Below are 114,170 nucleotides of genomic sequence, written 5' to 3'. Positions count from 1 at the left end.
GGACGCCTACGGGAGGCTCGACGCCGCCTTCAACAACGCCACCGACGGACCGCGCCCGGCCCCGCTGGCCGAGATCGACCCGGACGACTTCGACCGCGGCATCCGGACCAACATCCGCGGCACCTTCCTGGGCATGAAGTACCAGATCCCGGCCATGCTCGCGGCCGGCGGCGGCGCGGTGGTCAACATGGCGTCGACCGCCGGCACCCATGGCGTCTCCGGGCTGGCCGCCTACAGCGCGGCCAAGGCCGGGATCATCGGGCTGACCAAGGTCGCCGCGCTCGACTACGCCGACCAGGGCGTACGCGTCAATGCGGTGGCGCCCGGCCCGATCCTGACCCACCACCTGGAGGCGGCCGGCCCCGAGGCCCGGCGCGGAGCCGCGATGGCGGTGCCGATGGGCCGCATCGGCCGCGTCGACGAGGTGGCCGCCACCGTGGTCTGGCTCTGTTCCGAGCAGGCCTCGTTCATCACCGGCACCCTGATCCCGATCGACGGCGGCCAGCTGGCGGGCAACCGGATCCGGCGCCCGATGGGCGGTTGAGCCGGGAACCGATCGGAGCGCGCGCCACCGCCCGTCCGGCTGGGATGCCGGGCGGGCGGTGGGGCGGACGGGATCAGCAGTGGCCAGGGGTGGCCAACGCGGTCAGGAGCCGTCGGTCGGGGGTGTCTCGCCGATCTGCTTCTTGGCCTGGTCCTGGACCATGTCGACCTGGCTCTGGAACTTGTTGCCGGTCTTCTGGTCGATCATGTCGCCGGCCTTGTCGACGGCCTGATTCGCCTGGGCTTCGTGACCCTTGAGCGCACCCTTGATCTTGTCGAGCACGGACATGACGGTCCTCCTCACGGATTACTGACCCCACCAGCATCAGTGCCCGGCGCGCAGTCCGCATCTCCAGCGCCCGGCGCCCCTGGCCGCCGGAAAATCGCGGTGCCGTCCGGCCGGTCCGTCGCTAGCCTCGACAGGACTGCGCCCCGGCGGGGCGGGTCGGCCCTCGGACCCGGAGGTAAGCGATGCCCACAGCACGTTTCAAGGACCTGTGCCTGGACGCCAACGACGCCCCCGCGCTGGCCGACTGGTGGTGCACGGCGATGGGGTACCGGCGCCGTTGGGACGGGCCCGACGACGGCGGCTCCATCCCGATCGAGGACCCGTCCGGCGCGGGTCCGCTGATCTGGGTCAATCCGGTGCCCGAGGCCAAGTCGCTGAAGAACCGGATGCACCTGGACGTCGTCGGCAGCACCGACGAGCTGGTCGCCCTCGGCGCCACCCTGGTCCGCCCGATCGGCGGCGACATCGAGTGGGACGTCCTGGCCGACCCGGAGGGCAACGAGTTCTGCTGCTTCGCCAAGGACACCGCGCCGGAGCCGGAAGGCGCCTAGAGGGGCGTGGGCGTCCGACGGTTCAGAGATCCGCGCCGTAGGAGTCGTAGCGGCGTCCCTCCGCGGCGGCGAGCTTCATCCCGGAGCCGCGCTGGAAGGGGGAGATGCCGCCGGGGCTCCAGGGGCCGACCGAGCCGGCCCGGACCGCCAGCGGATCCTTCTCCGGCAGGCCCAGATCGCGCCGGACCCGTTCGACCGGCAGGTCCGCCAGGTCGAACCAGTCGATGCCGAGCAGATCGGTCCCGGTGACCGCGCCCCGGCGCATCGCGTCGCCGAGGCGCAGGGCCACCCCCTCGCGGGAGAGGTGGCCCGCGTCGGCCTCGAACAGCCCGGCGGCGCGTGCCAGCAGCCCGGTCTCGAACAGGCCGAGCACCATCGCCAGCAGTGAGAAGCCGCGCGGGTCCGGGATACCCCGGCCGATCAGGCCGAAGACCTCCAACTCGGACTCCAGGGTGGTGCCGTAGTCGGCCACCACGTGCACCCAGTCGTGCTGGGCGAGGTACGGGGGTGCGCTGTCCGGCAGGCCCGGGTGGACGAACCCCCTGGCCCGGTAGAAGCGGTGCACCCCCAGCCCCAGCGAGCCCTCGGGGCAGTGGGCCAGCGCGGCCCAGCGGGCGGCGAGCTCCGGGTCGTCCGCCACCTGCTGCCAGGGCTCGGTGAGGGCGCTGCGGGCGTGCAGTTGGGTGGAGCGGTCGGCGTCCCAGCCGGCGGTGTAGCCGTTGCGCTCGAAGTCGGTCAGGGCCAGGCCCAGGGCGCCCTCGGCGTAGTCCTTGGCGACCTCGCGCATCCCGTCGTCCACCCCCAGCGCCTGGGCGTACCCGCCGATCGCCACGCACACGTCCTCCGGCGGCGGGTTCAGCACCAGCTCGCCGAGCAGCATCAGCTGCAGCACCCGGGTGCGGAAGATCTCGTTGCGCGCGGCCAGGGCCTCGGCCAGGCCGCGGGCGTCGAGCGGTTCGACGGTGTCGGGATCGACCTCGAAGCCGGTCATCGACCGGGACACCGCCCGCAGCAGCAGTTTCTGAAGCTCGGTCAGTCCGCCCGCGCCCGACAGGGCGCCCTTGAGGCCGCGGATGATGCGCACCGTCTCGGCACGGTCGGGCGGGCGCAGGTCGACCTGGTCGGCGCGGGGGAGCGGAACGGGCTGGGGCTCGGACATCGGTGGCTCCTTCCTGTGCTTCCATTGCGCCATCTCCGGGGCGGCGCCCGCAGGTGTGTACGCGCACAGCTCAATCCGGGTCCGCACCGGGAGTCCTTTCCCGGACGTTCATGACCGGTTCCTGTCACGTACTGGAAACGCCCTGTGCACTCCCCGCTTTACACGCGTTACCTAGCGTGTCGGCCACGGCAGTACCCGAGCGACACCACGACGCCGACACTCACCAGGAGCCGTGATGACCGACACCGCAGCAACCGCCACCGAGCCTGACGCTCCCCGCAGGTCCTACGCCAAGTCCGCCGCCGACGAGTCGCTGGAGGACTACTCGCTCCGCTACGCGCCGCACTCCTTCCGCCGCTGGTCGCCGCTGGCGGTGGCGACCACCGCCCTCGGCGGCATCGCCTACCTCGCGGACTACGCCATCGGCGCCGGCATCGTCATGTCGTACGGGTTCACCAACGCCCTGGCCGCGATCCTGGCCGCGGCCGCGGTCATCTTCCTCACCGGGATCCCCATCGCCCGCGCCTGCGCGGCCAACGGCGTGGACATGGACCTGCTGACCCGGGGCTCCGGTTTCGGCTACTTCGGCTCCACGCTGACCTCGCTCGTCTACGCCAGCTTCACCTTCATCTTCTTCGCCCTTGAGGGCTCCATCATGGCGCAGGCCTTCCATCAGGTGCTGCACATCCCGATGCCGGTCGGCTACCTGCTGACCACGCTGATCGTCATCCCGATCGTGTTCAAGGGGATGGCCTGGATCGCCAGGATGCAGGCCTGGACCCAGCCGCTGTGGATCGTCGGCCTGATCCTGCCGTTCGTGATCCTGGCCGTCCACAGCCCGCACACCTTCTCGGCGTTCACCCACTTCGGCGGGGTCCACGGGGTCGGTTCCGGCTTCACGGTCATGGGCTTCGGCCTGGGCACCGGTATCGCCCTGTCGCTGATCGCGCAGATCGGCGAGCAGGCCGACTACCTGCGCTTCATGCCGCAGAAGACCGCCGCCAACTCGCGCCGCTGGAACTTCGCCGTGCTCGCGGCCGGCCCGGGCTGGGTGGTCATCGGCGCGGCCAAGCAGCTCGGCGGCGCGCTGCTGGCCTTCAGCGCGCTGGGAGTGGTCGGCAACACCAAGGCGCTGGAGCCCATCGCGCCGTACGTGGAGGCGTTGCGGCCCTGGTTCGGTGCGGCCGCCCTGCCGCTCGCCGGGCTGTTCGTGATCGTCTCCCAGGTGAAGATCAACTCGACCAACGCCTACTCGGGGTCGCTGTCCTGGTCCAACTTCTTCTCCCGGCTGACCCACCGTCACCCGGGCCGGGTCTGGTACATCTTCCTCAACTGCGGCATCTCGCTGCTGCTGATGGAGCTGAACATGTTCAGTGCCCTCAACACCCTGCTCGGCTTCTACTCCAACGTGGCCATCGCCTGGATCGGTGCGGTCACCGCCGACCTGGTGATCAACAAGCCGCTCGGCCTGAGCCCCAAGTACATCGAGTTCAAGCGCGCCTACCTGTACGCGGTGAACCCGGTCGGCTTTGGCGCCATGTGCATCGCCGCGGCCGTCTCCATCGTCGCCTTCTACGGCCAACTCGGCAGCTACGCCAAGGCGTTCTCGCCGTTCATTGCGCTGGTCCTGGCGATGGCCTGCAGTCCGCTGATCGCCTGGGCCACCGGGGGCCGCTACTACCTGGCCCGGGCCAACCCGGACGCGCTGGCGGCGGAGCGGAGCGTGGAGCCGGGGGCGGTCGTCGAGACCCGTACCTGCGTGGTCTGCGAGGGCGCCTACGAGCTGCCGGACACCGCGGACTGCCCGCACCACGAGGGCACCATCTGCTCGCTCTGCTGCAGTCTGGACGCCGACTGCCACGACAGCTGCACCAGGGCGGCCCGGGCCGAGGGGCCGGTGCTGCTGGGGATGCCGACCGTGCAGTCCTGACCGTGCAGTCCTGACGGTGCCGTCCCGACCCTGCTGCCCTGGGCGGCCGTAGAGTTCTGCCCCATGACCACCAGGGAGACGCGGATCGTCGTCGGCGGGGCGCTGCTGCACCGGGGCCGGGTGCTCGCGGCCAGGCGCAGCGCGCCCGCCGAGACCGCCGGGCGCTGGGAGTTCCCCGGCGGCAAGGCCGAGCCGGGGGAGACCCCGGCCCAGGCGCTGGTGCGCGAGCTGCGCGAGGAGCTCGGGATCGAGGCCAGGGCGCTGGAGCGGATCCCCGGCGCCTGGCCGGTCCGGGCCGGCCTGGAGCTGCACATCTGGACCGCCGAGCTGCTGGCCGGCACCCCTGCCCCGCTGCAGGACCACTCCGAGCTCCGCTGGCTCTCCGCCGCCGAGCTGGACCAGGTGGACTGGCTGGACCAGGACCGCTTCGCCCTCCCCGAGGTGTCCCGGAGGCTGACCGAGGCCGCCTGACCGAGGCCGGCTGACCGCGACGGCGCCGGGGCGGCGCCGCGACGGCGCCATGTGACCCGAACGGCGGGGTACGCAGAGGTTTGAAAGGGTATGCCCGTATTCGGTCACCATCGAGGAGTGGCCCGCGACCCTACCCGGACGGGGACCACGTGAGGGAGCCACGGCGCAGGCCCAGCAGCGCAGCAGCCCATGCCCGACTGCGCCGCCGGGCCGTCGCCGCACGGTCGGAGGCCCCGTACGCGTCCCCCCGGTCCACCCGGACGGACCAGCCGGAGACCCCCACCCAGCTGCGCGCCCGCCCGGCGGCCCCCTACCCGACGGCCGCCGACCCCGCGGTCCCGAACGGCCCGCGCGGCGGCAGCGTGCTGGACATGGTCCGGGTGGCCATCGTGATGATGGACACCTCCGGCCGGTTCGTGCTGTGGAGCCCCGCGGCCGAGGAACTCCTCGGCTGGCCCAGCGAGACCCTGGTCGGACGCGGTCTGGAGGCACTGCTGGGGGGCGATCCGGAACTGCTGCGGCGCGGCCGCGAGGTGATCGCGGCGGTGGTCCGCGACGGCGGCTGGCGCGGCCCCGCGATGGTCCGCAACAGCGACAACGAGAAGGTGGCCCTGGACGCGCGGCTCTCGCTGCTGGTGGACGGGGAGGGCGTCCCCTTCGTGCTGGCGCGGCTCGCCGACGCGGGCAAGCTCGGTTCGGTCGAGCGCGACCTCGCGCTCCAGGACGCCCTGTTCGAACAGTCGCCGCTGGGCATCGCGGTGTTCGACCGGCAGTTGCGCTACGTCCGGGTCAACTCCACCCTGGCCCGGATGAACGGCCTGCCGATCGCCGACCACCTGGGCCGGACCACCGGGGAGACCCTGCCGGAGCGGGCCGCGGACGAGGTCAGCGCGATCCAGCGGCAGGTGCTGGCCACCGGCGAACCGGTGATCGACCTGACCGTGGCCGGGCCCGACCCGCGCAAGCCCGGGTTCCGCTCCATCTCCTACTCCCGGCTGCACGACCGCACCGGACGGGTGCTCGGCGTCACCGGGATGATCATGGATGTCACCGACCGCTACCGCGCGGTCGCCAAGGTCGAGCACGCCCGGCGCCGGCTCGCCCTGCTCAACGAGCTGGGCTCCAGGATCGGGGACCTGCTGGACCCGGTCCGGATCGCCCAGGAGCTGGCGTCCGCCCTGGTCCCGGCGCTGGCCGACTTCGCCGGGGTGGTGCTGCTCCGGGCCGTCGCCGACGGCGACGACCTGCCGCACCCCCCGCACACCCGGCTCACCCCGCTGGTGATGAGCGGAACCGCGGCCGCCGAGCCCGGCCCGCTCGCCGACGCGATGATGACCCCCGGGGAGCCCGTCACCATGGGTGAGGGGTCGATGTTCGCCCGGGTGCTGCGCAGCGGCATCGCCGAACAGCTGGAATCCCCGGTGCTGCTGGAGGACACCACGGTCCCGGACGACCCCCGGCTGCGGGCCGCCTACGAGCTCGGGGTGCACTCGATGCTGGTGGTGCCGCTGCGGGCGCGCGGCATCGTGCTCGGGCTGCTGGTGCTCAGCCGGGCCGGCCGGCGCGAGGGCTTCGACCGCGACGAACTGGCTTTCGCCGGCGAGCTGGCCGACCGCGCGGGTTCCTCCATCGACAACGCCAGGCTCTACGCCCGCGAGCGCGCCGCGGCGCTGATGCTGCAGCGCAGCCTGCTGCCGCAGTCCGTGCCGCAGCTGCCCGGGGTGGAGATCGCGCACCGCTACGTCCCCGGCAGCAGCGGCACCGAGGTGGGCGGCGACTGGTTCGACGTGATCCCGCTGCCGGCCGGCCGGGTCGCCCTGGTGGTCGGGGACGTGATGGGCCACGGTCTGCGCGCGGCGGCGACGATGGGGCGGCTGCGCACCGCCGTGCGCACCCTGGCCGGCCTCGACCTGCCGCCGGCGACGCTGCTCCAGCACGTCCACGACCTGGCCGACGACCTGGCCCAGGGGCCGGAGGAGGCGCTCATCGCGACCTGCGTCTACGCGGTGTACGACCCGGCGAGCCGGCGGCTGGTGCTGGCCAAGGCCGGGCACACCCCACCGCTGCTGATCCCGGCGGGCGAGCCGGCGCAGGTCCTGGACCTGCCGTCGGGCACCCCGCTGGGGGTGGGCGGGGTGCCCTTCGCCTCGGTGGAGCTGACCGTGGCCGAGGGGACCCTGCTGGTGCTCTACACCGACGGCCTGGTCGAGTCGCGCACCGAGGACATCGACGTCGGCACCGCGCGGTTGAGCACGGTCCTGGAGGGCCCGCACGCCTCGGTCGAGGAGCTGTGCGACCGGGTCGTCGGCACCCTGCAGCGCGGGCAGGAACCGGACGACGTGGCCCTGCTGCTGGCAAGGCTCGGTAGCAGCGGCTCCGCGGGCGGCGCCCCGGCAGGCGCCCCCGACCCGTCGCCGCTCACGGTGGCCTGGACCCTGGCCGCCGAACCCACCGCCGCCTCGCGGGCCCGCCGGCTGGTCCGGTCCACACTGCTGGACTGGGGCCTGCTGCCGCTGCTCGACACCGCGCAGCTGCTGGTCAGCGAACTGGTCACCAACTCGGTCCGCTACGCGGAGGCGCCGATCGGGCTGCGGCTCAGCCGCGGCCGGACGCTGCTGGTGGAGGTCTCCGACCCGTTGGCCGACCCGCCGCTGGAGCGCGACTCGGCCGGCACCGACGAGGGCGGCCGCGGGCTGCAGCTGGTGCACCGGCTCGCGGACCGCTGGGGCACCAGGGCGGAGGGGACCGGCAAGGTGGTCTGGTTCGAGCAGGCGCTGCCCGCAGACCCTCCCGTTCCGGGTGGCTGAGGCGTAGGGTTCCGTTCCTCTGCCGGGTCAGGGTCGGATCCTGTGACGGAGGTGAGCCGGCTGGGACAGATTTGGCAATTCCTTACCTCGATTTGATGTTGTGTAGTCCTGGGACGTGTGCCGCCGCCCCGGGATGATGAATACTCGGACCAGCGACATCCAGGTGCCGAAGGCTGGAGGAGTCGGGCAGTTGAGCGATTCGCCGACACGTGGTGCACCTCTGGGCAGCGGAACGGGCCCGAGGTCCGCCGAACACGACCGGAGGGGCGGCATTCCGCGCCCGGCTGCCGGCGACCGTCCGTCCGGACCCTCCCGGCACCCGGTCCAGGCGCTGGACCCGTACCCGGACCCCCACCCGTACCCGGACCCCGACGGCATCGGCTCTGGAGCCATGGACCCCGCACCCCGCACGCCCCCCGCCACCACCCCGGCCACCCCCTCCGTCGCCTTCGACCCCGAGGCGATCGAGAACTGGGGCCACGGCGAACCGGGCTCGATCTACGACTACATACGGGTCGCCGCCTTCGCGATCGGTCCTGACGGCCTGATCAGCCAGTGGAGCGACCGCGCCGCCGAGTTCTTCGGCATTCCGGCCGAGGAGGCCGTCGGCCGGGACCCGATCACCAGCTTCGCCCCGCGCGAGCTGTGGCGCCGCGGCCGGGAGCGGATGGCCGAGATCCTGGCCGGCCAGGAGTGGGTCGGCACCGCCCCCTACCGGGACCGTGACGGCAACGAGAGCATCGCCGAGCTGTACCTGATGCCCGCCCAGGGCGAGGACGGCCGCAACGGCGTCGTGTGCATGGCCGTCGACCTGCGCAAACTCCGCCGGATCGAGACCGATCTGGCCGCCTCCGAGGCGGTCTTCGGGCAGGCGCCGATCGGCTTCGTGCTGTTCGACCGGGACTTCACCGTCCAGCGGGTCAACGACAGCTTCGCCGAGGGCCTCGGCGCGACCCCGGTGGACCTGCACGGACTCTCCGTCAAGGACCTGCTGCCGCGCCCCGAGGCGGAGCGGCTGGAGCAGGCGCTGCGCACGGTGATGGAGTCCGGCGAGCCGGTGGTCGACCTGCGCTTCAACGGCGCCGTGCCGACCCGTCCCGGCCGCCGCCGCTGGTCCATCTCGCTCTACCGGCTGCTCAGCGCGGGCAACAAGCCGATGGGCGTGGCCGGGCAGATCGTCGACGTCACCGGCCGTCAGCGGGCCGAGCGCGAGGCGGCCAGCGTCCGCCGCAGCCTTGCCCTGCTCAACGAGGCCGGGGCGCACATCGGCTCCACCCTGGACCTGGAGACCACCGCCCGCGAACTGCTGGACGTCACCGTCCCCGGCTTCTGCGACGTCGCCGCCGTCGACCTCTACCAGGGCGTCCTCGCCGCCGACACCGATCTGGCCCTCGGCCACCTGGGCCGGCCGGACGGCGGCGGCGAACTGCGCCGGGTCGCCTCCGCCAGCACCGTCTCGCACTTCTCGGTGCTGCATCCGGAGCCCGAGCACCGCGGACCGCGGGCCGAGATCAACGGCACCTTCGGCTACCCGGCCGGCTCCGCCTACGCCAAGGCGCTGCGCACCGGACGCAGCGTCACCCTCAACGGCCCCGCCAACCCGGACCCCGACCCGATGATCGCCAGCACCGTGATCGTCCCCATGGTCGCCCGGGACATCGTGCTGGGCCTGGTCCAGCTGTCCCGGGCCAAGGGCAGCGAACCCTTCGACCCCCGCGACGTCGCCATCGCCAACGAGCTGGTGGCCCGCGCCGCGGTCTGCATCGACAACGCCAGGCTCTACCGCCGCGAGCACGAACGCGCCCTGATCCTGCAGCGCAGCCTGCTGCCCCCGGGCAGCCCGGCCGCCTCCGGGCTGGAGATCGCCTGCCGCTACCGCCCCGGCAGCAGCGGCACCGAGGTCGGCGGCGACTGGTTCGACGTCATCCAGCTGCCCGGCAACCGCACCGCACTGGTCATCGGCGACGTCATGGGCCGCGGTCTGCGCGCCGCCGTCGCCATGGGCCAACTCCGCACCGCGGTACGCACCCTGGCCATGCTGGACCTGGACCCGGCCGAGGTGCTCACCGCCCTGGACGAGATCGCCCGCGGCCTCGGCGACGGCAACGAGCCGGAGCCCGACGACTCCGACCGGGTCGAGCTCTACCTGGCCACCTGCGTCTACGCCGTCTACGACGCGGTCACCCGCCGATGTACCTTCGCCAACGCCGGGCACCTGCCGCCGGTGCTGCGGGTCCCCGGCGAGGAGGCGCTGATGCTGGACGTGCCGCCCGGGCTGCCGCTGGGCGTCGGCGGCGAACCGTTCGAGGAGGTCACCGTCGAGCTGCCGGACGGCGCCCTGCTCGGCCTCTACACCGACGGCCTGGTCGAGTCCCGCAAGCACCAGCTGGAGGAGGGCCTGTCCGCGCTGCGGGACACCCTCTCCGGGCCGCCCCGCGAGCTGGAGAACCTCTGCGACCACCTGCTCACCGCGCTGGACCCGCACCACGGCGAGGACGACATCGCCCTGCTGATGGCCGCGGTGCACGCACTGCCGCAGGACGCCGTCGGCGACTGGACCCTCCCCTCCGAGCCCACCTCGGTCGCCCGGGCCCGCGAACTGGCCTGCGCCTGGCTGCTGGCCCGCGGCCTGGACGACCTGATCGACACGGTGGAGCTGCTGGTCAGCGAGCTAGCCACCAATGCGCTGCGGCACGGTCGCGGTGACATCCGGCTCCGGCTGCTCCGCGACCGCACCCTGGTCTGCGAGGTCTGGGACAACGGCTACGCCCAGCCCCGCCAGCGCCGCGCCCGCGACACCGACGAGGGCGGCCGGGGCCTCCAGCTGGTCAGCCTGCTGGCCGACCGCTGGGGCTCCCGCCGCACCCCCATGGGCAAAACCGTCTGGTTCGAACTCAGCCTGCCCCGCTAGCCCGCGCCCCGACAGGGGCGCGGGGAACTGCGCAACCTCAACCAGCTACTTCCTGCGCCTGATGACCGACCCCAGCCACACCAACGGATCGTACTTCCGGTCGACCGCCCGCTCCTTCAACGGAATGAGCGCATTGTCGGTGATCTTGATGTGCTCCGGGCACACCTCGGTGCAGCACTTGGTGATGTTGCACATCCCCAACCCGTGCTCCTCCTGAGCCGACCGCTTGCGGTCCAGCCCGCCCTCCGCCGCGGCGTCCAGCGGATGCATGTCCAGCTCCGCCACCCGCATCAGGAACCGCGGCCCGGAGAAGGCCGGCTTGTTCTCCTCGTGGTCGCGGACCACATGGCAGGTGTTCTGGCAGAGGAAGCACTCGATGCACTTGCGGAACTCCTGCGACCGGTTCACATCCTCCTGCTGCATCCGGTACTGACCCGGCTTCAGGTCCGGCGGCGGGACGAAGGAGGGCACCTCCCGCGCCTTGGTGTAGTTGAAGGAGACGTCCGTCACCAGGTCCCGCAGCACCGGGAAGGTCCGCATCGGGGTGATGGTCACCGGTTCGTCCGCCGGCAGCGTGGACATCCGGGTCATGCACAGCAGCCGGGGCCGCCCGTTGACCTCGGCGCTGCAGGACCCGCACTTGCCGGCCTTGCAGTTCCAGCGGACCGCGAGGTCGGGGGCCTGGGTGGCCTGCAGCCGGTGCACGATGTCCAGCACCACCTCGCCCTCGTTGACCTCCACCTGGTACGGCTCCAGGCTGCCGCCCGAGGAGTCGCCGCGCCACACGCGGAAGTTGGCCTGGTAGCTCACTGCTCGGCTCCGTCCGGTACGTCGGCGTCCTGTCCAGCACTGCGTTGTTCGGGGATGGCGGCCGACGGCAGCTCGCCCTCGGTCAGGTACTTCTTCAGTTCCGAGGTCTCGAACAGCGCCAGCAAGTCCGGCCTGATCGGCGGGTTGTCCTTGTGCACCAGGGCGATCTGCCCGTCCGAGCCGTCCTTCTCCGCCAGCGAGCAGATCAGGTTGACCTTGCGCCAGGCGCTGTCCATCTCCGGGTGGTCCTCGCGGGTGTGGCCGCCCCGGCTCTCGGTGCGCTCCAGCGCGGCCCGGGCGACGCACTCGGAGACCAGCAGCATGTTGCGCAGGTCCAGCGCGAGGTGCCAGCCCGGGTTGAACTGCCGGTGGCCCTCGACCACGGCGCGCTCGGCCCGTTCCCGCAGCCCGACCAGCCGCTGCAGCGCCTCGGCCACCTCCGCCTCCCGGCGGATGATGCCGACCAGGTCGTTCATGGTCTGCTGGAGCTCCTGGTGCACGGTGTACGGGTTCTCCGGCGGGCCGTCGACCTCCGCGCCCTCGAAGGGGTTGAGCGCCTCGGCCGCCGCCGCGGTGATCTGCTCCTGGTCCAGCTCGGGCCGCTCGGCCAGCGCCGCCGCGTAGAGCGAGGCGTGCAGCCCGGCCCGGCGGCCGAAGACCAGCAGGTCGGAGAGCGAGTTGCCGCCGAGCCGGTTGGAGCCGTGCATCCCGCCGGCGACCTCGCCGGCCGCGTAGAGCCCGGGCACCGACGCGGCCGCGGTGTCCGGGTCGACCTCGACCCCGCCCATGACGTAGTGGCAGGTCGGTCCGACCTCCATCGGCTCGGCGGTGATGTCGACGTCCGCCAGCTCCTTGAACTGGTGGTGCATCGACGGCAGCCGGCGCCGGATCTCCTCGGCCGGGAGCCGGGTGGAGACGTCCAGGTAGACCCCGCCGTGCGGGGTGCCGCGGCCGGCCTTGACCTCGGAGTTGATGGCGCGGGCCACCTCGTCCCTGGGCAGCAGCTCCGGTGGGCGGCGGTTGTTGGCCTGGTCGGCGTACCAGCGGTCGCCCTCGGCCTCGGTCTCGGCGTACTTCTCCCGGAAGACGTCCGGGATGTAGTCGAACATGAAGCGCTTGCCCTCGCTGTTGCGCAGCACCCCGCCGTCGCCCCGGACCGACTCGGTGACCAGGATGCCCTTCACCGACGGCGGCCAGACCATCCCGGTGGGGTGGAACTGGACGAACTCCATGTTCACCAGGGTCGCCCCGGCCAGCAGCGCCAGCGCGTGGCCGTCCCCGGTGTACTCCCAGGAGTTGGAGGTCACCTTGAAGGACTTGCCGATGCCGCCGGTGGCCAGCACCACCGCCGGCGCCTCGATGGTGAAGAAGCGGCCGGACTCGCGCTGGTAGCCGAACACCCCGCTGACCCGGTCCTCGCCGCGGATGCTGCTGCCCTTGAGCACCCGGGTGACGGTGTACTCCTGGAAGACCCGGATCCGGGCCTCGTAGTCGCCGTACTCCTTGAAGTCCTCCTGCTGCAGCGAGACCACCTTCTGCTGCAGGGTGCGGATCAGCTCCAGCCCGGTCCGGTCGCCGACGTGCGCCAGCCGGGGGTACTCGTGGCCGCCGAAGTTGCGCTGGGAGATCCGGCCGTCCTTGGTGCGGTCGAACAGCGCGCCCCAGGTCTCCAGCTCCCAGACCCGGTCCGGGGCCTCCTGGGCGTGCAGCTCGGCCATCCGCCAGTGGTTCAGGAACTTCCCGCCGCGCATGGTGTCGCGGAAGTGCGTCTGCCAGTTGTCGTCGGAGTTGACGTTGCCCATGCTGGCGGCGATGCCGCCCTCGGCCATCACGGTGTGGGCCTTGCCGAACAGCGACTTGCAGATGATCGCGGTCCGCATCCCCTGCTCGCGGGCCTCGATCGCGGCACGCAGCCCGGCGCCCCCGGCTCCGACCACGACCACGTCGTACGTGTGGCGCTCCACCTCGGTCATGTCTCTGGGTATCCCTCTAGAAGATGCGCGGGTCGGTGAAGGCACCGCTGGCGAGCAGGTAGACGTACAGGTCGGCGACCCCGACGCTGATCAGCGAGGCCCAGGCGAGCTGCATGTGGCGGGCGTTCAGCTTCCCGACCAGGTTCCACATCCGGTAGCGGACCGGGTGCTTGGAGAAGTGCCGCAGCCGGCCGCCGACGATGTGCCGGCAGGAGTGGCAGGAGAGGGTGTACGCCCAGATCAGCACGATGTTGGCGAGCAGCACCAGGGTGCCGACGCCGGCGTGCCCCCACTGCCCGGCCGGGTTGCGCCAGGCCAGCACCGCGTCGTAGGTCAGGATCCCGGCGACCACGATCGCGAAGTAGAAGAAGTAGCGGTGGATGTTCTGCAGGATCAGCGGGAACCGGGTCTCGCCGCTGTAGGAGGCGTGCGGTTCGGCGACCGCGCAGGCGGGCGGTGAGGACCAGAACGCGCGGTAGTAGGCCTTGCGGTAGTAGTAGCAGGTCAGCCGGAAGCCCAGCGGGAAGATCAGCACGATCAGCGCCGGGGAGAGCTGCCACCAGCTGCCGAACAGCGCCCAGTCGGCGCCGGACTTCATGGCCGGGCAGTTGGCGGCCAGGCAGGGCGAGTAGAAGGGCGAAACGTAGGGGGCCGCATAGGCGGTGTGCAGCCCGAAGAAGGCCCGCCAGGTGGAGTAGCCGATGAAGGCCAGCAGGCCGAACCCGGTGAGGGCCGGGGAGGCCCACCAGCGGTCGGTGCGCAGATGGCGGGCGGCGATGGCGGCTCGTCCGGGGGAGTGGACCCCCCGTCCCGGCGCCGGGCCCGACGGTGCTGCTGCGCTCTGCGGTTCTCCCGGCTGCTGCGGGGGCCGGATCTCGGTGGTCACGCGGGTTTCTTCCTCCAGTATGTCGGGCCGCAGGGGCCCGGTTCAGCGGTGGCGGCAGCCGATGCCCTCGTCGTCGGCGTCGCGCCACATCGCCGGGTCGTACGGCGTGTCGGGAATCTCGACCACACCGGGGCGCGGGATGCGCGCCGACCCGGGCGGGGCCTCGGCGCCCTCGGCGACGGCCGCGGACAGCAGCGCCAGGCTCTCCCGCAGGTGGACCAGGTCGGTGCGGACCCGGCGGACGTCGAGTCCACCGCCGAGCCGCAGCCGGGAGTCGCTGAGCGCCCGGTCGAGTTCCTCCAGGCAGCGGCTGGCCTCGGCCAGCTGCCCGACTGTGGTCGAGGGCGTGGCTGGGGGCATGGCAGAGCCACCTCCGCACTTCACTGTCTGATCAAGCTCCGGCCTGATCAAGGTTTCTGATGTTTCGTCAGCCAGGCGTGCGCAAGCGAGTGTGGCTCCGATCACCGGCCGCTGGGAAGACCTTGAACGGGATTGGCGGCGGATTGGCGGGAATTCCTGGTCGCGGCCCCCGTCTGCACGCCCGGCGCGCACTGCGACCGCTGCCCCGAACGGGTGACCGTTCGGCTCCGCGCAGCCGTGTCGAAGGGGTCAGCGGCGGCGTTTGTTCTTCAGTAGGGGGCGGAAGGTCAGAAAAGCCATCAGATGTGCCTATATGCACACGCGCGGAGGTCCCTGTGCCCCAGTCCCACCCCCGCCCGTACGGGACCCTCGCCGTCGTCGGCGCCGCCGCCCTGGGCGTCGTGCTGGCCGCCTGCTCCGGCGGCGGCCCCGCGCCCAAGGCCTCGGACCTCTCCTCCGCGGACCGGGCCAAGGTCAGCACCGGGGGCACCCTGCGCTGGGCCCTGGACGCCGAGCCGACCACGCTGAACACCTTCCAGGCCGACGCCACCCCGGACACCGCGCTGCTGGCCGAGGCCGTGCTGCCGACCCTGTTCACCCTGGACCAGCACGCCGACGCCACCCCGGACCCGGACTACCTCACCGGCGTCGAGCAGACCTCCCAGCAGCCGCAGACGATCGTCTACCACCTCAACCCCAAGGCGGTCTGGAGCGACGGCAAGCCGCTCTCGGCGGCCGACTTCGCCGCCCAGTGGCAGGCCCTGAACGGCCGGAGCTCGGCGTACTGGACCGCCCGCACCGACGGCTACGACAGCATCTCCTCGGTGAGCCAGGGCGCGGGACCGCACGACGTCAAGGTGGTCTTCGCCAAGCCGTACGCGGCCTGGAAGGGCCTGTTCACCCCGCTCTACCCGGCCGCGGCGACCGGCACCGCCGACGCCTTCAACGACGGCTCGCGGACCCGTCTCGCCGCCGACTCCGGCCCCTTCACGCTCAGCGGCCTCAAGGACCTGAAGGCGCTGGACGGCGCCGCGGTCACCGCGGTCCGCAACCCGCACTGGTGGGGCGCCCCGGCCAAGCTCGACGCCATCGCCTTCACCCCGGCGGCCCCGGACACCCGTCTGGCCGCGCTGCGCGCCGGAAAGCTGGACGTCGCCGACCTCAGCCGCGCGGTCGAGGACGGCACCCCGGTCGCCCAGGCCGCCTCGGTGCCCGGCACCGTCCTGCACCGGGCCTCGGCCCCCGCCTTCCTGCAGCTCACCCTCAACGGCGGCAGCGGCCCGCTGGCCGACCCGGACCTGCGCCGGGCCGTCGCCCAGGCGGTGGACCGCACCGCGATCGCCGAGGCCGTGCTCAAGCCGCTGGGCCTGCCGGTGCTGCCGCTCGGCAACCACCTGGTCATGGCCGACCAGCACGGCTACGAGGACGACAGCTCCGCGCTGGCCCCCGGCGCCGACAACGCCACCCGCCACCTGGACGCGGCCGGCTGGCACCTAGCCGCGGCACCGGCCGGCGACGCGGCGCACCGGGCGCCCGCCGCCGCACCGGTCCGCACCAAGGACGGCCGTCCGCTCGGACTCACCCTGCTCATCCGCACCGGTTCCGCCGAGGACGTCCAGGTGGCGAAGCTGCTCACGGACCAGCTGGGCAGGATCGGGGTGCCGCTGCGCACGGTGACCGTCGCCGGTGACTCCTTCTTCGCCGACCACGTCGCGGCCGGCTCCTTCGACCTGGCCCTGTTCTCCTGGCCGGCCGCCGCCTTCCCGGTCGCCGACGAGCTCCCGCTCTACGCCAAGCCGGCGGTCCAGCCGGACGGATCACTGAACAACGGTCAGAACCTCTCCGCCACCGGGACGGACGAGGTGGACCAGCTGCTGGCGAAGGCCGCCGCCGCCCTGGACCCGTCCGAGGCGGCCCGGCTGACCACCGAGGCGGACACCCGGATCTGGCAGGAGGCCCCCTCGCTGCCGCTGTTCCAGCGCCCGCAGCTGGTCGCCGTACGCACCGGTGTCGCCAACGCCGGCGCCTTCGGCTTCACCGCCCCGCACTTCCAGGACCTCGGCTTCACCGGGCACTGAGGGCGCGGCCGGCTGCGGGGCGATCCGGAGTTGTGACCCGCGTCGCGGGGGCGCGGGCGGTGCGACCGCGCGCGGCCCCGTACCATGGAGGTAAGCCGTGGCATGTGGTGCCCGGCAGGTGGCCCGGCGGCAGGTGGCGCGAACGACTCGGGAGGGTCGGCGCATTTGCGCATCGGTTACCACGCCCCACGACCCGGGAGATTCACCCCCGTATGCCCACGCGTAATGACATCCGAAACGTCGCCATCGTCGCCCACGTCGACCACGGCAAGACCACGCTGGTCGATGCCATGCTGAAGCAGGCGGGTGCGTTCGCCGCTCACCAGCACCTCGACGACCGCATGATGGACTCCAACGACCTGGAGCGCGAGAAGGGCATCACCATTCTCGCCAAGAACACCGCGGTCAAGTACCACCCCAAGGGTGGCGGCGACGTGGTGACCATCAACATCATCGACACCCCCGGCCACGCCGACTTCGGTGGCGAGGTCGAGCGCGGCCTGTCCATGGTCGACGCCGTCGTGCTGCTGGTCGACGCCTCCGAGGGTCCGCTGCCGCAGACCCGCTTCGTGCTGCGCAAGGCGCTGACCGCGAACCTGCCGGTCATCCTGTGCATCAACAAGACGGACCGTCCGGACTCGCGGATCGACGAGGTCATCAACGAGACCTACGACCTGTTCCTGGACCTGGACGCGACCGAGGAGCAGATCGAGTTCCCGATCGTCTACGCCTGCGCCCGTGACGGCGTCGCCTCGCTGACCAAGCCGGAGAACGGCACCGTCCCGGCGGACAGCGAGAACCTGGAGCCGTTCTTCTCCACCATCCTGGCGTCGGTCCCGGCCCCCACCTACACCGAGGGCGCCCCGCTCCAGGCGCACGTCACCAACCTGGACGCGGACAACTTCCTCGGCCGCATCGCGCTCTGCCGGGTCGAGGAGGGCGAGCTCCGCAAGGGCCAGCAGGTCGCCTGGATCCAGCGGGACGGCACCATCAAGCAGGTCAAGGTCACCGAGCTGCTGATGACCGAGGCGCTCACCCGCAAGCCGGCCGACCTGGCCGGCCCCGGCGACATCTGCGCCATCGCCGGCATCCCGGACATCATGATCGGCGAGACCCTGGCCGACCTGGAGAACCCGATCGCGCTGCCGCTGATCACGGTGGACGAGCCGGCCATCTCGATGACCATCGGCACCAACACCTCGCCGCTGGTCGGCAAGGGCGGCAAGGGCCACAAGGTCACCGCCCGGATGGTGAAGGACCGGCTGGACCGCGAGCTGATCGGCAACGTCTCGCTCCGGGTGCTGCCGACCGAGCGCCCGGACGCCTGGGAGGTCCAGGGCCGCGGCGAGCTGGCGCTGGCGATCCTGGTGGAGACCATGCGCCGGGAGCTCTTCGAGCTGACCGTCGGCAAGCCGCAGGTGGTCACCAAGACCATCAACGGCAAGCTGCACGAGCCGGTCGAGCGGATGACCATCGACTCCCCCGAGGAGTACCTGGGCGCGATCACGCAGCTCATGGCGACCCGCAAGGGCCGGATGGAGACCATGACCAACCACGGCTCGGGCTGGGTCCGGATGGAGTTCATCGTCCCCTCCCGCGGCCTGATCGGCTTCCGCACCCAGTTCCTCACCGACACCCGCGGCACCGGTATCGCGCACAGCATCTTCGAGGGCCACGAGCCGTGGTTCGGCGAGATCCGGATGCGCAACAACGGCTCGCTGGTCGCCGACCGGGCCGGCGTGGTGACGCCGTTCGCGATGATGGGCCTGCAGGAGCGCGGCGTAATCTTCGTCGAGCCCACCACGGAGGTGTACGAGGGCATGATCATCGGCGAGAACTCCCGCGCCGACGACATGGACGTCAACATCACCAAGGAGAAGAAGCTCACCAACATGCGCGCCGCCTCCTCCGACACCACGGAGAACCTGGTGCCGCCGCGCAAGCTCTCGCTGGAGCAGTCGCTGGAGTTCTGCCGCGAGGACGAGTGCATCGAGGTCACCCCGGAGACCGTGCGCATCCGCAAGGTGGTCCTGGACGCGCAGACCCGTGGCCGCCAGCGCGGCCGCGCCAAGGCCTGACGCCCCCGCAGCACCCCGCAGCACCGCTTAGGACCCGGTAACGACCCGAGCGGCACCCGGCCGCCGCCCCGCCCCCTCCAGGGCGGGGCGGCGGCTTTTTCACGCCGTCCGTTCATCACACTGAGTAGTTGCCCTCAGGCCGAGTGTCAGTCCCGGATGGTACGGATATCGGTGACAGGATGCGTATGGGCGGATAAAGGTGTCCGTTTGATGGCTCCTTGCACCCACCTGGACACGCCCGGGTTGCGAGATATGAGTCACAGGCGTGTGATCAAACCGAAATCTAATTTGGTCACAGGCATCTCTGACGGTGACAGATAGTAGGAATCACGACGCTCGGGTCACCGGGTCTCGCGTCCCACGGCGCGGGCCCGCGAGCGACAGAGCGCAGGGCTCCCAGGGGTGGGCGCCGGGCGCACGGTACGACTGCACAGCACGTCTGAGGAGGCACGTCCATGCGTGGAGCCACGCGAGTCAAGTTCGCCGCCGGAGCGATCGCCATCGCCCTTGCGGCCACCGCCTGCAGCAGCAGTAGCAGCTCCGGCAGCTCCGGTGGAACGAACGCCAACGGCGTCGTGAACGCATGGTGGGGTGACCCGCAGAACCCGCTGGAGCCCGCGAACACCAACGAGGTCAACGGCGGCGCCGTCCTCGACATGATCATGACGGGCCTGGTCCAGTACGACCCCAAGACCAGCAAGGCGGAGAACGCGGTCGCGGACTCGATCACCTCCACGGACCAGCAGAACTGGACCGTCAAGCTGAAGTCCGGCTGGAAGTTCAGCGACGGCACCCCGGTCACCGCGAAGTCCTTCGTGGACGCCTGGAACTACGGCGCGCTGTCCACCAACAAGCAGGTCAACAGCAGCTTCTTCTCCTACATCGACGGCTACAACGCCGTCGCCCCGGCGAGTGGCAACCCGACCGCCAAGACCATGTCCGGGCTGAAGGTCGTGGACGACAGCACCTTCACGGTCAAGCTGTCGCAGAAGTTCTCCACCTGGCCGCAGACCCTGGGCTACACGGCGTACTACCCGCTGCCGGCCTCGTTCTACACGGACCACGCCGCGTTCCTGAACAAGCCGATCGGTGACGGTCCCTACAAGATCGACTCCTGGACCAAGAGCCAGCAGATGAAGCTGGTCCCCAACGCCGACTACACCGGCACCAACAAGCCGAAGAACGGCGGGGTGACCCTCAAGGTCTACACCGACACCAACGCGGCCTACGCGGACCTGCAGTCCGGCAACCTCGACGTCGACAACGGCGTGCCGAACGCCGCGCTGAAGACCATCAAGACCGACCTGAACGGCCGCTTCCTGAACGAGCCGGCCGGCATCATCCAGACCATCTCGTTCCCGATGTACCAGGCCAACTGGAACACCGCGGGCGCCAAGCTGGTCCGCCAGGGCATCTCGATGGCGATCGACCGCGACACCATCACCAAGACGATCTTCGACAACACCCGCACCCCGGCCACCGACTGGACCTCCCCGGTGCTCGGCGAGGCCGGCGGCTACAAGTCCGGCCTGTGCGGCGACGTCTGCACCTACAACCCCACCAAGGCCAAGGAGCTGGTCGCCCAGGGCGGCGGCATCCCCGGCGGCCAGCTGACCATCAGCTACAACGCCGACGGTCCGCACAAGGAGTGGGTGGACGCGGTCTGCAACAGCATCAACAACGCCCTGGGCAACACCAAGGCCTGCGTCGGCAAGCCGGTCGGCACCTTCGCCGACTTCCGCAACCAGGTCACCAACAAGCAGATGACCAGCGCCTTCCGTACCGGATGGCAGATGGACTACCCGCTGATCCAGGACTTCCTGCAGCCGCTGTACACCACCACCGGCGGCTCCAACGACGCGCACTACAGCAACGCGCAGTTCGACGCGCTGGTCAACCAGGCCAACGCGGAGAGCGACACCACCAAGGCCGTCCAGGACTTCCAGTCCGCCGAGAAGCTGCTCATCACCGACCTGCCGGCGATCCCGCTGTGGTACCAGAACGGCACGGTGGGCTGGTCCTCGAAGGTCGACAATGTGACGCTGGACCCCTTCAGCGTCCCGGTCTACACCGACATCACCGTCAAGTAGTCGTCCGCACACCCTGACAGCTGCTTAGACGACGCCGGGCGGCGGCCGGACCCCACAGGGTTCCGACCTGCCGCCCGGCCGACTCCCTGGAGGTTTCATGGGGCGCTACGTCATCAGACGACTGCTCCAGATGATCCCGGTCTTCATCGGGACCACTTTCATCATCTTCGCGATGGTGCACGCCCTCGGCGACCCCGTGAACGCGCTGTTCGGAGACAAGGCACCGTCTCCGGCGGTGGCGGCGCAGATCCGTGACTCCCTCGGCCTGAACGACCCCCTGTGGGTGCAGTACCTGCACTACATGAAGGGCATCTTCACCGGGGACCTCGGGACCACCTTCAGCGGGCAGCAAGTCACCGCGCTCCTGGCCTCCGCCTACCCCACCACGCTCAAGCTCACCGCCGTGGCCTTCACCATCGAGGTGGTGCTCGGCATCGGGCTCGGGCTGCTCAGCGGCCTGCGCCGGGGCAAGTCCGTGGACACCCTGGTGATGGTGATGACCCTGATCGTCATCTCGATCCCGGTCTTCGTCATCGGTTACGTGCTGCAGTACCTGTTCGGCGTGAAGTGGGGCATCACCAACGCGACGGTGGGCTACGGCGCCCCGATCGGCGACCTGATCCTGCCCGGCTTCGTGCTCGCCTCGGTCTCGCTGGCCTACGTGGCCCGGCTGACCCGGACCACCGTCGCCGAGAACAGCAAGGCCGACTACGTCCGCACCGCGACGGCCAAGGGCCTGCCGCGGTGGCGGGTGGTCACCCACCACCTGCTGCGCAACTCGCTGATCCCGGTGATCACCTTCCTCGGTACCGACCTCGGCGCCCTGATGGGCGGCGCGCTGGTCACCGAGCGCATCTTCAACATCCAGGGTGTCGGCTACTGGCTCTACCAGGGCATCCTCCGCCAGAACACCCCGACCGTGGTGGGCTTCGTGACCATCCTGGTCGTGGTCTACCTCCTGGCCAACCTGCTCGTCGACCTGCTCTACGCGGTCCTGGACCCGAGGATCCGTTATGCCTGACCAGCAGCCGAACAAGCCCGCCGGCGTCCCCGAGGACTCCAGCACCGAGCTCTCCAGCGCCTTCCCGGAGACCCCCACCCTGGGGGCGATGGGAGCCCAGCCGCTGCTGGAGAAGGAGGACCTCTCGCACACCCCGCCGCAGTCGGCCGAGGCCGTCTCGGTGGTGGACCGCGAGGTGGCCCGCAGCCTGTGGCAGGACGCCTGGCGCGAACTGCGCCGCAACCCGGTCTTCCTGATCTCCGGTGTGCTGATCGTCTTCCTGGTGCTGGTGGCGATCTGGCCCGGACTGTTCACCTCCACCAGCCCGCTGACCTGCGACCTCTCCAAGTCGCAGCTGGGGCCCACCTCCGGGCACCCGTTCGGCTTCGACACCCAGGGCTGCGACGTCTACGCCCGCACCATCCACGGTGCCCGGGCCTCCATCACCGTCGGCGTGTTCGCCACCGCGGGCTCGGCGCTGCTGGGCACCCTGATGGGCGGCCTGGCCGGCTTCTTCGGGGGCTGGATCGACGCGATCATCTCCCGGATCGCCGACATCTTCTTCGGCATCCCGATCCTGCTCGGCGGACTGGTCTTCCTGTCCGTCATCCCGAGCCAGTCGATCTGGGTCGTGGTCGGGTTCATCGTGGTGCTCGGCTGGCCGCAGATCGCGCGCATCGCCCGAGGCGCGGTGATCACCGCCAAGCAGCAGGACTACGTCACCGCCGCGCAGGCGCTGGGGGCCAGCAACAGCAGGATGCTGCTCCGGCACATCATGCCGAACGCCCTCGCCCCGATCATCGTGGTGTCGACCATCGCCCTGGGTACCTACATCTCCCTGGAGGCGACGCTGTCCTACCTCGGCGTCGGCCTGAAGCCGCCGACCGTCTCCTGGGGCATCGACATCTCGGCGGCGGCGGACACCTTCCGCAACGCGCCGCACATGCTGCTGTTCCCGGCCGGCGCGCTGTGCATCACCATCCTGGCGTTCATCATGCTCGGCGACGCCGTCCGTGACGCCCTCGACCCCAAGCTTCGCTGAGAGAGGCGGAAACGTGAGCACTGCAGTCTCCGCACGCGCGAAGACCGGCGACACCGAAGAGGCCCCGCTGCTGCAGGTCCGCGACCTGCACGTGGAGTTCCGCACCAGGGACGGCGTGGCCAAGGCCGTCAACGGCGTCAACTACAGCGTCCGGGCCGGCGAGACCCTCGCCATCCTGGGCGAGTCCGGTTCCGGCAAGTCCGTGTCCTCGCAGGCCGTCATGGGCATCCTGGACAGCCCGCCCGGGTTCGTCACCGGCGGCGAGATCATGTTCAAGGGCCGCGACCTGCTGAAGCTCTCCAACGAGGAGCGGCGCAAGGTCCGTGGCGCGCAGATGGCCATGGTCTTCCAGGACGCCCTGTCCTCGCTGAACCCGGTGCACACCGTCGGCACCCAGCTCGGCGAGATGTACCGGGTGCACAAGGGCAGCTCCCGCAAGGACGCCAAGCTCAAGGCCATCGAGTTGATGGAGCGGGTCGGCATCCCCGGGGCGAAGGAGCGGGTCAACCAGTACCCGCACCAGTTCTCCGGCGGTATGCGCCAGCGCGTCATGATCGCCATGGCGCTGGCCCTGGAGCCCGACCTGATCATCGCCGACGAGCCCACCACCGCCCTGGACGTCACCGTCCAGGCCCAGGTGATGGAGCTGCTGGGCGACCTCCAGCGCGAGTACAACATGGGCCTGATCCTGATCACCCACGACCTCGGCGTGGTCGCCGACGTCGCGGACAAGATCGCGGTGATGTACGCGGGCCGGATCGTCGAGACCGCGCCGGTGCACGAGCTCTACGCGCGCCCGGCCCACCCCTACACCCGCGGCCTGCTGGACTCGATCCCGCGGCTGGACCAGAAGGGCCAGGAGCTCTACGCGATCAAGGGCCTGCCGCCGAACCTGCTGCGTATCCCGTCCGGCTGCGCCTTCAACCCGCGCTGCCCGATGGCGCAGGACATCTGCCGCTCCGAGGTGCCGCCGCTGCACGCGGTGACCGAGCAGGACGGGCGGGCCCTGCCCGGCCGCGGCAGCGCCTGCCACTTCTGGAAGGAGACCCTCCATGGCTAGCCCCGTGTCCTCAGTGCCCGCCGAGGAAGCGATCGAGGCCGCCGTCGAGAAGCCGGTCGAGCGCGGCGAGCCGATCCTCCAGGTCCGCGACCTGGAGAAGCACTTCCCGCTGACCCAGGGCATCCTGATCAAGAAGCAGGTCGGCGCGGTCAAGGCCGTCGACGGCGTCTCCTTCGACCTGTACCAGGGCGAGACCCTGGGCATCGTCGGCGAGTCCGGCTGCGGCAAGTCGACCCTCGCCAAGGTGCTGATGAACCTGGAGCGGGCCACCGCGGGCCAGGTGCTCTACAAGGGCGAGGACATCTCCAGGGCGTCCGGCCGGGCGCTCAAGGCGATCCGCCGCAACATCCAGATGGTCTTCCAGGACCCGTACACCTCGCTGAACCCCCGGATGACCGTGGGCGACATCATCGGCGAGCCGTTCGAGATCCACCCCGAGGTGGCCCCCAAGGGCGACCGCCGCAAGGCGGTGCAGGACCTGCTGGACGTGGTCGGGCTCAACCCCGAGTACATCAACCGGTACCCGCACCAGTTCTCCGGCGGCCAGCGCCAGCGCATCGGCATCGCCCGCGGCCTGGCCCTGAAGCCCGAGGTGATCATCGCGGACGAGCCGGTGTCGGCGCTGGACGTCTCGGTGCAGGCCCAGGTGATCAACCTGCTGGAGCAGCTGCAGGACGAGTTCAACCTCTCCTACATGTTCATCGCCCACGACCTCTCGATCGTGCGTCACATCTCCGACCGGGTCGGCGTGATGTACCTCGGCAAGATGGTGGAGATCGGCAGCGACGAGGAGATCTACGAGCACCCGACCCACCCGTACACCCAGGCGCTGCTGTCGGCGGTGCCGGTGCCGGACCCGTCCGGGCGCGAGGGTCGCGAGCGGATCCTGCTCTCCGGCGACATCCCCTCGCCGGCCAACCCGCCGTCGGGCTGCCGCTTCCGCACCCGCTGCTGGAAGGCGCAGGAGAAGTGCTCGATCGACGTGCCGCTGCTGGCCGTCCCCGAGGTCTTCCGCGGCCAGAGCACCCCGGCTGCGCACGCTTCGGCCTGCCACTTCGCCGAGGACGTGGACGTGGTCGGCGCCGGTTGACCCAGTCCTGCTCCAACGGCTGAGGCCCCCACCCCGTACCCGGGGTGGGGGCCTCAGCCGTTGGCTACGCGAAGCGGATCAGCTGGTGAAGCCGATGTTCTCGTAGACGACCTCGTCCTGGTCCTGGGGCGCGCCCAGGTTGGCGAGGGTCTTCTTGGCACCGTAGATGTCGGCGCGCTGGTAGAGCGGGAAGACGCCCGCGTCCTGCCAGATGGCCTTGTCGGCGGCGTTGGCGTCGGCGATGGCCTGGGTGTGGTCCAGGTCGGCGATGCTCTTGTTCATCAGGGAGTCGACGTTGGGGTCGCTGGTCCAGGCGAAATTCTGGAAGTTGTTGCTGCCAACCGGCGACTGGTAGATCGAGTAGTTGGACGAGACCGGCCAGGCGTTGCCCAGCCAGGAGAACGCGGTCAGGTCGAACTTGCCGGGCTGGACGTACTTGTCGAAGAAGTCGTCCGAGGGCACGGCGCTGATGTCCAGCTTGACGCCGACGGCGGCGAACATGGCCTGCAGCAGCACGCTCTCGTTCTTGGAGACCGCGGTGCCGTCCGGGTAGACGAAGGTCAGCTCAAGGGTCTTGCCGTCCTTCTGGCGGTACTGGCCGTTCAGCTTCCAGCCGGCCGCGTCCAGCCCGGCCTTGGCGGCGGTGGGGTCGTACTTGCCGAGAACGCCGGCGTTGTCCTGGTACCCCTCCTGGTTGTTCATGAAGAAGTGGTTGTTGAGCAGCAGCGCCGGCCAGCCGAGACCCTTGAGGTCCGAGTTGGCGATGGCGGTGCGGTCGATCGCCTGGAACAGCGCCTGGCGGACCTTGACGTCCGACAGCAGCGGCGACTTGGCGTTGAAGGTGACGTGACGGAACTGGGGGCCTGCGGCCTCCCGGATCTCGCCGTCGGAGCGGCCCTGGGCCTGCTTCACACCGGCCGCGCTCGGGCCGATGTTGAGGTAGTCGACCTCGCCGTTGGCGAAGGCGCCGTCGGCCGCGTCGGTGGTCATCGCGCGGAAGACGATCTTGTCCAGGATGGCCGGGTCGCCCCACCAGTTGGGGTCACGGGCGACCGTGACGGTGCTGGTGGTCGCGTTCATGGACTCGATCTTGAACGGGCCGGCGGTGACCGGGATCTTGTTCAGGAAGCCCTTGTTGAACTCGTCCGGGGTGCTCTGCGCGCTGGCCGGGTACAGCGGCGCGAACAGCGAGGTCCAGTCGCCGAAGTTCTGGTCGAAGGTGACCACGACCTGCTGCGGCGAGGTGCCCGCGACCACGGAGGTGATGTTGGAGTAGCCGGTCGAGCTGCCGATCTGGTACTTGGTGTTCTTGCCGTTCAGGGCCTGCCACTGGGCGGCGAAGTCCTTGTAGCTGATCGCCGTGCCGTCGGACCACTTGGCCTTGGGGTTGATGTTGTAGGTGACCGTCTGCTTGCCGTTCACCGTGGTCACCGTGGGCATGCCGGTGAGGTAGTTGGTGTTGGGCGTGACCTTCTGGGTGGCCGGGTCGACCCGGAAGATGATCGGCTCGACGGCCTCGATCACCGCGTCGGTGGAGTACTCGGCGCCGTTGATCTGGTTGTAGTTCCACTGGGTGGAGTACTGGTCGATGGCCCAGGTGAGGGTGCCACCCTGCTTCAGGGCTGAACGCGGCTGGGCATTGATCTTGATGGTGTTGGCGGCCAGCGAGGTCGCGGAAGGCTTGGCCGACGAACCGGCCTTGCTGCCACCGCTGCTGCTGCAGGCGGAGAGGCCGAGGCTGGCCACGGCCATGGTCGCCACCAGCGCGACCGGAATCCTGGTGTGCTTCAAGGAGGTCTCCTCACGAGAGCCGACATTGTCAGTAGGTGGTGCCTATGCAGTTGTGCGTATGCGGTGGTGCTTCTGCGGTGGTGCGCCTTGCTTCCACCGGCAGGGTCCGGACGATCCGTCAGACCACTGCCAGGGCCTCCGCGAAGTGGCAGGCTGCGGTGTGGTCCGGGGCCAGCGTGTGCAGCTGGGGGTCCTCGGACTCGCAGCGCTGCTGCTCGCCGGGGTTGAGCTGGAGGTACTTGGGGCAGCGGTTGCGGAAGCGGCAGCCGCTGGGCACATTGGCCGGGCTCGGCAGGTCGCCGGTCAGCAGGATGCGCTCGCGGGCGCGCTCCTTCTGCGGGTCCGGCAGCGGCACCGCCGAGAGCAGGGCCTGGGTGTAGGGGTGCGAGGGCTCGTGGAAGACGCTCCTGGTCTCGCCCAGCTCCACGATCCGGCCCAGGTACATCACCGCGATCCGGTCCGCGATGTGGCGCACCACCGAGAGGTCGTGGGCGACGAAGAGGTAGCTGAGCCCCATCCGCGACTTGAGCTCGTCCAGCAGGTTGAGCACACCCGCCTGGATGGACACGTCCAGGGCGGAGACCGGCTCGTCCAGCACCACCAGCTTGGGTTCCAGGGCGAGCGCCCTGGCGATGCTGATGCGCTGGCGCTGGCCGCCGGAGAACTCCTGCGGGAAGCGGTCCGAGTGGTCGGGGTTGAGGCCGACCAGCTCCAGCAGTTCCGGGATCCGGGCGTCGGTCCTGGCGCGGTCCCAGCCGTGGGTCTTCAGCGGCTCGGCCAGGATGTCGCCGATCGGCATCCGGGCGTCCAGCGAGGCCATCGGGTCCTGGAAGACGATCTGCATGTCCCGGCGCAGGGCCTTGCGGGCCTTGGCGCCCTTGACCTCGCGGACGTCCTTGCCGAAGACCGTCACGCTGCCGGCCTGACCGCCGGTCAGGTCCATGATCTCCAGCAGGGTGGTGGTCTTGCCGCAGCCGGACTCGCCGACCAGGCCCAGGGTCTCACCCTCCTTGATCTCCAGGGTGATCCCGTCCACCGCCTTGACCGTGCCGATCTTGCGCTTGAAGACCGCGCCCTTGAGCAGTGGGAAGTGCTTGACCAGGTTGTCGACCTCGAGCACCGCGGTGCGCTCCTCGCGCGGCAGCCGCTCGATCTCGTGGGCCTCGGGCAGCGGCGGGATCGGGTAGATGGTCGCCGGGTCGAGCAGGCCCTCTCCGCCGCCCTCCGCGAGCTCCCTGGAGCGGTGGCAGGCGGAGGGGTGGTTGGCCCCGGGTGCGGTCAGCAGCTCGGGCTCGCGCTCGCGGCAGACGTCGATCGCGATCGGGCAGCGGGCCTCGAAGGGGCAGCCCTTGGGCAGCGCGACCATGGACGGGGGAGTGCCGTCGATGGGGGTCAGCGCCCGGCGCTCGTCGGCGTCCACACGCGGGATGGAGCCCAGCAGGCCGATGGTGTAGGGCATCCGGGGGCGGTAGTAGACCTCGTCCACCGGCCCGTTCTCCACCGGTCGGCCCGCGTACATCACCATCACCCGGTCGGCGAAGCCGGCGATCACGCCCAGGTCGTGAGTGATCATCACAATGGCGGCGCCGGTGACGTCCTGGGCCTTCTTCAGCACCTCCAGCACCTGCGCCTGGATGGTGACGTCCAGGGCGGTGGTGGGCTCGTCGGCGATGATGATCTTCGGGTCGTTGGCGATGGCCATGGCGATCATCGCGCGCTGGCGCATACCGCCGGAGAACTCGTGCGGGAAGGCGTCCACCCGCTGGTGCGGGTCCGGGATGCCGACCAGGTCGAGCAGTTCGATGGCCCGGGTGCGGGCCTTCACCTTGTCCAGGTCCTGGTGGACCTGGATGGCCTCGATGATCTGGGTGCCGATGGAGTACACCGGGGTCAGCGCCGACAGCGGGTCCTGGAACACCATGGCGATGTCCTTGCCGCGGATCTTCGACATCTTGGCGTCGTTCAGACCCAGCAGCTCGCGCCCGTCCATCCGGATCGAGCCGCGCACATCGGCGCTGTCGGGCAGCAGCCCGAGGACGGCCATCGAGCTGACGGACTTCCCGGAGCCGGACTCGCCGACGATGCCGAGCACCTCGCCCGGGCGGACGGAGTAGGAGACCCCGCGCACAGCCTTGACCGGACCGGCCTCGCTGGGGAAGGAGACATGCAGGTCGGAGACCTCCAGCAGCGGCGGGACGCCGCCGTGGCGGTCGGCCGCCGGCTCCTTGCTCGTCTCGATCACGGGGGTGAGTCCTTCCTCGGTGGTGCTGTCTTGAGGGGTGCCGCCGGCGCGGCTGCTCGCGGTGCTCATGCCTGGCTCAGCACCTCGGTCGATCCGACGCGCTGCCCGGGGACCTCGTCCGACTCGTCGCCCTTGCTCTTGCCCTTCTCCTTGATCGCCTTGGCCTGGGCCTTGGCGTTCGAGGAGTTGGGGTCGTAGGCGTCGCGCAGACCGTCGCCGATGAAGGCGATGGCGAGCCCGAAGAGGACCAGGAAGCCGGCCGGGAACCAGAACAGCCACTGGTAGGTGGTGGCGTAGGAGGTGCCGTCGGCGATGACCGTGCCCAGCGAGACGTCCGGGGGCTGGATGCCGAAGCCGAAGTAGGAGAGCGAGCTCTCGCCGATGACCGCCAGGCTGACCTGGATGGTGCCGTCGATGATCAGCAGCGAGGCCATGCTGGGCAGGATGTGCCGGAAGATGATCCTGATGTCGGACACGCCCATGTACTTGGCGGCCTTGACGAATTCACGGTCCTTCAGCGTCAGCGTCATGCTGCGGACGATCCGCGCTGTGATCATCCAGCTGAACAGGGCCAGCAGGACGACCAGGATCAGCCAGGTGGACTTGGCGAAGCTCGGGGAGAGCACCGCGATGATCAGGAAGCTGGGCAGGACCAGCAGCATGTCGACGAACCACATGGTGACCCGGTCGACCCAGCCGCCGAAGTAGCCGGCGGCGGCGCCCAGGGTGGCGGCGAGGGTCGTCGTGATGAGGCCCACCAGGATGCCGATGATCAGCGACTTCTGCAGGCCCCGGGTGGTCAGCGCGAAGATGTCGGTGCCGGCCTGGTCGGTGCCGAACCAGTGGCTGGCCGACGGTCCGTCGAGGAAGGCCTCGAAGTCGTGGTCGTCGAAGCCCCACTTGTCCACCAGCGGGCCCAGGTAGGCGAAGAGGAACAGCAGCACCAGGATGCCGATGCCCACCAGTGCCAGTTTGTTGCGGGCGAAGCGGCGCAGGGTCAGTCGGCCGCGTCCGACGCGGCGTGGGGGCAGCAGCGCCGGGGTGGCGTCCGCTTCCGGCTCGTGCTGGACGTTCTGCTGGGTGCTCATCTCTCTTCACTCTCCTGATCGGGCGGTCGCACTGCTGCGGTTCGGGTGGGCCCCTGGGGGGTGTTCGGGGCTCAGCTGAAGCGCACCCGCGGATCGAGCGCGGAGTAGATCAGATCGGACAGGAGGCCGGCGACCAGGACGACCGCGGCGGTGAACAGGCTGACCGCGGCGACGGAGTTGACGTCGTTGGTGGTGATGGACAGCACCAGCCACTCACCCATGCCGTGCCAGCCGAAGATGGTCTCGGTGAAGGTGGCGCCGGTGAAGAGCAGCACGATGTTGTAGACCAGCAGCGGCACGATCGGCAGGATCGCGGTGCGCAGGCCGTGCTTCATCAGCGCGGTGCGCCGGCGCAGGCCCTTGGCCCGTGCCGTGCGCAGGAAGTCGCTGCCCAGCACGTCCAGCATGGTGTTGCGCTGGTAGCGGCTGTACTGGGCGATCTGGAACAGCGTCAGGGTGATGGTCGGCAGGATCAGGTGCTGGAGCCGACTGATCAACACCGGCCAGAAGCCGCTCAGGGTCGGGTTGTACTCGCCGATGTACTGGATGACCGTGGAGCCCGCCGCGTCGTTGATGTTCACGGCGAACATCTGTAGTGCGATCGCCACCACGAACACCGGCATGGCCAACAGGAAGAAGGAGGCGAGGGTGGTCCATCGGTCGAAGAACCGGTACTGCTTGATCGCCCCGTAGGCCCCCACCAGCACACCGCCGATGGAGCCGATGATGGTGGCGATGACGAGCAGCCGGATGCTGACGCCGACCTTGCGGCCGAAGTCGTCGGCGACCGAGCCGCCCTTGATGTCCAGCCCCAGATTCCCGTGTGCGATCCCGTCGACCCAACGCGCGTAGCGGACCACCACGGGCGTTTCCGGGTCGAGGTTGTAGGTCTTCAGGGTCGCGTCGATCTGCGCCGTCGTCGGGCGCGGTTTCTGCGCCTCGAAATTCGCACGCGGGTTGAGGCTCAGGGCCGCAAGGAAGTAGGCCAGTGATGTGGCCACGATGACCAGAATCAGGTAGTTGGCCAATCGGCGCAGCATGTAGCGACCCAACGCTGTTCATCTCCTTCGTGCGTTTCCCGCGCTCGACCCCCGACGACCGGCGCACCTGTGCGGATGGCAGGTCGCGCACGGGCAGGAAATCTTTCGGGATCACTGAGCCTGGGACTAACATCCGCCGCTGTTCAACGGCTTGAGGACTCATCCTGATGGGACGAGATGGTCATGTCGACAGAGCGCTGATCAAAGATTGGTAACGCTCTAAACGTCGGTAATAGATGCTCTGGCCTACAGGTATTACAGTGCCACCACTGGGGCGGGTGGCATGCAGTTTTGCTGAGAGCGACAGTTGGAGCAGAGTTGTCCGGAATGCGGACGGGAAATGCCCCCCAAGCTAACTATCGCCTCGATAGGCACAATATATGTATCTAAGCCTCAAAGCGGACATGCAGGACAAAGTTAAGCGGTAGTTGAACCCTGGATTTCATTGTCGAAGACCAATTCGACCGGCCCGGTCGCGAGAGTTCTTCCACCCCACGGGCTCCGTGTAACCCACTTGTCACAAAGGAATAGCGTGACCGACATAGCACCGCAGTGGCCGGTGCCTGGGGTCAGGTACCGGCCACTGCGGGGGAGTGGGAAATGTCGGTTACAGAGAGATTGTCCGGTCGCCGCCGGGCTTGCTGAGCAGCTGGGTCAGCGCGGTGGCGATGTCCTTGGTGGTGACCGTGGAGCCCTGCTTGGTGGTCAGCCCGTTGAAGGTGCTGCCGATCGCGTCCTGCAGCTTGGTCAGGTCGAAGACCGGCACCACCTTGCCGCTCGCGTCCGGCTGCAGGGTGAGCGAGGAGCTGAAGGTCTTGTTGCCGAACAGCTGGGAGACCCCGTGCACGGTCACCGTGAACTTGTGCTGCCCGGCCCAGGCGCCGATCGAGGCGGCCGCGGACTTCAACTGGGCCGCCGAAGCCTTCGGCTGAGTGGTCGTCACCGGGACGGTCACCGGCTTGTCCGGGATCCCGGCGGCACGGTTCCGGTAGGCCTGCTGCACCAGCGCCATCGCGGCGTCGACGTTCAGGGTCTGGCCGGACTGCGGTGCGGTGATCTGGGTGTTCCCGTCGGCGTCGAAGCGGATGCTGCCCTCCTTGGCTCCGGCCCCTCCGGTGGAGGCCAGCTGCTGGAGCGCCGACCGCAGCTTGTCGTCGTCGATCTTCACCACCGGTGCGACCGGGTGCTCCCCGCCGAACAGCGAGGGCAGCACCGAGGCCGGGTTGTAGCTGTGGTGGGCGACCGCCTGCACCGTGGCCGTGGTGTCGATGGTCAGCCCCGCCACCGAGGGGCTGAGCTGGACCTGCTTGGAGCCGATCACCAGCGTCAGCGGCTTGGCCGCGAGGACGCCGACGGTCCCGTCCAGGGTGTGCACGGCGACGTCCCGGGTGTCGCCGCCGATGTTCTGGCCGAGGACCGTGGTGCCCTTGGGGACATCGGTCTGATCGAGCATCAGGCCGGCGCCGTAGGCCACCCCGACGACCATCACCAGCAGACCTATGCCGGTGACCAGGAGCTTGCGGCTGCGTCCGGAGCGGGCGGGCTTGCGGGCCGAGGAGGCCGTCGCTGTCGCCGCCGCCGGCGCGTCGCCCTCGGTGGCCTTGCGGGGCGGGGCGCCCGCGCCGCCGGTGCCCCCGGCGAAGCCGTCGCCGATCGGCGCGGTCGCGGTCCGGCGCTGCGCCTGCGACTCCTGCTGCTGGGGCCGGCTCTGCTGCGGGGGCGGAGTCTGCTGCGACTGCTGCCGTCCGGCGGGGGCCGCGGCGGGGGTCCCCGCCGGTGCGGGCCGGGGCGCGCGCTGCGGGAGCGGTGCGGCGGGGGCCGCCGGTGGCGCCTGGGTGGCGGCTGAGGCCGCCACCGCGCCCGGGGCCTGGTCCCGGAACAGCGGGATGGCCGCGGTGGCGTCGGGATCCGGTCCCTGGGGTTCCTGGGGCGGCCGGTTGCGCTGTTGGGTGTCGGGTCCGCCGACGGCCAGTCCGCCGTTCAGCCCGGCCGGCCGGCCGGACGGCTGCGGGCCGGAGCCCAGCGGGCCGGAGCTCTGCGGGCCGGCCGGCTGCTGGTACGGGCTGCCCTGGTAGGGCTGCTCGTATCCGGGCTGTTCCAGGCCGGGTTGCGGGTAGGCCGTGCCCGGCTGCTCGAAGCGGGGCTGCTGCTGTCCGTAGGGGTCCTGCTGGTAGCCGCCCTGCGGCTGGAAGCCGGGCTGCTCGTACGGCGGCTGCTCGTACGGTGCCTGCTGGTAGGGGGTCTGCGGCTGGTAGCCGGGCTGCTCGTAGCCGAGCTGCGGGACGGCCTGCGTCTCCTCCTCCGGGGCCGCCGCGTAGCCGGGCTGCTGGTACGCGGGCGGCTCGTAGACCGGCTGTTCGAACGGCGGGGCAGCCGGAGCCGGGGCCGGTGCCGGGGTCGGCGGGGCCACCGGGGGAGCGGCCTGCGGCGCGGCCGCCGCGGGCTCGGTCGCCGACGGGGTCTTCTTGCGCGGAGCGAACCAGGTGCTGGGGGGCTCGGGCTGGTCGCCCGCCGCCGGGGTCGCCCCGGGCTCCTGGGTGCGCCACTCCGGCGGAAGGTCGGGCATCGGTGCGGCGGCGCTGCCGCGGTCCTCCATCACGCCCAGCACCGGCGAACTGGCGCTCACGGACCGGTGCCGCGGGCCGCCCGCCGCTGCGGCATCCGCCTCGGCGTCCGCGGCCGGGTCCTTGCCCGCGCCGGGTACCGGGCTGCGCACGACCACCGGCGGGATGGGCCGGGAGCCGGGGATGTTGATCCGGATGCGGGTGGTGAGGGTCGTCTCGGTGAGGGGCTCCTCGGGCGGAGCCCCGTCCGCGTCCGCGCCCGGGGCGCCGCCGGGCTGCCCGGCCCGGGAGAAGGCGGGATCGTTGGAGACCCCGTACGGGGGAGTGCCCGACGGATAGGCATCCGGACCAGGACGGGGCGGGGTCGACGGACTGTCAGATTCTCGGCTCACTGCGTCTGCTCCGGTTCGCTCCGCCGCCTGTGGGGACGGTGGTGCGGTTGTGGATCGTCGGTCTTGCGCCGTGTGCGCGCCGGCGGACAGGGCGTCAGGAGTCCAGTTCTGGATCGACCGTCGGCTACCGCCTTGAGGGTCTGCCGCCGTCGGGCGCCTTCGCCCCGGCGGCAACACCCCCCGTGTGTTGGTCCACCACCTTACTGGGCCGCAGGTGACTCTGACACGCCGACCGAATTTCGGGTTTTGCGGTGTCCTGGCCGGAAGTGATCAGCGGCCGACGGCGTCCCGGACGGCCCGCATCGCCGCTCGGGAGGGGAGCGTGGCGCAGATCACAGCCAGGGCCATCCCTCCGAGCAGGAAGACGTACGACCCGGTGTTCGCAGCCAGCAGGAAGTCGCCCTCGGGGCGCTGGGTGTTCGCCAGCAGCAGCATCGCGAACCAGCCGACGGCCGGCAGCGCGGCGCCGAGCCGGGTGCCGGTCAGCGTCCGTCCGCCGTGGAAGAGGGCGAAGGCGGCGCCCAGTGCCAGCAGCAGGCCGCCGGGGAACCACAGCGCCTGGACGAAGCAGCCGGCCAGGCCGACGGCCACCCCCGCCACGGTGAGCAGCACATAGGCGGTGATCCGGGCACCCTGTCCCAGCGTCACATCGGAGTCCGGGGCGGGGCGGGGCGAGGAGGAGCGCGGCGCGGGAACGGTCGCGCGGGCTCGGTCCTGGGGGCGGCTCATCGGGTCGGGTTCCTCACGGCGTCGGACAGGGCGGACGGAGCGGAAGGGGCGGGCTGGGCGGCCGTGACGATCCCGGCGAAGAGGTCGTCCTCGCGGCCGTCCGCGCCGGGCGGTCCGGCCTGGCCGCGGACCAGCCGGTAGGCCTCCATGGTCGGCACCGGCTGGCCGAGGTCGTTGGAGAGCGAGAAGAAGGGGCCGTCCACCGCGATCTGGGTGGCGTGGGCCCGCATCGCCGCGATCTTGCGGTCGGCGTAGGCGCTGCCGTCCACCACCGCGGTGACCTGCTCGTCCGGGACCACGCCGGGGACGTCGGCGGGGCCGGCGACGCCGGGGAACGGGAAGTCGCGGCCCTGGGAGCGCAGCGACTCGAAGAAGTCCTCGATCACCGACAGCGGCACGCAGTTCCAGTAGACCTTGTCGATGTCGTGGGCCGGGCCCAGCTCGGGGCGGAACCCCGGATCGGCGGCCAGCTCCTGGGCCCGCATCGCGGTGCGGTGCGCCTGGATGTGGTCGGGGTGGCCGTAGCCGCCGTTCTCGTCGTAGGTGACCAGCACCTGCGGCCTGGTCTCGCGGATCACCGCGACCAGGTGGCCCGCCGCCTCGTCCAGGTCGGCCTGCCAGAAGCAGTCGGGGCGCTCGTTGCTGGCGACGCCCATCATTCCCGAGTCCCGGTAGCGGCCGGCGCCGCCCAGGAAACGGTGGTCGGTGACCCCGAGCGCCCGCATCGCGGCGGCCAGCTCGCCGATGCGGTGCTGTCCCAGGGTGTCGTCCCGGTCAGCCGCGAGATGCCGCAGCTCGTCGCCGATCACCTCGCCCTCCTCGCCGAGGGTGCAGGTGACCAGGGTCACCAGGGCGCCCTCGGCGGCACAGCGGGCCATGGTGGCCCCGTTGCCGATGCTCTCGTCGTCCGGATGGGCGTGGACGAGCAGCAGCCGGCGCGCCGCCGAGGGGGAGGCAGGAGGGACGGTCGGGTCGGTCATGCGCCCAGCGTAAGGGCAGTGGCCGACAGCGGTCCCGAGGGAGCCTCGGCTCCCGGAGGGCGATCCCTCGGAGGCCGGTACCTCAGAGGCGGATCCCGGAGATCATCCCGGCGACGTTGGTGCTCAGGGTGTGGATCGGCTGCGCGATGGACGTGGAGGCGAGGTAGAACCCCAGCAGGGCGCAGACCACGGCGTGCACGAGCTTCAGTCCGGAGCGCCGGACCAGCAGGATGACAATGACCAGCATCAGGACGGCGGCGGAAATCGGCAGAACCATCGCGACTCACCTCTCAGCAGCGGCACGGCGGGGACTGCCGTACCGGTCGGGGGCGGGTGTGCAGTGCAGCTTCTGTGCAGCGCAGCTTGTTGATACCCAGAGAGTGACCGAGAGGTCACTTTCCGTCATCATGCATATGCCGGAGCATCGGTGCACGACCGGGGCGCACGCGTCGCGGGCGTGCCGCCCCGCCCCGGCGTCCGAACGGGCGAGCGAACGGCGGGTCGGGTTTGACCCACCCGGGGGACGATCCGCGCGCCCGCCTGCGGCTCTAAGGTCGGCCTATGACCACTCAGGACACGACGCCGGAGAACTCCTTCCCCCGCCAGTACTCGCGGACCCTGCGCTTCACCCTGGGCGCGCCACGGTCGTTCACCGTCTCCCCGGACGGCCGCAGGGTCGTCTTCCTGCGCTCCGCCGGTGCGTCCGAACGGGCGAACCTGCTCCAAGTTGTGGATCTTCCCGACGGCAGTACTCCGTTCGAGCGCATCGTCGCCGACCCGTCCGCCCTGCTCGGCAGCGGTGAGGAGGAGCTGAGCCCGGAGGAGCGGGCCCGGCGCGAGCGCAGCCGCGAGGGCTCGGCCGGGGTCGTCGGCTACGCCACCGACGCCGAGGCCACCCTGGCCGCCTTCGCCCTGTCCGGACGGCTGTTCGCCGCCGATCTGCTGGCAGGGGAGGGGCGGCGCGAAGCGCCTCAGACAAGGGTGGTGGCGGGCGACGGGTGGGCCGAGTTGCGGGCGCACGGTTCGGTGCTCGATCCGCGCCCCTCGCCGGACGGCGCCCAGATCGCCTATGCCACCGTCGCCGGCGAGCTGCGGGCGATCGGGTCCGACGGCAGCGGGGACCGGGCGCTGGCCGGGCCGTCCGGCGCCGAGGACGGCGAGGTGACCTGGGGCCAGGCCGAGTTCATCGCGCAGGAGGAGATGGACCGCAGCCGCGGCTTCTGGTGGTCCCCGGACAGCGACCGGCTGCTGGCGGCCCGGGTCGACTCCGGCCCGGTCCAGCGCTGGTGGATCGCCGACCCGGCCAACCCGGACCGCCCGGCGAGCGAGATCGCCTACCCCCGGGCCGGCAGCCCGAACGCCGAGGTCACCCTGGCCGTGCTGAGCCTGGACGGCGGCCGGGTCGAGGTGGTCTGGGACCGCGGGACCCACCCCTACCTGGCCCGGGTGCACTGGTCGGCGGGCGGTCCGCCGCTGCTCCTGGTCCAGTCCCGGGACCAGCGCAGCCAGCTCACGCTGGCCGTCGACCCGGAGACCGGTGCGACGACGGTGCTGCTGCGGGAGGAGGATCCGGCCTGGCTGGAGCTCTTCCCCGGGGTCCCGGCCTGGACCCCGGACGGGCGGCTGGTGCGGATCTCGGACGAGGGCGGGGCCCGCGCCCTGGTCGTCGGCGACACCCGGCTCACCGGCCCGGAACTGCAGGTCCGCGAGGTCCTGGAGATCGGCGCCGACGACGTGCTGTTCACCGCCTCGGCGGGGGAGGCCGCCACCGACCCGGAGATCGGCGAGGAACACCTGTACACCGTCGGCACCGCGGGGGGCAGCGGCGTCACCCGGGTCGGCACGGAACCCGGCCGCTACTCGGCGGTCCGCGCCGGAGCCGTCACCGTGGTCCAGTCCGCCGCCCTGGACCGCCCCGGGACCCTGGCGCGGGTGCACCGCGACGGCGTCCCGGTGCACACGGTCGGGTCCCTGGCCGACACCCCCGTGATCACCGCCCGGCCGCTGCTCACCCTGGCCGGCAAGAGCCGCATCCCGGCCGCGGTACTGCTCCCCACCGGCTACGACCGCGAGCGGGACGGGCTGCTGCCGGTGCTGATGAACCCCTACGGCGGGCCGCACGGACAGATGGTGGCGGCCGCGCAGAACCTGCATCTGACCTCGCAGTGGTTCGCCGACCAGGGCTTCGCGGTGGTGGTCGCCGACGGCCGGGGCACCCCGGGGCGCAGCCCGGCCTGGGAGAAGGCCGTCGCCTTCGACTTCGCCGGGGCCACCCTGGACGACCAGGTGGAGGCCCTGCAGGCGCTCGCCGAGGAGCATCCGCTGGACCTCACCAGGGTCGGCATCCGCGGCTGGTCCTATGGCGGCTACCTGGCCGCACTGGCCGTGCTGCGCCGCCCCGACGTGTTCCACGCCGCCGTCGCCGGGGCCCCGGTCACCGAGTGGGGGCTCTACGACACCCACTACACCGAGCGCTACCTCGGCCACCCCGCCGAGCGCCCGGAGGTGTACGCGGCCAACTCGCTCACCGCCGACGCGCCGAGGCTGACCCGCCCGCTGCAGCTGATCCACGGCCTCGCCGACGACAACGTGGTGGTCGCGCACACCCTGCGGCTCTCCTCGGCGCTGCTGGCCGCCGGTCGCCCGCACGAGCTGCTGCCGCTGTCCGGGGTCACCCACATGACCCCGCAGGAGGAGGTGGCGGAGAACCTGCTGCTGCTCCAGGTGGCCTTCCTGAAGCGCTCGCTGGGCCTGTAGCCACCGGTCGTGCGGGATCCGCAGACCCGGCATGACATCCGTCATGCCGGGTTCGGGACCGGCTGCACTGCCGTCGCGCCGACCGCTCCGCCAGTCTTGTGGATGTCCGCAGGAAGAGCTGAAGCCGCAGGTCGACGAGGGAGCAGGCGAAGCGATGAGCACGTCCGTAGAGCAGGTCACGGGGGAGGCCCGAAGGGGTCGCGGCTCCGGGGAGGTCGCGGCCTTCCGCGGGGTCAGCAAGCACTTCGGCACGGTGAGGGCGGTCAACGACATCAGCCTCACCCTGCACCCGGGGGAGACGGTCGCCTTCCTCGGCCCCAACGGGGCCGGCAAGTCCACCAGCATCGACATGCTGCTGGGGCTGCGCGAACCCACCTCCGGCAGCGTCACCCTGTTCGGCGGCAGCCCGCGCCAGGCGATCCTGGACGGCCGGGTCGGCGTGATGCTGCAGAGCGGCGGTCTGATGCCGGACGTGAAGGTCCGCGAGCTGATCAAGTTCGCCAGCGACATCCACCCCCGCGGCTACGACGTGGACGACGTGCTGAAGACCGCCGGGATCACCGAGCTGGCCGACCGCATGGTCGACAAGCTCTCCGGCGGCCAGGAGCAGCGGGTCCGCTTCGCCCTGGCCACGGCCGGCGACAGCGACCTGATCGTCCTGGACGAGCCCACCACCGGGATGGACGTCTCGGCCCGGCATGCCTTCTGGGCCGTGATGCGGGCCCAGGCCGACGCCGGACGCACGGTGCTGTTCGCCACCCACTACCTGGAGGAGGCGGACTCCATCGCCGACCGGGTGCTGGTGGTGCACAAGGGCCGGCTGATCGCCGACGGCACCGCCGCCGAGATCAAGGCCAGGGCCGGGCTGCGCAAGATCTCCTTCGACCTCCGTCCGGAGGACGGCGCGGACCTGTCGCTGCTCAATGCCGTCCCCGGGGTGAACTCACTGGACGTCAGCGGGCACACGGTCCGGATCAACAGCAGCGACGCCGACGCGGCCGTCGCCGCGATCTACCGGGCCGGCTTCTACCCGCGCGGCCTGGAGGTCACCGGCGTGGGCCTGGAGCAGGCCTTCATCACCATCACCGGCGAGCAGGACGCCGCCGACCGGAACACTGCGGACCGGAACACCGCAGACCTGACCGAGGAGAACGCGCGATGATCACGCTCACCAGGCTGGAGATCCTCCGGGTGCTCCGCAACCGCCGGTACCTGGTCTTCACCATCGTCATGCCGGTCGGCCTGTACCTGCTGATGGTCAGCGCCTACAGCGGCGTGGACACCCTCGGCGGCGTCTCGGTCAAGGCGTACTTCATGGTCACCATGGCGACCCTGGGCACCGTCTCCGCCTCGATGAACACCAACGCCACCCGGATCGCCCTGGAGCGCAAGAGCGGCTGGGCCCGCCAGCTGCGGCTGACCGCGCTGCCCGGCTACGGCTACGTGGTCGCGAAGATCGCCGCCACCGCCGCCTCCACCCTGCCGGCGATCGTGATCACCTTCGCGGTCGGCTACTCCGAGGGGGTCCGGCTCGCCGCGGGCAACTGGTTGCTGCTCGGCCTGGTGCTCTGGGTCGGCGGCTTCGTCTTCGCCGCCCTGGGCGTGGCCCTCGGCTACTCGGCCGGCCCCGACTCGCTGCAGCCGATCGTGATGATCGTCTACATGGCGCTGCTGATGCTCGGCGGCACCTACTTCCAGTTCACCGGGTCGATGGCGAACTTCGCCAAGTGGACCCCGCTGGCGCTGTACAACCAGCTCGGCCGGGTGGCCCAGGCCGGGGGCTCGATGAGCGGCGGCGAACTCACCGCGATCCTCGCCTACGCCGCCGCCTTCGCCGCGCTGGCATCCTTCCTCTACCGCAGGGACCGCAGGGAGGCCTGACGGCCGGTCAGCGTTCCGAACCGCCGGGGAGCCCTCCGCTCCCCGGCGGCCCTCCCGTCCGGAAGGGACGACCATGAGCGACTTGGTAGCGCCGCGCATCGGGCAGCCGCCCGAGAACCGGCGCCAGCAGTTCGTCAAGCTCTGCTGGATGAGCCTGTGGATGATCTACCTGGCCTACCCGGTCAGCGATCTGGTCGCGGGTCCGCACCAGGCCGGCGCACGGATCGCGGGCTGGATCCTGCTGGTGCTCTTCCTCGGCTGCTACGCCCTGCTGGTGCTGCGCCGCTCGGTCAGCGGCGGGGCCGGCCGGTGGAGCCCGCTCTACGGGTGGCTGCTCGGGGCGATGCTGGTGATCGCGATCGTCACCTGCTTCACCCTGGGTGACAACTGGCTGGCGCTGTACAGCTACACCGCCGTCAGCGGCGGGCTGATCCTCCCGCAGCGGTACGCCATCTACGGGGTGGGCGTGGTCACCGGGCTGGTCGTGGTCACCGGCCTGACGCTGCACAGCGACGCCGGGTCGCTGATCCCGATCACCCTCTCCGCCTTCCTCGGCGGCGCCGCGATGACCGGACTGCAGCGGCTGGTCCGCACCATGCAGGAACTGCGCGAGGCCCGGCAGGCCGTCGCCGCCCTGGCCGCCTCCGACGAGCGGCTGCGGATGGCCCGGGACCTGCACGACCTGCTCGGCCACTCGCTCTCGCTGATCACCCTGAAGTCCGAGCTGACCTCCCGCTTCATGGACCAGGAGCGCTACGCCGAGGCCCGGGCCCAGGTCGACGACATCGAGAAGGTGAGCCGGCAGGCACTGGTCGACGTGCGCGAGGCCATCGGCGGCTACCGCAGGCCCAAGCTGGCCGTCGAGATCGCCGCGGCCCGGACCGCACTCACCGCGGCAGACATCCAGACCGACACCGATCCGGCCATCGCCGACCCGCACCCCAGACTCGGCCCGGACGAGGAGGGCGCGCTCGGCTGGGCGCTGCGCGAGGCCGTGACCAATGTGGTCCGGCACAGCGGCGCCCTGCACTGCACCGTCCGGCTGTCCGAGCACATGGAGCCGGGCGGTACCCGTTCGCTCTGCCTGGAGGTGGCCGACGACGGCGGCGGCGCCAAGAAGGCCGGCCACGGCAACGGTCTGACCGGGCTGGCCGAACGGCTGGCACTCGCGGACGGCCGGCTGGAGGCCGGCCCCGGCGAGCGCGGCCGCGGCTTCACCGTCCGCGCCTTCGTGCCGCTGCGTGCGGCAACCGGTCCCGTCGAGGAGGCCGTGCCCGGTACCGTGCAGCAGTGATCAGAATTCTCCTCGCCGAGGACCAGGGCATGGTCCGCGAAGCCCTTGCCGCGCTGCTGGGCCTGGAGGGCGACATCGACGTCGTCGCCCAGGTGTCACGCGGGGACGAGGTGGTGGACGCCGCGGTGGCCCATGACGTCGAGGTGGCGATCCTGGACATCGAGATGCCCGGCCTGACCGGTATCGAGGCCGCGGCGCTGCTGCGCCGCAAGCGCCCGGCCACCAAGATCGTGATCGTGACCACCTTCGGACGCCCCGGCTATCTGCGCCGGGCCATGGAGTCCGGTGCCGACGCCTTCCTGGTGAAGGACGCCCCGGCGTCCCAGCTGGCCGAGGCGGTCCGCCGGGTGCTGCGCGGCGAGCGGGTGATCGACCCCACCCTCGCCGCGGCCGCCCTGGCCGAGGGCGCCAACCCGCTCACCTCCCGCGAGCGCGACGTGCTGGCCGCCGCGGCCGACGGCTCCGCCAACGCCGAGGTCGCACAGCAGCTGCACCTCTCCGAGGGCACCGTCCGCAACTACCTGTCCGCCGCGATCCAGAAGACCGGCGCCCGCAACCGCACCGAGGCGGTCCGGATCGCCCGCGAGAAGGGCTGGCTCTGACCGGGTCGGGGATGACGGGCGGTCAGTCGAGGCCGGTCAGTTGAGCCGGTACCGGGCCGCCCGGGCCTCCAGCCGCACCCGTTTCGCCGACTCCGGGTCGAAGGCGTCCAGGATCTCCGCGTAGGAGTCCATCTCCGCCGCGCCCTCGACGAACCGTCCGGTCTTGACCAGCAGTTCCGCGCGCTCAAGGCGCAGCTGGGCCGGATGCCGGGGCAGCAGCAGCGACAGTTCCGCGGCCCAGAGCTGGGTCCGGGCGTGCTCGGGCCGCGCCGCCGCCCAGGCCCGGATGTTGCCCAGCACGCGCAGCACTATGTCCAGCGGCTCGGCGGGGCGCAGCAGCGCGGTGTCCAGCGGGTAGCCGCCCTCCTCGGCGATCTCCTCGGCCTCCTCCCAGGAGAGCACCCGGCCGCCGTGGAAGGGGTCCGCCAGCACGTGCTCGCCGTCCGGGTCGCCGATGCCGACCACGAAGTGGCCCGGCAGGGCGACGCCGTAGACCGGCAGGTCCAGCATCCGGGCGACGGTGATCCAGACGATCGAGACGGTGATCGGCAGCCCGCGCCCGCGCCGCAGCACCTGGTGCAGCAGGGAGGACTCCAGCCGCTTGTAGACCCCGGGGCCGCCGCGGAGGTCCGCGGAGCCGGCCAGCGCGCCGGCCAGCAGCGCGGCGGTATCGGCCGGGGACGGGTGGTCCGCGGTGCGGAAGGCCGCGGCGGCCAGCGCGCTGAGCCGGTCCAGCGCGCGCCGGGCCGGCGCCAGACAGGCGTCGATCCCGCCGTCGGCGGGATCGAGATCCGTCTCGAAGCCCATCAGCAGGCACAGCAGAGCGAGATCGGGCGTCTCGCCTCTCGCCTCGGCGGCGAACCGCTCTCTGCTGTCCTCGGTCATCGCGGGGGATTCTATGCGGCACCGGTGGACCTGAGGGTGCATCAGGCGTCGACGCGCCTCGGCTCGGGACGGTTACGAGTCCAGGCGGGCGTAGTGGTAGCGGTAGGAGGTGGTGAAGCCCAGCTTGTCGTAGAGGGCGGCGGCGCGGGTGTTCCCCGCCTCGACCTGGAGGTAGGCGCCCCGGGCGCCCTCCTCGGCGGCGCGGCTCGCCAGCACCGCCATCAGCTCGGAGGCGAGCCCGCGCCGGCGCAGTTCCGGAACCACCTCGATGGCCCCGAACCCGGCCCACTCCCCGTCGATGACGCACCGTCCGATCGCGGCGGGACCCTCCTGCCCCGGCACGGCCAGCGTGGCGAACCACACCGAGGGTCCGCCGTGGATGACCTGCTGCGCCGCGCGCTCCCGCGCCGGGTCGCCGCCGATCCGCCGGTAGCGCGACATCCAGGCCGCGTCGGCCCGCCGCGCCAGCCGCACCCGCGAGGGCTCCGTCCCGCTGCCGGCGAGCGCCGACAGGGGCGCGGTGCGCACCAGCGTCTCGGCCTCGGCCGCCCCGCGGTCGGCCAGCAGCTTGGCCAGGCCCTCGGGGGAGCCCGGGGTGGTCAGCTCGACGTGCGCGGCCAGCCCGCGCCGCGCGTACCAGTCCTGGACCAGGTCCAGGGCGGCGTCCAGGGGCATCCCGGGATCGCCCAGGGTCTGCACCGAGTTGCCGCGCCGGGTGAAGCCGCCGGACGCCCTGAGCACCCACTCGCCCAGCGGCTCGGTCTCCACCGCCGGCCAGCCGCGGGCCGCGATCCGCTGCAGCGCGACCGGCCCCGGATCCTCCGGCGCCGCGGCCGTCCTCCGGATCGGCGCCGGCGGCACCGCCTTGCCCGCGACCAGCGTCTCCTCCATGATCGAGACGGCTTCACCGGCCCGGTTCAGCACCGTCAGCACCCCGGCGTCCCACGATGTGAGCACGCCGACGACGTCGCCGAACACCGGGCGCCCCTCCGAACTGCCCAAGATCCGCCGCACCGAAATACGTCGCCCCAGGTCAGACGGGGTGATGTGGATCTCCAGCCGTCCATGTCCGATAGTGTTGTCCGCCATACCCGCCACCTCCGGTGCAACCGCCGTCCTGAAACGGCGATACTAGGTGCGGGCATCGACGACGCCGCGCTCCCCTGCGCGAATGCCAGCCCCTACGAGGAGGAACGTCAGCGTGACCTACGTCATCGCGCAGCCTTGTGTCGACGTGAAGGACAAGGCGTGCATCGAAGAATGCCCCGTCGACTGCATCTACGAGGGCAAGAGGTCCTTGTACATCCACCCCGACGAGTGCGTGGACTGCGGAGCCTGTGAGCCCGTCTGCCCCGTCGAGGCGATCTTCTACGAGGACGACACCCCGGACGAGTGGAAGGACTACTACAAGGCGAACGTCGACTTCTTCGACGACCTCGGTTCGCCCGGTGGTGCCTCCAAGCTCGGCCTGATCGAGAAGGACCACCCGTTCATCGCGGCCCTCCCGCCGCAGAACCAGTGACGCGCAGAGTCGAGTGAACACCGTGCATGACAGCACCGCCCCCGCGCCTTCCACCGCTTCCTGGTGGGAGGCGCGGCGCGTGTCCAAGCTGCTCCCCGAGTTCCCCTGGGACCGTCTGGAGCCGTACAAGGCCACCGCCTCCGCGCACCCGGACGGCATCGTCGACCTCTCCGTCGGCACCCCGGTGGACCCCGTCCCGCAACTGGTCCAGCAGGCACTGACGGACGCTGCCGACAGCCCCGGCTACCCCACCGTCTGGGGCACTCCCGCGCTGCGGGACGCCCTCGTCGGCTGGAGCAGGCGCCGGCTCGGCGCGACCGGGCTGACGCACCGCCATGTGCTGCCGCTGGTCGGTTCCAAGGAACTGGTCGCCTCGCTGCCGACGCAGCTGGGCCTGGGCCCGGGGGACCGGGTGGCCTACCCCCGGCTGGCCTATCCGACCTACGAGGTCGGCGCGCGGCTGGCCGGGGCGGACCACGTGGTCTACGACGACCCCTGGGAGCTGGACCCGGACGGCCTCAGGCTGCTGTGGCTCAACTCCCCGTCCAACCCCACCGGCCGGGTGCTGACCGCCGACGAGCTGCGCCGCACCGTGGCCTGGGCCAGGGAGCACGGGGTGCTGCTGGTGAGCGACGAGTGCTACCTGGAGCTGGGCTGGGAGGCGGAGCCGGTGTCGGTGCTGCACCCGGACGTCTGCGGCGGCAGCTACGACGGCCTGGTGGCGGTCCACTCGCTGTCCAAGCGCTCCAACCTGGCCGGGTACCGGGCGGCGTTCCTGGTCGGGGACCCGGCGGTGCTGGGCGAGCTGCTGGAGATCAGGAAGCACGGCGGCTTCATGGTGCCCGCCCCGGTGCAGGCGGCGACGGTCGCCGCGCTGGGCGACACCGCCCATGTGACCGAGCAGCGGGCCCGCTACGCCGCCCGCCGCGAGGCGCTGCGCGGGGCGCTGGAGGCCAACGGCTTCCGGATCGAGCACTCCGAGGCCAGCCTCTACCTCTGGGCGACCCGCGACGAGCCCTGCTGGGACACCGTCGGCGACCTGGCCAAGCACGGCGTGCTGGTCGCTCCCGGCGAGTTCTACGGCGATGCGGGTGCCCGGTTCGTGCGGGTGGCGTTCACTGCGACCGACGAGCGGGTCCGCGCGGCGGTGCAGCGCCTCGGCGGCTGACACCCCGCCGATGTCCGTGCGCGAGGGCCCCGAAGCAGCTGCTTCGGGGCCCTCGCGCAGGTGGAACCGCTGACCCGGTGTCAGCCGACCGGCAGGCTGCCCAGCGGCAGGGTCTGGGTGAGGTTGCCCAGGGCGGAGGTGTCGCCCAGACCGGGCAGCCCGCCGAGGCGCTGTCCGGCGACCGGCGCGGCCGCCCCGGCGACCTGGCCGACGGTGGACTGCGCGGCGCCCAGCGGCAGGCTGTTGACCGGCAGGTTGCCCAGCGGCAGCGAGGAGAGCGGGCCGGCCGGGGCCGGGGCGCTCGGGGTGATGTTGGCGGCGACCGGGGTGTTGCCGGCCGGGGCGACGCCGGAGGCCGTGGACTGGACCGTGTCGACGGCCGGGACGGCCTGGTGGGCGGCGCTGACCGGCACGGCGCGGGTCGCGCCGGAGGCGGCACCGGCCAGCGGGCCGGCCGCGCCGGCGGTCGAGCCCGCCACCTGGGCCAGCTGGCCCGCCGAGGCACCGAGCATGTGGTTGGCCTCGGGAAGGGCCTTGGCGGTGGCGGCACCGGCCGCGTCCGCGACGGTGGGGACGGACTGGGCGACGGCGCTGCTCGCGCTGGAGCCGGTGAGCTGTCCGGCCTGGTGGCTGGCGGACTGGACGTCGCTGCCGAGGGCGCCGGTGTCGAGCTGGCTGAGCCCACCCAGGTCGGGGACGCTGGGCAGCGCGGGCGCGGCGGAGGCGGTACCCGCGGTGAGGGCGGGGACGGCGCCGGCGGCGACGACGAACGCGGCCGTGACGATCCGGCGCGAGAGGGGGAGAGACATGGTGCTCCTCGTTGAGGTGGGGACTGAACCAGTCCGCCGGGCGGACGTGGTGATTACCGCCTGAGGAGCGAGAAGGTTGCGGCCGACGCCAGCAAAGAGTTCCTAAACATCGCATTATCTTTTTCGGTTCATATTCGGACAATTTGACGCGGTGTCACGCCCGGGAAGAAAGGCTTCTCCGAGGCTGCGCCAGGGCCGATCCGATGCACACAGAATCTTTGCAGGACGGCCGCGCGCTGGGCCGTCCGAGACCCCCGCGCGTCAACCCGGTGGGCCGCCGTTAACTCGACGGGGACGAGGACGCGGCATCCTTCGCCGCGACGCTGATCCGCACCGGTCCGGAGCCGGCCGCGGTGCCGGAGGCCTGCCAGCCCTTGGTGGAGTCGGAGCTGCGCCAGACCTTGCCGCCGTAGGAGACGGAGGTGATGTGCAGGTCCTGGCAGTTCGCCACCGCCCACTGCGCCACCGCCCAGCCGCGGGCCGTCCCCGTGGTCCCGCTGCCGGTGCCGACGGTCAGCCCCAGGCCCTGGGAGTCGGCAGACGCGGAGGCCGAGGGCGACCCACCGGCCGCGTCGGCGGAGCCGGCCGCGGTCGCCGCCTTGGGCGTCACCGTCGCGCCGAAGTCGTCCTTCAGCTTCGCCGAGACCGCCCGGCCGCCCTGCTGCAGCCCGTCCGCGCCGATCGGCCCGGTGACCGCCGCGCCCACGCTGTTCACCGTGCAGTTCAGCGACGCCGGGACGCGCCCGGTCAGGGCGCCGGAGAGGGTCTTTGCGTCGGTCTCGTGGGTGGCGTAGGCGTCCGGGTAGCCGCTGTGCTGGACGTCCTGGGCGGCGACGGTCAGCGGCAGCTGCGCGTAGCCCTGGATCTGCACCAGCTTGTCGAGGAACTTGTTGGTCGCGTAGACCGGGTCGCCGATCTGAGCCGGGGTGCCCCAGCCCTGCGAGGGGCGCTGCTGGAACAGGCCGATCGAGTCGCGGTCACCGGCCGTCAGGTTCTGCAGCTTGGACTCCTGCATGGCGGTGGCCAGCGAGATCGTCACCGCGCGTTCCGGAAGTCTTCGGGAGATGGCCACCGCCGCGATGGTCCCGGCATTGCTCATCTGGTCCAGCGAGAGGTCGACCACGCCGTCGACGCTGTCGACCTCGCAGCCCTCGGCGACCGGGATGGGCAGCAGGTCGCGGTGCCGGTTCAGGTACAGGCCGGCCGCCACCACGATGGCCAGCACCAGCACGAACGGCAGGCAGCCCAGCCACCGCCGACGCCGCCGCCCGGTGGGCGCGGTCTCGGCGGAGTCCATCATCGACTTCAGACTCACCCGGCTGTTCCTCCTTGCCATGTTCGCTGCACCCTACCGACTGTGACGACCCCGCCGTGAGCCCGGTTCTCCCCGGCATCGATCCCGCCGACCGCTCGGCAGGCCGTAACCTGGCTGGTCATGACTGGTTCCAGTACCGCCGACAGCTCGGCCACGGCCGCCGTACCCGTCCTCGATCTCACAGCGAGCGGGGGTGAACTCACAGCCGCCCTGGTCGACATCCCCTCGGTCAGCGGCGACGAGCGGCTGCTCGCCGACGCCGTCGAGGCCGCGCTGCGCTCGCTGCCGCACCTCACCGTGGACCGCGACGGCGACGCCGTGATCGCCCGGACCGACCTGGGCCGCTCCGAGCGGGTGGTCCTGGCCGGACACCTGGACACGGTGCCGATCGCCGACAACCTGCCCTCCCGGGTCGACGGCGACCTGCTCTGGGGCTGCGGCACCTCCGACATGAAGGCCGGCGTCGCCGTCCAGCTCCGGATCGCCGCCACCGTCCTGGACCCCAACCGCGACCTCACCTTCGTCTTCTACGACTGCGAGGAGGTCGAGGCGACCCGCAACGGCCTCGGACGGCTGGCCAGGATCCACCCCGAGTGGCTCGCCGCGGACTTCGCGGTGCTGATGGAGCCGAGCAACGCGCAGGTCGAGGGCGGCTGCCAGGGCACCATGCGGGCCACCGTCAGCACCAGCGGGCACCGGTCCCACTCGGCCCGCAGCTGGCTCGGCGACAACGCCATCCACAAGGCCGCCCCGATCCTGCAGCGGCTGGCCGACTACGTGCCGCGGCTGGTCGACATCGACGGCCTGGAGTACCACGAGGGCCTGAACGCGGTGAACATCCAGGGCGGGGTCGCCGGCAACGTCATCCCGGACGCCTGCACCGTCACCGTCAACTTCCGCTTTGCACCGGACCGCAGCGAGGCCCAGGCGGAGGCGCACATCCGCGAGGTCTTCGACGGCTACCAGGTCGTGGTCACCGACTCCGCCCCCGGCGCGCTGCCGGGCCTGTCGCACCCGGCCGCCGCCGCCTTCATCGCCGCGACCGGGGCCACCCCGCAGGCCAAGTTCGGCTGGACCGACGTCGCCCGCTTCTCCGCGCTCGGCGTCCCCGCCGTCAACTACGGCCCGGGCGACCCCAACCTGGCCCACACCCGCGAGGAGCACTGCTCGCTGGCGGCGGTGGACGAGTGCGAGAAGCGGATCAGGGACTGGCTCCAGGACTGACCCGGCCGCTGAGCTCGATCAGAAGAGATCCCACCTGGTCACGCGTCCAGGCCGTAGCCTACGTAGGTATGACGAACGACAGGCAGTACGGGCAGGGCCCGGACCGGGTCCCGACGGGCCCGAGGAAGACGGCGGAGAAGCGGCGCGGCCCGGTGCTGCTCCGCGGCGAGCAGGTCGACAGCAGCACCACGGACCAGCGGCTGCTGGACTCGGCACAGAACGCGGACTGGCTGCACACCGACCCCTGGCGGGTCATGCGCATCCAGTCCGAGTTCGTCGAGGGGTTCGGCGCGCTCGCCGAACTGGGGCCCGCCGTCAGTGTGTTCGGCTCCGCCAGGACGGCGGCCGACTCGGTCGAGTACCAGGCCGGCGAGCAGATCGGCCGCGCCCTGGTGGAGGCCGGCTACGCGGTGATCACCGGCGGCGGACCCGGCGCGATGGAGTCCGCCAACAAGGGCGCGCACGAGGCCGGCGGCACCTCGGTCGGCCTCGGCATCGAGCTGCCCTTCGAGCAGGGCCTCAACCAGTACGTCGACCTGGGTCTGAACTTCCGTTACTTCTTCGTCCGCAAGACCATGTTCGTGAAGTACTCGCAGGGCTTCATCGTGCTCCCGGGCGGCTTCGGCACCCTGGACGAGCTGTTCGAGGCGCTGACGCTGGTGCAGACCCACAAGGTCACCCGGTTCCCGGTGATCCTCTTCGGGGTCTCCTACTGGTCCGGCCTGTTCGAGTGGGTCCGCAACACCCTGGTCGCCGAGGGCAAGGCCTCCCCGTCGGACCTGGAGCTGATCCAGATCACCGACTCCGTCGACGAGGCCATGAAGATCCTCGACGAGGCCCGCCTCCGCAACGGCGTAGTGAACCCGGCCCACAACCCGGAATAGGTGGGTGCAAGCGGGCCAGTTGCAAACGTCCAGGGGCGCGGGGAACTGCGCGAACAGCAACCACCCACCGGCGTGGAGCCCGCCCGGCAGTACCCCACCCTCGGCGGCCGGTGACCCCTGGCCGTCAGGCCAGCCCGCGGCGGGCCACCGCCGGCGGCCGGGTGCCCCGGATCGAGGCGACCATGTCCAGCACCTGCCTGGTCTCCGCGACCTGGTGCACCCGGTAGACCTGGGCCCCCAGCCACGCCGAGACCGCCGTGGTCGCCAGCGTGCCCAGCAGCCGCTCGCCGACCGGCTTGTCCAGCGTCTCGCCGACGAAGTCCTTGTTGGACAGCGACACCAGCACCGGCCAGCCGGTGTCGGTCATCTCCGGCAGCCGCCGGGTCGCCTCCAGCGAGTGCCGGGTGTTCTTGCCGAAGTCGTGCCCCGGGTCGATCAGCACCCCCTCGCGCGGCACCCCCAGCGACACGGCCCGCTCCGCCAGCGCCAGCGTGCGCTCCAGGATGTCGGCCATCACGTCCTGGTAGGCCACCCGGTGCGGCCGGGTCCGCGGCTCGGCGCCGCCGGCGTGGGTGCAGACGATGCCCACGCCGTACCGCCCGGCGACCTCCGCCAGCAGCGGGTCCACCCCGCCCCAGGCGTCGTTCAGCAGGTCGGCGCCGACCTCGCAGACCGCCTCGCCGACCTCGTGCCGCCAGGTGTCCACGCTGATCACCGTGTCCGGGTGGCGCTTGCGCAGCTCGGCCACGAAGGGCACGATCCGGCGCAGCTCCTCCTCGGTGCTGACCTCCTCGCCCGGCCCCGCCTTCACCCCGCCGATGTCCAGGATCGCCGCCCCCTCGGCGACCGCCCGGTCGGCCGCCGCGAAGGCCGCCTCGTCGGCGAAGGTCGCGCCCTGGTCGAAGAACGAGTCCGGGGTGCGGTTGACGATGGCCATGATGACCGGCTCGTCTGCACCGAAAATCCGCGGGCCGAGCGCGAGAGCCATGCGTCCTCCAAGGTACGTACGCCATGATGGCCCCAGTACCGTTCAGTACTGTGGGGGTTCCTTCATGATCCCCCACCGGGAGCCGGGAGTCGTGGGCTTGTGTTCTGGTTGATCCTCGTCGTCATGGTGCTGGTGGTGGGCGCTGCGGCGCTGGTCGCGCTCGGAGGCGGCGGTTCGCTGCCGGAGGCCGAGCAGGACCGGCTGGCCGCGCGGCTGCCCCTGGACCGTCCGCTGACCCGCGCCGACGTGGACGTGCTGCGCTTCCCCATGGCCGTGCGCGGCTACCGGATGGACGAGGTGGACGACGTGCTGGACCGCCTCGGGGTCGAGCTGACCCACCGTGACGTCCGGGTCGCCGAGCTGGAGGCCGCCCTCACCGCGGCCCTGGCGGCCGGCCACCCGCAGGCCGGCCAGCCGGGGACGGCGGAGTTCGAGGCGCTGCGGATGCGGTTCGCCACCCCGGGCGGCACCACCCTGGAGAAGCAGTCGCCGCAGGACGCCCTGCCGGGCCTGGACCAGGAGTCGGGGCAGTGAGCCCGAGTGCCACCGTCCTCGGCGAGGACGGCCTGCGCCGCTGCCCCTGGGGCCTCTCCACGCCCGACTACGTCGAGTACCACGACCAGGAGTGGGGCAGAGCGGTCCACGGCGACCGGGCCCTGTACGAGCGGATCAGCCTGGAGGCGTTCCAGTCCGGGCTGTCCTGGATCACCATCCTGCGCCGCCGGGAGACCTTCCGTAAGGCGTTCTCCGGCTTCGACCCGGCGGTGGTCGCCGAGTTCGGCGACGCGGACATCGAACGGCTGATGGCCGACCCGGGCATCATCCGCAACCGCGCGAAGGTGCTGGCCACCATCGCCAACGCCCGCGCCGTGCTGGAGCTGGACGGCACCACGCTGGACGCGCTGATCTGGTCCTTCGCCCCGAAGAAGCCGGGCCGGGCCCCGCGCGCCATGGGCGACGTCCCCGCGGTCACCCCGGAGTCGACCGCCCTCGCCAAGGAGCTGAAGCGCCACGGCTTCCGCTTCGTCGGTCCGACCACCGCCTACGCCCTGATGCAGGCCTGCGGCCTGGTCAACGACCACTTCGCGGACTGCTTCGCCCGCTGACGGGTGCGGGTCGCGCATGGTTTGTCGCGCACGCTTTTCAGCAAGCAGAGCCCCGCGCCCCTAGGTAGGTGCAAGCGGGCCAGTTGCAAACGTCCAGGGGCGCGGGGAACTGCGCGACCAGCCACCACAGACCCGCACCAGTTCCCCGGGCCTCCCCCCCGCGCCTACCGCCCGACGTACTTGGGTGCCTCCTTCGCCAGGAAGGCCTGCACCGCGATCCAGTGGTCCTCCGCCGCCCCCGCACGGGTCTGCAGCTCGTCCTCCTTGCCCAGCGTCTCCACCAGCGTGTGCCCCGCCCCGTAGGCCAGCGACTCCTTGATCGCGCCGAGGGCGACCGTCGGTCCCGCCGCCAGCCCCGCGGCGAACTCCCGCGCCGTCGCGGCCAGCTCCGCCGCCGGCACCACGCGGTGCGCGAGCCCGAGCGCCAGCGCCTCCGCCGCCGGAACCGTCTGCGGGAACATCAGCAGTTCGACCGCCTTGGCCTGCCCCACCAGCCGGGGCAGCGTCCAGGACACCCCTGAGTCCGCGGTCAGCGCCACCCCGGCGAACGAGGTGTTGAACCCGCTGTGGTCGGCGATGATGCGGAAGTCGCAGGCCCAGGCCAGCCCCGCGCCGGCCCCCGCCGCCACCCCGTTGACCGCCGCCACCACCGGCTTGGGCATGGTCGCGATCGCGGTCAGCAGCGGGTTGTAGTGCTCCCGCACGGTGGACAGCGGAGCCTCCCCACCGTCCCGGGCCGCGGCCAGCTTGCCCAGGTGCTCCTTGAGGTCCTGGCCCACGCAGAAGGCCCGCGGGCCGGCGCCGGTGAGCAGCACCGCCCGTACCGCCGGGTCCTCCTTGGCGGTGGTCATGGCGTCCCGCAGCGCCACCTTGGTCTCCGTGTCGAGCGCGTTCATCGCCTCGGGCCGGTTGATGGTGACGGTCGCCAGCCCGTCGCTGAGCTCGTACAGCACGGTGTCGGCCATGCGGATCTCCCATTACTCGTCAGTAGTCCCATGCCAGCATGACGGATCGGCAGCGGCTTGGCCGATGTGACGTAGGCCACTGTTTCGGACGTGTCCCGCCCGGTCGGCCGAACGGGGGCGAGGGCGCGGGGACCCGCCGGGGACACGGGAACTGATTTGCGATCGGAACCGGGTGGTCAGCGTACGGATGAGCCTGCCGGGACGGGAGAGAGTAGTGATGTTGGTCATCGGGTGCCCCGATGCGGGATACTGGACTCCGATCAATGCGTTCGATACCTGCGGTGGACGGGCCGTGGGTGCGTCGGTGAGCAGGTTCGCAGGAAGGGGAACGAGCATGGCGGCCATGAAGCCGCGGACGGGCGACGGCCCGCTCGAGGTGACCAAGGAGGGGCGGGGCATCGTCATGCGAGTACCGCTCGAGGGCGGCGGGCGGCTGGTGGTCGAACTGACGCCGGACGAGGCCGACGCTCTGGGCGAGGCCCTGAAGAAGGCCTGCGGCTGACGACCTCCTGGTCCCCAAGCGAGTAGCGCACCTGTGGCTCTGGCCCCGCACCCCCTCCGGGGGCCCGGGACCAGGGCCACAGCTGTGAGCGCTCACTCCCGCGAAGCCCCGCCCGCGCACCCGCACCCGCAGCTCGCGCATTCGCTGCCCGCGCGTCTCAGCGCCGCACCGCGCACAACAGTCCGTCACCGACCGGGAGCAGCGCACTCAGCAGGGTGTCGTGCTCCCGCACGGTCCGCACCAGATCCCTGGTCGCCATGTCGTCCAGCGCACTGACGGCCCCTTCGAAGCAGACCATTCCCCCAGGTCGCAGCAGGCGCAACGATTCAGCCAGGTAGTCCGGCGACTCCGCCGGATCGCCGTCGCAGAACACCAGGTCGTACTGCCCGTCCGCGAGCCGGGGCAGGACCTCCAGGGCGGCGCCGGGAATGCAGCGGGCCCGGCTGGGGGCGAAGCCGGCGTCCGAGAAGAGCTCGCGGGCCTGCCGCTGCAGCCCCGGCTGGATGTCGACGGTGGTCAGGATCCCGTCCGGGCGCATCCCGCGCAGCAGGCAGATGCCCGACACGCCCGCACCGGTGCCGATCTCCACCACCGAACGGGCGCCGACCGCCGCCGCCAGCACCGCCAGGGCCGCTCCGCTGGCCGGCGACACCGGACGCACCGTGGCCAGCTCGGACTGCCTGCGGGCGTACTGCAGCACCTCGTCCTCGACGGCGTAGGCATCGGCGAGGCGCGGGTCCGACGGCCCGTAGCCGGTGATGGCTGCTCCCTCTCCGGTTCTGTCCTGGTTCCGTGTCCATGTATTTCTGGCCACAGGTTAATGGGTCTTGAAGGAACCGGAGCGGGGCGCGGCCCGTTGGGAGGGGTGAGTGCGGCCGACCCCGCAGGTGGGTCGTATGGTGATTGGCTTTTATCCGGAGCTGACGGGTGAGGCGGATATGGTGGTGACCCTGCTTGGCAGAAGAGCCGATCGAGGAGGTGTGGCCGAGGGGGGCGCGGGTTCGCGGTACTTCCGCGGTCGTGCGTCGGCCCTGACGCCAAAGCCCGTGATGAGTGAGTCCAAGCCCGCACCCAGCGAGCGCGAGGCCGCAGAGCCCGCGCACAGTCCGCAGACCGCCTCCTTCGACGAGGCGAGCGCGGCCTCTGCCTGGACGCCTCCCAGCTGGGAGGAGATCGTCCAGACCCACAGCGCCCGGGTGTACCGGCTGGCCTACCGCCTGACGGGCAATCAGCACGACGCCGAGGACCTCACCCAGGAGGTCTTCGTCCGGGTGTTCCGTTCGCTGTCGACCTACACGCCCGGCACTTTCGAGGGCTGGCTGCACCGGATCACCACCAATCTCTTCCTGGACATGGTCCGCCGCAAGCAGCGGATCCGCTTCGACGCCCTGGCCGAGGACGCCGCCGAGCGGCTGCCCAGCCGTGAGCCCTCACCGGCCCAGCACTTCCACGACACCCACTTCGACGCCGACGTCCAGCAGGCGCTGGACACCCTCGCGCCCGAGTTCCGCGCCGCCGTGGTGCTCTGCGACATCGAGGGCCTCTCCTACGAGGAGATCGCCGCGACCCTGGGCGTGAAGCTCGGCACGGTCCGCAGCCGGATCCACCGCGGCCGGGCACATCTGCGCGCCGCCCTGCAGCACCGGGCGCCCGGTGCCGCCGAGGGCCGCGAGCGCCGGGCCGGCGCCGTCACCGAGCCGGGCGAGGTCGCCCTGTCCAGTGCCAGTGGTACGGACGAGTTCGCGGAACAGAGGCGGTCGCTGTGACCGAGCAGCCGCACCGCGCCCGCAGGCCCGAGGTCCTGGTCGAGCTGCGGGTGGACCGGTCCGCCGCAGCCCCGGCGGTCCAGGCCGTCGAGGAGCAGCACCTGGGGGACCGGCTGGCCGCCTTCATCGACGGCGAGCTGGACCACGACGGCCGGGAGCGGGTCCAGGCGCATCTGGCGACCTGTTCGGCCTGCCTCAGCCGGGCCGAGGAGGAGCGCCGGATCAAGAGCCGGATCGCGGCGGCGCTGCCGCCCGACCCCAGCGCCCTGTTCCTGGCCAAGCTGATGGGCATCGCCGGGGACGACGACGGCGACCGGCAGCCCCCGAGCGCCGGCGGCACCGGCCGCAGGGGCTTCGGCGGCTCCTCCTTCGGCGGTTCGAACTCCTTCGGCGGCGCCGACTCCTTCGGTGCCAACGGCTTCGGCAGCGGACGGTTCGGCAGCAATGCCCTCGGCGCCGACCACCCGGTACCCGGGGTGGACCCGCGGGCCGAGCGCGGCAGCCGGCTGTTCCAGAGCGAGCAGCGTCCGATCGCGGCCCGGCTGCGGGCGGGCTTCGCGCCCGGCGACAGCCGTCCGGAGAACCTCACCTCTCCGGAACCCACCCGCGAACAGACCGTGTCGCGCCCGTCCGCGGCGCGCGGCAGGCGCTTCGCCTTCGCCGCCGCCGGGGCCTTCTCGGTCGCCGCGGTCGCACTGGGCAGCGCCATCACCGGTGTGAGCTCGGCCGAGCCGACCGTGGACGAGCCCTACGGCAATGTCGCGCCGGTCGCCGACACGGCCGGCAGCACCGCCGGTGTCGACAACGCCCCCGGCGGCTACGGCCGCAACAGCGGGCAGCTGGCGTTCGGGGTCTCGGCGAACCTGCCCGGAGAGTTCTCCCAGCCGCTGGTCGTGCCGTCCGCCTCGGTCACCTCGGTGCCGGCCGCGGGCAGCGAACCGATGCTGCGTTCCGTCACGAGGTAGCCGTGGCGGTCGGTACGGCCGGGCCCGCCGGGACGGCGGGGTCGGTTCGTTACCGTGGCGACTCCACAACGCCGTTCGGACCTGGTTGACTGTCCCTCCCCAGCGGCGAAGCGGAGGGCGGTGCGCCGGATGGTGGTGGAGGTCGAGGCAGGGCACACCCCGGGTACGACCATGCCGCCCGACGTCCCGGAACAGGCCGCCGAGCCGGTCGCGGACCGGGCTGCGGACCGCTCTGCCGCTCCACCCGCGCCGCGCTGGTGGAGCCACCCGGACGGTCCCGGCGGACACGGCTTCCGGCTGGCACCGGACCCCGGGGCGCCGCCGCCCGGACCGTCCGACAGACCGTCAGCCGTCGTCCCGATCCGCCCGTCGGCCCCGCGCGACGGGCGCGCAGCGGGCTCCCGCGCCCCGCGCTCGACCCTGCACCAGTCGGTGCGGATCGCGGTGGGCGCGGTCGTCGCGGTGCTCTGCGCGGGCCTGCTGGGCGGCTGCATCGGGGCACTGGTCCAGGGCACCCGCCAGGGCGGGCGGATCACCCTGCAGTCGGCCAGCGAAGCACCGGTGCCGCGGTCGCCCGGAACCACCGCCAGCATCGTCCGCGCGGTGCTCCCCGGCGTGGTCTACCTCAGCGTCAGCGCCTCCGGGACCATGACCACCGGCACCGGCATCGTGCTGGACGGCGCCGGGCACATCCTCACCAACAACCATGTGGTCGCCCCGCTGGGCAGCGCCGGGCGCACCACCGTCACCTTCAGCACCGGACAGCGGCACCCGGCCGCGCTGGTGGGCCGTGACGTCGGCTCCGACCTGGCCGTGCTCCAGGTGAAGGGGGTCTCCGGGCTGCATCCGCTGGCGCTCGGCTCCGCCGATCGGATCGAGGTCGGCGACCCGGTGGTCGCCATCGGCGCGCCCTTCGGCCTGCAGGGCACCGTCACCTCGGGCATCGTCAGCGCCAGGGACCGCCCGCTGACCTCGGGCGGCACCAACTCCGGAGCGGGCCTGGCCTACCTGGACGCGTTGCAGACCGACGCCCCGATCAACCCGGGCAACTCCGGCGGTCCGCTGCTGGACGCCGCCGGCACCGTGGTCGGCGTCAACACGGCGATCCGCTCCGCGGACTCCGACAGCAGCGACCCCTTCGGCGTCACCGACGACAGCGGCAGCATCGGCCTGGGCTTCGCCATCCCGGTGGACCAGGCGATGCGGGTCGCCGAACAGCTGATCAACACCGGCCACGCCGGGCACACCGTGCTGGGCGCCACCGTGGACCTCACCTACCAGGGCGGCGCCGAGGTCACCGCCGTCGCGGGGCAGGGCGGGGCCGATCCGGCGCTGCGCCCCGGCGACGTCGTGGTCGCCCTCGACGGCGGTCCGGTGACCAGCGGTGACGACCTGGCGGCCCTGGTCCGCGGGCGCGCCCCCGGCGCCACCGTGGTCCTCACCGTCCTGCGCGACGGCCGGACCAGGGAACTCCCGGTGCCGCTGCACTCGACGCGGCGCGACGACGGGGCGAACACCGTGTGACATCGGGCCTGTGACATCAAGTGGGACCGCACACGTATGAGCGATATCGCGCCGGTGGCGACTACGCTGGTGCCGGTACGCCGCTCGGGGCCCACGAGCGGGTGACTTCACCTCCCAGGGGAGCCGCACGGTGTTCGACATAAGTCCATTCAAACTGGTGGCGCTGATTGTCCTCGCCGTGATCATCTTCGGCCCGGACAAGCTCCCCAAGCTGGTCGCCGACGCGATGGGGATCATCCGGAAGATCCGCGAGTTCTCCGACAGCGCCAAGGAGGACATCCGCAAGGAGCTGGGACCGGAGTTCAAGGACTTCGAGTTCGAGGACCTCAACCCCAAGACCTTCGTCCGCAAGCAGCTGGCGACGCACGGCGAGGAATTCGGGCTGAACGACCTCCAGGAGCTGAAGAACGGCTTCAGCAAGGACGCGGCCGCCGCGACCGCCGCGGTGAAGTCGGTCCGGTCCGACCCGCTGGCCAAGGTCGCCGACGACTCCGCCCCGCAGGTCGACATGGCCAAGCCGGAGAGCACCCCGGCGGCGGCCGAGCGGCCCGCGTACGACGTCGACGCGACCTGACGACGCCTCAACCCGATCCCGCCCCCGCTATTGTTCTGCTGCGACAGCACAGCCGAGCGGAAGCAGAGGGCCGAGATGGACACCACCAGCCAGACGGGGACGGCCGACGCCGTCGTCGACGGCTATCTGCGCGCGGACTTCCCCTGGTACAGCCTGGACGAGGCGTGGACCGGGAACCGCTGGCTCGCCCCGGTCGGCACGTCGCCCGACGGCACCGTGGACTACGGGTCCATCGGGCACGGCGACGAACCGGCGCGGAGCTACGGCAAGCAGGACCCGGCAGCCGAGTCGCGCCGCTACGCGGTCGTGGTGACGGTGGCCCGGCGGCCCGGACGCCGGCTCGGTGACGGCACCGGGATACTGGACGCCACCTCGGTCTCCTCGGCGGCATGGCTCGCCGGGTCGGGCCTGCTGGCAGCGACGGAGCTGGGCCCGATGGCCCGCGAGATGCGGCAGAACTGGCTGGACCAGCAGTCCACGCTCGCCTGGGACCTCGCGGACGACCTGGACGGCCCCGGCTGGTCCTCGCTCACCCTCCCGGTCAACGGCACCCCCCAGCCGTTCCGCTACCGCGAGTCCGAGTACGGCTGGGTGCTGGCGGGCGACGCGCCCGGGGTGCACCTGGGTGCGTACGGGCGTGGGGTCAGCGCTTACGCCTTGGGCTTCAGCACGGTCACCGACCTCGGTGGGTACACCGGCTAGTGACCGGGTGACGCGTCCTGCCTGGCTTGTCGCGCAGTTCCCCGCGCCCCTACAGGGGCGCGGGGAACTGCGCGAACAGGAACCATGCACCGAGGTGCCACCGCTCAGCGCGTCAGAACTTGTTGCGCGGGGTGATCCCCAAGGACAGGCCGGAAAGCCCCCGCTGGCGGTTCCCCAGCTTGGAGGCGATCCCCCGCAGAGCGACCCCCGCGGGGGAGTCGGGGTCGGTCAGGACGACCGGCTTGCCTTCGTCCCCGCCCTGGCGGAGCCGCACGTCGATGGGGATGCTGCCGAGGACCGGCACCTTGGTGCCGGTGGCCTGGGTGAGCGCGTCGGAGACGGTCTGCCCCCCGCCGGTGCCGAAGACGTCGACCATCTCGCCGCAGTGCGGACACGGCATCCCGGACATGTTCTCGATGACGCCGACGATGGTCTGGTGCGTCTGCAGCGCGATCGTCCCGGCCCGCTCGGCGACCTCCGCCGCCGCCTGCTGCGGGGTGGTGACGATCAGGATCTCCGCGTTGGGGACCAACTGCGCCACCGAGATGGCGATGTCACCGGTCCCCGGCGGCAGGTCCAGCAGCAGCACGTCCAGGTCGCCCCAGTAGACGTCGCCGAGGAACTGCTGCAGCGCGCGGTGCAGCATCGGCCCGCGCCACACCACCGGGGCGTTGCCCGGGGTGAACATGCCGATCGAGATGACCTTCACGCCGTGCGCCGACGGCGGCATGATCATGTTCTCGACCTGGGTCGGACGGCCGTCCACGCCCAGCATCCGCGGGATGCTGTGGCCGTAGATGTCGGCGTCGACCACGGCGACCTTCAGCCCGTCGGCGGCCAGCGCCGCCGCGAGGTTGACGGTCACCGAGGACTTGCCCACGCCGCCCTTGCCGGACGCGACCGCGTAGACGCGGGTGAGCGAACCCGGCTTGGCGAAGGGGATCTCCTTCTCGGCCTGGCCGCCGCGCAGCATCGAGGCCAGTTCCTGGCGCTGCTCGGTGCTCATCACGTCCAGCTCGACGGCGACCGAGGTGATGCCGGGGACCGCGCCCACGGCCTCGGTGACCCTGCTGGTGATGGTCTCCCGCATCGGGCAGCCGGAGACGGTGAGGTAGACGGCCACCCTGGCGGCGCCGTCCTCGTCGATCTCCACCGATTTGACCATGCCCAGCTCGGTGATGGGCCGGTGGATCTCCGGGTCCTGCACCGTCCCGAGGGCCGTGCGCACGGACTCCTCGAGGGCGGTTGTCTGCGTATCGGAAGCCATGCACTGATGGTACGACGCAGCCGACGCGGCCCCGACCGGCCCGGCGGGTGCAGCCGGTCACAGCGACGTCAGCCTGCAGCCTCGTCGGGTTCGCTCGGCGTCCGGTTCTCCAGTTCCTTGAGCAGGGTCTGCAGTTCGGAGCGGAGGAAGTCACGGGTCGCCACCTCGCCCAGGCCGTGCCGGAGTGCGGCCACCTCCCGGGTCAGGTACTCGGTGTCGGCGACGTTGCGCTCGGTCCTGGCCCGGTCCTGCTCCATGTTGACCTTGTCCCGGTCGTCCTGCCGGTTCTGCGCGAGCAGGATCAGCGGGGCGGCGTAGGAGGCCTGCAGCGAGAGCACCAGGGTCAGGAAGATGAAGGGGTACTCGTCGAAGCGCCAGGAGCGCGGAGCGGCGATGTTCCAGCCCACCCAGAGCAGGATGAGCAGCGTCATCCAGACCAGGAAGCGGCCGGTCCCCAGGAAGCGGGCGATCCGTTCGGACAGCCGCCCGAAGGCGTCCGAGTCCGGGCTGGGCAGGGTGACGAAGCTGCGGCGGCGCTGCGGCTGGTCCAGCCGGTTGCGGCGGCGGTCCTCGCTGCCGCGCTCCTGGGTGCGCCGACCGTCCGCCTCGCGGGGCCGCTGTCCGGCCGTCTCGCGCAGTCGCTGGTCCCGGCGCTCGCGGAGGTTCCTCAGGTCGCGGCGGTCACCGGCCATCGGTGGTCACCCCCTCCGGGACGCGGTCGTGCTCGGAGTCGTCGTCGTGCAGCGCCGACTCGCGCCAGTCGTCGGGCAGCATGTGGTCCAGCACGTCGTCGACGGTCACCGCGCCCAGCAGGTGGTCGTGCTCGTCCACCACCGGGGCGGCGACCATGTTGTAGGTCGCCAGGTAGTGGGTGATCCGGTCCAGCACGGCGTCGGGGGAGAGTGCGTCCAGGTCGCCGTCGACGATGGCGCCCAGCAGCGTGTAGGGGGGCTCCCTGAGCAGCTTCTGGAAGTGCACCAGGCCCAGGTAGATGCCGGTCGGCGTCTCCGTCGGCGGCCGGCACACATACACCTGCGCGGCCTGGGCCGGCTTGAGGTCGGAGACCCGGATCCGGGCGAGCGCCTCGGCGACGGTGGCGTCCGGCTCCAGCACGATCGGCTCGGTGGTCATCAGCCCGCCGGCGGTGCGCTCGGCGTAGGTGAGCAGGCGTCGGACCGGCGCGGCCTCCTCCGGCTCCATCAGCTGCAGCAGCCGTTCGGCGTCGTCCTCGGGCAGCTCCGACAGCAGGTCGGCGGCGTCGTCCGGGTCCATCGCCTCCAGCACGTCGGCGGCGCGCTCCTGGTGCAGCGCGCCCAGGATCGCCACCTGGTCGTCCTCCGGCAGCTCCTCCATGACATCGGCGAGCCGCTCGTCGTCCAGCGCGGCGGCCACCTCGGAGCGGCGCTTGGCGGAGAGGTGGTGCAGCACATTGGCGAGGTCGGCCGGGCGCAGCTGCTCGAACGTGGCCAGCAGGTTGGCCGCGCCCTGGTCCTCCTCGCGCAGCGCGAAGCCGGTGACGGCGGACCAGTCCACGGTCAGCGTCTCGCCCTTGCGCCGGAGCCTGCCACCCTTGCCCTTCTCCACGAAGACCTTGTCGATCTCCCACTCGCGGTTGCGGGTCTGCACCATCGCCACGTCCAGCACCGTGACGGTCTCGCCTGCCTCGCCGTTGGGGCCGCTGGTGCGCAGGGCGACCCGGCGGTCCAGCAGCTCGGCCAGCACCAGGGTCTCGGTGGGCCGCTGCTCGAAGCGGCGCATGTTTATCACGCCGGTGGTGATGACCTGGCCCGACTCCAGGCTGGTGACCCGGTTCATCGGCAGGAAGACCCGGCGTTTGCTGACCACCTCCACGGCGAAGCCGAGCACGCGCGGGGGCCGTCCGCCCAGCCGCAGGCTCACTACGAGGTCGCGGATCCGCCCCACCTGGTCGCCCGACGGGTCGAACACCGCCATGCCTGCGAGGTGCGAGATGAACACGCGGGAGGAGGCTCCGGTCATCTGCCTTTCCTGCCTGTCGCTGTTGCAGTCCAGGTCGTGCCGCGCCCGGGGGTGGCACGGTCTGGACATGCCACAGATTACCGGCGGCGAACAGGTGCTGCTGCCCTGCTCAATCCTCTGACAGGACAGTCATACCGCACTCATGACTGCTCAGGCTCGTTTCTGCCGACGGTGGCGTTCCGCCGGCGGCGGCGCCCGAAGAGGAGCCTCGGCAGCGCGGCCGGAACCGGTTGCCGGGTGGTCGCCGGGGTCGGCACCGGCGCGGCGGCGTGCGAGCCGTCCGGCATCGAGCCGGGGCCGGCCACGCTCGCGCCCACCGCGACCAGCCGCAGCACCCGGGACTCGGCGGCCCAGCGGTCGGTCACGGTGGCGTGGTCGGGGGAGTTCAGCCGCTTGGCCTTCAGTTCCTCGACCGCGGCCGTCCAGGCCTCGCTGTGCGGCGGCAGCTCCTCCACCCGGACCGGCCAGGCCACCAGCCGGCCGCCCTTGTCCTTGCTGCGCGCGGTCAGCACCGTGGACTGCCCGTCCACGAGCCCGTGCAGCGGCTGCTCGGCCCCCTCGCCGACCACGGTCACCGCCCCGTCGTGCCACACCTGCCACAACGGCCGCTCGGTCCGGTCGGGGAGCTGGACCCACAGCAGCCCGGACTTCTTCGCCGACTCCTCCACCAGAGCCCGGTCCAGCAGCTCCACCCGCACCTCAGTCATGCGCTGAGCTTATGGCGTCCACGCCCTGATACCCCTTCGCCCGGGGAGCGTCAGTCCCATACCATCGTCATGCCCCTTACTGGGAGCGGGCCAGCAGCCGAGGAGCGCCGTGCAGACGACCAGCGCAGTCACCACCGACGCGCCGCCGCCCCCGCCGTCCGCGCACCCGGACCTCTCCACCGTGCCCAGGATCGACTTCCTGCTGCTGGCCCTCGCGGTCAGCGGGGTCGCCTTCTCCGCGCCGCTGATCACCGCGACCGCGGCCCCCGCCGTCGCCATCGCGTTCTGGCGCAACTGCATCGCCACCGGCGTGCTCTCGCCGATCGCGCTGCTGCGGCACCGCGCCGAACTGCGGGCGATGAGCCGGCGGACGGTGCTTCTCTGCCTGGCCGCGGGCGCCTTCCTGGCGCTGCACTTCGCCATGTGGCTGCCCAGCCTGCGGATGACCTCGATCGCCTCCTCGACCGCACTGTGCACGGTCACCCCGCTGTGGACCACGCTCTACCTGCGGCTGCGCGGCCACCACATCCCGCGGATGGTCTGGATCGGCTCGGCCACCGCCTTCGCCGGGGTGCTGGTCCTCACCGGCGTGGACTTCAGCACCGACACCCGGGCGCTGGCCGGCGACGCCTTGGCGCTGGGCGCGGGGATGGCGGCCTCCGGCTACTTCCTGCTCGGCAGCGAGGTCCGCAGGACGGCCAGCACCATCGCCTACACCTATGTCTGCTACGCCACCACGGCGGTCCTGCTGCTGGTCGCCTGCGTGGCCTCGGGCCAGGCGCTGACCGGCTACAGCGGCTCGACCTGGCTGAAGATCGTGCTGCTCACCGGCGCGGCCCAGTTCCTCGGACACTCCCTCAGCAACCGTGTGGTGCGCACCCTCGGGCCCTCGCTGGTGTCCACCGCCATCCTGATGGAGACCCCGGGCGCCGCCCTGATCGGTGCGGTCTGGCTGGGCCAGATGCCGCCGGTGGCGGTCTACCCGGCGGTGGGCCTGGTGCTGATCGGACTGCTCGTCGTGATCCGCGGCCAGCGCAGGACGTAGGGTTGTCGTCCATGTCCCACGACGCAGTCCTCACCGCCGTCGAAGCACGGTTGACCAGTACCTTCGGCGAGCCGGACGCCCGCGCCGCGGTCACCTTCCTGGGGGCCGACCGGATCGAGGTGCTGCGGTTCCACGACGCGGACGGCCTGGTCCGCTACGCCACCCTGGGCATGTCGGCGGCGCCGATGGCCGATCCGACCAGCGTGGTCGCCGATCCGGTCGCCGGCCCCCGCGCCGAGCTGGTGTTCACCGTGCGCGGCGGCCGTGACGAGGTGCTGCGTCCGCTGGCCACGCTGGCGGCTTCGCCGCAGGTCGAGGGCCTGGTGGTGGCCCCGGGCGCCTCGCTGGATCTGGGTGCGCCGCTGTGGGAGGGGGCACCCTTCACCTCGTTCCTGGTCGCCGAGCCCGGCGGGCTGGTCGAGGACCTGGAGCTCCCCGAGCCGGCCGACCCGGTCCACTTCCTGCCGCTGCTGCCGATGACCCCCAACGAGGCCGCGCACAAGCGGGTGCACGGCGCCGCCGAACTCCAGGAGCGCTGGCTCCGCCACGGTACGGATCTGCGCGACCCGCTGCGGCGCGGGGTGCCCCTCGACTGAGGTGGTTTCTGACGCGTCTTCGGCTGCGGACCGTAGCGGGCTTGTCGCGCAGTTCCCCGCGCCCCCAGGGGTCTGCAACTGGCTCAGTTGCACAATCCAGGGGCGCGGGGAACTGCGCGACAAGCCATGCAGACGCCGCACCCCCGAACGGACAGAGGGGCTTCAGGCCGTAACCGGCTTACCCCCCGTAGCGCGAGCGACGATCGCTTCGTAGACCTCGGGCGCAGTCGTGTTCGCGCCCAACCGCACCGCCTTGCGACTGCCGTGGTAGTCGCTGGAGCCGGTCACCAGCAGGCCGAGATCGGCCGCCAGCCCGCGCAGCTGTCCGCGGGTCTCCTCGTCGTGGTCCATGTGGTCCACCTCCAGCCCGCCCAGCCCGGCCGCCGCCAGATCCGCGATGACCTGCTCGGAGACGGTGCGGCCGCGCTTGACCGCACCGGGGTGGGCGAACACGGTGACCCCGCCGGCCGCCCGCACCAGCCGGACCGCCTCGAACGGGTCGAACTCCCGCTTGCGGACGTCCGCCCGGCCGCCGTTGGCCAGCCACTCCGCGGTGAACGCCGCGTCCACCGAGGGCACCACCCCGGCCTCCACCAGCGCGCTCGCCACATGCGGACGGCCCACCGCCCCGCTGCCGGCGATCCGCCGGACCTGCTCCCAGCTGATCGGCGCGCCCAGCTCCCGGCAGCGCTCGGTCATCGCCTCGGCCCGGCGGAACCGGTCGGTGCGCACCAGCTCGCGCTCCCGGGTGAGTTCGGCGTCCTCGGGGTCGAAGAGGTAGGCCAGCATGTGCATCGAGATGCCCTCGACGTGGCAGGACAGCTCGGCGCCTGTGACCAGCGTCAGCGGCGTCCCGGCCAGTGCCGCGGTCGCCTCGGCGTAGCCGGAGACGGTGTCGTGGTCGGTGAGCGCGACGACGTCCAGCCCTGCGGCGACCGCATGGCCCACCAGCTCGGCGGGGCTGTCGGTGCCGTCGGAGGCAGAGCTGTGGGTGTGCAGGTCGATGCGCACGTGCGGTACTCCTCAATCCGGGGACGCCCCCGAGCTTAGAGTGCCGCTCTGTGCGACCAGGGTCCTGCGTGACCGGGGCCCGGTACGACCGGGGCCCCGTGCGGCTACGGTCCGAGCAGCCGGGGCGAGATCGCACCGCACGGCAGCAGCTCGATCTCGGCTCCCGCGTCGCGCAGGTCCGTGAGCACCAGTTCGTCGTACATCAGCAGGCCGCTGCGCTCCGGCCAGGCCACCGCCCACAGCCACAGCCCGCGGGCCTCGCCCACGAACACGGCCCGGTCGTCAGGGGTGCCGGACACGTGCCAGAGCGCGGTGGGCCGCCCCGCGGCCAGCACCTTGGCGTGCGGGGGCTTGTCGACGGCGATGGCGTCGCCGGGGTCGGGGCCGGGCAGCCCGGCGAAGCGGGCGCCGAGGCCGACGCCGATCTCCTCGGCCACCAGGACCAGTTCGCCGGGGCCGCCGAGCGGTCCGGGGCCCGAGCAGGCGACGGCGGTGGCGCGGGCGCCTGACAGGTCGTCACCCGCGTGGGCGATACCGGTGAACAGCCAGCCGACCGGCAGCGGCCAGGGCATCCACACCGGGACCTCGGCCCGGGCGACGGCGACGGAGAGGGCCTGCACGCTGGGGGGCACCACGGGTTGCAGCGGATGCACGGTGCCGTGCGCGTCGCACTGCCAGGTATCGGTGAACAGTCCTGGGGCGCGGACACGGCCCCCGCACCTCGGGCAACTGGGCTCGCCCCTCATGCTGCCCAACGGTCCTCCCTCCCGACCGGCCAGTCAAGGACGATCACCCGCACGGTGGGTATTCGTTGCACTCTACAACTAGATAGATGTATGATGAATCTAAATCGCAGGGCGAGGCCGGAGACAAGCAGGAGGCGGGTCGTGGGAAGTCCACAGACACTGACCGGATTCCAGGAGCACGAACGGGAGCGGAGCAGCATCCTGCGCCAGCCCATGGCGGTCTGGGCCACGGCGGGCGCCGCGGTCGTCGCCTTCATGGGCATCGGCCTGGTCGACCCGATCCTGCCGTCCATCGCCAAGGGCCTGAACGCCGACGCCGGCCAGGTGTCGCTGCTGTTCACCAGCTACTTCCTGGTGACCGCGGTGGCCATGCTGATCACCGGCTGGGTGTCCAGCCGGATCGGCGGCAAGAAGACCCTGCTGATCGGGCTCGCCCTGGTGGTGGTGTTCGCGGCGCTGGCCGGCACCTCCGGCAGCGTCGGCGAGCTGGTCGGCTTCCGGGCCGGCTGGGGCCTCGGCAACGCCCTGTTCGTCTCCACCTCGCTCGCCGTCATCGTCGGCGCGGCCGCGGGCGGGAGTGAATCGGCCATCCTGCTCTACGAGTCGGCGCTCGGCCTGGGCATGGCCTGCGGTCCGCTGCTGGGCGCGGTGCTCGGCAACATGAAGTGGCGCTACCCCTTCTTCGGGACCGCGACGCTGATGGCCGTCGGCTTCGTCGCCATCTCCTTCCTGCTGAAGGAGCAGCCGAAGCCCGCGCGCAGGACGCGCCTCTCCGAGCCGCTGCGCGCCCTCGGCCACAAGGGTCTGGCCTCCACCGCCGCCAGCGCCTTCTTCTACAACTACGCGTTCTTCACCGTGCTGGCGTTCTCCCCGTTCGTGCTGGACATGAGCCCGTACCGCAGCGGCGGGGTGTTCTTCGCCTGGGGTGTGCTGCTGGCGCTCTGCTCGGTGTTCGCCGCCCCGCGGCTGCAGGACCGCTTCGGCTCGCTGAAGGTGCTGGGCACCTCGCTGGTCCTGCTCGCGGCCGACCTGCTGCTGCTCGGCTACGGCTCGCACACCGCGGCGATCGTCGCCACCGTCCTGTCCGGTGCCTTCATCGGGATGAACAACACCGTCTACACGGAGCTGGCGCTGGAGGTCTCCGACGCCCCGCGCCCGGTGGCCTCGGCCGGATACAACTTCGTCCGCTGGTTCGCCGCGGCCGCGGCGCCGTTCATCGCCCCCAAGCTCGCCGACCACGTGAACATCCACATGCCCTTCGTGGTGGCCGCCGCTGCCGCGGTGCTGGCCATGGCCGTGGTCGCGGTCCAGCGCCGGCACCTGCGGCACGACGCCCGGGAGCTGGTGGCGGCCTCCGCCCCGGCCGGCGCCCTCACCGACGAGCTGGCGGCGCAGCCGTCCTGACCCGTGTCCGTCCGGACGCGCCCGATCCGGACGCGAGAGTGCCCCGCAGACACCGCTCGGTCTGCGGGGCACTTGCTGTCGGTTCCGGTCAGGACGCCTGTTCGTGCGGGCGGATGTAGATCCGTTCCCCGGTTGCGGCGGCGTCCTCGACCATGGCGCGGACGGTGTCCGCGTCCGCGATGAGGGGCTCCGGTGTACTGCCGTCGGTGTCGCTCAGACGCACGATCTCAAAACGCATGGGCCTCTCCCTTCCTTGCCTACTATGCAGCGCAGCTGCTTCGCGACGATTGCCCATCCGTTAATCCCCGGTGTCGGACCGAGTGGCCCCGAGTGGGCTCCGGTGCCCAGGGGATGTGGCGGAGGGAAGTGATGGGCGCGCACGGTGTGCAGTCTGGTCAAACGAGAATGCCGGGTAAAGATATTCCGGCCGACAGAACTTTACTGAAAGTCGCCGAATCTGTCGCGACGGATTCAGTCCGTGAGCACTCTCTTACGGTCGGAGAATGCTTTCTGGCGGAGTATCAGTTGACGCTCAGCCAGAAATCGGCCAGGGCCGCCGCTGTGGCGCCGGGCTGCTCGGCGTTGGGCGAGTGCCCGGCACCGGGGATCCGGACGTACCCGGCGCCCAGTCGCTCCGCCATGCCGGCCTGCTCGGTCACCGGCCAGGCGTAGTCCTCCTCGCCGGACAGCACCAGGGTGGGAAGCCCGGCCGCGGCCAGGTCGTCCACCCGGTCCGGCTCGACGGTCAGCTGCCGGCCCGTCACGGCCAGCGCCTCGGGGATGTTCGCCAGCCACCGGCGGTGCAGGAAGTCCTCGATCTCCGGCGGCAGTTGCTGCTCGACGCCGGCCTCCCGGTCCATCTCCCGCATCGCCTGCCAGATCGACTCCAGGTCCATCAGCGGCAGCACCGAGACCAGCAGTTCGGCCCGCTTCCCCTCCTCGGCGGCGACCGGGCCGGGGCCGGTGCTCATCAGCGTCAGCGAACTCCACGGCAGCGACTCCGGGGTGCTGCCGCCGAGCAGCACGGCCTCGCGGACGACATATCCGCCGAAGGAGTGCCCCAGCAGGTGCAGCGGCCCGGTCGCGCCGGGCAGCAGGCCGCTGACGGCCTCGGTGACCGCCAGCAGGTCCAGCGCCAGCAGTTCCAGGGCGTAGGCGGCCGGGTCGGCCGGACCGCCGGTCTGGTACTGGCCCCGCTGGTCCACCGCGACGACCTGGAAGCCGGCCTCGGTCAGCGGCTCCAGCAGCGCGATGAAGTCCTCCTTGCTGCCGGTGAAGCCGGGGACCAGCAGCGCGGTGCCCCGGGGCGACCCGCTCGGCGGCATGCTGTGCAGGGCGGCGAACTCGCCGCGGGCGGTCGCCAGCCGGATGCTGCGGGCCGAGGCGGGCAGGGTGAGGAACGGGGGCGTGCTCACTGCGGTCTCCATCCGGTCCGGCCTGCGGGAATGCACCTGGTCGTGCGCTCCGACCCTATCGGCCGCAGATGACGGCCACGTGGCGGGACGGGAACGGGGACGGGCGCGGACAGGAGTACCTGTCCGCGCCCGTCCCTGTCGGTGCGCCTGTGCTGCCTGCGGCTAGCGCAGCCCGGCGGCCTCGGCCGCGGCCGTGGCGGCTGCGGCGTCGGCCAGGCGCTCACTGCGACGGCGGCGGCGCTGCGGTGCGACCTCGTCCGCGGCGGTGGTGGCGGCCGGTGCGGCGGCGGAGGTGCGCCGGCGCGGGGCCGGAACCTCGGCCGGGGTCGGCACCTCGACCGCGCCCGCGGGGCGGGCTGCCCGGCGGCGGGTCCGCGGCGCGGGCGCCTCGGTGGCCACGGTGCCGGACACCTCGACAGCGGTGGCTGCGGCCTCCACCACGGTCGCTGCGGCCTTCGTGGTGGAGCGGCGCCGACGCGGCGCGGGCGCCTCGGCGGCGGGCTCGGCAGCGGTGCCGGTGGCGCTCTCGACGGCCTCGGCCGGAACCTCGGCGCTGACCGAGCTGCGCCGGCGCCGGCGCGGGGCCGGGGCCTCGGCCGGGGCCTCGACCGCCGGGACGGCCTCGACGGTCGTGTCGGCGACCGCCTCGACCGCGGCCTTGGCGGTGCTGCGGCGGCGGCGCGGGGCGGCCTCCTCGGCCGGTGCCTCGGCGGGAGCCTCAGCCGGCGCCTCGACGGCGGGGGCCTCGGCGGCGGCAGCCGTACGGCGACGGCGGGTGCGCGGCGCGGGGGCCTCGGCGGCGGGAGTCTCAGCTGCGGGGGTCTCGACGGCCGGTGCCTCGGCGGTGGGGGTCCCGGCGAGGGTCTCCACCGTCTCCACGGCCTCGGCGGCCTTGCCGGTGCGGCGCGGTCTCCTCGGTCACGGCGGTCACGGCGTCGGCCGGAGCCTCGGCCACGGGCGCCGCAGCGGCGGTTCCGACCGTCTCGACGACCTGCACGGCGTCGGCGGCACCGCCACGGGTGCGGCGCCGCGAGCGCTCACGGCGCGGACGCGCCTCCTCGGCCGGGGCCTCGGCAGCGGCGGGACGACGGCTGTCGCCGCGACCGCCCCCGTCCCGGCCGCCGCGCCCGGTGGCACCGCGGTCGGCGGACTTGCGGCCGCCGCCCGGCTCGCCCAGGTCCTCGATCGCCTCGGCGCCCAGACCCGCGCGGGTGCGGTCGGCCCGGGGCAGCACGCCCTTGGTGCCGGGGGCGATGTGCAGCAGCTCGTACAGGTGCGGCGAGGTGGAGTAGGTCTCCTCCGGCTCGCCCAGGCCCAGGCTCAGCGCCTTGTTGATCAGCGCCCAGCGGGGCATGTCGTCCCAGTCGACCAGGGTCACCGCGGTGCCGGAGGCGCCGGCGCGGCCGGTGCGGCCGATGCGGTGCAGGTAGGTCTTCTCGTCCTCGGGGCACTGGTAGTTCATGACGTGGGTGACGCCCTCGACGTCGATGCCGCGGGCGGCCACGTCGGTGCAGACCAGGACGTCGACCTTGCCGTTGCGGAAGGCGCGCAGCGCCTGCTCGCGCGCTCCCTGGCCCAGGTCGCCGTGGACCGCGCCGGCCGCGAAGCCGCGCTGGGTCAGCTGGTCGGCGACGTCGGCGGCGGTCCGCTTGGTCCGGCAGAAGATCATCGCCAGGCCGCGGCCCTCGGCCTGCAGGATCCGGGAGACCAGCTCCACCTTGTCCAGCGAGTGGGCCCGGAAGATGTGCTGCTCGACCGAGGCCACGGTGGCGCCGGTGTCGTCGGGGGCGGCGGCCCGGATGTGGGTGGGCTGGCTCATGTAGCGGCGGGCGAGGCTGATGACCTGGCCCGGCATGGTGGCCGAGAACAGCATGGTCTGCCGCTTGGCCGGGAGCATGGTCATGATCTTCTCGACGTCGGGCAGGAAGCCCAGGTCGAGCATCTCGTCCGCCTCGTCGAGCACCAGGCAGCGCACGGCGGAGAGGTCCAGCTTGCGCTGGCGGGCCAGGTCGAGCAGCCGGCCCGGGGTGCCGACGACCACGTCGACGCCCTTCTGCAGCGCCTCGACCTGCGGCTCGTAGGCCCGGCCGCCGTAGATGGCGAGGACCCGGACGTTGCGGACCTTGCCGGCCGTCTGCAGGTCGTTGGTGACCTGGGTGCACAGCTCGCGGGTCGGCACCACGACCAGGGCCTGCGGCGAGCTGGGCAGCTCGGCGGCGGTGGTGCGCCCGGCGTCGACGTCGGCGAGGACGCGCACCCGGTCGATGATGGGAAGGCCGAAGCCCAGGGTCTTGCCGGTACCGGTCTTGGCCTGCCCGATGACGTCGTGGCCGCTGAGGGCGACCGGGAGGGTCATCTCCTGGATCGGGAAAGCTTCAATGATGCCGACGGCCTCGAGGGCCTCTGCTGTCTCGGGCAGGAGCCCGAGCTCTCGGAACGTAGTCAGGACGATGCCTCTTCCGGTGTGTGCGGCCGATGCGGGGGGCGGCCGGGCGCCCGTACGACTCGTACGGGCGCGCGGACCGCAACCGGCGTCCTCGCGGCCGGGCCGCGCGCCGGCTCCGTGGTTCGTACGGACACTCGGGTCGCGTACGCACGGGCGGCACTGCGGGTCGGCCATGGTGGGAGGCCCGGCGCGGGACCGCGTAGGTGCGGTCTGCGGCGGCCCTCGCTCAGCCACTGCGGGCCCTTCGTGGTCCGTCACCGGAATCGGAAGGGCGGGTCGGTCGGAGCCGATCGTTCCACCGACCGGGCATCCGTATACGTGAGGACCGGGGCGCGAGCCTTGCGGCGCATACGCCAGTCCTCACTACCACCATACCGTCAAGCGAAAGATCGAACATGTGACGCGGGCGACAAAGCCCTCTCCCGGCGCGGAATCCCTGCTCGCGGGAGCACTAGGGTTCCCGATATGGAGACTCCTCAGGAAGCAGCAGCGACAGGCGGAGCCGGTACCGGCGAGTCGTACCCCTCGATCGGGGACTGGGACAGCTGCGCGGCGGACCCGGAGTACCGGGCCGCGGTGCTCGACCTGCTCGGCGCGCTGGCGTACGGCGAGCTCAGCGCCTTCGAGCGGCTCGCCGAGGACGCCAAGCTGGCCCCGACGCTGGAGGACAAGGCGGCGCTGGCCGGGATGGCGGCCGCCGAGTTCCACCACTACCGGCAGCTGCACGACCGGTTGGTCGAGGTCGGCGCCGACCCCGGCGCGGCGATGCAGCCGTTCGCCGAGCCGCTGGACTCCTTCCACCGCATGACCGCCCCGGCGGACTGGCCGGAGAGCCTGGTCAAGGCCTATGTCGGCGACTCCATCGCGGCGGACTTCTACCGCGAGGTCGCGGTGCGGCTCGACGACGACACCCGCGAGCTGGTGCTGCGGGTGATGGCCGACACCGGGCACGCGGAGTTCGCGGTGGGGAAGGTGCGCGGCGCCATCGAGGCCGACCCGAAGATCGGCGGGCGGCTGGCGCTGTGGGGCCGGCGGCTGATGGGCGAGGCGCTGAGCCAGGCCCAGCGGGTCGTCGCGGAGCGGGACGCGCTGTCCAACCTGCTGATCGGCGGGGTGGAGGTGCGCGGCTTCGACCTGGTGGAGGTCGGCAAGATGTTCAACCGGATCACCGAGGCGCACACCCGGCGGATGGCGGCGCTGGGTCTGGCCTCCTGAGCCGGCGCCCGGGCCGGAGCCGGCGGTTCGGGGGTTCAGACGTGGTGCGGTTCCCGGGTGACCGCTGCGGATGATCGCTGCTCGGGACCGTGCTCCTCGGGATGCCGCTGCTCCCGGTGGCGCTGTTCCGGGCGCCGTCGCTCGGGGTGGGCCAGCAGCGAGACCAGCAGGCAGGCCCCGATGGCCGAGAGCGTCACGGTCACCGCGACGTGGCCGCCGCCGACGACCGCGCGGGCCAGCACTCCGATCAGCAGCGCCGAGCAGAGTCCGGTCAGCAGGGTGACTGCTCGGTGCACCTGGAAGTAGTGCGGCAGCAGTAGCGCCGCGCCGCCCCCGACGGCCAGTCCGACCAGGGCGAAAGCGAGCAGTTCCAGCAGCATCGGCGCCTCCTCGCAGCTCGTGCGGTACCAGGTCCGGCCCGGGTGGCGGACAGGACACCCAGGACGTACCCAGGGAGCGTTCGGCGCATGCGGAATGCGGGGATCTGCACCCGAGCCTGGCCGGAATCACTCGGCAGGGCGGCCGTGCGGTGCGCCGCGGTCCAAGATCGGGTAATGCGGCCGGGGCGGCTGCGCGGCAGGGGGTGCACGGGGCCCGACGCAGCGGTGCCCCGTCCCCGCCGAGGCGGGAACGGGGCACCAGGGGCTGCGGCCTCAGATCGCGCCGAAGCCGACCTTGCGCGCGGCCTGCTCGCCGATCTCCACGTAGGCGAGACGCTCGGCGGGGACCAGGACCTTGCGGCCGTGCTCGTCCGTGAGCTTCAGCAGCTTGGAGCTGCCGTCGAGCGCCGCGGCGACCGCGGTCTCGACTTCATCAGCAGACTGCGAGCTCTCGAGAACGATCTCCCGAGCCGCGTTCTGCACGCCGATCTTGACCTCCACGGCTACGTCCCTCCGGCCCCTCAAGGCGCATGTTGGTTCTTGTGACGCTGGTTCTTCCGGCTCTGTCACTGCCGTGCGGAAACTGCCCGCACGCCGCCAACCTTAGACCGAGCGGGGGGCATTCAGTGCGTGACGCCTTCGCCGCCGTGCATGGGGAAGCCCTTGAGGCCGCGCCAGGACAGGCTGGAGACCAGGCGGACCGCCTCGTCCTTGGGGATCGTGCCGCCCTGGGCCAGCCAGAAGCGGGCGGTGATCTGGCACAGGCCGCAGACGCCGACGGCGAGCAGCATGGCCTCCTCCTCGGGGAGGTCGGTGTCCTCCGCGATCACCTTGCTGACCAGGGTGGCCGTCGCCCGGGTGACCGCCTCGACCCGCTCGCGCACGGCGGCCTCGTTGGTCAGGTCCGACTCGAAGACCAGCCGGAAGGCGCCGGACTCGGCGGCGACGTAGGCGAAGTAGGCCTCGGTGGTGGCCTGCACCCTGAGCTTGTTGTCCGTGGTCGCCTCCAGGGCCCCGCGGATCGCCTCGACCAGGGCCTCGCAGTGCTTGTCCAGCAGTGCGAGGTAGAGCTCCAGCTTCCCGGGGAAGTGCTGGTAGAGCACCGGCTTGCTGACCCCGGCGCGCTCGGCGATGTCGTCCATCGCGGCAGCGTGGTAGCCCTGCGCGACGAACACCTCCTCGGCGGCGCCGAGCAGTTGGTTCCGTCGGGCGCTTCGCGGCAGGCGGCCGGTGCTGGTCTTGCCTGTGCGCGGGCGCTCGTCCGTGTCCTGACTGGCCGTCACGGCGCTCCTCACTCACGGTTGTGGGGCTCCGGGTGCGCGGCGTGGGCCGTGCGCGGCCGAGGCCGTGCGGGTGGTGGTTCCAGGCGGCCATCCTACTTGTCGGTAATCCTTTGCGCCGCAGGTCGCCGAAAGAAACTCTTGGCCGACTCTTGTGAGGAGTCAACAATGCGGTCGGGTTCAGACCGGTACTCAGTGGTGTATACCAGGCAAATCACTCGCGGTACTCGTCCTCGTCGATGCGGACCACCCGCTGCTGTTCGGCGACATCGGCCTCCGGGGCCTCCAGGTCGAGGTCCTCCTCCTCCAGCGAGCCGTTCCCGGCCGCCTCGGGGTCGTCGTCGCCCAGGTCGGTCCCGTCCAGGTCGGGGTCGACGGGCTCGGGGTTCACGGGCTCGGTCATGCTGGCTCCCGGTGCGATAGGTGCGGCTGTCTCGAGCCTAGGAGCGCCTGCCCCGGACCGCGCCCCGGCACACCGGCGGGACGGCCACTGCAGACCTGGCCGGCGCCGGCTCGTAGCATCGACGCATGAGTGGACTGCGCGAGATGTCAGAGTCCGTGGTGCCCGAGGCGGCGATCCCCGACGTGGCCGAAGGGGAGGTGGCCGGCGGGGGCCTGCGGGCGCTGGAGCCGGTGTCCGTACCCGGGTGCGCGCTGAGCGTGGAGGCGGTCGCGCCGGAGCGTGACGGGTTGCCGCCCGCCGTCTTCGTGCACGGGCTGGGCGGATCGACGCAGAACTGGTCGCTGCTGATGGACCGGCTGGCCGGCGATGTCGACGGCCACGCCGTGGACCTGCCGGGCTTCGGCCAGTCCCCGCCGCCGGACGACGCCGACCTGTCGGTCTCGGCCCACATGCGGGCGGTGGTGGACTACCTGGAGCTGTCCGGACGCGGCCCGGTCCACCTGTTCGGCAACTCGCTGGGCGGCGCGGTGGCGACCAGGCTGGCCGCGCTCCGCCCCGACCTGGTGCGCTCGCTGACGCTGATCTCGCCGGCCCTGCCCGAGCTGCCCCCGCAACCCACCGCGCTGCCGACCGGGCTGCTGGCCATGCCGGGCGTCCCCGCGGTCTTCGGCAAGCTCACCAAGGGCCAGCCGGTGGAGCAGCAGACCGAGGCGCTGCTGGACCTCTGCTACGGCGACCCGGGGCTGATCGACGCCGAGCGGCGCCGGCAGATGGTCGCCGAGTACCAGCGCAGGATGGCGCTGCCGTACTCGATGGACGTGCTGGCCAGGACCGCCCGGGGGATCGTCAGGGCCTACACCGAGCGCGGTCCGCAGGCGCTCTGGCGGCAGGCGGAGCAGGTGACGGCGCCGGTGCTGCTGGTGTACGGGCTGCGGGACAAGCTGGTCTCCTACCGGATGGCCAGGAGGGCCGGGCTGGCCTTCCGGGACTCCCGGCTGCTGGTCCTGCCCGAGGCGGGGCACGTGGCGATGATGGAGTACCCGGACCTGGTCGCGGGGCAGTTCCGGGAGCTGCTGGCGGAGACCGCGGGGGCCGCAGGGGCCTCGGCGGCCCCGGCCGCTCCGGCGACTGCGGCTACTGCGGCGACTGCGGCGGCCCGGGGGTAGTCGGCCTCGTCGGCGGTCCGGCTGGGCGGTCCGCCTCAGTGGTCCGGCTCAGCCGTAGACCGCGCGGCAGCTGTCGTCCTGGCTGCTGCCCGGGGCCCAGCCGCCGTACTGCTCACCCAGGGCGCAGAGCCCGGGGGAGCCGGCCGACGGCCGCCCCGGGGCCGGGTGGGCCTTGCGGGGTGCCGCGCTGCCCGGCGCGGGAGCGGACCCGGCGGAGGGGCGGTCTGATCCGCGGCCCGCCGGCGCCGGGCTCGGGGCCGGTACCGAGGCCCTCGGCGGATCGGCGACGGCGAGGACCCGGCGCGGCACGCCCGGGGTGGGCCCGGGCGCGGGCGGTGCGGCCGGGGGTCCGGCCAGCGGCGCGGCCGGCGGCGGTGCTCCGGGCGGGCTCGGGGCGGCGGGGTGGCGGTCGGGGGAGCACGCGGTGGCGAGCGCGCCGGTGCACGCCAGGGCCAGCAGGACGGCGGACAGCCGTCCGAGCGGGGCGCCGGGCGTACCCCGGGGGAATGTGCCGATCACGTCCGGCGCAACGACCGAGGGCGGCAGCGGGTTACCGGGACGGCCGGGACAGGTGGGGCGACGTGCGACAACGCCGCAGCCCGCCAGGGGTTTCGGGGGTTCACTCCTTCGGGTGGTAGGCGGCCGGATGGTCGAGTGGCTGTCAGTGGCCGGTCGTAGTTTCATCCCGTCGGGCCGAACAGACGTCGGGGGGCGGGGTCACTGACCACCGCTGCCCACGGGCCTCTCCATCACCGTCCCTGCCGCGGAGGTCTCCATGCGCATCGCCCTGCTCACCGAGAGTGCGTCCGTCGGCACCGGGAGTGCCGAGGGCGGCTGGTGCGACCGGCTGACCCGGGAGCTCGCCGAGCACGAGTTCGAGCTGTACGCCCTGGGGTCGGTGCGGGCCGGGTCGGCGCACGCCGGGACCGAGCCGCTGCCGGGGCGGCTTTCCGGGCTGCGGCGTGCGGATCCGCGCCCGGCCGTGCTGCACGGCCGGGCCAGGCGGCGGGCGCTGTCCGCCTACCGGGAGCTGCTGCGCTCGCTGGTCGAACCGGCGGCCGCAGAGGGGTTCGGCCCCGCGCTGTACGCCCTGGCCGAGGCCGGCCGCGGTGGCGGACTGGCGGCGTTACTCCGCTCCGGGGCGGCGCTGCGGCTCATCGAGACGGCCTGGAAGGCGCCGGGCGCGGTCGCCGTCAGCGGCTCGGGATCGGCGGGCGAGCCACTGGTGCGGGACGCCCTGGTGGCGGCCGACCTGCTGGCCAACTGCCTGCGGGCGCTGTCGGCGCCCTGGTACGACGAGCGGCGTCCCGAGGGGCTGGGCGCGGCCGACCTCTGCCACGCCCTCGGCGGCGGCCTGGCCGTACTGCCCGGGCTGCTGGCCAAGCACTTCTACGGAATACCCCTGATCATCACCGAGCACAGCCTGCACCTGCGCGAACGCGCCCGGGGCTACCGTGACGCGCCCTACCGGCGACCGGTCAGGGCGCTGATGCTCACCTTCTTCCGCCTGCTGGCCCGCGAGGCCTACCGGCAGGCCGGGCTGATCACGCCCGGGAGCAGTTTCGACCAGCGCTGGCAGGTCCACTGCGGCGCCGACCCGGCGACGGTCCGGGTGGTCTACGAGGGCACTCCCGGCGCCGACCTGCCCGCCGCCGATGCCGAACCGGAGGTGCACACCCTGGTCTGGATCGGCCCGGCCGAGCCGTACGGGGGCCTGGAGACCGTGCTGCGGGCCTTCGCGCGGCTGAGGGCGGAGCACGAGGGCGTGCGGCTGCTGGTGCACAGCGCTCCGGCGGGCGGGTCGCGCGCGGCCGAGGCCGGTGCCCGGCACTGCCGCGAGCTGGCCGCGGAGCTGTTCCCCGAGCAGCCGGAGGCGGTCCGCTTCCAGGCCGGTGACGGGTCCCGGGGCGGTGCCGGGCGGCTGCGCGACGCCCATGAGAAGGGCACCGTGATCGTCTTCTCCGGTACCGAGGGCCCGCGCCCGATGCTGGTCGCCGAGGCCATGCTCAGCGGGCGGCCGGTGGTGGCCACGGACGTCGGTGCGGCCCGGGAGCTGGTCGGACCCACCGGGCTGCTGGTGCCGGCCGAGGACCCGGAGGCGCTGGCCGCGGCCTGCTCGGCGCTGCTGCGGGACCCGGAGCGCCGCGCCCGGCTCGGCAACGCCGGACGGCTGCGGGCCCAGGAGCTCTACGCGGTGGAGCCGGCCGCGGTGGCCTTCCGCGACCTGTACCTGGAGCTGGCCTCCCGGCTGCCGAACGCGGAGACCCCCTTCGGCGCGCCGGCGGCGCGGCGGCCCTTCGGCCGCACCGCGGAGGTCCGGGTGGCGGCCGAGAGCCCGGTGCCGGCCTCGGCCCTGGCCCCGCCCGCGGATCCGGGGGCCGTCACCGGGCGGCCGCGCCGGGCCGGCGCGATGCTGGCCGAGCTGCGGCGCAGGGCGGTGCGTCCGGGGCCCGAGGCCCCGGAGCAGCGACGGGCGCCGTCGCCCGATCCGGTCCCGGTCGGCGCGGGGATCGGTGCCGGGCTCGGCGCTGACTTCGCCGAGGGTTCCGGTGTCGGCACCGGTGCGGAACTCGTCGGGGCGCTGTCCGGGGCCGAGGAGGCGGGGGCCGGATGAGCGGGCGATCCGGCGCGGTGCTGTCCGCGGACCGGGCCACCGCCGATCCGGTCCACGATCTGCTGGTCCGTCATCTGGCGCTGTGCGAGACGGCGGTGCACCCGCTGGAGATCGCCGCCGAGCTGGAGGCGGCCGGCATGGGACCGGGGACGGCGGGCCGTTACCGGCACGCCGATGTGTTCTCGCTGGCCGAGGAGCTCTACGCGCGGGTGCCGCGGCGGCCCGAGGCGCACCGGGCACCGCCGCCGGAGAGCCCCTGGCGCCGGCGGGCCGGGCCGGCGCTGCTCGTCGCCGTGCTCTACCTGCTGCCCTGCACCGGGCTGTGGCTGGCGCGACGGACCGGTGGGGCCGGCCGCGGCATCGGGGTGGACCTGACCGTGGTGGTCCTGCTCGCCCTGGTGGCGGCCGGGACCGCGGGCGGCGGCCGCCTGCTCGCAGGCCGCCGTCAGGGCGCGCCGTCCGGCGCCGAGCGCTCCTTCGGTGCCCGCTTCGGCTATGCCGTCGGCATGGCCGTGGTGCTCGGCCTGTGCGTCACCGGTGGGACCGACCCCGCCCTGGCCACCGCCCTGGCCTGCGGGCTGGGGGCGGCCGACTGGTGCGCGCGCTGGTTCCGGCACATCGGCTGGGGCCATCTCGGCGCGGCCCGGTCCCGGGCCGGGTTCCGCGAGCGGATGCGTCCGGTGCTGCCGGTCGCGCTGGGGCTGTTCCTGACCGCGCTGTCCGCGCTGACCTTCGCCGCACTGACCCTGCACCGGTCCCGGGGCGGCGACGGCGCCCTGGCGGCCGGCGTGCTGACCCCCGCGGTCCACGGGGCCGACGGCACCGCCTGGGCGGCCCAGGAGTGCGTCGGCACCGTCCTGCTGCTGGTGGTGCTGCTGTGGCGGTGCGGAAGGACCGCCGACGCGCTGGCCGGCCTGCTCTGCGGGCTCTCCGGGCTGGGCGTGGCCGCAGCCGCCGTGCACGCCGTGCTGCCCGGCGGCGCCGGGTTCGGCGGCAGCGGAGCGGCGGCCGGGTTCGACACCGCCCTGCTGTGGGGCTTCGGCACGACCGCCGCACTGCTGCTGCCCTACGCCTGGGTGGTGCTGCTGCGCCCGGAGTCGCACCGGGACGCCGTCCGGCCGGGGACGGGCGAAGGCGCGGACGACTGAGGGCGCCGTCGACTGTGGGCGCCGTCGACTGCGGGCGCGGTCGGCTGAGGGCGCGTCAGGCGCCGGTCACCACCACCCCACCACCCATCAACCTGCACACCGCGGGCCCCTGTGGGCCCGCTCAAGGAAGGACCGCACCATGAGGGTGCTGCTGTTGGGCGCCGATGGATTCATCGGCCGCCGTGTCGCCGACCGTCTCTTCGCCGACCCCGAGTTGCAGGTGACCGTGCTGGGCCGGCGGGACACCGCGGACATCCGCTTCGACCTCGCCGCGGGCAGCCCCGGTGCGCTGGCCCGGTTCCTGGACGCGGTGATGCCCCGGGTGGTGGTGAACTGCGCGGGCGTCACCTACGGCACCCCGCGCGACCTGGTGAAGGCCAACACCCAGGCTGTCGCCACCGTCTGCGAGGCGATCCGGCGCAGCCACGACCCGGCCAGGCTGGTCCATGTCGGCTCGGCGGCCGAGTACGGCCCGGTGCCGATCGGCACCTCCACCGCGGAGAGCGCCGAACCGCGCCCGATCGGCCCCTACGGGGTCACCAAGCTGGCCGGCACCGAACTCGCGCTGTCCTCGGGCCTGGACGCGGTGGTGCTGCGGATCTTCGACGCGGTGGGCCCCGGGGTCCCGGCCGGCTCGCTGTTCGGACGGCTCTCCGAGGGCCTGCGCCGGGCCTTGGAGCGCGGCGAGCCGCAGGTGCGCTCGGCCGACCTGTCCGCCTTCCGGGACTTCGTCGACGTGCGTGACGTGGCCAGGTCGGTGCAGGCCGCGGCGGTGTCGGCGGCCACCGGTGTGATCAACATCGGCGGCGGCAGCGGGGTGCGGATGCGTGACGCCGCGCATCTGCTGGTGCGCGCGTCCGGCTTCGAGGGACGGCTGATGGAGGAGACCCGCAGCCCCATCCCCGGCGCGGACGGCACCGACCGCCCCGGCGAGGTGCTGTGGCGGCAGGCCGACATCCGTACGGCGCGGGAGCGGTTGGGCTGGCGGCCCCGGGTGCCGCTGGAGGAGTCGCTGGCGGACATCTGGATGGAGACGGCCTGCCGGGTCTAGGGAACTCGCCGGGGGGATTTTCGGCTGCGGGTCGTGCATGGTTTGTCGCGCAGTTCCCCGCGCCCCTGACCAATTGCAACTGAGCCAGTTGCAGACCCACAGGGGCGCGGGGAACTGCGCCGCCAGCCGCGCAGACGCCGCAGCCCGGAGGGAGATCCGTCTCACCAGGCGTCTCGTACCTCGGACCGGGGGCCGTGGAATAGCCACCGGCGTGGCACTGTTGGCGGAGAAAACCCGTAATGACGACTAACGGAGTCCCCCGTGTCGCTGCCACCCCTGGTCGAGCCGGCCGCTGAGCTCACCGTGGACGAGGTCCGCAGGTACTCCCGCCACCTGATCATCCCGGACGTCGGGATGGACGGGCAGAAGCGGTTGAAGAACGCCAAGGTGCTGTGTGTCGGCGCCGGCGGCCTGGGCTCTCCCGCGTTGATGTACCTCGCCGCGGCGGGTGTCGGCACCCTCGGCATCGTCGAGTTCGACACCGTCGACGAGTCCAACCTCCAGCGCCAGATCATCCACGGCCAGTCCGACATCGGCCGCTCCAAGGCCGAGTCCGCCCGTGACTCGGTCAAGGAGATCAACCCCTACGTCAACGTCATCCTGCACGAGACCCGCCTCGACGTGGACAACGTCAAGGAGATCTTCGCGCAGTACGACCTGATCGTCGACGGCACCGACAACTTCGCCACCCGCTACCTGGTGAACGACGCCGCCGTGCTGCTCGGCAAGCCCTACGTCTGGGGCTCGATCTACCGCTTCGACGGTCAGGCCAGCGTGTTCTGGGCCGAGCACGGCCCCTGCTACCGCTGCCTCTACCCGGAGGCCCCGCCGCCCGGCATGGTGCCCTCCTGCGCCGAGGGCGGCGTGCTCGGCGTGCTGTGCGCGTCGATCGGCTCGATCCAGGTCACCGAGGCCATCAAGCTGCTGGCCGGCGTCGGCGAGCCGCTGGTCGGCCGACTGATGATCTACGACGCCCTGGAGATGCAGTACCGCCAGGTCAAGGTCCGCAAGGACCCCGACTGCGCGCTCTGCGGCGAGAACCCGACCGTCACCGACCTGATCGACTACGACGCCTTCTGCGGCGTCGTCAGCGACGAGGCGCAGGCGGCGGCCATCGGTTCCACCATCACGCCCAAGCAGCTCAAGCAGTGGCAGGACGACAAGGAGGACATCTTCCTGGTCGACGTGCGTGAGCCCGGCGAGTACGAGATCGTCAACATCCCGGGTGCCACGCTCATCCCCAAGGGCGACTTCCTGATGGGCGACGCCCTGGAGCGGATGCCGCAGGACAAGAAGATCGTGCTGCACTGCAAGACCGGTGTCCGCTCGGCCGAGGTGCTGGCCGTGCTGCACTCCGCCGGCTTCGCCGACGCGGTCCACGTGGGCGGCGGCGTGATCGGCTGGGTCAACCAGATCGAGCCCGAGAAGCCGGTCTACTAGCCACTAGCCACCGGCGGACCAGCAGCCAACGGCGGTCGAGGAAGCCCTGTGACGTCCCGTCACAGGGCTTCCTTGCGTTGCAGGTAGCTGAAGGCGATCCAGCCCGGCAGCACCGGCAGCCAGAAGGTCAGCAGCCGGAACAGCAGCACGGCCGGCGTGGCCACGGTCAGCGGCAGCCCGGCGCCGGTGAGCCCACCGATCAGCAGTGTCTCGATCGCGCCGATCCCGCCCGGGGTGGGCACGGCCGAGCCCGCCGCGTTGCCGGCCAGGTAGACGACGGCGATGGTGGCGAAGGGCAGCGACTCGCCGAAGGCCCGGATGCTGGTGTCCAGGCAGGCCACGAAGGCCAGCGAGACCAGCACGATGCCGCCGAAGCCGGTGGCGATCTTGGTGGGGGAGCGCAGCAGGTCCAGCATCCGCGGGATCACGCCGATGAACAGGGTCCGCAGCCGGGTCACCGTCCAGCGCCGGACTGGCGGGACGGCCGCGCCCACCAGCACCAGCACGGCCGCCACCAGCAGCCCGGCGATCACGGTGCGCGAGGAGGGGATGTCCGAGCCCTTGCCGCTGCCCGTCCCGGCCACGAAGCCGAAGCCCAGCAGCAGCAGGATGTGCATCCCCAGACCGACCAGCTGGGAGGCGCCGACGCTGGCCACGGCCTGGCCCGGGCGCACCCCGGCCCGTTGCAGGAAGCGGGCGTTCAGGGCCACTCCGCCGACCGCGGCCGGGGCCACCAGTTTCACGAAGCTGCCGGCCACCTGGGCCCACAGGGTCCGCCAGAACGGCAGCTGCTCGGGCACGAAGCCCGCCAGGCTGAGCGCCGCGCCGACGTAGCTGAGCGCGGAGGCCGCCAGCGCGGCCAGCGCCCAGGCCCACTTGGCGTGGCTGAACGCGCTGGCCGGGTTGGCGGCGGCGAGCTGGCCCAGCAGCAGGTAGGCCGCGAAGGCGCCGGCGACCAGGGTGATCAGGGTCTTCGGCTTGAGCCGCTGCAGCCTGGCCGGCTCCACCGGGGCCTGCGGGGCGACCTCCAGGATCTGCTCGCGGATCTGCGACAGGAAGTCCTGCGGATCGGGGTTGGCGGTCAGCGCGTCCTCGACCTTGACCCCGGCCTTCATCTGCTCCGCGCGGGCCGCGGCCACCGCGGCCTTGTGCTCGCTGTTGTGGTGCTTCAGCGCCAGCCGGGTGGAGCGGTGCAGCCCGACCGGCTGCAGCAGCGGCATGGCGCTCGCGGTCCGCCCCGACCCCAGCACCTTGTTGGCGGAGGCCACCGCGCGCTCGGGCCCGACCCGCAGTGCCAGCGTGGTGAGCAGCTGGGCCAGGTCCATCCGCAGCGTCAGGTCGCCGGAGGCGATGTCGCCGCCGGCCAGATTGATCAGGCAGACGCCGCTGCTGGGCGAGGTCGCCGACGGCGGGGTGACCAGCAGCGACTCGCTGGTCAGCCGGCGGTGCGCGATCCGGCGGTCGTGCAGCGCCTTGACCGAGGTCCAGGCGTCGGCGAGGACCTCGTCGGTGAGCTCGGAGTCGTCGGCGAGGTCGAAGGAGCGGCCCTCGACCCGCTCGTAGACCAGGATCACCGCGTCCGGGCCGAGCTCGGAGGTGGCGATCAGCCTGGGGGAGTGCGCCCCGGCCGCGTTGGCCGCGTAGGCGATCAGGGCCTCCTGCTCCAGGGCCTGGCGCAGCGACTGGGGGCTGGAGCGGACGGTGACGGTGCGCAGCTGCAGCCGCCGCCAGAGCCGGTAGAAGAAGCCGGAGGCCTGCTGCTCGCGGTCGATGACGTGGACGTCCAGCGGCAGCGCGTGGTCCTGGATGACCAGGTAGCGGCGGGTGCCCTCGGGGCCGTCGGTGGAGCGGTGGGCGCTGAGCGGGGCGAAGCCGACCTTGCGCAGCCCCAGCAGCAGGGTCTCGCCGGTGGGGCGGACGTTCGGGGTGCCGACGGCGTAGAGGGTGCCGTAGGCCACGGTCAGGCCCAGCAGGATGGTTACTGCAATGGACAGCGGGGTGGTGTGTCCGCTGATCAGTTCGGACAGCCCGTCCAGCAGCACCACGGCCCAGAGCGCGACCCGCCAGCGCGGGCGGCTGGCCATGCCCACGGCCGTCATGTAGGCGATGACGGGGGTGAGGTAGCCGTGCACCGGGTCGGTGAGCGTGGTGGTGTTGGGGATCTGCTGGGTCAGCGCGGCGGTGATGGACTCCGGCGCTGCCTTGACCACCCACAGGTCCACCGCCAGCGAGATGCCGTGCGCCAGCACCGCCGCCAGCACGCCGTCGGCGACCCGCAGGCCGTCCCGTTTGATCAGCCGTTCCACCGCGAAGGCCAGCGGGACGATCAGCACTGCGGCGGTGGAGATGACGCCGGTGATGGTGGTGAGGAAGCTGGGGACCTTGGTGACGCCCGCCGAGATGTCGCTCTGCAGCCCGGTGGTGGTCGAGGTGGCGATGCTGGCCAGCACCAGGACGGCGGCGACGCCGAGGATGCCCAGCAGGAAGCGGATCAGGTCGGAGGGGCGGTGCACCCGGGCGGCCAGCAGCGGCTCGTCCACGGCGACGTGCGAGCTGGCACGGGTCTCGGCCGGCAGTGTCGAGCGGTGCTGCAGGCCGGGGACCTTGACCAGGTCGACGACGGGGGCTTCGACGGGCGGGGCGGGCGGCCTGGAGGCCGGCTCGGCGGCGGGTTCGCCGCCGCTGATCGGCTCGGAACCGGGTCCGGAGGCGGCCGAGGGTGACGGACCGGAGGCGTCGGGCATGGTGCCGGAGGCGTCCGCTGCCTGGTCGGCGCTCGCGCTCGATCCGGTCATCTGAATGTCTGTGCCTTCTGGTCGCCTGTCACCGACCCCTCAAGGGTGGCATGGGTGGAGGATGCGTGTCGGTGTCAGGTACCCCGGTTCGGGTCCCTGGCGGATGCTACATTCCTCCGCCCGGGTGGGCGAGGAGGTTCCCGGACGGCTCCACCCGTACGTGTCGGACCTCTCAGTGTGATGGGACACAATGCGACAGGTGAGTGAGGACCATGAGTCGCATGTGGAGCCGGCCGAGCTGCCGCCCTTCGCGGAGCGGGTGCTGGAGCTGACCGAGCGCATCCCGACGGGTCGGGTGATGACCTACGGTGACGTCGCCGAGTACCTGGAAGAGGGCGGACCGCGCCAGGTGGGGCGGGTGATGGCGTTGTACGGCGGCGCCGTGCCCTGGTGGCGGGTGGTGCGGGCGGACGGGGCGCTGCTGCCCGGACACGAACTGCGGGCGCTGGAGCAGTACCGGATGGAGGGCACGCCGTTGCGCAGCGTGCGCGGACGCGGCCCGGCCCGGGGCTCGGCGGCGGCCGAGGACCTGCCCAGGGTGGACCTCGCCCGGGCCCGCTGGGACGGGCGGTAGGGCCGTTAGCACAGGGGTCCGACAATTTCGGAGCGGCGGGTCGAGGTTCCCGTGAACCGGAGACAACAGCGTGAGTGACGGTGGAGGATCGTAGGCTCGCGGTAGCGGACGACGTCTGGGACGCCTGACCGGACGAGCCACTCCGACCAGCCACGCCACCGGCTTCCGCTGCCCTCCCGCATGCACTGCCCCTGGACCGCCCGATGAGCTCCCTGCCCGACCCCCCGGTGCGCGGGGGCGCGTACCGCCTGGTGCGCGACCCGCTCGCCACGCCCGAGCCCCCCGTCCTCGACGCCTACCAGCAGGCCGTCGTGGACCACCGGGGCGGGCCGCTGCTGGTCCTGGCCGGCCCGGGCACCGGTAAGACCACCACCCTGGTGGAGGCGGTGACCCGGCGGGTCGCCGAGGGCGTCCCGGCGGAGCAGATCCTGGTCCTCACCTTCAGCCGCAAGGCCGCGGTCGAGCTGCGCGACCGGATGACCGCGCGGGCGGGTGTGGCGGGTGCGGCGGGCACTGCGGGCTCCGGGGCCGCAGTGTCCGTCCCGCAGGCCACCACCTTCCACTCGTTCTGCTACGCCCTGGTCCGGGCCCACCAGGACGCCGACCTCTTCGCCGACCCGATCCGGCTGCTCTCCGGTCCCGAGCAGGACGTGATGGTGCGCGACCTGCTGGCCGGCGGCGCCGAGGACGCCCGCGAGGGCCTGGGCATCCGCTGGCCGGACGAGCTCCGTGCCTGTCTGACCACCCGGGGCTTCGCCGACGAGGTCCGCGCCGTGCTGGCCCGCGCCCGTGAGCTGGGGCTGGGCGAGGACGCGCTGCGCCGCTTCGCCGCCGAGGTGGGCCGCCCCGACTGGCAGGCCGCCGCCGACTTCCTGGCGCAGTACCTGGACGTCCTCGACAACTACGGCGTCCTGGACTACGCCGAGCTGGTGCACCGCGCGGTGCTGCTGGCCGAGCGCCCCGAGATCCGCGAGCAGCTGCGCCGCCAGTACCGGGTGGTCTACGTGGACGAGTACCAGGACACCGACCCGGCCCAGGTCCGGCTGTTGCACGCGCTGGCGGGCGACGGCCGGGAGCTGGTCGCGGTCGGCGACCCGGACCAGTCGATCTACGCCTTCCGGGGCGCCGACATCAACGGCATCCTCGACTTTCCCCAGGACTTCCCGCAGGCGGACGGCAGCCCGGCGGCGATCAAGGTGCTCCGGGTGTCCCGCCGCTCCGGCGAGGTGCTGCTGGCGGCGAGCCGCACCCTCACCGAGCGGATGCCGATGGGCCGGCTCCCGGCGCAGGCGCTGGAGCAGCACCGCAGGCTGATCCCCAGCCGTCCCGGCGGACGGGTCGAGGTCTACACCTACCCGACCCCGGGCTCCGAGACCGACAACATCGCCGACCTGCTCCGCCGCGCCCATCTGGAACAGGGCGTGCCCTGGAGCGACATGGCCGTGCTGGTCCGGGCCGGCGGCCGCTCCATCCCCGGCTTCCGGCGGGCGCTGAGCTCGGCCGGGGTGCCGCTGGAGATCGACGGGGACGACCTGCCGCTGCACCTGGAGCCGGCGGTGGCCCCGCTGCTCACCGCACTGCGGGTGTGCGCGGTCGGCGCGGTCAGGGACCGGCGACGCACCGGCGCTGCGGACCGGGACGGCCCCGAGGACCCCGAGGGGCCCTACGCCGCCGACCCGCTCACCACCGAGGTCGCGCACACCCTGCTCACCGGCCCGCTGGGCGGCCTGGACGGCTCCGACCTGCGCCGCCTGGGCCGGGCGCTGCGCGAGGAGGAGCGCGCCCAGCTCCGCCGGGAGGCGGCTCTGGGGGCGGACCAGCCGCGGGCGGTCCGTCCCGCCGAGGCGCTGGTCCGGGAGGCGCTGGCCGAGCCCGAGCGGCTGGTCACGCACGACCGCTCCTTCGCCGGCCGGGCGCTGCACCTGGGCCAGCTGCTGCGCAAGGTACGGGAGATGATCTCCGGCGGGGCCTCCGCCGAGGAGGCGCTGTGGGCGCTGTGGGAGGGCTCCGAGCGCTGGCGGCGTCGGTTGGAGACGGCCGCGCTGCGCCCCGGCACGGCGGGCCGCAACGCCGACCGCGACCTGGACGCGCTCTGCGCCCTGTTCGAGACCGCGGCCCGGGCCGAGGAGCGGGTGAAGGGTCCGCGCGGCGCGCTCAACTTCCTGGCCGAACTGGAGCAGCAGGACATCGCCGCCGACACCCTGTCCGGCCGCACGGTGCGGCCGGACGCGGTGCGGCTGCTCACCGCGCACCGCGCCAAGGGACTGGAGTGGGGCCTGGTCGTGGTCGCCGGGGTGCAGGAGGGGCTCTGGCCCGACCTGCGGCGCCGCGGTTCGCTGCTGGAGGCGGACCGGATCGGCCGCAGCGGCATCGCCGAGCCGCTGACCCCCGGTGCGCTGCTGGCCGAGGAGCGCCGGCTGTTCTACGTCGCCGCCACCCGGGCCCGGGAGCGGCTGGTGGTCACCGCGGTGAAGGCCCCGGCCGAGGACGGTGACGAACCGTCACGCTTCCTGCGCGAGCTCTACCGGGAGCGTCCGGACGGCAGCCGGGTCCCGGCCGTGCGGGTCGAGGACGTGACCCACCGTCCGCGCCGCCCGCTCGCGGTCGCGGCCCTGGTCGCCGAGTTGCGGGCGACCACCGTGGACCCGGCCGCCGACCCCGCCCTGCGCGAGGCGGCGGCGCAGCGGCTGGTGCGGCTGGCGGCGCTCACCGACGAGGACGGCTACCCGCTGGTCCCCTCGGCCCATCCGCAGCGCTGGTGGGGGATGGCCGACCCGACCGTGAACACCGTGCCGGTGCGCGATCCCGCGCAGCCGCTGCGGCTGTCGGGCAGTGCGCTGGACCAGGTGAACTCCTGCGGGCTGCAGTGGTTCCTCGGCCGTGAGGTGCACGCCGAGCAGGCGTCCAGCGGGGCCCAGGGCTTCGGCAACGTGGTGCACGTGCTGGCCGAGGAGGTGGGCTCCGGGCGCACCCCGGCCGATCTGGGCGTGCTGATGGAGCGTCTGGACACGGTCTGGGACGCGCTGGCCTTCGACGCGCCGTGGAAGTCGGAGCAGGAGAAGGGCGAGGCCCGGGCCGCCCTGGAGCGCTTCCTGACCTGGCACGCCGCTGAGCGCGGACGGGTCCCGGTGGCCACCGAGCACCCCTTCGAGGTCGAGCTGAAGGTCGGCGACCATGTGATCCGGATCCGCGGCAGCATGGACCGGGTCGAACGCGACGCCGAGACCGGCGCGGCCTTCGTGGTGGACTTCAAGACCGGCAAGCACGTGGTCAGCGGGCCCGAGCTGCTGACCCACCCCCAGCTCGGGGTCTACCAGCTGGCCGTCGCCGAAGGGGCGGTGGACGACGTCGAGGCGTTCGAGGGGGAACGCCCGGAACCGGGCGGCGCCGAGCTGGTGCAGCTGCGGCAGCCGGCCGGCAGGGGCAAGGAGGACCGGCCCAAGGTCCAGGCGCAGGCGTCGCTGGCCGGTGACCCCGGCTGGGTCGAGGACCTGCTCGCCGAGGCCGCCGACCGGATCGTCAACGAGCGGTTCACCCCGACCGTCGGGCCCGGCTGCGCCACCTGTTCCTTCCGCCGCAGTTGCTCCGGGCATCCGGAGGGCCGGCAGGTGGTGGAGTGAAGGCGCCTCGCGAGCGGGTGGTCCGCTGTCAGTGGGGCCGGATAGCGTTCCTGGGGTGAGCCCGAGCACCACCGACCCCGCCGACCCTCCCCTCAGCAGTCCCGAGCAGCTCAAGCAGCTGCTCGGCATCCCCTTCACCGCGGAGCAGTTGCGCGCCGTCACGGCGCCGCTCGCCCCCGCGGTGATCGTCGCGGGCGCGGGCTCCGGCAAGACCACGGTGATGGCGGCCCGGGTGGTCTGGCTGGTCGGCACCGGGCAGGTCCGCCCCGAGCAGGTGCTGGGGCTGACCTTCACCAACAAGGCCGCCGGCGAGCTGGCCGAGCGGGTGCGCCGGGCACTGGTGCAGGCCGGGGTGGTGGACCTGGAGCCGGCGGACGCCGAGGACGTGCTGGGCGAGCCGGAGATCTCCACCTACCACTCCTTCGCCGGGCGGCTGCTGAAGGAGCACGGGCTGCGGATAGGCCTGGAGCCGGACGTCCGGCTGCTCGCCGACGCCACCCGCTACCAGCTGGCGGCCCGGGTACTGCGCCAGGCCCCCGGCCCCTACCCCGCGCTGACCAGCGGCTTCTCCACGCTGATCGCCGAACTGCTGACCCTGGACGGCGAACTCTCCGAGCACCTGGTCGAGCCGGACCGGCTCCAGGAGTACGACACCGCGCTGCTGGCCGAGCTGGCCACGGCCCGGATCACCAACGAGGAGCTGCGCAAGGTCCCCAGGGCCGCCGCCGCCCGGCTGGAGCTGGCGGACCTGGTGGTCCGCTACCGCCGCCGCAAGGCCGAGGCCGGGCTGATGGACTTCGGCGACCAGATCGCCGCCTGCGCCCGGCTCGCCCAGACCCGCCCCGAGGTCGGCCGGCTGCTGCGGGAGCAGTTCCGGGTGGTGCTGCTGGACGAGTACCAGGACACCTCGGTGGCCCAGCGGCTGCTGCTGGCCGGGCTCTTCGGGGCAAGCGACCACTACGGCGGCGGCCACCCGGTCACCGCCGTCGGCGACCCCTGCCAGGCGATCTACGGCTGGCGCGGCGCCTCGGTCGCCAACCTGGACGACTTCCCGGTGCACTTCCCGTCGGACTCGGGGGTCTCCGCCGCCCGCTACTCGCTCAGCGAGAACCGCCGCAGCGGCGGCCGGCTGCTGGAGTTCGCCAACATTCTGGCCGCCCCGCTCCGCGAGATGCACGAGGGCGTCGAGGCGCTGCGCCCCGCGCCCGGCGCCGAGCGGGACGGCCTGCTGCGCTGCGCCCTGCTGGACACCTACGACCAGGAGGTCGCCTGGCTCGCCGACTCCATCGCCCATCTGGTGCGCACCGGGACGGCGCCCGGCCGGATCGCGGTGCTCTGCCGGGCCGGCCGGGAGCTGTTCCCCGACATCCACGCGGCGCTGGTGGCCAGGGATGTCCCGGTGGAGGTGGTGGGCCTGTCCGGGCTGCTGAACCTGCCCGAGGTCGCCGACCTGGTCTCGGTCTGCGAGGTGCTCCAGGACCCGACCGCCAACGCGGCCTTGGTCCGGCTGCTGGTCGGCCCGCGCTGGCGGATCGGCCCGCGGGACCTGGCCCTGCTCGGCCGGCTCGCCGCCGACCTGGTCCGGGTCGGCGGCGCCGACGAGCAGGACCGGCTGGTCGGCGCCGTCGCCGGCACCGACCCGACCGAGGTGGTCTCGCTGGCCGACGCGCTGGAGACCTTCCTGCGCGCCGACCGCGGCGACCGCGAGGGGGCGCCGGAGCTGCCGTTCTCCGAGGAGGCCCGGGCCCGCTTCGCCCGGATCGCCGCCGAGATACGCGATCTGCGCCGCTCACTGGCCGAGCCGCTGATGGACGTGCTGCACCGGGTGCTGTCCGTGACCGGCCTGGAGGTCGAGCTGTCGGCCTCGCCGCATGCGCTGGCCGCCCGGCGCAAGGAGACCCTGAACGCCTTCCTGGACGTCGCCGCCGGCTTCGCCGACCTGGACGGCGACCCCTCGCTCTCGGCCTTCCTCGGCTTCCTGCGCGCGGCCCAGGAGTACGACCGGGGCCTGGACAACTCGCTGCCGGGCGGGGACGACACCGTGAAGGTGCTCACCGCGCACCGCTCCAAGGGCCTGGAGTGGGATGTCGTCGCCGTCCCCGGTCTGGTCAAGGGGGTCTTCCCGGGGGAGAAGGGGCGGGAGCGGTGGACCAGCCGGGCCGAGGCCCTGCCGCACGAGCTGCGCGGCGACGGCGCGACCCTGCCGGGCACGCCGCCGTGGACCGCCGCCGGGATGAAGGCGTTCACCGCGGAGATGAAGGAGCACGCCGCCACCGAGGAACTGCGGCTCGGGTACGTCGCCTTCACCCGGCCGCGCAACCTGCTGCTCGCCTCCGGGCACTGGTGGGGGCCGACCCAGAAGCGGCGCAGGGGGCCCTCGCCGTTCCTGGAGGAGCTGCGCGACTACTGCGAGGGCGGTACCGGCGGGGAGATCGAGGCATGGGCCGAGGCCCCGGAGGAGGATGCCGAGAACCCCTCGCTGACCCGTACCGCCGAGCATCCCTGGCCGCTGCCGCTGGACGGCGCCGCCCAGGCGGCCCGCCGCGAGGCCGGGCTGCGGGTCCTGGCCGGCCTGGCCGCGGCGGCGGCCGAGCCTGAGCCCGAGCCTGAGCCCCCGGAGCTGGACGACTGGGAGCCCGAGTGGGACCCCGGGTACGAAGACGAGTACGAGGCCGGGTACGGGGCCGAGCGCCAGGCCGCCCCCGCCCCCGGCGCCGGGCTGGCCCCCGAGGACCAGCGGCTGGTCGCCGCCTGGGACCGCGACCTGGAAGCGCTCAGCGGCGAGCTGCTGCGGGCCCGCGCCCTGGTCCGCGACGTCCCGCTGCCGGCCGCGCTCACCGCCTCCCAGGTGCTGCGGCTGGCCGCCGATCCGGACGGCTTCGCCCGCGAACTGGCCCGTCCGATGCCGCGACCGCCGCAGCCGGCCGCCCGCCGGGGCACCCGGTTCCACGCCTGGGTGGAGTCGCGGTTCGAACCGCTGATGCTGCTCGGCGAGGACGACCTCCCAGGCGCCGACGACGACGGAATCGAGGACGAGCGGGATCTGGCCCGGCTGAAAGAGGCTTTCCTGCGCACCCCCTATGCGACCGCGACCCCGTACCGGGTGGAGGCGCCGTTCCAGTTGCTTCTCGCGGGAAGGGTGGTGCGCGGCCGAATCGACGCGGTCTACCGGACCGCGGACGGCGGTTTCGACGTGGTCGACTGGAAGACCAACCAGCGCGAGACCGCCGATCCGCTCCAGCTCGCCGTCTACCGGCTGGCCTGGGCTGAATCCACCGGCACCCCGCTCGAACAGGTCTCCGCCGCATTTCTGTACGTTCGCAGCGGCAGCGTGGTGCGACCGGAGTCACTGCCGGGACGGCCGGAACTGGAGGCTCTGATGAGCGGCATTACTCCAAATGGGCTGTCCATGGGTGGGGGAGCCACGGAAGATTTGTGAAAGGGCTGTGCAGCATGTCCTTTTCGTGCCTAATGTGGAGTCAGAACCGGTCAACTCCAGCCCCGCTCCAGCTCACTGTAAACAAGTGATCAGATCCTCCGTGCCCGCAGGAGATAATGACGTTGAGTGCCGCCGGAAGGTTTCGCCGTCTGACCAATTGGAGCCGCGCCATATTGGTGCTGCCCTTCCTCGGCATTGCCCTGGTGATCGCACTCGACCGTGCCAGCGGAAACCCCGACGTCACTTTCGAGCCCGCGCTCACCGCAGGCCCGGCCCTCGCCGCCGTCGTCAGCAGCCGCACCTGGTACCCGCTCGCGGTGGGCGGGGTCACCGTCGCCGCGGCCTTCGGACTGGCCGCGGCGGACGGCACCCTGAGCCAGTCGGTGCACTCCGCGAGCGTCTTCGCGGTGATCCTCATCGCCGCCATCGGCTCCACCAGCGTGCTGCTGCGCAACCGTCAGGAGCAGGCGCTCGCCGACGCCCGGCTGGTCTCCGAGGTCGCCCAGCGGGTGCTGCTGCGCTCCATCCCGCCCCGGGTCGGCCCGATGCGCACCGCGGTGCACTACGCGGCGGCCGCGGCCCACGCCAGGATCGGCGGCGACCTCTACGAGGTGGTGCAGACCCGCTACGGCGTCCGCGCCGTGATCGGCGACGTGCGCGGCAAGGGGCTGGGGGCGGTCGAGACGGCCGCCGCCGTGCTGGGTGCCTTCCGGGAGGCGGCGCACCAGGAGCCGGCCCTGGACCGGGTCGCCGCCTGGCTCGCCGACAGCCTGCACCGCGCCCTGCACGAGAACGACCACGAGGGCACCGAGGAGGAGTTCGTCACCCTGGTGCTGGTCAGCGTCCGTCCCGACCAGGTCGTCGAGATCGTCAACTGCGGCCACCCGGCCCCGCTGCTGCTGCGCACCGGCGCGCCGGTGCGGGCGCTGGACCCGGTCACCCCGGTTCCGCCGCTGGGCGTGCTGGAGCCGGGGGAGGTCGACCCGCCGGTGCTGGAGCTCCCGCTGCACGACGGTGACCGGATCCTGCTGTTCACCGACGGGGTGATCGAGGCCCGCGACCGCTGGGGCACCTTCTACCCCCTGGTCGACCGGCTGCCGGCGGTCGCCGTCGCCGACGACCCGGCCGAACTGCTGGAGCGGCTGCACGCGGACATCCGGCGGCATGTCGGCCGTCAGCTCGGCGACGACGCCGCCATGCTGCTGCTGCAGTACGCGCCGACGGTCCCGCGGGCGATCGGCCCGGTCCCGGCGCAGGTCGACGGCGAGCGGCAGGTCGACGGCACGGCGCAGGCAGCGCGCCCGCAGCACCCGGGGCGGTTCGGCTTCGTCGGCCACCCGCGCGGCCGCACCTCCCAACGGACCTACGGACACTGACCGGACGTCAGCAGTCGCAGCTCAGGAGTCGCAGCTCAGAGGTCCACCCGTACCAGCAGCGGGCGGTGGTCCGAGAGCCCCAGCGCCGGGGCGTCGCTGCCGAGCACGGCGCTGCGCGGCACCCCGACCGCGAGCACGTGGTCGAACTGCACCGAGGGCCGGTGCGCCGGATAGGTCGGCGTCCTGGCCAGGTCGCGCCAGCCCTGCAGCAGCGCCCGCTGCGGCAGCGCCGCCGCCGGGCGCGGTCGCAGCTGCACGCCCCGGCGCACCCGCAGCCGGCGCTGGATCCGCCTGGCCTCGCGGGCCTCCCGTCCGTGCTCCCGGCGCGGCACCCCGTCCCGGCGCCAGCGCTCGCGGCCCAGGCCGTCGACGATCGCGGCCCCGCCGAGGACGGTGCGGGGCACCGGGCCGATCAGGTTGAAGTCGCCCAGCAGCAGGTAGGGCGCCGGCAGGTCGGAGATCCAGCGGCGGATGCCGGCGAGCTGGCCCATGTTCCAGCCCGGGACGAACGACAGGTGCGCCGCGACCACGGTGAACGGACCGTGGCTGCCCTCCAGGACGGCGGCCAGCGCGGCCCTCGGCTCGTCCGGCACCGGGATCAGCCCGCGCCGCCCGGCGACCCGGAGCGGCAGGCCGAACGGTGCCGGGGCGAAGCGCCGGGCCCGCCAGTGGTGCACCGGCAGCCGGGTGATCAGCGCCGTCCCGTACGAGGGCAGGTCGGCGCCGGTGTCGAGATCCTCGGGGCCGTAGGCCAGCCGGTCCGAGGGGGCGTTCTCGTGGATCCAGCCTGCGCCGGGGGCGGGCCGGCCGTGCAGCGCGGCGGCGAAGCGCCAGTCGCCGGCCCCCAGCGCCTTGGCGGCGACGGCCGCCTGGTCGACCAGCCCGGAGCGCTCCTGGTAGCGGTCGACCTCCTGCATGGCCAGGACATCGGCGTCGAGGGCGGCGACGGCCTCGGCAAGGGGTGCGCCGGGGTCCTCGGGGAGGGGGAGCGGGCTGCCGTCCTCGTCCAGCGGCTGCCCGTGGAGCAGGTTGAAGGTCGCGATGCGGAGAGGGCTCACGCCTAGAACCTAGCGCCTGGGGCCCACCGCTCCGAGCGGGCCCGGACCGCAGCCGGGGGTACGGCCGTCGGACGTGACGGTGGCCACGGTCCACCGGCGCGATGACGGGCCCGGTCGGAGATCGAACTAGAGTCGACCCATGACGACTTTCCCGGACAGCGCGGTCCGCGACTTCATCGCCGAGCACCGCACCGCCTTCCTCGACGACCTCGCGGCCTGGCTGCGCATCCCCTCGGTCTCCGCCGACCCGGACCGGGCCGCCGCGGTCCGGCAGTCCGCCGAGTGGCTCGCCGCGAAGCTCGGCGAGACCGGCTTCCCGGTGGCCGAGGTGTGGGAGACCCGGGACGGCGGTCTGCCCGCGGTCTTCGCCGAGTGGCCCTCGGGCGACGCCGACGCGCCGACCGTGCTGGTCTACGGCCACCACGACGTGCAGCCGGCTGCCCGCGAGGACGGCTGGGCGACCGACCCGTTCGAGCCGGTGGTGCAGGACGGGCGGATGTTCGCCCGGGGCGCCGCCGACGACAAGGGCCAGGTCTTCTTCCACACCTTGGGGGTGCGGGCGCATCTGGCGGCGACCGGGCGCACCGCCCCCGCGGTCAACCTCAAGCTGCTGATCGAGGGCGAGGAGGAGTCGGGCTCGCCGAACTTCGGCGCGCTGATCCGGGACCGTGCCGACCGGCTGGCGGCGGACGTGGTGATGATCTCCGACACCGGGATGTGGGCCGAGACCACCCCGACCGTCTGCACCGGTATGCGCGGCATGGTGGAGCTGCAGATCGACCTGTTCGGCCCGGCTCAGGACATCCACTCGGGCTCCTTCGGCGGCGCCGTGCCCAACCCGGCCACCGAGGCCGCACGCCTGGTCGCCGGGCTGCACGACGAGGACCGGCGGGTGGCCGTCCCGGGCTTCTACGACGGCGTGGTCGAACTGACCGCGGAGGAGCGCGGGCTCTTCGCCGAGCTGCCGTTCGACGAGTCGGAGTGGCTGGGGGTGGCGAAGTCCCGGGCCACCCTGGGGGAGAAGGGGTTCAGCACGCTGGAGCGGATCTGGGCCAGGCCGACCGCCGAGGTCAACGGGGTCTACGGCGGCTACACCGGACCGGGTGGCAAGACCATCGTCCCGGCCGAGGCGCACCTCAAGCTGTCCTTCCGGCTGGTCGCCGGGCAGGACGTGGAGCGGGTGCGGCAGGCCGTGGCGGACTGGGTGGCCGACCGGCTGCCGGCCGGTATCCGGCACAGCATCACCTTCACCGGGACCACCCGCCCCTGCCTGACGCCGCTGGCCCACCCGGCGCTGCAGTCAGTGGTCCGCTCCATGGGGCGTGCATTCGAACAGAAGATCAGGTTCACCCGTGAGGGTGGATCCGGACCTGCGGCCGATTTGCAGGACGTGCTCGGCGCCCCGGTGCTGTTCCTGGGGATCTCGGTCCCTTCGGACGGCTGGCACTCGGTCAACGAGAAGGTCGAGCTCGACCTCCTCGCCAAGGGCGTGGAGACCTCGGCCTACCTCTGGGGCGATCTCGCGGAGCACTGGAATCCGGCCGGGACTTCCTGACTTGTACCGCCGGCGGAATAAGTCGCAGTGGTTGGAACACCATGGTGAGCAGTGATGATCGGGGAGATGGGTACCACGTGACCGTGCAGGAGAAGGCGGGGACCGAGCAGCAGGGACGGCCGGACGCGTACCCGCCGCTGGCGCTGTCCAGGGCCGGGGTCGACCGTGCCGCCGAGCACCGCCAGGACGAACCGTGGCTGGCGGCGGCCTGGAGCCACCCGGACACCAAGGTGCTGGCGGTCGCCGAGGGCCAGGCGTTCGTGATGGACACCGAGCAGGGCACCGAACTGGTGCTGCTGCCCAGCTTCGAGGCGCCGGAGGGCGGCGAGCGCTACTTCCTGGGCGTCGACGGGGACGGCACGGCCTACTTCGCGGTCGCGCTGACCGGCGGCACGCTGCCCGGGCGGCTGGACGGCGACGCCCGTACCGCGGGCCTGCGCGAGGTCGGCGCGCTGCTGGCGGACCGGGACGCGGGACTGCTGGTGCACGCCGTGGCGCTGGAGAACTGGCACCGCTCGCACCGCTTCTGCTCACGCTGCGGGCACCCCACCGTCCCGGCGCTGGCCGGGCACGTGCGGCGCTGCACCTCCTGCGCGCACGAGCACTACCCGCGCACCGACCCGGCGGTGATCATGATGATCACCGACGGGCAGGACCGGGCCCTGCTGGGCCGTCAGGCGCTGTGGCCGGAGGGGCGCTACTCGACCTTGGCCGGCTTCGTGGAGCCGGGCGAGTCTCTGGAGCAGGCGGTGGCCCGCGAGGTCGCCGAGGAGGCCGGGGTCCGGGTGGACCCCGACTCGGTGAACTACGTGGCCAGCCAGCCCTGGCCGTTCCCGTCCAGCCTGATGCTGGGCTTCATGGGGCGCGCCGACGACAGCGACGGCGGCACCGAGATCACCGTCGACGGCGAGGAGCTCTCCGAGGCCCGCTGGTTCAGCCGCGAGGAGCTCAGGACGGGGATGGAGGACGGCACGGTGCTGCCGCCCTCCGGGATCTCGATCGCCCGTCGGCTGGTGGAGCTCTGGTACGGCGGCCCGTTGCCGGAGTCCGCCCGCTGGTAGTCGGGTAGTGGCTGGTAGTCAGTTAGTGGGGGAGTGAGAGTCAGGGGTGCGCGCCCCTGATGTGCTTCAGGCGCCGTGTTCACCCGAAGGGCGGACACGGCGTCGCCGCGTTCCGCCCACGACGGCGGGTTCGGGAGCGAACTCCGGGACCGCCCCGCCGGTGCCCGGCTCCGCATCGGGTTCGGTCGGCTGCACGGCGAGGACGCAGGTCACCGTCTTCCCGGTGAGCCGGACCACCACCTCCCAGCTCTCGACCAGCATCCCGACGATGGCCAGTCCGCGTCCGCTCTGGGCGTCCTCGGCCGCGTCCCTGGGCACCGGCAGCGACGTGCCCTCGTCGGTGACGGCGATCCGCAGGTGCCGGCCGGTCAGCGCCAGCGTCAGGTCGACCGGACCGCGGCCGTACTGCAGGGCGTTGGTGACCAGTTCGGAGACCACCGTCTCCGCGCTGTCGACCAGGTCGTGCGCGTCCCAGGCCGCCAGCGCGGTACGGGTGATCCGCCGGGCGTGGCGGACGTTCTGCAGGTGGGGAGGGAAGGAGGCGATCGCGGCCCAGGCTCTCCGGTTGGTCATCGTGGCTGCTCCGGCCGTGCGAGGTGGCTGATGGCTGGGGACTGCCCCGGATTGCTGCATTCGGGGCATGGATAGGGATAGCACGCAAGTGGTTGGATGGAGTGGTATTACGCCAATCTTGACTTATGTTGGCTGGTTTCTCGGATGTCGCGCAAGCCGAATGGCTACATTCGCTGAGTGAACATTTCTCGTGGCCCGGGACAGGCCCCCAAATACCAGCGACTGGCTGCGGATCTGCGTCGCCGGATCATGACCGGAGAGTGGCAGGGCGGGGAGCCGCTGCCGGTGGAAAGCGAGCTGGAAAATCAATACGGGGTAGCTCGTAATACTGTCCGACTAGCAGTTGATGTGCTGGTCAATGAAGGTCTTCTGGTCCGGGTCCAGGGAAAAGGCACCTATCTCAAGGACCATCCGGTCCTGGATCACCACGCATATCGGGCTCCGGTCGATCCGGCGTTCGAAACTCCGCTCACTCCACCCTCCCAGTCGTATGCGCAGGAGGCGGAGCGGGCCGGGCGGAAACTGACGGCCGACTTCCAGATGCTGATCGTACGAGCGACCACTGACATCACCGATCGGCTGCGGATCAAGGCCGGTGAGGCGGTGGTGCTCCGGCGGGTGCTGCGGCACATGGACGGCGAACCCTGGTCCATCGAGGAGAGCCACTACCCGGTCGCCCTCGCCGCCAGTACCGCGCTGATGGACCCGGACCCGGTCGAGGGCGGGGACGAGGTCGCGCTGGGGTCGGCGGGCCATGTGGAGATCGGCTGCGTGGACGAACTGGCCGCACGGATGCCCAATCCGGAGGAGGCGCAGTGGTTCCAGGCGGGCCCCGGGGTCCCGCTGCTGGTGCAGCTGCGCACCGGCTTCACCGAGTCGGGCCCGATCCGGGTGACCGAGACCCGCTACTGCGCCGACCGCAACCGCCTGGTGTACTCGCTCGGACGACGGACCGGGGAGTAGCCGACCGGTCACCGGGCAGCGAACAGCCCCGCCGCGGCACGGCCGCGCGGCGGGGCTGGTGTGTGTCTCCGGGTGCGGCCTCAGGCCGCGAGCTTGGCCTTGACCTGGGCCAGCGAGGGGTTGGTCAGCGCGGAGCCGTCCGGAAAGAGTACGGTCGGCACGGTCTGGTTGCCGTCGTTGACCTTCTCGACGAAGGCGGCCGAGTCCGGGTCGTGCTCGATGTTGACCTCGGTGTAGCCGATGCCCTCGCGGTCGAGCTGGGTCTTCAGCCGACGGCAGTAACCGCACCAGGTGGTGCTGTACATGGTGATCGTGGCGGGCATCGAGGTCGCTCCTTCGTCATTCGGTCGACAGACGTCGGTGCAACGCCTGCGGCGGGTGGAACATTCCACTTCCTATCTACACACCGGGCCTGTGGACAACAGGGCGGGGCCGTCGGCAGGACTTGAGAGGATGGGCGCATGCAGGTTCAGCTCCCGGGCGCCCAGCCCTTCCCCCCGCAGGACGCCGACGCCGTGCTGGCCGGGCTCGACCCGGAGCAGCGTGCCGTCGCCACCGCCCTCAGCGGTCCCGTGTGCGTCCTCGCCGGCGCAGGGACGGGGAAGACCCGGGCGATCACCCACCGGATCGCCTACGGCGTCCGCAGCGGGGTGATGCAGCCGCAGCGGGTGCTCGCGGTCACCTTCACCGCGCGGGCGGCCGGGGAGATGCGCGGGCGGCTGCGCCAGCTGGGCGCCGAGGGGGTCCAGGCCAGGACCTTCCACTCGGCCGCGCTGCGCCAGCTGCAGTACTTCTGGCCGCGGGTGGTCGGCGGGGAGCTGCCGCGGCTGGTGGAACGCAAGGTCCAGCTGGTCGCCGAGGCCGCGGCGCGCTGCCGGCTCCGGCTGGAGCGCACCGAACTGCGGGACCTGACCGGCGAGATCGAGTGGGCCAAGGTCACCCAGACCGTCCCCGAGGACTATCCGGCCGCGGCCCGCCTGGCCGGCCGCGAGGCGCCGCGGGATCCGGCCGAGATCCGCCAGGTCTACAAGGTCTACGAGGAGTTGAAGCGGGACCGCGGCGTCATCGACTTCGAGGACGTGCTGCTGCTCGCGGTCGGCGTGCTGGAGGACCGGGCCGAGGTCGCCGAGCAGGTCAGGGCCCAGTACCAGCACTTCGTGGTGGACGAGTACCAGGACGTCTCGCCGCTGCAGCAGCGGTTGCTGGACCTCTGGCTCGGCCCGCGGTCCAGCCTCTGCGTGGTCGGCGACGCCAGTCAGACCATCTACTCCTTCACCGGCGCCACCCCGTCCTACCTGCTCGGCTTCCGGGAGAAGCACCCCGACGCCACGGTGGTGAAGCTGGTCCGCGACTACCGGTCCACCCCGCAGGTGGTGCACCTCGCCAACGGACTGCTCGCCCAGGCCAGAGGGCGGGCCGCGGCGGGCCGGCTGGAGCTGGTCTCGCAGCGCGAGGCCGGCCCGGACCCGGTCTACAGCGAGTACCAGGACGAGCCGGCCGAGGCGGAGGGCACCGCCAGGAAGGTCCAGGCCCTGCTCGCCGCCGGGGTGCGGGCCAGCGAGATCGCGGTGCTGTTCCGGATCAACGGGCAGTCCGCGGTCTACGAGCAGGCCCTCGCCGACCTCGGCATCGCCTACCAGCTGCGCGGGGCGGAGCGCTTCTTCGAGCGCCCGGAGGTGCGCGAGGCGGGGATGCTGCTCCGCGGCGCGGCCCGGGGCAGCACCGATCCGCTGCTCGACGGCGCCCCGGAGAGCCTGGCCGAGCAGGTCCGTGCGGTGCTCTCCACCCGGGGCTTCACCGCCCAGCCGCCGAGCGGGTCGGGCGCGGTGCGCGAGCGCTGGGAGTCCCTGGCCGCGCTGGTCCGGCTCGGCGAGGAGTTCGAGGCCGCCCAGTCGGCGGCCGGGCTGCCCGCCGACCTGTCGGCCTACGTCACCGAGCTCGACGCCCGGGCCGCGGCCCAGCACGCCCCGGCCGTCGAGGGGGTCACCCTCGCCTCGCTGCACTCGGCCAAGGGCCTGGAGTGGGACGCGGTGTTCCTGGTCGGACTCACCGAGGGCATGCTGCCGATCACCTACGCCAGGACCGACGAGCAGATCGAGGAGGAGCGCCGGCTGCTCTACGTCGGGGTGACCCGGGCCCGGGCACACCTCGGCCTGTCCTGGGCCCTGGCCCGCTCGCCCGGCGGCCGGGCCAGCCGCCAGCCGTCACGCTTCCTGGACGGGCTGCGCCCCGGCACTCCGGCGCGGGCCGCGCGCGGGGTCGGCGGCGGCCGCGGGTCGATCACCGAAGGCGGCAGCGGGCGCGGTCCGGCCGCGGTCCGCCGGAACAGGGCCCCGTTGAAGTGCCGGGTCTGCGGCCGGGTGCTCACCGAGGCGGTGGAGCGCAAGCTGCGCCGCTGCGAGGGCTGCCCGTCCGAGCTGGACGAGGGACTGTACGAGCGGCTCCGCGACTGGCGCGGCGAGCAGGCCAGGCTGCAGAGCCTCCCGGCCTACTGCGTCTTCACCGACGCGACGCTGGTCGCCATCGCCGAGGACGCCCCCGGATCGGTCGCCGAACTGGCCGGAATCGCAGGAGTGGGCCGGGCGAAGCTGGACAAGTACGGGGCCGCCGTGCTGTCGTTGTGTCGCGGGGAGTCTCCGGACGCCTCCGCGCCCGTTGAGGGGCAGCCGGAAGAACCAGACGAATCGGACGACATTCCGGACCTCTGGGACGAGAAAGACACCGGAGAGAACTCGCCGGAAAAATAGTTTGCGCCCGCAGCGCGGAGCACACTAGCGTGCCGGAGACGGTTGAGAACGAAGCCGTCACCAGCACCACTGGCACCACCAGTAACACCGCACCATCGCACCACCAAGACAACTGACCATCGAGGATCCTGGCCCGCCCGGATCCGAGCACGCCGAGAGGAGGCGGACATTGTGAAGACAACCCTGATCAAACTGACTGGTCGGCCCATGACCGCCGCCTGCCTTGGCGTGCCCGCCGCCCTGCTGTCCATCCCTGCCCCGATTCTGGGCGGTTTTGGTGGCTTTGGCGCCGGCTCCGACACCACCGGTGTCGAAGGCGGACTGGCGACGTGGATGACGATGCGCGATGAGCGACCGATGTCGGCATCCGTAGCAGCAGTCGAGGCCAATAACGGTCGCGTCTATGCAGCGGGTGCCGGAAACCACCAGCAGTACCACGCAAGCAAGGCCTTCCGCGGGCCTGAACCCTGGAGAGATCGACCCTGATCATGTGTCAGGTCGCCTTCCAGGGCCGCGGATTCCCACTCGGGAACCGCGGCCCTTCTGTTTTTTGAGCAACTGAGAAAGAGGACAACGTGTCACCGGTGACCAGCCCGACCGCCCCGTACGCGCCCACCGCTTCGCCCACCGAGCAGGCTCACCCCCCGGAGGTACCACCTATGCAGCTCACCGCGTTCGACGACGCCGACACCCTCGGCGCCCCCATCCCGTGCCACTCGCTCGACCCCGAGGTCTTCTTCGCCGAGACCCCCGCCGACGTCGAGTACGCCAAGTCCCTCTGCGGGACCTGTCCGGTCAAGGCGGCCTGCCTGCAGGGCGCGCTCGAGCGCCGCGAGCCCTGGGGCGTCTGGGGCGGCGAGCTCTTCGTCCAGGGCGTCGTGGTCGCCCGGAAGCGGCCCCGTGGCCGTCCGCGCAAGAACGAGGTCGTCGCGTGACCGCCCGGCACACCCCCGCGAACGCTCTGCGGAGATCCGTGCGGGAGGCAACCGCCAAGTCCGACCAGGCCGCACCCGCAGCCTTCCATCCGTCCATCGATCCGACGTCCGACAAGCAGGCCCTGATGTCCCAGCCCAGCAGCACCGCCACCGACACCCGCCCGGGTACCGACCCGGCCACCACTCCCCTGAGGACCCTCCACATGCAACTCATGCCCGAAGCCCTGGCTCGTCTCCATACTCAGCAACGCCTCCAGGAGGCCGAGCACGAACGGCTCGTGCGCGCCGTCCAGCTCAGACAGCGCGCCGAGCGGATGACCCTGAAGGCGCGCAAGGCGCTCGCCGCCGTGGTCATGCAGTAACAGCAGTACCCACGAGAGCAGTACGCACGACACACACCACATCACTACCGAGCAGGCCCGGAACCCACCGCGGTTCCGGGCCTGCGGGCTGTCGGCGAGCCCTCAGGCGTCGGCCTCGGCCCAGTCCTCGGCCTCGGCGAAGCCCGGCAGCCACTCCAGCAGCTCGCCGCGCAGCCGTGCGGTCGCGTCCAATTGGCAGAGCACGCCGATGGTGCTCAGGGTCACCCGGTGGATCAGCAGGTAGGCCGGCGGCAGGTTCAGCTGGCGGCCCAGGGCGTAGGCGGGCGAGCGCGGGTCGCCGACCCGGGCCGCCTGCGAGCGCATCCAACTGCGGGTGAAGTGGAAGTCGTCGACCGCCGCCGGCTCGATGATCGGCAGCACGTAGTCGAGCACGGCCGCCGGGTCGAGGTCGATCGACGCCTTGACGAAGCCCTCCTGCCGCAGCATCTCCAGCACCCCGGCGGCGTCCCCGGCGAGCGCCATCCGCAGGGCGGTGCCTATCGGCAGCGGCAGTCCCTCGGGCAGCCGGTCCACGGTGCCGAAGTCCAGCACGCCCAGCCGCCAGTCCTCGGCCGGGCCGTCGTCGACCAGCAGCCGGAAGTTGCCCGGGTGCGGATCGGCGTGCAGCAGTCCGGTACGGGCCGGTCCTGCGAACAGGAAGCGGGCCAGCAGCTGCCCGGCCCGGTCGCGCTGCTCCCGGGTGCCGTTGCTGATCACCTCGGACAGCGGGACGCCGTCCATCCACTCGGTGACCAGGACCTGGTCGCCCTGGGCCACCACACCGGGGACCCGGATGTCCCAGTCGTCGGCGAACTCCTCGGCGTGGATCCGCTGGGACTGCGCCTCCAGGCCGTAGTCCAACTCCTCGGTGACCCGGTTGCGCAGCTCGCTGATCAGCGGCTTCACATCGAGCCCGGGGATCAGCGGCCCGATCAGCCGGGCCACCCGGCCGAGCTGGGTCAGATCCGAGAGCAGCGCGTCGCCGGCCCCGGGGTACTGCACCTTCACCGCGACCTCGCGGCCGTCGTGCCAGATCGCATGGTGCACCTGGCCGATCGAGGCGGCGGCGGCCGGCTTGTCGTCGAACTCCAGGAAGAGATCGCGCCAGTCCGAGCCGAGCCGCTCGGCGAGCACGGTGTGGACGGAGCCGGCCGGCATCGGCGGCGCGGCCTCCTGCAGCTTGGTGAGTGCGGCCCGGTAGGGTCCGGCCACCTCCTCGGGGAGCGCGGCCTCGAAGACCGACAGGGCCTGGCCGAATTTCATCGCCCCGCCCTTGAGCTCGCCGAGGACGCGGAACAACTGGTCGGCGGTGCGCTGCTGCATCTCGGCGGCGACGACGTCGGCCGGGCGACCGCCGATGCGCTTGCCGAGGCCCAGCGTGGCCCGACCCGCCATCCCCAGCGGGAGGGCGGCGAGCTTGGCCGTACGGGTCACGGCTTTACGCGGAAGATCGCTCACGCATGCCTCCCAGTCGACGGGCGAGGGTTGCCATCATTGTCCCCCAGTGCTTCGGTCGGCCCAGCGGCAGCCGCAGTCCGGGTGCGGGTCGAGCGGTCGGCGCCGCATCGAGCCGTCCACCATGGAGACCTCGGCCCACCCGCCCAGGCTAGGGGGTGAGCCGCCGTCGAGGAACATCAGGCAGTGCAGGGCGGCCAGCCCGGCCACCGTCGTGGCGAGAGCGGTGTCGCAGGGGGCGCTGCCGCCGCTGCCCCCGCTGCCGGGTCCGCCGTTCCGCCCCGAGCAGTGCTGCGCCAGCAGCCGGGGCCAGGCCGGGTCCTCGTCGGCCCGGTGCAGGGAGAGGCAGCGGCCGCAGCCGGTGCTGCCGGGCAGGACGAACGGGCCCACCGTGCCCAGGGTCTCCAGCACCCCGGCGTAGAGGTGCGGGATGCCGGAGGTGAGCAGTTCCCGGCCGACCTCCGGGTCGGCGAGCAGCCCGGCGGAGTCCCCACGCGGCGCCACCACGACCAGGTCGGGAGCGCGGTCGTCGTCCGCGCCGCCGCTGCGGTCGTCCGGGCGCCCGGGGGCGGCCCGGCGCACCGCCGCCCGGGCGGCCGCGGCCCGGTAGCGGCCGGTGTCGCCGACCAGCAGTCCGCAGGGCGAGGTGTCCTGCTCCCTGACCCGACCCCCGTCCACCACCTCCACCTGGCCGACCCCGGCCGCGGCCAGGACCGCGGCGACGGCCGCGCCGATCCGGCCGGCCCCGCGGACCTGGACCCTGGCCCTGCGCCGGGCCAGCAGCAGTGCCGGGGCGCTGCCGGGGGCCGGGTGCGCCAGCGAGAGCGCGGCGAGGTCGGGCTGCAGCCGGGCCAGTTCCGGCGGGGGGAGTTCCAGCAGGTCGCGATGGGCCGAGGTGTCGTCCAGCACGCTGGAGGCGCCCAGCTCGGACAGCAGGCTGTCGACCCGTTCCGGCGGGATCCCCAGCCTGGCCGCCTCGTCGGCAAGGGCCGGCAGTTCCCTGGTGCCGTCGAGCAGGTCCAGGAAGGCGGCCTCGCCCGGATCGGCCGCGGTGACCAGGGAGGTGTGCGCCCGGCCGACGCCGAACTGCAGCGTGCTGCGGTCGCGCCAGGCCCGGCGCAGAGCGGGTTTGAGGCAGGGGCGCATGGCACTCCTCCGTGGTTCGCAGCGGTTCTTCCGTGCCCCGAGCATGCCCGGGGCGGCTCGATGGTGCGGAAAGTTATCCACAGCCTCGGGATGATGATCGGAGGAACTGTGGACCCGTCTGTCGGATCTGGCGAGATCTGTCCGGATTTAAGGGTGTGAGACCGCCGACCCTGGGGTCTCAATTCGGCCAGGAGGGAGGACTTCTGTCACTGCCACCGGGTAACGTCTGGCGGGTGGCAGCCGGACCGGATTCCCGTCCTCCTGTGCCGCGTCGGCGCGCTCCGGAAGCCTCGGGGGAGAGCGCCGCGGCGCAGGACGTAGAGGTGCGCCGGAGCGCACGCCGCAGCCGCACCGTGTCCGCCTATCGCGAGGGCGACCGGACCGTGGTGCTGATCCCGGCCCGGATGTCGGCGGCCGAGGAGAAGCGCTGGGTCGCCCAGATGCTGGACAAACTCGCAGCTCAGGAGAGTCGCCAGGTCCTCGGCGACGACGCCCTGGTGACCCGGGCGGCCGACCTGTCGTCCCGTTACCTGGACGGCCGGGCCGTCCCGGTGAGCGTTCGCTGGGTCACCAACCAGAACACCCGCTGGGGCTCCTGCACCCCGGTGGAGGGCACCATCAGGCTGTCGCACCGGCTGCAGGGGATGCCCGAGTACGTCGTCGAGTACGTGCTGCTGCACGAGCTGGCGCATCTGCTGGTGGCCGACCACGGCCCCCGGTTCTGGGCGCTGCTCGCCGGGTATCCGCGCACCGAGCGGGCCCGCGGATACCTGGAGGGCGTGGTGGCGGCGGCCCGCCTGCCGCACGTGCCCGGACCCCGGCAGGAGTCCGAGCCGCAGGGCCTCGGCGACTGCGGCTGAGACTCCGGGCCGGGGCGGTTCAGTGCCCCGGCCGGCTCAGCCCAGCAGCTTGCGGGCCCGTGCCACCAGGACCCGCACCGACCTGTCGGTCAGCTCGGGCAGTTCGTCGTAGCCGAACCAGCGCAGCTCCAGTGACTCCTCGCTGATCCGCTCCACCGCGTCCGGCGGCGCCAGGACCAGGTACTGGACGTCGAGATGGGTGTTCTCGGGCTGGTCCTTGCCGGCGCAGCGGACCGCATGGCGGTCCAGCTTCACCGGGGCGGGGGCGCCGACCGGATACGGCGTCAGACCCGATGCGATCCCCGACTCCTCGACGGCTTCCCGCAGGGCCGCCCCGGCCAGCGTGTCGTCCTCGGGCTCGCAGTGGCCGCCGAGCTGGAGCCAGAGCCCCACCTTCGGATGCAGCGTCAGCAGCACGCGCCCGCGCTCGACGTCCACCACCAGCGCACTCGCGGTGATGTGCGCCGGGCGGCAGGACCGCCAGACCCCTTCCGGCCGGGCCTCCAGGTGGTCGAGGTAGTCGCGCCGGAGCAGTTCCTCCTCGTCGTCGGGGGCGGCCCACTCCCGCAGGGTGCGGACCGTGTCGGCATGCAGCTGACCGCTCACGCCCTGCCCCCGTCGCCCTGGTCGTCCTTGCCGGCGTCGTCGCCGTGCTCGTCCTTGCCGCCGTCGTCCTTGCCGGCGTTCCTGTCGTCGGCGGCAGCGGCCTTGCCCAGCATCTCGTCCAGCTTGCTGAAGTCGATGCCGTCCTCGGCGGCGGACTGGTCGTCGCGGTGCACGAAGCCGTCCGGGTCGTCCAGGTCCTTGGTCGTCGGCAGCATGTCGGGGTGCTCCCACAGGGCGTCCCGGCCGTCGGTGCCCCGGGCGTCGGCGAGCGAGGCCCACAGCCGGGCGGCGTCCCGCAGCCTGCGCGGCCGCAGCTCCAGCCCGACCAGGGTGGCGAAGGTCTGCTCGGCCGGCCCGCCGGTGGCCCGGCGGCGGCGCAGGGTCTCCCGCAGCGCGGCGGCGTGCGGCAGGTGCGGGGCCGCTGCGGCGTGCACCACCGCGTCCACCCAGCCCTCGACCAGGGCCAGCGCGGTCTCCAGGCGGGCCAGCGCGGCCTTCTGCTCGGGGGTGTCCTCGGGCTGGAACAGACCGCCGGCCATCGCCTCCTGCATGGACTCCGGGTTGCTCGGGTCGATCTGGCCGACCAGGTCCTCCAGCCGGCTCGCGTCGACCTTGATCCCGCGGGCATAGGCCTCGACGGCGCCGAAGAGGTGCTGCCGCAGCCACGGCACATGGGCGAAGAGCCGCTGGTGGGCGGCCTCGCGCAGGGCCAGGTACAGCCGGATCTCGTCGGCCGGCACCTCCAGCCCCTCGCCGAAGGCCTCGATGTTCTGCGGCAGCAGCGCGGCCTTGCCGGCCGGGCCGAGCGGCAGGCCGACATCGCTGGAGCCGACCACCTCGGCGGCCAGCGCGCCCAGCGCCTGGCCGATCTGCGAGCCGAACATCGCGCCGCCCATGCTGCGCATCACCCCGAGCAGCGGGCCGGCCATGGCCTGCATCTCCTCGGGCACCACCCCGCCCATGGCGTTGGCGACCCGCTCGGCCACCGGGTCGACCAGTTCCTTCCAGGCCGGCAGGGTGGCCTCGATCCACTCCGCCCGGCTCCAGGCGACCGCGCTGTTGGCGCCCACCGCGAGCGAGGTGGCGGAGTCCAGCCAGAGGTCGGCGAGTCGCATCGCCTCGGCGACCGCGGTCCGCTCGGCCTCACCCACCGAACGGTCCTTCGAGCCGTCCTCGGCGCCCTGCACCACCGCCTGCCGGGCCAGGTCCTTGGCGAGGTCCCAGTTCACCGGGCCGCCGTCGAACGAGAGCATCTGGCCCAGCTGCTGGAAGGCCGCCCCCAGGTCACCGGGGTTCATCGCGCCGAAGAGGCCTTCGAGCGGATTGCCCGATCCGCCGCCGGGCATCCCGGGCAGACCGCCGAAGAACCCGAACGGGTTGGCCGGGCCGCCCGGGCCCGATCCGCCGGAACCCGAACCCGGTACCGATCCGGAGCCCGACCCCGATCCGGAGTCCGACCCCGAGCCTGATCCTGAGCCGCCCGAGCCGGAGCCCTTGCCGCTCTCCTTGCCGTCCTCGGGTCCCTCATCAGGCTCGTTGCTGCCTGTGGGGCCGAAGCCGAAGGGGAAGTCGTTCACGAGCTGCCTCGATCTCGTCGGCCGTCGCGTCCGAGCGGCGGGGAGGGTGCGCCCGGGCCCGCGGCGGCTGCAACGGGGCGGGTGGTTTCCGGTCACTGCCGGGCACCACCGTGCCGGGTGCACCGCCGCACCCTTGCCTCGGGCAGGATGGTCGATACGTGACACGCACGTACGCATCACACGTACGCATCAAAATTAACCGTGAAGGAGAGCCGGTGAGTTCCCCACCTTCGCACGTTCGCTCTGGGCTGACCGCCGATGGGCCGACCGTCGAGCAGTACGGCCCGGCGGACGCGGAGGTCGCGGCGCCCGAGTACGACGGGCCGCCGCTCGTGGTCGCCGTCACCGGCGCGGCCTCCGGCATCGGCAGCAGGCTGGCCGCCAGGCTCGCGGCCTCCACGGCGGTGAAGCGGGTGCTGGCGATCGACGAGCGCCGCGGCGACGTGCCCGGAGTGCAGTGGCGGGTCCTGGACGTCCGGGACCCAGCCGTGGCCGAGCGGCTGACCGGCGTCGACGTGGTGGTGCACCTGGCCCAGGACCTGGGCATGGACACCGACCCCAAGACCCGCAGCGCCTACAACGTGCGCGGGACGCAGACGGTGCTCACCGCCGCGGCCGCGGCCGGGGTGCACCGGGTGGTCCTGTGCACCTCCGCCATGGTCTACGGGGCGCTGGACGACAACGAGGTCCCGCTGGACGAGGACGCTCCGCTGCGCGCCACCGAGGAGGCCTCCCTGGTCGGGGACCTGCTGGAGATCGAGCGGCTCGGCCGGCGCGCGCCGCACGCGCACCCCGGCCTGTCGGTGACCGTGCTGCGCCCCGCGGTCGTGGTGGGCCCCGGCGTGGACACCGTGCTCACCCGCCACTTCGAGGCCCCCCGGCTGCTGGTGGTCGCGGGCTCCCGGCCGTGCTGGCAGTTCTGCCACGTGGACGATCTGACGGCGGCGCTGGAGTACGCGGCGCTCGGCCTGGTCGAGGGCGAGGTCACGGTCGGCTGCGACGGCTGGCTGGAGCAGGAGGAGGTCGAGGAGATCACCGGCATCCGCCGGATGGAGCTCCCGGCCTCGCTGGCCCTGGGCACCGCGGCCCGGCTGCACCGGCTCGGGCTGACCCCGGCCCCGGCCGGGGACCTGGCTTACACCATGTACCCCTGGGTGGTGTCCGGCAGCAGGCTGCACGAAGCGGGGTGGCGTCCGCTGCACACCAACGAGGAGGTGCTGGGGGAGCTGCTGGAGCAGGTCTCCGGCAACCACGCGGTGGCCGGGCGCAGGCTCGGCGGCAAGGACGCGGCCACCACGCTGGGCGCCGCGGGTGCCACGGTGGCGCTGGTCGGCACGGCGGCCCTGGTGCGCAGGGCGCGCAAGCGGCGGCGGATCTAGATCCCAGAACCAATTCTTACGTGGAATGTAATATCCGCGATGCGGAATCGATGCGGGGGGTGTTGCCGCGATCGGTCATGATGGACGGTATGAAGGAAGCCGCTGCCGCCGACCCGATCCGCCTGCTCGCGCTGCGCGAGACCCCGCTCTCCCTGGACGAGGTGCACGCCGCCGTGGGGGACGCCTACGCCGGGGGTACGGCGCTGTTCGTCGGAACGGTGCGCGACCACGACGGCGGCAGGCCGGTCACGGCGCTGGAGTACAGCGCCCATCCCAGCGCCGAACAGGAGCTGCGCCGGGTCGCCGAGAAGGTCGTCGCCGACTTCCCGGTGGTCGCCCTGGCCGCGGTGCACCGGGTCGGCAGGCTGCAGGTGACGGATGCCGCGGTGATCGTCGCCGTGTCCTGCGCGCACCGCGGCGAGGCGTTCGAGGCCTGCCGCCGGCTGATCGACGACCTCAAGCACACCGTCCCGATCTGGAAGCACCAGCACTTCGCCGACGGCACCGAGGAGTGGGTCGCCTCCTGCTGACGTCGCCCGCCGTCCGGCCTGCGGGCCGCCGACCGGTGACGCGTCGTCACCCGAACGGTCCCCCTGCCGGACCGGTCGCGCCGCCGCCGGCCCGGGCGGCTGCTGGGACGTGACCCGAACGGCCCCGCGATCGTTGTCACGATGAGCGGATAGTCTGCTCTGACAGACGATGAGCTGGGAGTACGACATGGGCGCTCTCGCATGGTTGGTCATCCCCGTGGTGGCCGGGGTCCTCGCCACCCTCTGGGTGATCTGGTCCGGGAGGACCAGGACGACCGGTGACCACGACTCGCTGGCGGGGCATCAGCGCTTCCGCGAGGCCATGGAACGGGGCACCAACCCGCCCAAGTCCTAGGCGCGGTGCCCGGTTCCGGGTCCGGGCCGTACCCGGGAGCAGCAGTCCGCCGGGCGGGCCGGGGATCACGTCCCGTAGTGTCGTGCCATGCCACGCCGCTCCGCGACGATGCTCGCCTCCACGCTGCTGCTGATAGCGCTGTTCTGTGCCGCCGTGCTGATCAAGGTGCCCTACTCGGAGATGAGTCCGGGCCCGACGTACAACACGCTGGGCACCCAGAACGGCAAGCAGGTGATCACCATCAGCGGCCGCAAGACCTACCCGACCTCCGGGAACCTCAACATGACCACGGTCGAGGTGACCAGCGCGGACTACACGCTGAACCTGGTGGAGGCGGTCACCGGCTGGCTGCGGCACGACCAGGCGGTGATCCCGCACAGCAACCTGTACCCGGACAACCAGACCGAGAAGCAGGCCGAGGCGCAGAACGCCGAGGAGTTCTCGGCCTCCCAGGACAGCGCCAAGGCGGCGGCCCTCACCCAGCTGGGCATCCCGGTCGGCACCGAGGTGGTGGTGTCCGCGGTGGTCGAGGGCAGCCCCTCGGTGGGCAAGCTGCACGCCGGCGACGTCGTCGTCGCGGTGGACGGCACCAAGGTGACCGACCCGGACCAGGTGGCGACGCAGGTCACCAAGCACCAGCCGGGGCAGGACGTGGTCTTCACGGTCATCCCGCCCGGGAAGACCAGCAGCGACCTGCAGCAGGTCACCATCACCACGGCGAAGAACCCGGACACCGGCAAGGCGATGGTCGGCATCCAGCCGGGCACCGAGCACACCTTCCCGTTCGCCATCGACATCAACCTGGGTGACGTCGGCGGCCCCAGCGCGGGGCTGATGTTCTCGCTGGGCATCGTCGACAAGCTCCAGTCCACCGACCTGACCGGCGGGAAGTTCATCGCGGGGACCGGCACCATCGACGCCGACGGCACGGTCGGGCCGATCGGCGGCATCTCGATGAAGATCATCGCGGCGCGCAACGCGGGCGCCCAGTATTTCTTCACCCCGTCGTCCAACTGCTCCGAGGCCGCCGCCGACACTCCGTCAGGACTGCGGCTGATCAAGGTCGACAAGCTGTCGCAGGCGGTGCAGGACCTGGCCGACATCCGCTCCGGGGACCTGTCCGCGCTGCCCGCCTGCAGCAAGTAGCTCCGCGCGGGCGGGCAGCGCCCGGGGTCAGGCGAAGGTGGTGAGCAGCGCCTCGGCCAGTCCGGGGACCAGCGAGGGGCCGGTCAGCACCTCGCGCGGGGAGTCCTTCTGGCGCAGCCGCAGCGCCGTCTCCCTGGTGCCGTCCCGGAGCACCGCGACGGTCATCCGGACCTCCTGCCGCTCCGGGTGCTTGGCGACCCAGGCGGTCAGCTCCTTCTCCGAGACGCCCTCCGGCAGCTTGGCCTCGGCGGTCGGCGGCAGGATCAGCCGCTCCACCACCAGCGCGCAGCCGGCCACCGCGTCGGGCCAGGCGATGGTGCCCAGGAAGGTGTCCAGCGGGGTGCCCTTGGGCACCTCGTCCTGCTCGATCGGGGTGAACTGGTCCGTGGTGCCCGGCTCCAGTCCGAGCTGGCGGGCCAGCGCCGGCTCGTTCTTCAGCAGCGCGGCCGTGTCCACCAGGGCGAACAGCCGCGCGGGCTGGTCCCAGCCGAGACCGGAGGCGTACTCGTCGATCTCCAGGACGGCGCGGGTGATCGGGCGGGCGGCGGGAGGAAGGCTCTCCTCGAGGGTTTCCGACATGGCATCCATCCTCACACGCCGGAGGCTACGACCTCATCACGGACCGCCGCCGGTGGCCGCGGCCGGGAACCAGAAGCGGGGTCCCTTCAGTTGCCTTCTGGGGTGCTGCTCCCGCCGCGCCCGGTAGGACCCGTTGTCGTGAACTGTCGTGAGGTGCGTGCGTTGGTCTTCCAGATGCCCGACCACGGCGGCTGCAGGCCGCCGGGCGTCCTCCGTGGACGTACCGGCGTGCGTGCTGCTGCCCGGGTGCTGCTGGGAACCGTGTTCGTGCTGCTGCTGCTGTTCCTGCTCTCGCTGATCGCCTTCGACCTGTGGACCGGGCGGGTCTGGTACCGGTCGGTCGGCTTCTCCAGCGTCTACACGGTCCGGCTGCGGACCCAGGGCATGCTCTTCGTGACCTTCGGCCTGCTGATGGCCCTGGCCACGGCGCTGAACGCCTGGCTGGCGTACCGGCTGCGGCCGCCGCTGAGCGCCATGTCCTTCGAGCAGCGGCACCTGGAGCGCTACCGCACCTCGGTGGCCCGGCACCGGGCCCGGGCGCTGGTCGCCGTGGCCATGCTGCCCGGGCTGGCGGCGGGGACGGTGGCCGCCGCCGCCTGGAAGACCTGGCTGGCGGCCGCCAACAGCACCTCCTTCGGCAGCGCCGACCCGCAGTTCCACCGGGACCTCTCCTTCTACGTCTTCCGGCTGCCCTGGTACCGCTTCCTGGTCGACTTCGGCCTGGTCGCGCTGGCGGTCTCGGCGTTCACTGCGGCGCTGG

Annotated in this window: 100 protein-coding genes and 2 pseudogenes (2 of these 102 only partly in view); 57 read left to right on the top strand and 45 right to left on the bottom strand. The window is 72.3% G+C overall.

Going from position 1 to position 114,170, the window contains the following annotated elements:
* Positions 1–544, top strand: partial view of an SDR family NAD(P)-dependent oxidoreductase gene (locus tag IF29_RS0122240; RefSeq protein WP_051725665.1) — the 3' portion only. It extends 278 nt beyond the left edge of the window; only the last 544 of its 822 coding nucleotides appear in the window; the start codon falls outside the window, past its left edge; the stop codon is at positions 542–544.
* 102 nt (positions 545–646) lie between these two features.
* Here the strand turns inward: IF29_RS0122240 and IF29_RS0122235 are convergent, their stop codons facing one another.
* Positions 647–832 (bottom strand): antitoxin, encoded by a 186-nt coding sequence (locus tag IF29_RS0122235; RefSeq protein WP_030257769.1) that lies wholly within the window; start codon positions 830–832, stop codon positions 647–649.
* A gap of 182 nt (positions 833–1,014) precedes the next feature.
* Here IF29_RS0122235 and IF29_RS0122230 point away from each other — a divergent pair, with 182 nt between their 5' ends.
* Positions 1,015–1,383 (top strand): VOC family protein, encoded by a 369-nt coding sequence (locus IF29_RS0122230; protein ID WP_030257766.1) that lies wholly within the window; start codon positions 1,015–1,017, stop codon positions 1,381–1,383.
* A 22-nt stretch (positions 1,384–1,405) separates the two neighbouring features.
* Here the strand turns inward: IF29_RS0122230 and IF29_RS42290 are convergent, their stop codons facing one another.
* Positions 1,406–2,542 carry a hypothetical protein gene (locus IF29_RS42290; protein WP_037596057.1) on the bottom strand — a complete coding sequence of 379 codons (1,137 nt, stop codon included), beginning with the start codon at positions 2,540–2,542 and terminating at the stop codon, positions 1,406–1,408.
* A 235-nt stretch (positions 2,543–2,777) separates the two neighbouring features.
* On the opposite strand from IF29_RS42290, the gene IF29_RS0122220 reads away from it, so the two are divergent.
* From IF29_RS0122220 to IF29_RS0122205, 4 genes are all read left to right on the top strand, one after another.
* Positions 2,778–4,472 carry a purine-cytosine permease family protein gene (locus tag IF29_RS0122220; protein WP_030257763.1) on the top strand — a complete coding sequence of 565 codons (1,695 nt, stop codon included), beginning with the start codon at positions 2,778–2,780 and terminating at the stop codon, positions 4,470–4,472.
* Positions 4,473–4,535: 63 nt separating this feature from the next.
* Entirely contained in the window at positions 4,536–4,943 is a 408-nt protein-coding gene (locus IF29_RS0122215; RefSeq protein WP_030257762.1) for a (deoxy)nucleoside triphosphate pyrophosphohydrolase, read from the top strand.
* Positions 4,944–5,092: 149 nt separating this feature from the next.
* Entirely contained in the window at positions 5,093–7,750 is a 2,658-nt protein-coding gene (locus tag IF29_RS0122210) for a SpoIIE family protein phosphatase (protein WP_051725663.1), read from the top strand.
* Between the two features lie 391 nt (positions 7,751–8,141).
* Positions 8,142–10,661 carry a SpoIIE family protein phosphatase gene (locus IF29_RS0122205; protein WP_332262554.1) on the top strand — a complete coding sequence of 840 codons (2,520 nt, stop codon included), beginning with the start codon at positions 8,142–8,144 and terminating at the stop codon, positions 10,659–10,661.
* A 45-nt stretch (positions 10,662–10,706) separates the two neighbouring features.
* On the opposite strand, the gene IF29_RS0122200 is transcribed toward IF29_RS0122205, so the two are convergent.
* From IF29_RS0122200 to IF29_RS0122185, 4 genes are read right to left on the bottom strand one after another with little or no spacing between them, the layout of a single operon-like run.
* Positions 10,707–11,471: a succinate dehydrogenase/fumarate reductase iron-sulfur subunit gene (locus IF29_RS0122200; RefSeq protein ID WP_030257759.1), complete on the bottom strand. Its 765-nt coding sequence runs from the start codon at positions 11,469–11,471 to the stop codon at positions 10,707–10,709.
* Complete coding sequence (locus tag IF29_RS0122195) at positions 11,468–13,444, bottom strand: fumarate reductase/succinate dehydrogenase flavoprotein subunit (RefSeq protein WP_051725662.1); 1,977 nt, start codon at positions 13,442–13,444, stop codon at positions 11,468–11,470. Before IF29_RS0122195 ends, IF29_RS0122200 begins: the two co-directional genes overlap by 4 nt.
* Positions 13,445–13,460: 16 nt before the next feature.
* Complete coding sequence (locus tag IF29_RS0122190; protein ID WP_380521451.1) at positions 13,461–14,330, bottom strand: hypothetical protein; 870 nt, start codon at positions 14,328–14,330, stop codon at positions 13,461–13,463.
* A gap of 42 nt (positions 14,331–14,372) precedes the next feature.
* Positions 14,373–14,690, bottom strand: a complete 318-nt coding sequence (locus IF29_RS0122185; RefSeq protein WP_051725660.1) for a hypothetical protein — start codon at positions 14,688–14,690, stop codon at positions 14,373–14,375.
* Between the two features lie 335 nt (positions 14,691–15,025).
* Between IF29_RS0122185 and IF29_RS0122180 the strand changes: the two genes are divergently transcribed.
* The 7 genes from IF29_RS0122180 (at position 15,026) to IF29_RS0122150 (ending at position 25,128) form a co-directional block, all read left to right on the top strand.
* Positions 15,026–16,768, top strand: coding sequence for an ABC transporter family substrate-binding protein (locus IF29_RS0122180; RefSeq protein ID WP_051725659.1), 1,743 nt, complete (start codon positions 15,026–15,028; stop codon positions 16,766–16,768).
* A 212-nt stretch (positions 16,769–16,980) separates the two neighbouring features.
* Positions 16,981–18,846 carry a translational GTPase TypA gene (typA, locus tag IF29_RS0122175; protein WP_030257747.1) on the top strand — a complete coding sequence of 622 codons (1,866 nt, stop codon included), beginning with the start codon at positions 16,981–16,983 and terminating at the stop codon, positions 18,844–18,846.
* Positions 18,847–19,301: 455 nt separating this feature from the next.
* A complete protein-coding gene (locus IF29_RS0122170; RefSeq protein WP_030257746.1) occupies positions 19,302–20,936 on the top strand; it encodes a peptide ABC transporter substrate-binding protein in 1,635 nt (544 codons plus the stop codon).
* Between the two features lie 97 nt (positions 20,937–21,033).
* Entirely contained in the window at positions 21,034–21,957 is a 924-nt protein-coding gene (locus IF29_RS0122165; RefSeq protein WP_030257744.1) for an ABC transporter permease, read from the top strand.
* Complete coding sequence (locus IF29_RS0122160; protein ID WP_084714755.1) at positions 21,950–22,978, top strand: ABC transporter permease; 1,029 nt, start codon at positions 21,950–21,952, stop codon at positions 22,976–22,978. The genes IF29_RS0122165 and IF29_RS0122160 overlap by 8 nt, the downstream gene beginning before the upstream one ends.
* A 13-nt stretch (positions 22,979–22,991) precedes the next feature.
* Positions 22,992–24,038, top strand: a complete 1,047-nt coding sequence (locus IF29_RS0122155) for an ABC transporter ATP-binding protein (protein ID WP_030257739.1) — start codon at positions 22,992–22,994, stop codon at positions 24,036–24,038.
* Complete coding sequence (locus tag IF29_RS0122150) at positions 24,031–25,128, top strand: ABC transporter ATP-binding protein (RefSeq protein WP_030257736.1); 1,098 nt, start codon at positions 24,031–24,033, stop codon at positions 25,126–25,128. Before IF29_RS0122155 ends, IF29_RS0122150 begins: the two co-directional genes overlap by 8 nt.
* Positions 25,129–25,206: 78 nt before the next feature.
* Here IF29_RS0122150 and IF29_RS0122145 read toward each other — a convergent pair whose 3' ends face one another.
* From IF29_RS0122145 to IF29_RS0122110, 8 genes are all read right to left on the bottom strand, one after another.
* The gene (locus tag IF29_RS0122145; RefSeq protein ID WP_030257734.1) at positions 25,207–26,919 is read right to left on the bottom strand and encodes an ABC transporter family substrate-binding protein; all 1,713 of its coding nucleotides are present in this window, start codon (positions 26,917–26,919) and stop codon (positions 25,207–25,209) included.
* Positions 26,920–27,037: 118 nt separating this feature from the next.
* Positions 27,038–29,230, bottom strand: a complete 2,193-nt coding sequence (locus tag IF29_RS0122140) for an ABC transporter ATP-binding protein (RefSeq protein ID WP_084714753.1) — start codon at positions 29,228–29,230, stop codon at positions 27,038–27,040.
* Complete coding sequence (locus IF29_RS0122135; protein ID WP_084714751.1) at positions 29,227–30,249, bottom strand: ABC transporter permease; 1,023 nt, start codon at positions 30,247–30,249, stop codon at positions 29,227–29,229. The genes IF29_RS0122140 and IF29_RS0122135 overlap by 4 nt, the downstream gene beginning before the upstream one ends.
* Positions 30,250–30,320: 71 nt before the next feature.
* Entirely contained in the window at positions 30,321–31,301 is a 981-nt protein-coding gene (locus tag IF29_RS0122130) for an ABC transporter permease (RefSeq protein ID WP_157623866.1), read from the bottom strand.
* A 595-nt stretch (positions 31,302–31,896) separates the two neighbouring features.
* Positions 31,897–34,245, bottom strand: coding sequence for a peptidoglycan binding domain-containing protein (locus IF29_RS0122125; protein ID WP_030257728.1), 2,349 nt, complete (start codon positions 34,243–34,245; stop codon positions 31,897–31,899).
* A 270-nt stretch (positions 34,246–34,515) separates the two neighbouring features.
* Positions 34,516–34,974 carry a DUF6113 family protein gene (locus tag IF29_RS42285; protein ID WP_084714747.1) on the bottom strand — a complete coding sequence of 153 codons (459 nt, stop codon included), beginning with the start codon at positions 34,972–34,974 and terminating at the stop codon, positions 34,516–34,518.
* Positions 34,971–35,954, bottom strand: coding sequence for an N-acetyl-1-D-myo-inositol-2-amino-2-deoxy-alpha-D-glucopyranoside deacetylase (gene mshB, locus IF29_RS0122115; RefSeq protein ID WP_051725654.1), 984 nt, complete (start codon positions 35,952–35,954; stop codon positions 34,971–34,973). The genes IF29_RS42285 and mshB overlap by 4 nt, the downstream gene beginning before the upstream one ends.
* Before the next feature lie 82 nt (positions 35,955–36,036).
* Positions 36,037–36,231, bottom strand: coding sequence for a hypothetical protein (locus IF29_RS0122110; RefSeq protein WP_030257722.1), 195 nt, complete (start codon positions 36,229–36,231; stop codon positions 36,037–36,039).
* A gap of 284 nt (positions 36,232–36,515) precedes the next feature.
* Between IF29_RS0122110 and IF29_RS0122105 the strand changes: the two genes are divergently transcribed.
* The 5 genes from IF29_RS0122105 (at position 36,516) to IF29_RS0122085 (ending at position 42,488) form a co-directional block, all read left to right on the top strand.
* Entirely contained in the window at positions 36,516–38,711 is a 2,196-nt protein-coding gene (locus IF29_RS0122105) for a S9 family peptidase (protein WP_030257720.1), read from the top strand.
* A 154-nt stretch (positions 38,712–38,865) separates the two neighbouring features.
* Complete coding sequence (locus IF29_RS0122100; RefSeq protein ID WP_051725652.1) at positions 38,866–39,873, top strand: ABC transporter ATP-binding protein; 1,008 nt, start codon at positions 38,866–38,868, stop codon at positions 39,871–39,873.
* Positions 39,870–40,592: an ABC transporter permease gene (locus tag IF29_RS0122095; RefSeq protein WP_030257712.1), complete on the top strand. Its 723-nt coding sequence runs from the start codon at positions 39,870–39,872 to the stop codon at positions 40,590–40,592. The genes IF29_RS0122100 and IF29_RS0122095 overlap by 4 nt, the downstream gene beginning before the upstream one ends.
* Positions 40,593–40,665: 73 nt before the next feature.
* Positions 40,666–41,886 (top strand): sensor histidine kinase, encoded by a 1,221-nt coding sequence (locus IF29_RS0122090; protein ID WP_037596054.1) that lies wholly within the window; start codon positions 40,666–40,668, stop codon positions 41,884–41,886.
* 29 nt (positions 41,887–41,915) lie between these two features.
* Positions 41,916–42,488, top strand: coding sequence for a response regulator transcription factor (locus tag IF29_RS0122085; RefSeq protein WP_051725717.1), 573 nt, complete (start codon positions 41,916–41,918; stop codon positions 42,486–42,488).
* Positions 42,489–42,524: 36 nt separating this feature from the next.
* On the opposite strand, the gene IF29_RS0122080 is transcribed toward IF29_RS0122085, so the two are convergent.
* Both IF29_RS0122080 and IF29_RS0122075 read right to left on the bottom strand, forming a co-directional pair.
* On the bottom strand, positions 42,525–43,373 hold the full coding sequence (locus tag IF29_RS0122080) for a transglutaminase family protein (protein WP_030257706.1): 849 nt from the start codon (positions 43,371–43,373) through the stop codon (positions 42,525–42,527).
* A gap of 72 nt (positions 43,374–43,445) precedes the next feature.
* Positions 43,446–44,462 (bottom strand): GNAT family N-acetyltransferase, encoded by a 1,017-nt coding sequence (locus tag IF29_RS0122075; RefSeq protein WP_030257705.1) that lies wholly within the window; start codon positions 44,460–44,462, stop codon positions 43,446–43,448.
* 112 nt (positions 44,463–44,574) lie between these two features.
* On the opposite strand from IF29_RS0122075, the gene fdxA reads away from it, so the two are divergent.
* Positions 44,575–44,895: a ferredoxin gene (gene fdxA, locus IF29_RS0122070; RefSeq protein WP_030257703.1), complete on the top strand. Its 321-nt coding sequence runs from the start codon at positions 44,575–44,577 to the stop codon at positions 44,893–44,895.
* Between the two features lie 79 nt (positions 44,896–44,974).
* Entirely contained in the window at positions 44,975–46,063 is a 1,089-nt protein-coding gene (gene dapC / locus IF29_RS0122065) for a succinyldiaminopimelate transaminase (protein WP_030257702.1), read from the top strand.
* 80 nt (positions 46,064–46,143) lie between these two features.
* On the opposite strand, the gene IF29_RS46190 is transcribed toward dapC, so the two are convergent.
* Positions 46,144–46,872, bottom strand: coding sequence for a hypothetical protein (locus tag IF29_RS46190; protein ID WP_051725650.1), 729 nt, complete (start codon positions 46,870–46,872; stop codon positions 46,144–46,146).
* Between the two features lie 280 nt (positions 46,873–47,152).
* Positions 47,153–48,187: a VldE C-terminal domain-containing protein gene (locus IF29_RS42275; protein WP_051725647.1), complete on the bottom strand. Its 1,035-nt coding sequence runs from the start codon at positions 48,185–48,187 to the stop codon at positions 47,153–47,155.
* A gap of 120 nt (positions 48,188–48,307) precedes the next feature.
* On the opposite strand from IF29_RS42275, the gene dapE reads away from it, so the two are divergent.
* Both dapE and IF29_RS0122045 read left to right on the top strand, forming a co-directional pair.
* Entirely contained in the window at positions 48,308–49,411 is a 1,104-nt protein-coding gene (dapE, locus tag IF29_RS0122050; protein WP_051725646.1) for a succinyl-diaminopimelate desuccinylase, read from the top strand.
* A gap of 68 nt (positions 49,412–49,479) precedes the next feature.
* Entirely contained in the window at positions 49,480–50,295 is an 816-nt protein-coding gene (locus IF29_RS0122045; protein ID WP_084714745.1) for an LOG family protein, read from the top strand.
* 124 nt (positions 50,296–50,419) lie between these two features.
* Here the strand turns inward: IF29_RS0122045 and folP are convergent, their stop codons facing one another.
* The gene (gene folP, locus IF29_RS0122040) at positions 50,420–51,283 is read right to left on the bottom strand and encodes a dihydropteroate synthase (RefSeq protein ID WP_030257691.1); all 864 of its coding nucleotides are present in this window, start codon (positions 51,281–51,283) and stop codon (positions 50,420–50,422) included.
* A 99-nt stretch (positions 51,284–51,382) separates the two neighbouring features.
* Here folP and IF29_RS0122035 point away from each other — a divergent pair, with 99 nt between their 5' ends.
* On the top strand, positions 51,383–51,817 hold the full coding sequence (locus IF29_RS0122035; RefSeq protein ID WP_063757561.1) for a DivIVA domain-containing protein: 435 nt from the start codon (positions 51,383–51,385) through the stop codon (positions 51,815–51,817).
* Positions 51,814–52,389, top strand: coding sequence for a DNA-3-methyladenine glycosylase I (locus IF29_RS0122030; RefSeq protein WP_030257687.1), 576 nt, complete (start codon positions 51,814–51,816; stop codon positions 52,387–52,389). Before IF29_RS0122035 ends, IF29_RS0122030 begins: the two co-directional genes overlap by 4 nt.
* Positions 52,390–52,553: 164 nt before the next feature.
* Here the strand turns inward: IF29_RS0122030 and IF29_RS0122025 are convergent, their stop codons facing one another.
* On the bottom strand, positions 52,554–53,354 hold the full coding sequence (locus IF29_RS0122025) for an enoyl-CoA hydratase-related protein (protein ID WP_030257685.1): 801 nt from the start codon (positions 53,352–53,354) through the stop codon (positions 52,554–52,556).
* 334 nt (positions 53,355–53,688) lie between these two features.
* Here IF29_RS0122025 and IF29_RS45155 point away from each other — a divergent pair, with 334 nt between their 5' ends.
* Positions 53,689–53,856 (top strand): DUF3117 domain-containing protein, encoded by a 168-nt coding sequence (locus tag IF29_RS45155; RefSeq protein WP_107101321.1) that lies wholly within the window; start codon positions 53,689–53,691, stop codon positions 53,854–53,856.
* A 157-nt stretch (positions 53,857–54,013) separates the two neighbouring features.
* Here the strand turns inward: IF29_RS45155 and IF29_RS0122015 are convergent, their stop codons facing one another.
* Complete coding sequence (locus IF29_RS0122015; RefSeq protein WP_037596146.1) at positions 54,014–54,616, bottom strand: O-methyltransferase; 603 nt, start codon at positions 54,614–54,616, stop codon at positions 54,014–54,016.
* Positions 54,617–54,905: 289 nt separating this feature from the next.
* Here IF29_RS0122015 and sigE point away from each other — a divergent pair, with 289 nt between their 5' ends.
* From sigE to IF29_RS0121990, 5 genes are all read left to right on the top strand, one after another.
* Positions 54,906–55,622, top strand: coding sequence for an RNA polymerase sigma factor SigE (gene sigE, locus IF29_RS0122010; protein WP_051725644.1), 717 nt, complete (start codon positions 54,906–54,908; stop codon positions 55,620–55,622).
* Positions 55,619–56,587, top strand: coding sequence for an anti-sigma factor family protein (locus IF29_RS43780; protein ID WP_051725642.1), 969 nt, complete (start codon positions 55,619–55,621; stop codon positions 56,585–56,587). Before sigE ends, IF29_RS43780 begins: the two co-directional genes overlap by 4 nt.
* Positions 56,588–56,716: 129 nt before the next feature.
* Entirely contained in the window at positions 56,717–58,111 is a 1,395-nt protein-coding gene (locus IF29_RS0122000; protein ID WP_157623865.1) for a S1C family serine protease, read from the top strand.
* A 130-nt stretch (positions 58,112–58,241) separates the two neighbouring features.
* Positions 58,242–58,685 carry a sec-independent translocase gene (locus IF29_RS0121995; RefSeq protein WP_030257674.1) on the top strand — a complete coding sequence of 148 codons (444 nt, stop codon included), beginning with the start codon at positions 58,242–58,244 and terminating at the stop codon, positions 58,683–58,685.
* A 75-nt stretch (positions 58,686–58,760) separates the two neighbouring features.
* A complete protein-coding gene (locus tag IF29_RS0121990) occupies positions 58,761–59,387 on the top strand; it encodes a hypothetical protein (protein WP_030257671.1) in 627 nt (208 codons plus the stop codon).
* A 112-nt stretch (positions 59,388–59,499) separates the two neighbouring features.
* On the opposite strand, the gene IF29_RS0121985 is transcribed toward IF29_RS0121990, so the two are convergent.
* The 4 genes from IF29_RS0121985 to IF29_RS0121970 form a co-directional block, all read right to left on the bottom strand.
* Positions 59,500–60,654, bottom strand: a complete 1,155-nt coding sequence (locus IF29_RS0121985) for an Mrp/NBP35 family ATP-binding protein (protein ID WP_030257669.1) — start codon at positions 60,652–60,654, stop codon at positions 59,500–59,502.
* A gap of 68 nt (positions 60,655–60,722) precedes the next feature.
* Positions 60,723–61,346, bottom strand: coding sequence for a DUF1003 domain-containing protein (locus IF29_RS0121980; RefSeq protein ID WP_063757560.1), 624 nt, complete (start codon positions 61,344–61,346; stop codon positions 60,723–60,725).
* Positions 61,336–62,652 carry a magnesium transporter MgtE N-terminal domain-containing protein gene (locus IF29_RS0121975; protein ID WP_030257665.1) on the bottom strand — a complete coding sequence of 439 codons (1,317 nt, stop codon included), beginning with the start codon at positions 62,650–62,652 and terminating at the stop codon, positions 61,336–61,338. The genes IF29_RS0121980 and IF29_RS0121975 overlap by 11 nt, the downstream gene beginning before the upstream one ends.
* A gap of 140 nt (positions 62,653–62,792) precedes the next feature.
* Positions 62,793–63,359 (bottom strand): hypothetical protein, encoded by a 567-nt coding sequence (locus tag IF29_RS0121970; protein ID WP_037596051.1) that lies wholly within the window; start codon positions 63,357–63,359, stop codon positions 62,793–62,795.
* 109 nt (positions 63,360–63,468) lie between these two features.
* On the opposite strand from IF29_RS0121970, the gene IF29_RS0121965 reads away from it, so the two are divergent.
* A complete protein-coding gene (locus IF29_RS0121965; protein WP_037596048.1) occupies positions 63,469–64,404 on the top strand; it encodes a DMT family transporter in 936 nt (311 codons plus the stop codon).
* Between the two features lie 11 nt (positions 64,405–64,415).
* Positions 64,416–65,000 (top strand): suppressor of fused domain protein, encoded by a 585-nt coding sequence (locus IF29_RS0121960; protein ID WP_030257656.1) that lies wholly within the window; start codon positions 64,416–64,418, stop codon positions 64,998–65,000.
* A gap of 162 nt (positions 65,001–65,162) precedes the next feature.
* Here IF29_RS0121960 and IF29_RS0121955 read toward each other — a convergent pair whose 3' ends face one another.
* The gene (locus IF29_RS0121955; RefSeq protein ID WP_030257653.1) at positions 65,163–66,011 is read right to left on the bottom strand and encodes a PHP domain-containing protein; all 849 of its coding nucleotides are present in this window, start codon (positions 66,009–66,011) and stop codon (positions 65,163–65,165) included.
* Positions 66,012–66,115: 104 nt separating this feature from the next.
* Complete coding sequence (locus IF29_RS0121950; RefSeq protein ID WP_030257651.1) at positions 66,116–66,757, bottom strand: DUF6758 family protein; 642 nt, start codon at positions 66,755–66,757, stop codon at positions 66,116–66,118.
* A 213-nt stretch (positions 66,758–66,970) separates the two neighbouring features.
* On the opposite strand from IF29_RS0121950, the gene IF29_RS0121945 reads away from it, so the two are divergent.
* Positions 66,971–68,161: an MFS transporter gene (locus tag IF29_RS0121945; protein WP_232242373.1), complete on the top strand. Its 1,191-nt coding sequence runs from the start codon at positions 66,971–66,973 to the stop codon at positions 68,159–68,161.
* A gap of 88 nt (positions 68,162–68,249) precedes the next feature.
* Here the strand turns inward: IF29_RS0121945 and IF29_RS46950 are convergent, their stop codons facing one another.
* The 4 genes from IF29_RS46950 to IF29_RS45150 form a co-directional block, all read right to left on the bottom strand.
* Positions 68,250–68,399, bottom strand: a complete 150-nt coding sequence (locus IF29_RS46950; RefSeq protein ID WP_198037527.1) for a hypothetical protein — start codon at positions 68,397–68,399, stop codon at positions 68,250–68,252.
* 283 nt (positions 68,400–68,682) lie between these two features.
* Positions 68,683–69,576 carry an alpha/beta fold hydrolase gene (locus IF29_RS0121935; RefSeq protein WP_030257646.1) on the bottom strand — a complete coding sequence of 298 codons (894 nt, stop codon included), beginning with the start codon at positions 69,574–69,576 and terminating at the stop codon, positions 68,683–68,685.
* Between the two features lie 162 nt (positions 69,577–69,738).
* On the bottom strand, positions 69,739–70,455 hold the full coding sequence (locus IF29_RS49060) for a hypothetical protein (protein WP_030257644.1): 717 nt from the start codon (positions 70,453–70,455) through the stop codon (positions 69,739–69,741).
* Positions 70,385–71,932, bottom strand: a complete 1,548-nt coding sequence (locus IF29_RS45150) for a DEAD/DEAH box helicase (protein WP_063757559.1) — start codon at positions 71,930–71,932, stop codon at positions 70,385–70,387. The genes IF29_RS49060 and IF29_RS45150 overlap by 71 nt, the downstream gene beginning before the upstream one ends.
* Positions 71,933–72,487: 555 nt before the next feature.
* On the opposite strand from IF29_RS45150, the gene IF29_RS0121920 reads away from it, so the two are divergent.
* Positions 72,488–73,237, top strand: a complete 750-nt coding sequence (locus IF29_RS0121920) for a ferritin-like fold-containing protein (RefSeq protein ID WP_030257638.1) — start codon at positions 72,488–72,490, stop codon at positions 73,235–73,237.
* Between the two features lie 35 nt (positions 73,238–73,272).
* Here IF29_RS0121920 and IF29_RS0121915 read toward each other — a convergent pair whose 3' ends face one another.
* The 4 genes from IF29_RS0121915 to IF29_RS0121900 all read right to left on the bottom strand — a co-directional run bounded on the left by IF29_RS0121915 (position 73,273) and on the right by IF29_RS0121900 (position 75,300).
* Positions 73,273–73,617 carry a hypothetical protein gene (locus IF29_RS0121915; protein ID WP_051725638.1) on the bottom strand — a complete coding sequence of 115 codons (345 nt, stop codon included), beginning with the start codon at positions 73,615–73,617 and terminating at the stop codon, positions 73,273–73,275.
* Positions 73,618–73,890: 273 nt separating this feature from the next.
* Positions 73,891–74,118: a DUF3107 domain-containing protein gene (locus IF29_RS0121910; protein ID WP_030257634.1), complete on the bottom strand. Its 228-nt coding sequence runs from the start codon at positions 74,116–74,118 to the stop codon at positions 73,891–73,893.
* Between the two features lie 122 nt (positions 74,119–74,240).
* A complete protein-coding gene (locus tag IF29_RS0121905) occupies positions 74,241–74,900 on the bottom strand; it encodes a TetR/AcrR family transcriptional regulator (protein WP_030257631.1) in 660 nt (219 codons plus the stop codon).
* 211 nt (positions 74,901–75,111) lie between these two features.
* On the bottom strand, positions 75,112–75,300 hold the full coding sequence (locus IF29_RS0121900; RefSeq protein ID WP_030257629.1) for a hypothetical protein: 189 nt from the start codon (positions 75,298–75,300) through the stop codon (positions 75,112–75,114).
* Positions 75,301–75,425: 125 nt separating this feature from the next.
* Between IF29_RS0121900 and IF29_RS0121895 the strand changes: the two genes are divergently transcribed.
* On the top strand, positions 75,426–76,466 hold the full coding sequence (locus tag IF29_RS0121895; RefSeq protein WP_232242332.1) for an alpha/beta fold hydrolase: 1,041 nt from the start codon (positions 75,426–75,428) through the stop codon (positions 76,464–76,466).
* Positions 76,467–76,514: 48 nt separating this feature from the next.
* Here the strand turns inward: IF29_RS0121895 and IF29_RS0121890 are convergent, their stop codons facing one another.
* Entirely contained in the window at positions 76,515–76,985 is a 471-nt protein-coding gene (locus IF29_RS0121890; protein WP_051725637.1) for a hypothetical protein, read from the bottom strand.
* Positions 76,986–77,241: 256 nt separating this feature from the next.
* On the opposite strand from IF29_RS0121890, the gene IF29_RS42265 reads away from it, so the two are divergent.
* The 4 genes from IF29_RS42265 (at position 77,242) to moeZ (ending at position 82,719) form a co-directional block, all read left to right on the top strand.
* Complete coding sequence (locus IF29_RS42265) at positions 77,242–79,080, top strand: DUF3492 domain-containing protein (RefSeq protein WP_051725634.1); 1,839 nt, start codon at positions 77,242–77,244, stop codon at positions 79,078–79,080.
* Positions 79,077–80,228, top strand: coding sequence for a hypothetical protein (locus IF29_RS43775; protein WP_051725632.1), 1,152 nt, complete (start codon positions 79,077–79,079; stop codon positions 80,226–80,228). Before IF29_RS42265 ends, IF29_RS43775 begins: the two co-directional genes overlap by 4 nt.
* A 139-nt stretch (positions 80,229–80,367) precedes the next feature.
* Positions 80,368–81,279, top strand: coding sequence for an NAD-dependent epimerase/dehydratase family protein (locus IF29_RS0121875; RefSeq protein ID WP_030257616.1), 912 nt, complete (start codon positions 80,368–80,370; stop codon positions 81,277–81,279).
* A 261-nt stretch (positions 81,280–81,540) separates the two neighbouring features.
* Positions 81,541–82,719: an adenylyltransferase/sulfurtransferase MoeZ gene (gene moeZ / locus IF29_RS0121870; RefSeq protein WP_030257613.1), complete on the top strand. Its 1,179-nt coding sequence runs from the start codon at positions 81,541–81,543 to the stop codon at positions 82,717–82,719.
* A 59-nt stretch (positions 82,720–82,778) separates the two neighbouring features.
* Here the strand turns inward: moeZ and IF29_RS0121865 are convergent, their stop codons facing one another.
* Complete coding sequence (locus IF29_RS0121865; RefSeq protein ID WP_030257611.1) at positions 82,779–85,514, bottom strand: lysylphosphatidylglycerol synthase transmembrane domain-containing protein; 2,736 nt, start codon at positions 85,512–85,514, stop codon at positions 82,779–82,781.
* A gap of 199 nt (positions 85,515–85,713) precedes the next feature.
* Here IF29_RS0121865 and IF29_RS0121860 point away from each other — a divergent pair, with 199 nt between their 5' ends.
* The 4 genes from IF29_RS0121860 (at position 85,714) to IF29_RS0121845 (ending at position 94,523) form a co-directional block, all read left to right on the top strand.
* Positions 85,714–86,088 carry an MGMT family protein gene (locus tag IF29_RS0121860; protein WP_063757557.1) on the top strand — a complete coding sequence of 125 codons (375 nt, stop codon included), beginning with the start codon at positions 85,714–85,716 and terminating at the stop codon, positions 86,086–86,088.
* Between the two features lie 203 nt (positions 86,089–86,291).
* A complete protein-coding gene (locus IF29_RS0121855; RefSeq protein ID WP_030257598.1) occupies positions 86,292–89,708 on the top strand; it encodes an ATP-dependent helicase in 3,417 nt (1,138 codons plus the stop codon).
* A gap of 55 nt (positions 89,709–89,763) precedes the next feature.
* Positions 89,764–93,147, top strand: coding sequence for an ATP-dependent DNA helicase (locus IF29_RS0121850; protein WP_051725630.1), 3,384 nt, complete (start codon positions 89,764–89,766; stop codon positions 93,145–93,147).
* A gap of 203 nt (positions 93,148–93,350) precedes the next feature.
* Complete coding sequence (locus tag IF29_RS0121845; RefSeq protein ID WP_198037526.1) at positions 93,351–94,523, top strand: PP2C family protein-serine/threonine phosphatase; 1,173 nt, start codon at positions 93,351–93,353, stop codon at positions 94,521–94,523.
* A 35-nt stretch (positions 94,524–94,558) separates the two neighbouring features.
* Here IF29_RS0121845 and IF29_RS42260 read toward each other — a convergent pair whose 3' ends face one another.
* Entirely contained in the window at positions 94,559–95,581 is a 1,023-nt protein-coding gene (locus IF29_RS42260) for an endonuclease/exonuclease/phosphatase family protein (protein ID WP_037596040.1), read from the bottom strand.
* A 139-nt stretch (positions 95,582–95,720) separates the two neighbouring features.
* Here IF29_RS42260 and IF29_RS0121835 point away from each other — a divergent pair, with 139 nt between their 5' ends.
* Both IF29_RS0121835 and nudC read left to right on the top strand, forming a co-directional pair.
* Positions 95,721–97,136 (top strand): dipeptidase, encoded by a 1,416-nt coding sequence (locus tag IF29_RS0121835; protein WP_030257586.1) that lies wholly within the window; start codon positions 95,721–95,723, stop codon positions 97,134–97,136.
* Between the two features lie 137 nt (positions 97,137–97,273).
* On the top strand, positions 97,274–98,197 hold the full coding sequence (gene nudC, locus IF29_RS0121830; RefSeq protein WP_232242371.1) for an NAD(+) diphosphatase: 924 nt from the start codon (positions 97,274–97,276) through the stop codon (positions 98,195–98,197).
* 66 nt (positions 98,198–98,263) lie between these two features.
* On the opposite strand, the gene IF29_RS0121825 is transcribed toward nudC, so the two are convergent.
* Positions 98,264–98,770 (bottom strand): ATP-binding protein, encoded by a 507-nt coding sequence (locus tag IF29_RS0121825; RefSeq protein ID WP_051725626.1) that lies wholly within the window; start codon positions 98,768–98,770, stop codon positions 98,264–98,266.
* A 177-nt stretch (positions 98,771–98,947) separates the two neighbouring features.
* On the opposite strand from IF29_RS0121825, the pseudogene IF29_RS49055 reads away from it, so the two are divergent.
* Together IF29_RS49055 and IF29_RS47825 are read left to right on the top strand one after the other, a co-directional pair.
* Positions 98,948–99,157 (top strand): annotated as a pseudogene (locus IF29_RS49055) (GntR family transcriptional regulator); the annotation flags it as partial.
* A gap of 153 nt (positions 99,158–99,310) precedes the next feature.
* Positions 99,311–99,733, top strand: a complete 423-nt coding sequence (locus IF29_RS47825) for a UTRA domain-containing protein (protein ID WP_030257567.1) — start codon at positions 99,311–99,313, stop codon at positions 99,731–99,733.
* Between the two features lie 80 nt (positions 99,734–99,813).
* On the opposite strand, the gene IF29_RS0121810 is transcribed toward IF29_RS47825, so the two are convergent.
* Positions 99,814–100,056, bottom strand: a complete 243-nt coding sequence (locus IF29_RS0121810; RefSeq protein WP_030257565.1) for a mycoredoxin — start codon at positions 100,054–100,056, stop codon at positions 99,814–99,816.
* 138 nt (positions 100,057–100,194) lie between these two features.
* On the opposite strand from IF29_RS0121810, the gene IF29_RS0121805 reads away from it, so the two are divergent.
* The 4 genes from IF29_RS0121805 (at position 100,195) to IF29_RS0121795 (ending at position 103,777) form a co-directional block, all read left to right on the top strand.
* Positions 100,195–102,480: an ATP-dependent DNA helicase UvrD2 gene (locus IF29_RS0121805; protein WP_051725624.1), complete on the top strand. Its 2,286-nt coding sequence runs from the start codon at positions 100,195–100,197 to the stop codon at positions 102,478–102,480.
* A gap of 171 nt (positions 102,481–102,651) precedes the next feature.
* Positions 102,652–102,966, top strand: coding sequence for a hypothetical protein (locus tag IF29_RS46185; protein ID WP_157623862.1), 315 nt, complete (start codon positions 102,652–102,654; stop codon positions 102,964–102,966).
* Between the two features lie 173 nt (positions 102,967–103,139).
* Positions 103,140–103,415, top strand: a complete 276-nt coding sequence (locus IF29_RS0121800; RefSeq protein ID WP_030257560.1) for a WhiB family transcriptional regulator — start codon at positions 103,140–103,142, stop codon at positions 103,413–103,415.
* A 38-nt stretch (positions 103,416–103,453) separates the two neighbouring features.
* A complete protein-coding gene (locus IF29_RS0121795; protein ID WP_051725622.1) occupies positions 103,454–103,777 on the top strand; it encodes a hypothetical protein in 324 nt (107 codons plus the stop codon).
* A 102-nt stretch (positions 103,778–103,879) separates the two neighbouring features.
* On the opposite strand, the gene IF29_RS0121790 is transcribed toward IF29_RS0121795, so the two are convergent.
* Positions 103,880–105,235 (bottom strand): ABC1 kinase family protein, encoded by a 1,356-nt coding sequence (locus IF29_RS0121790; RefSeq protein ID WP_030257555.1) that lies wholly within the window; start codon positions 105,233–105,235, stop codon positions 103,880–103,882.
* A gap of 33 nt (positions 105,236–105,268) precedes the next feature.
* Positions 105,269–106,378 (bottom strand): ThiF family adenylyltransferase, encoded by a 1,110-nt coding sequence (locus IF29_RS0121785; RefSeq protein WP_037596034.1) that lies wholly within the window; start codon positions 106,376–106,378, stop codon positions 105,269–105,271.
* Between the two features lie 263 nt (positions 106,379–106,641).
* On the opposite strand from IF29_RS0121785, the gene IF29_RS0121780 reads away from it, so the two are divergent.
* A complete protein-coding gene (locus IF29_RS0121780; RefSeq protein ID WP_051725621.1) occupies positions 106,642–107,238 on the top strand; it encodes a M48 metallopeptidase family protein in 597 nt (198 codons plus the stop codon).
* 36 nt (positions 107,239–107,274) lie between these two features.
* Here the strand turns inward: IF29_RS0121780 and IF29_RS0121775 are convergent, their stop codons facing one another.
* Both IF29_RS0121775 and IF29_RS0121770 read right to left on the bottom strand, forming a co-directional pair.
* Positions 107,275–107,844 (bottom strand): NUDIX hydrolase, encoded by a 570-nt coding sequence (locus tag IF29_RS0121775; RefSeq protein ID WP_232242330.1) that lies wholly within the window; start codon positions 107,842–107,844, stop codon positions 107,275–107,277.
* Positions 107,841–109,421 carry a zinc-dependent metalloprotease gene (locus IF29_RS0121770; protein ID WP_030257548.1) on the bottom strand — a complete coding sequence of 527 codons (1,581 nt, stop codon included), beginning with the start codon at positions 109,419–109,421 and terminating at the stop codon, positions 107,841–107,843. Before IF29_RS0121770 ends, IF29_RS0121775 begins: the two co-directional genes overlap by 4 nt.
* 332 nt (positions 109,422–109,753) lie before the next feature.
* Between IF29_RS0121770 and IF29_RS0121765 the strand changes: the two genes are divergently transcribed.
* The 4 genes from IF29_RS0121765 to IF29_RS0121750 all read left to right on the top strand — a co-directional run bounded on the left by IF29_RS0121765 (position 109,754) and on the right by IF29_RS0121750 (position 112,831).
* A complete protein-coding gene (locus IF29_RS0121765) occupies positions 109,754–110,800 on the top strand; it encodes an NAD-dependent epimerase/dehydratase family protein (protein ID WP_232242369.1) in 1,047 nt (348 codons plus the stop codon).
* An 89-nt stretch (positions 110,801–110,889) separates the two neighbouring features.
* Positions 110,890–111,330: a molybdenum cofactor biosynthesis protein MoaE gene (locus IF29_RS0121760; RefSeq protein WP_232242328.1), complete on the top strand. Its 441-nt coding sequence runs from the start codon at positions 110,890–110,892 to the stop codon at positions 111,328–111,330.
* A gap of 187 nt (positions 111,331–111,517) precedes the next feature.
* On the top strand, positions 111,518–111,685 hold the full coding sequence (locus IF29_RS46945) for a hypothetical protein (protein WP_198037524.1): 168 nt from the start codon (positions 111,518–111,520) through the stop codon (positions 111,683–111,685).
* Between the two features lie 87 nt (positions 111,686–111,772).
* Entirely contained in the window at positions 111,773–112,831 is a 1,059-nt protein-coding gene (locus IF29_RS0121750) for a YlbL family protein (protein WP_030257542.1), read from the top strand.
* A 27-nt stretch (positions 112,832–112,858) separates the two neighbouring features.
* Here IF29_RS0121750 and IF29_RS0121745 read toward each other — a convergent pair whose 3' ends face one another.
* Complete coding sequence (locus IF29_RS0121745) at positions 112,859–113,410, bottom strand: PPA1309 family protein (protein ID WP_030257539.1); 552 nt, start codon at positions 113,408–113,410, stop codon at positions 112,859–112,861.
* 174 nt (positions 113,411–113,584) lie between these two features.
* On the opposite strand from IF29_RS0121745, the pseudogene IF29_RS49050 reads away from it, so the two are divergent.
* Positions 113,585–114,170: pseudogene (locus IF29_RS49050) on the top strand (UPF0182 family protein) (its annotated part continues 404 nt past the right edge of the window); the annotation flags it as partial.

Origin of the sequence: Streptacidiphilus jeojiense, assembly GCF_000719095.1 — a bacterium.
GTDB classification, from domain to species: Bacteria; Actinomycetota; Actinomycetes; order Streptomycetales; family Streptomycetaceae; genus Streptacidiphilus; species Streptacidiphilus jeojiensis.
Note: the sequence above shows the minus strand (reverse complement) of the source record. Positions and strands in the feature narration are given on the sequence as shown.

Bases quoted from the DNA above. Each gene is read 5' to 3' on its own strand.
- IF29_RS0122235 (WP_030257769.1), bottom strand. From the start codon at position 832: ATGTCCGTGCTCGACAAGATCAAGGGTGCGCTCAAGGGTCACGAAGCC.
- IF29_RS0122230 (WP_030257766.1), top strand. From the start codon at position 1,015: ATGCCCACAGCACGTTTCAAGGACCTGTGCCTGGACGCCAACGACGCC.
- IF29_RS42290 (WP_037596057.1), bottom strand. From the start codon at position 2,542: ATGTCCGAGCCCCAGCCCGTTCCGCTCCCCCGCGCCGACCAGGTCGAC.
- IF29_RS0122220 (WP_030257763.1), top strand. From the start codon at position 2,778: ATGACCGACACCGCAGCAACCGCCACCGAGCCTGACGCTCCCCGCAGG.
- IF29_RS0122215 (WP_030257762.1), top strand. From the start codon at position 4,536: ATGACCACCAGGGAGACGCGGATCGTCGTCGGCGGGGCGCTGCTGCAC.
- IF29_RS0122205 (WP_332262554.1), top strand. From the start codon at position 8,142: ATGGACCCCGCACCCCGCACGCCCCCCGCCACCACCCCGGCCACCCCC.
- IF29_RS0122195 (WP_051725662.1), bottom strand. From the start codon at position 13,444: ATGACCGAGGTGGAGCGCCACACGTACGACGTGGTCGTGGTCGGAGCC.
- IF29_RS0122185 (WP_051725660.1), bottom strand. From the start codon at position 14,690: ATGCCCCCAGCCACGCCCTCGACCACAGTCGGGCAGCTGGCCGAGGCC.
- typA (WP_030257747.1), top strand. From the start codon at position 16,981: ATGCCCACGCGTAATGACATCCGAAACGTCGCCATCGTCGCCCACGTC.
- IF29_RS0122170 (WP_030257746.1), top strand. From the start codon at position 19,302: ATGCGTGGAGCCACGCGAGTCAAGTTCGCCGCCGGAGCGATCGCCATC.
- IF29_RS0122165 (WP_030257744.1), top strand. From the start codon at position 21,034: ATGGGGCGCTACGTCATCAGACGACTGCTCCAGATGATCCCGGTCTTC.
- IF29_RS0122160 (WP_084714755.1), top strand. From the start codon at position 21,950: ATGCCTGACCAGCAGCCGAACAAGCCCGCCGGCGTCCCCGAGGACTCC.
- IF29_RS0122150 (WP_030257736.1), top strand. From the start codon at position 24,031: ATGGCTAGCCCCGTGTCCTCAGTGCCCGCCGAGGAAGCGATCGAGGCC.
- IF29_RS0122140 (WP_084714753.1), bottom strand. From the start codon at position 29,230: ATGAGCACCGCGAGCAGCCGCGCCGGCGGCACCCCTCAAGACAGCACC.
- IF29_RS0122135 (WP_084714751.1), bottom strand. From the start codon at position 30,249: ATGAGCACCCAGCAGAACGTCCAGCACGAGCCGGAAGCGGACGCCACC.
- IF29_RS42285 (WP_084714747.1), bottom strand. From the start codon at position 34,974: ATGAGCCGCCCCCAGGACCGAGCCCGCGCGACCGTTCCCGCGCCGCGC.
- mshB (WP_051725654.1), bottom strand. From the start codon at position 35,954: ATGACCGACCCGACCGTCCCTCCTGCCTCCCCCTCGGCGGCGCGCCGG.
- IF29_RS0122110 (WP_030257722.1), bottom strand. From the start codon at position 36,231: ATGGTTCTGCCGATTTCCGCCGCCGTCCTGATGCTGGTCATTGTCATC.
- IF29_RS0122105 (WP_030257720.1), top strand. From the start codon at position 36,516: ATGACCACTCAGGACACGACGCCGGAGAACTCCTTCCCCCGCCAGTAC.
- IF29_RS0122100 (WP_051725652.1), top strand. From the start codon at position 38,866: ATGAGCACGTCCGTAGAGCAGGTCACGGGGGAGGCCCGAAGGGGTCGC.
- IF29_RS0122095 (WP_030257712.1), top strand. From the start codon at position 39,870: ATGATCACGCTCACCAGGCTGGAGATCCTCCGGGTGCTCCGCAACCGC.
- IF29_RS0122090 (WP_037596054.1), top strand. From the start codon at position 40,666: ATGAGCGACTTGGTAGCGCCGCGCATCGGGCAGCCGCCCGAGAACCGG.
- IF29_RS0122085 (WP_051725717.1), top strand. From the start codon at position 41,916: ATGGTCCGCGAAGCCCTTGCCGCGCTGCTGGGCCTGGAGGGCGACATC.
- IF29_RS0122080 (WP_030257706.1), bottom strand. From the start codon at position 43,373: ATGACCGAGGACAGCAGAGAGCGGTTCGCCGCCGAGGCGAGAGGCGAG.
- IF29_RS0122075 (WP_030257705.1), bottom strand. From the start codon at position 44,462: ATGGCGGACAACACTATCGGACATGGACGGCTGGAGATCCACATCACC.
- IF29_RS46190 (WP_051725650.1), bottom strand. From the start codon at position 46,872: ATGTCTCTCCCCCTCTCGCGCCGGATCGTCACGGCCGCGTTCGTCGTC.
- dapE (WP_051725646.1), top strand. From the start codon at position 48,308: ATGACTGGTTCCAGTACCGCCGACAGCTCGGCCACGGCCGCCGTACCC.
- IF29_RS0122045 (WP_084714745.1), top strand. From the start codon at position 49,480: ATGACGAACGACAGGCAGTACGGGCAGGGCCCGGACCGGGTCCCGACG.
- folP (WP_030257691.1), bottom strand. From the start codon at position 51,283: ATGGCTCTCGCGCTCGGCCCGCGGATTTTCGGTGCAGACGAGCCGGTC.
- IF29_RS0122025 (WP_030257685.1), bottom strand. From the start codon at position 53,354: ATGGCCGACACCGTGCTGTACGAGCTCAGCGACGGGCTGGCGACCGTC.
- IF29_RS45155 (WP_107101321.1), top strand. From the start codon at position 53,689: ATGGCGGCCATGAAGCCGCGGACGGGCGACGGCCCGCTCGAGGTGACC.
- sigE (WP_051725644.1), top strand. From the start codon at position 54,906: ATGAGTGAGTCCAAGCCCGCACCCAGCGAGCGCGAGGCCGCAGAGCCC.
- IF29_RS0122000 (WP_157623865.1), top strand. From the start codon at position 56,717: ATGGTGGTGGAGGTCGAGGCAGGGCACACCCCGGGTACGACCATGCCG.
- IF29_RS0121990 (WP_030257671.1), top strand. From the start codon at position 58,761: ATGGACACCACCAGCCAGACGGGGACGGCCGACGCCGTCGTCGACGGC.
- IF29_RS0121985 (WP_030257669.1), bottom strand. From the start codon at position 60,654: ATGGCTTCCGATACGCAGACAACCGCCCTCGAGGAGTCCGTGCGCACG.
- IF29_RS0121980 (WP_063757560.1), bottom strand. From the start codon at position 61,346: ATGGCCGGTGACCGCCGCGACCTGAGGAACCTCCGCGAGCGCCGGGAC.
- IF29_RS0121975 (WP_030257665.1), bottom strand. From the start codon at position 62,652: ATGACCGGAGCCTCCTCCCGCGTGTTCATCTCGCACCTCGCAGGCATG.
- IF29_RS0121970 (WP_037596051.1), bottom strand. From the start codon at position 63,359: ATGACTGAGGTGCGGGTGGAGCTGCTGGACCGGGCTCTGGTGGAGGAG.
- IF29_RS0121960 (WP_030257656.1), top strand. From the start codon at position 64,416: ATGTCCCACGACGCAGTCCTCACCGCCGTCGAAGCACGGTTGACCAGT.
- IF29_RS0121950 (WP_030257651.1), bottom strand. From the start codon at position 66,757: ATGAGGGGCGAGCCCAGTTGCCCGAGGTGCGGGGGCCGTGTCCGCGCC.
- IF29_RS0121945 (WP_232242373.1), top strand. From the start codon at position 66,971: ATGGCGGTCTGGGCCACGGCGGGCGCCGCGGTCGTCGCCTTCATGGGC.
- IF29_RS46950 (WP_198037527.1), bottom strand. From the start codon at position 68,399: ATGCGTTTTGAGATCGTGCGTCTGAGCGACACCGACGGCAGTACACCG.
- IF29_RS45150 (WP_063757559.1), bottom strand. From the start codon at position 71,932: ATGACCCTCCCGGTCGCCCTCAGCGGCCACGACGTCATCGGGCAGGCC.
- IF29_RS0121920 (WP_030257638.1), top strand. From the start codon at position 72,488: ATGGAGACTCCTCAGGAAGCAGCAGCGACAGGCGGAGCCGGTACCGGC.
- IF29_RS0121915 (WP_051725638.1), bottom strand. From the start codon at position 73,617: ATGCTGCTGGAACTGCTCGCTTTCGCCCTGGTCGGACTGGCCGTCGGG.
- IF29_RS0121900 (WP_030257629.1), bottom strand. From the start codon at position 75,300: ATGACCGAGCCCGTGAACCCCGAGCCCGTCGACCCCGACCTGGACGGG.
- IF29_RS0121895 (WP_232242332.1), top strand. From the start codon at position 75,426: ATGAGTGGACTGCGCGAGATGTCAGAGTCCGTGGTGCCCGAGGCGGCG.
- IF29_RS42265 (WP_051725634.1), top strand. From the start codon at position 77,242: ATGCGCATCGCCCTGCTCACCGAGAGTGCGTCCGTCGGCACCGGGAGT.
- IF29_RS43775 (WP_051725632.1), top strand. From the start codon at position 79,077: ATGAGCGGGCGATCCGGCGCGGTGCTGTCCGCGGACCGGGCCACCGCC.
- IF29_RS0121875 (WP_030257616.1), top strand. From the start codon at position 80,368: ATGAGGGTGCTGCTGTTGGGCGCCGATGGATTCATCGGCCGCCGTGTC.
- IF29_RS0121865 (WP_030257611.1), bottom strand. From the start codon at position 85,514: ATGACCGGATCGAGCGCGAGCGCCGACCAGGCAGCGGACGCCTCCGGC.
- IF29_RS0121855 (WP_030257598.1), top strand. From the start codon at position 86,292: ATGAGCTCCCTGCCCGACCCCCCGGTGCGCGGGGGCGCGTACCGCCTG.
- IF29_RS0121835 (WP_030257586.1), top strand. From the start codon at position 95,721: ATGACGACTTTCCCGGACAGCGCGGTCCGCGACTTCATCGCCGAGCAC.
- IF29_RS0121825 (WP_051725626.1), bottom strand. From the start codon at position 98,770: ATGACCAACCGGAGAGCCTGGGCCGCGATCGCCTCCTTCCCTCCCCAC.
- IF29_RS47825 (WP_030257567.1), top strand. From the start codon at position 99,311: ATGCTGATCGTACGAGCGACCACTGACATCACCGATCGGCTGCGGATC.
- IF29_RS0121810 (WP_030257565.1), bottom strand. From the start codon at position 100,056: ATGCCCGCCACGATCACCATGTACAGCACCACCTGGTGCGGTTACTGC.
- IF29_RS0121805 (WP_051725624.1), top strand. From the start codon at position 100,195: ATGCAGGTTCAGCTCCCGGGCGCCCAGCCCTTCCCCCCGCAGGACGCC.
- IF29_RS0121800 (WP_030257560.1), top strand. From the start codon at position 103,140: ATGCAGCTCACCGCGTTCGACGACGCCGACACCCTCGGCGCCCCCATC.
- IF29_RS0121785 (WP_037596034.1), bottom strand. From the start codon at position 106,378: ATGCGCCCCTGCCTCAAACCCGCTCTGCGCCGGGCCTGGCGCGACCGC.
- IF29_RS0121760 (WP_232242328.1), top strand. From the start codon at position 110,890: ATGAAGGAAGCCGCTGCCGCCGACCCGATCCGCCTGCTCGCGCTGCGC.
- IF29_RS46945 (WP_198037524.1), top strand. From the start codon at position 111,518: ATGGGCGCTCTCGCATGGTTGGTCATCCCCGTGGTGGCCGGGGTCCTC.
- IF29_RS0121750 (WP_030257542.1), top strand. From the start codon at position 111,773: ATGCCACGCCGCTCCGCGACGATGCTCGCCTCCACGCTGCTGCTGATA.
- IF29_RS0121745 (WP_030257539.1), bottom strand. From the start codon at position 113,410: ATGTCGGAAACCCTCGAGGAGAGCCTTCCTCCCGCCGCCCGCCCGATC.